The organism is Marisediminicola sp. LYQ85, from assembly GCF_046600695.1.
GTDB lineage: Bacteria > Actinomycetota > Actinomycetes > Actinomycetales > Microbacteriaceae > Marisediminicola.
Map to the genome: position 1 here is coordinate 627,897 of NZ_JBKIWO010000001.1, position 115,343 is coordinate 743,239.

A 115,343-nucleotide genomic window follows, 5' to 3' on the forward strand; every position below is an offset into this window, starting at 1 on the left:
GATGAAGAAGCTCGTCGAAGACCTCGGGCCCGCGCCGATCCACTGATCGCCCGGCTCGCACAGACGAAAGGCCCCCGAACCACGGTTCGGGGGCCTTTCGCGTGCGGTGCGCTAACGGAACACGGGCTAGAGGAACAGGTAGATCACGAAGGTGATCGCGAACGCCATGAGGCCGACTGCCGTCGCGATGACGCTCCAGGTCTGCAACGCCGTCTTCGTGTTCATGCCGAGGAAGCGGCTGACGAGCCAGAAGCCCGAGTCGTTCACGTGCGAGAACGCGATTCCTCCGGCGCCGAGGGCGACGACGATGAGAGCGAGTTGCAGGGCGCTCTGGTCGCCAGCAGCGATCACGGCGGGAGCGATGAGACCCGCGGCGGTCGTGGTCGCGACCGTGGCCGAACCCTGCGCGATACGGATGATCGCGGCGAGAACGAACGCGGCGACGATCAAAGGCATGCCGATGTCGTTGAGGCTCTCGGCGAGTGCGCCGCCGATGCCCGTCGCGGTCAGAACCCCGCCGAACATCCCTCCGGCACCGGTGATGAGGATGATCGAACAGATGGGGGCGAGGGCGTCGTCGACGACCTCCTCCATCTTGGAGCCGACCGAACCCCGGTTGGGGATGACGATGAGGAGGATGATCGCGAGGAGCGACGTGATGAGCAGGGCGATCGGCGTGGCGCCGACGGTCGTGAGCACGCCGTAGAGGGCGGTGTCGTTCTCGATGATGCCGTCGGTCGCGAGGGCTGCGGCACCCGTATTCAGGAAGATGAGAACGAGGGGCAGAAGGAGCAGCATGATGATGGTCCAGAAGCTCGGAAGCTTCTGTCCGCTGCGATCTTCGGGGTCACCGAGCAGGTTGGGCACGGCGAAGTGCGGCTGGCGCTTCGCGAGCACGAGGGCGAGACGGTACCCCGCGACGTACCAGGTGGGGATCGCGATGGCGAGGGCGACCAGGATCACGAGGCCGACCTCGACACCGATGATGCCGCTCGCCGCCGTCGGGCCGGGGTGCGGCGGCACGAGTCCGTGCATCGTGAGGAACGCGCCCGTGGCGGGGAGGGCGTAGAGCAGCAGGCTGCCCTTCAAGCGTCGGGCGACCTGGTAGATGATCGGCAGCATGACGATGAAGCCCGCGTCGAGGAAGATCGGGAACGCGAAGAGGAACGACGCGAGCGAGAGAGCGAACGGTGCACGCTTGTCGCCGAACCGGCGGATCATGCTCTCGGCGAGCACTTGCGCTCCGCCGGAGATCTCGATCACCCGACCGAGCACGGCGCCGAACCCGATGAGCAGGGCGACGTTGCCCAGGGTCGTACCGAAGGGTCCCTGGAGGGTTGTGAGGAGGTCGTTGATGCTCACGCCCGCGACGAGCGCGGTCAGGAGGCTCACGATGACGAGGGCGTAGAAGGGATGCAGACGCACCTTCATGATGAGGATCAGCAAGAGCGCGATGGCTCCGGCGGCGATGCCGAGAAGCACCGGCGCGGACCGCGTGGTCTCTGTCGCGGCTTCGAGAGCGAGAATCATGGGTCACTCGGTTCTGTTGGGGATGGATGCGGGGTCGTGCGACGAGCAGGTGCAGTGTCGGCGTGCCGCGAAAGGCGACCCGGGAGTGCGACGGCGGGCGATGCCGGTCGCGGATTCTCCCGAGTGTTCAAGCGCAGCTCCTTTGCCGGCGTGTGTGAAGGGTCGTGCGGGGGTGCTCGGCGCGGGCCAACGGTGGTCCGATCCGAGCGGTCGCATATATCCTATGTGATTCTCTCTGACGGGCCGAGCGGCCGATATCGTGACGCGTGTCGCGGCGGTTCGCTCCATGCCGTCGATGTCACACGGCAGCGATATCGTCCTGACATGCAACGCATCCTCTACGACACGGCAACGACGATGAACGGCTACATCGCCGACGACACGAACTCCCTCTCGTGGCTCTTCGCGGTCTCCTCGGACTCAGCCGACGGGCTCGTCCCGGGTGATGCGACCGTGCTCGTGATGGGGTCGACGACGTACGAGTGGGTACTCGACGAGGGCGATATCCTCGCGAACCCCGCCAAGTGGAACGAGTTCCACGGCGACCGTCCGACATTCGTATTCACGACGCGTCACCTTCCGCGACCCGAGGGGGCGGACATCCGATTCGTCCGCGGACCGGTGATCGATGTGGTCCCCGCCCTTCGGGCCGCGGCGGATGACGGTGATATCTGGGTGGTCGGCGGGGGTGATCTGGCTGGTCAGTTCGCCGACAGCGACGCGCTCGATGGCATCGCCCTCTCGGTAGCCCCGGTCGTGCTCGACGGCGGTGCCGCGCTGCTGCCGAGGCGGATCGAGTCAGACCGCCTCCGGCTGGTGAGCGCTGCGGCCCACGGGCAGTTCGCGCGACTCGTCTACGAGGTCGTGCGCGCCGTCTAGCGATGTCCGGGGGCCTCACTCCCGGTGGCGGCGGTGGAGACGGCCCTCGTGATCGAGCTCGAGCACGCTGTCGATGCGGATGCGCGCGAGGAAGTCGTCGTCGTGGCTCACCACCAGAACGGCACCCCGGTAGGCGTCGAGGGCCTCGGCGAGCTGCTCCACGCTCTGCAGGTCGAGACTGTTGGTGGGTTCATCGAGAACGAGGAGTTGGGCGGGAGGATCGGCGAAGAGCATGCGCGCGAGGGACACCCGAAAGCGCTCCCCGCCCGAGAGTGTCGACACGGGCCTGTCGGCGGCGTGACCCCGCAACAGGAGTCGAGCGAGCTGGTTGCGGATGTCTCCGGCACTCGTGTCCGGCGCGCACTCCCGCACCGCGTCGACCGCCGAAAGGGTGTCGTCGACGTCGTCGAGGCGCTGCGGCAGGTATCCGACCCGATCGGTGAGGAGGCGCGCGCGGGGGCGTTCGGAGCGGTCCGGTCGCGCCTCGGCGCGACCCACGAGAGCCTCGAGCAGGGTGGTCTTGCCCGCACCGTTCGGCCCGACGAGCGCGACGCGCTCCGGCCCCTGAATGACGACCGACTGCTGATCGACACCAGGAGACCCCGCGACGCCGGTGATCTCGGCGAGCCGCCGACCTCGCGCGACACCCGGATCGGGAAGCTCGAGCCTGATGTGCTCGTCGTCGCGCACGCGCGCGTCGGCTGCGGTGGCGGCGTCGGTCGCGGCCGTGACCCTGTCGTCGAGTGTCGATCGGAGGGACGCCGCCGAATTCTCCGCCTTGCGGGCGAGACCGCCGGCCACGATGCGCGGCACCCCGCCCTCGCGCTGCGCCTTCTTGCCCGCCCGACGTCGGCGGGCGAGGGTGGTCTCGGCGTGCGCGCGCTGCCGCTTCTCCACGCGGACCGCCTGCTGCGCCGCCCTCGCGGCATCCGCCGCCGCGGCGTTCTCCCGGTCGCGGTGCTCGACCCACGCACTGTACGGCCCCCCGAAGACTTCGAAGCCGCCCTCGTAGAGCTCGGCGGTGGCATCCATCCGGTCGAGCAGAGCGCGATCGTGACTGACGATCACGAGAGTTCCCGGCCACGCGTCGACGAGGCGCGTGAGCGTCGAGCGCGCACCCCGATCGAGGTTGTTGGTCGGTTCATCGAGAAGCGTGATCGCCTTTCGAGACAGCCTGAGCCCCGCGATGGCGACGAGCACGGCCTCGCCCCCCGAGATCTCGCCGACCCTCCGGTCGAGGTCCGCCGCGGAGAAACCGATGTCGTCGAGCGCCTCGCTCGCGCGCGACTCGAGATCCCAGTCGTCACCGACCGCGTCGAAGTGCTCCACCGCCACATCTCCGGCCTCGATCGCGCGCAGGGCCCGCAGGGTCGAGTCGATGCCGAGCAGTTCGGCGACCGTCGCGCCCGAGTGCAGCGGAACGCTCTGACGGAGGTAGCCGACGTCTCCCGAGACGTCGAGCTCCCCGGAGGTCGGGGCGAGTTCGCCCGAGGCGAGTCGGAGGAGGGTGGACTTGCCCGAGCCGTTGCGACCGACGAGCCCTGTGCGGCCGTGACCGAACGACCCGCTGAGCCCTCGGAGGGCGAGCGAGCCGTCGGGCCACTCGAACGTGAGATCGCGAAACGTGATGGTGGACGAAGGCAACATGAGAGCGTGTCCTTGCGCCGGGGCGGCGAGCGCCGGCCGGCAGTAGAAGAAAGAGGGGAGGAGGAGAATCACCCGGGAGAGAAGGTCATCCCGCAGAGAGTGATGGCCGCGCGGCGCGCGGCGGACTCGAGAGCCTCGTTACTTCATGGCAGAAACGCTACCACCGGGTGCAGCGGCGCGCGAGGGCGGTGCCGGTTCGGGCGGCACAGACCGGAGGGACGAGGTCAGCGACCGCGCGGCGCGTAGTGGTTCTCCCCTCGCGCCGCCTTCTCGACGACGTCGCGGATGCGCGCCTCCCGCACCGCCGGCGTCTTGATCGAGGCGAGGCGAAAATAGGTGTAGAACTTCTCGACCTTGGTGAGGCCGTCGTGGAATACGGCCGCGGCCGGCTCGCGATCGAGGGCTTCCCGGAGGTCGGGAGGCGTCGTCGCGCCCTTCTGTCGGTAGGCGGCATCCCACCGGCCGTCGGCTTTCGCCCGCTCGATCTCGGCGAAGCCGCCCTCGCGCATGAGCCCCGCGTCGATGAGTCGCGCGACATGCTCGCGATTGATCTGCGACCACGGGCTGTTCTTGCGCCGAGGCGAGAACGCCTGGAGCGTGTAGTCGTCGTCGAGCCGGGCGGTCTGGCCGTCGATCCACCCGAAGCACAGCGCGACATCGAGCGCCTCCGACCACGTGATGCCGGGAGCGCTCGACGACTTCTTGCGCAGCTTGAGGCGCACCCCCGCATCGGGCGGATCGTTCTCGAGGAATCGCGTCCACTCGTCGATCGTGAGATCGAGGATCGGTTTCTCGGCGAAACTCGCCACGGTGCGCACCGTCCTCCCGTCGTGCGGTCAGCGCGATCGCCGACCGCGACTGTTCGAGGCTACAGCGCGTCGACGGCGTCGAGAATGGCGGGGACCTCGGTGCGGGAGGTGTAGTCCACGTGCACGTCGACCCAGCGGACGACACCGTCGGCATCGACGACGACGACCGTGGGGAACGGGATCGCCGGTGTCGCATCCGCGTTGCTGTCGGCGACCGCGAAACCGAGCTCGGTGTGGGCGGCCCGCGCGTCGGAGCTCGGCTCGGTGACGATGCCGAGGCGGCCGGCGAGCGCGTTGCCCGGGTCGGACAGCACTGTGAAGCCGAGGTCGTCTTTGAGGATCGCCGCTTCGGTGCCCTCGGGAGTCTGAGGGCTGATGGCGACGAGAGGGATGCCCCGACCCGCGAGGGCGGGCGCGAGGGTGTCGTTGTAGTGCTTGAGGGTGATGTTGCAATACGGACACCACGCGCCCCGATAGAACACGAGCACGGCGGCAGAACCCGCACGCACGTCGCTCAGGGTGTGCTCGGCGCCGTCGGCCGAGAGGAGAGTCGACTCCGGCACGCGGTCGCCGACCGCCACGGCGGTGTCGGGAACACCCGCGGCCTGGAGATCGGCTTGTTCGCGCGCGAAGACCTCCGAGAGAGTCGGGCCGACGGCTTCGGCGAAACCGACGTTGAAGTCGGACACGGTCGTGCGGATGGTGGGCTCGGTCATGGTCTCTCGATCTCCTCCCGCCGAGTCTCGAGACCCGGTCGAATCGAGAGAGTACGTCGACTCACTGAGCGGCGACGCCCAGGAAGGTCATGATTCGTCACACCGGGGTCGCCCGCGGTGCGGACCGCGATCGGTCTAGTCCCCGATCTCGCCCCGGTCTAGTCCATCGCCGCGCCGGTGTACGAGTACATGACCGACACCTCCGACGCGAGACCCGCCTCCTCGAGCACCCCTTGCACCGCCGTGAGCATGTAGCGGGAGTCCCAGCCCATGTAGAGGAAGTGGGACTCGTCGAGTTCGTGCCACTGCCCGTTCCACGCGCGCGACTCGAAGATCGGGCCGCCTCGGCGCGCGCTGAACGACACGACGGCGTCGCGAGCATCCGCCCAGAGCCTCTTGAACACGCGGTCGAAGAGGTGCTTGACGTCGTAGACCTCCCAGTGCTCACCGCAGTACTCGACGTAGGAGAACTCGCGCTCCCACCCGCGCGGCCACCCGCGACGCTGTTTGGCGTCGAGGATCGGTGTGAGACCGTCGTCGTCGATCATCACGGTCGCGGGCTTCGCCCAGATCTCGAGGAAAGCCGCCGTGAGGCGCGAGGTGCGCTCGGCGATCGCGGGGGTTCCCCACGCCACGACGTCGGCGATCTCGCGCGACATCGGAACAGCGCTCGAAGAGTAGAGGGTGTCTCGCTTGACCGGGAACGACGCGTCGATCGCGCGCTCGGCGAGCTCCGGCTCGAGCAGGGTCAGGTTTCCGAGAGAGTCGGCGAGGGCGCGGTGACTGTTCTGCTCGTCGTCGGAGTAGTCGACCCACTCGCGCTCGCCGTCGCCGCTCCACTGCGCTGCGGGCGCGAGCGGAAAGACATGCTCGACGTCGAGGCCCCGCACGTCGTCGACGCCCGCGAGTCGCCCGAGCACGTAGGCGGGGTGGGGGAGAGCGCCGAACTTGAGGGCGATGCGCACGCGCTCGTCAGACGGCGTGATGCGAGCGAACGCCTCCCGCAGCGCTTCGGCACCGCGCTCGCGGGCGCGACACAGCCGGGCGACGAGGCGATCGGTGTCGAGCCCGACGACGGTGCGTCGCAGCAGGAGGGTCTGGATGTTCTCGAGGGTCTCGATGAGGGCGCCGCGATCGATCTCGCCTCGCGCGAAGTCGCGGTAGGCGCGCATGACGAGCGGATACATCGCGCGACCGAAGGTGTTGACGTAGCCGAGCTGACGCGCGAGCTCGGGATCGGGTGCTCTCGACGGGTCGAGCAGCACCCGATAGACGGCCGACGACTCGCGCCACTCGGTCGCGAGCGCGCGCAGCGTCTCGAGCTCGAGGCGAGGAAACTCGTGGCGGAAGGCGTCGTACACCGCGCGGCCCCCGCGAGCATCGATCTCGCGCCCCGTCGACATCACGAGGTAGTGGCGCCAGAAGGTCGCGATCGACTCGCCCGTGTTCTCTTCGATGGGGAGCCAGAAGGATGCCTCGATCTCGCGCTGCTCGCCGTGCGAGAGACCCATGAGCACGTAGTTGTGGATGAGCTCGTGGTCGCGGAGGGGCTCGCCCGTCGAGTTGAGGCTCTCGAAGATCTGCTGGGCGTTCGCCTCGGCACCGAGGGTGATGGCGACGTGCTCGAGTCGCTGCAGACCGCTCCAGATGCGGGGGACCTCCTCGGGCGGGACCTGGCTGCGGAAGAACGCGTAGTTGTCGTCGAACTTCGAATCCCGCAGCTCGTCGCCGGGCTCGCGGCGATCGAGCACGACGCTCTCGAAGACGTCGGCCCACGCGCGATGCGGGCGCAGCTTCGTGCGGTCGCCACCGTGCGAACTCACGAGCACGCGCTCGAGCTCGGTGGCGAGTTCCGCGCCGCCCGCGACCTCGGGTTGCTGCAGCACCGTGTGGTGCAGCGCCGCGATCAGGAGCATGAGGGTCGTCACGCGCTGCTGGCCGTCGATGAGCACGAGCTCCGCGGCATCCGACCCCGACTCGGTCACCGTCGTCGTCGCGCTCGAGAGGATCGAGCCGATGAAGTGGGTGTGGGTCTCGTGGGCTCCGGCGACCGCGCGAACGTCGGCGAGCAGTTGCTCGCAGCCGCCGATGTCCCAGCGGTACTGCCGCTGATAGACGGGAACGACGATCGTGGTGTCGGGTGCCGACAGCCAACCGATCGTGTTGACCGCGGTCGCGTCGATGTTCGTGGCAGTGGTCATGGCGGTGTTCGTCCTTCGGAGCGGGGTATCGAGTGGTGGCTGGGCGACGACTCGCGATGATGCCATCCTCCCACCCGCCGAACCGCTCGATGTTAGGCTTGCCTAAGTTGGGCCTGTTAAAACGTGCTGGCCCTCGACGAAAGGACATGACTTCGATCATGGGTTACATCAAATCTGCCGCACTCGAAGAGACCGGCTACGTCGTTCTCGATCAGTACAACCAGGAGCTCGACCCCAAGGAATGGCTCGACATCGAGTACGTCGACTGGAAGTCGTCGGGTGAGACCCGCTTCGCCCCGCTCGCAAGCGCCTTCGGCGAGATCGAGGTCAACGGCTTCTGGAACCACAAGCCCCCGCGCACCGACAAAGACGGTGTCTGGATCGACTCGCAGGTCGCCGCGGCGCCCAACCTCACCCGCCGCGCGCAAGAGCCCGGAGCCAACGTGGGCCGCTGCCGCGTCATCGAACTGATGCCCAACACCTATGCGGACTGCCTCTACAACCTGCACCAGGACGACAACAACCGTCTCAACCCCGACGGCACCGGCTGGGTCGTGCGCGGGTTCTTCAACCTCACCGACGACCAGACGAGCTACTTCGTTCTGCGCGAGAACCGCACCGACCCGAGCGTCGAGTACCGCATCGCGCTGCCCGCCGGTGCACAGCTCATCATCGACACGCAGCGCCTCTGGCACGCCGCGACGCACCTCGGCGCCGACCCGCGCTACTGCCTCATCACGTCGTGGGAGTCGGGCCCCGAGCTCGACGCCTACATCGCTCAGCACAACGGCGTGAATCGCGTGCCGAACGTCGAGGTGCCGCAGGACGAGCTCGACGCGGGACAGGCCGAGCAGGCTCGTCGCATCGCTGCCCGCGCCGCGTACTACGCCGCCAAGGGACAGGCCGAGAAGACCGCGATGAGCGAGGCCTGATCCGGGTCGACTGATCCGGATCGGCTGACGATCACCCGTCGAGCCCCGTGGGCCGCCGCAGCGCTGTGGCCCACGGGGCTTCGTCGTTGCCGGGGCGCTGCGATCGCCGATCGCGGTCGCACATGGTTGCCGGGGCGACTCGAAACAACCAGACGCGACCGCGACACCGCGTCGATGCGGTCACAGCGGCGGCGAAAGCTCACCAGTTAGGCTTCGGCCCGCCTCGCTCGGCCTCCGGTCGGGCAGCACGACACCGGGGCGGCACCCTTCATTCAGGAGCAGCAGCATGGCGACACAGCACACGAAGACGATTCTCATCACGGGGGCGTCCGACGGCATCGGCGCGGCATCCGCTCGACAGCTCGCCGAGCGCGGACACCGCGTGCTCGTGGCCGGGCGGTCGCGCGAGAAGACCGAGGCTGTCGCACGCGAGACGGGCGCGACCCCCTTCATCGCCGACTTCGGGAGCCTCGCGGATGTGCGGAGGCTCGCGCACGAGGTGAAGCAGCACCTCGCGACGAGCGACTCCCGCGGCACGGGGCTCGACGTGCTCGCGAACAACGCGGGAGGCATCTTCGGAACCCGTCAGCGCACCGAGGACGGCTACGAGAAGACCTTCCAGGTCAACCACCTCGCGCCGTTCCTGCTCACCCACGAACTCATGGACGACCTCATCCGCGCCCGCGGGAGCGTCATCAACACGTCGAGCATCGCCAACACGCTGTTCGGGCGCATCGACCTCGACGACCTCGCGAACGACAAGAAGTACAGCGCCAACAAGGCCTACGGCGACGCCAAGCTCGCGAACATCCTGTTCACGCGCGGGCTGCACGAGCGATTCCACGACGACGGAGTCTCGTCGGTCGCCTTCCACCCCGGCACCGTCGCGACGAACTTCGCGTCGGACACGACGAGCCTCATGCGCTTTCTGTACCGCACGCCGCTCAAGCGGTTCTTCCTCATCACGACGGAGAAGGGCGGCGACAATCTGACGTTCTTCGCCGACGGCACCCCGGGAAAGACCTGGCTGCCCGGCATGTACTACGACGAGAAATCGCTCTCGACGTCGGTGAATGCCCAGGTGCACGACGAGGCCCTCGTGGCCGGACTGTGGGATCGCAGCGCCGAGATGGTGGGCGTCGGCTGACCCTCGCGAGCGTCACGCGAGGTCACAACAGATCGCGTTCAGCCGTCTGCTGCCTAAACTCGGCGCATGGATCCCTTCACGAGCGCCGTCGTGGTGCTCGCGGTCGTCGCCCTCGCCGTCGTGATCGGCGTCGTCTCGCGCGCGCGAAGCGGACGCGCGCACGCGGTCTCGGCTCGGCCGACGGGGGCGAAGACCGGCGGCTTCGCCGAGCTCGGCCTCTCCGCCGACGACCCCCGTGGGTCGACCGCGACCCTCGTGCTCTACTCGACCGAATTCTGCGCCCAGTGCCCGGCGGCACGCCGCGTGCTCGCCGACATCGCGAGCTCCCGCGAGTCGGTCTCGACCGTCGACGTCGACCTCACCCATCGCCCCGACCTCGCGCGACGGTTGCGCATCCTCCAGACGCCCACGGTCTTCATCGTCGACAGCGCCGGGGTGCCGATCTCGCGGATGGGCGGGGCGCTGCGGCGCGACGCCGTCACCTCCGAACTCGACCGATGGGAGACATCCGATGTCGTTCAGTCCTGATGCACCCGATTCCGGTTCGTCGGGGCCCGGTTCGTCGGGCCTCGGCTCGTCGGGCCCCCGCGGGGGCGGAGGTGCGATCGACGCGCGCGGGCCGCGGTTCGGCGCCGTCATCACGTCGGTGCTCCTGCTCGTCGCCCTGTTCCTGGGCCTGACCGGGCTCAGCGGAGCCCGTTCGAGCGACGGGGGAGCAGGATGGGCCGTCGCGACGTCGTCTCTCGGCGATCGAGCGAGCGACCCGGGTTTCGTCGTGCTCGCCGCCATCGCGCTGCACTTCGCGTGGGGTGCGATCGCGGGCATCCAGAGACACCCCTGGGCCGTCGTCTTCCGCACCCTCGTGCGTCCTCGCCTCGCACCCCCGGTGGCAACGGAGGACCCGCGGCCGCCGACCTTCGCGCAGGGGGTGGGCCTCGCCGTCACTCTCGCGGGTGTCGTGCTGCACCTCGCGGGCGTCCCGCTCGCGCTGCCCGTGTCTGCCGGGGCGGCCTTCATCGCGGCGTTCCTCAACGCGGCGTTCGGGCTGTGCTTGGGCTGCATGATGTATCTCGGTCTCGAGCGGGTGCGTCACTCCGGTCGACTCCGTCGCGCCTGACCGCATGGATGCCGTCGCCGCGCTCAACGAGATCGCCTTCTGGCTCGAGCGCGAACTCGCGCCCTCGTTCAAGGTCTCGGCCTTCCGGTCGGCTGCCGCGATCGTCGCCGAGATCCCCGCGAACGAGCTCGCGGGTCGCGTGGCCGACGGTAGCCTGCAGAAGACGAAGGGCATCGGCTCCCGCACGTTCGAGGTCGTGAGCCAGGCGGTCGAGGGCGGGGTTCCCGACTACCTCGCCGACCTCCGCGAGCGCGGTGCGACGCCCCTCGTCTCCGGGGGTGCCGACCTCCTCGCGGCACTGCGCGGCGACCTGCACAGCCACAGCGAATGGTCGGACGGCGGGTCTCCCGTCGCGCTCATGGCCGGCACGGCGAGATCGCTCGGGCGCGAGTATCTCGCCCTCACCGACCACTCGCCGTCGCTGCGCGTCGCACACGGGCTCAGTGCCGAGCGGCTCGAGAAGCAACTCGCTCTCGTCGCCGACGTCGATAGCCGACACGACGACTTCCGCCTGCTCGCGGGCATCGAGGTGGACATCCTCGAGGACGGCACCCTCGATCAGTCCGACGCGATGCTCGAGCGACTCGACATCGTCGTCGCGAGCGTGCACTCGAAGCTCCGCGCCGATTCGGCGACGATGACGGAACGGATGCTCGGCGGCATCCGTGACCCTCACACGACGGTGCTCGGGCACTGCACGGGCCGTCTCGTGTCGGGCTCTCGAGGCACGAGACCGCCCTCGGACTTCGACGCCGAAGTCGTGTTCGCGGCGTGCGCCGAGAACGATGTGGCGGTCGAGATCAACTCGCGGCCGGAACGGCAGGATCCCCCCGACGACCTCATCAGGCTCGCGCTCGGCGCGGGCTGTCTCTTCAGTATCGACACCGACGCCCATGCGCCAGGGCAGCTGGACTTCCTCTCCTACGGCGCCGAGCGGGCTCACGCGGCGGGGGTTCCCGCGGACCGCATCATCACGACGTGGCCCGTCGACGACCTCCTCGACTGGGCGCGGCGTTAGCGCGTCGAGCGGCGGCACCACTCCCGTAGGGTTGTCGGGCCGATCCGGGCGACAGAGCAGGGGCATGATGAGCGCACGATTCGCCGAACTCGACTGGCAGCAGACCCCGATGGGTGAGCTGACGCTGCGGCGACGATTCGACCCCGTGCTCGAGAAGGACGTCTTCGAGGTGATCCTCGGTGACGAGCACCTCATGTCGAGCCACTTCACGGTCGCCGAGATCGAGCTCGCCCACCTCGGTCTCGCGGTCGTCGGTGACGCGCACGAGGGCGGCCCCGGCCTCGACGTGCTCGTAGGCGGTCTCGGGCTCGGCTACACGGCTCGAGCGGTGCTCGAGCACGAGCGAGTGCGCAGTCTCACGGTCGTCGAGGCGATCGACGTCGTCGTCGACTGGCACGAGCGACTCCTGCTGCCGGTGTCGACCGAACTCGTCGGCGACCCTCGCACGACGCTCGAGGTCGCCGACTTCTTCGCCCTCATGCGAGCGGATGTAGTTGAGCGCACGTTCGACGCGGTCATCGTCGACATCGACCACTCCACGACCCACCACTTGCACCCGAGTCACGCCGATCTCTACACGATCGACGGGATCCGTCGTCTTCGCCGGCACGTGAGGCCGGGCGGGTCGTTCGCACTGTGGTCGGACGACCCGCCGCACCCCGACTTCGTCGACGTTCTCGAGGCGGTCTTCGACGAGGTCGAGACACACGTCGTCGCCTTCGACAACGCCCTCACCGGGGGAGAATCGACCAACTCGGTCTACGTCGCCCGCTGACCGTGGCGCACGGCGCCCCGCCGACTAGGAGGGGTCGAGTGACGCGATCGGGCTCGACTCGATGTTCGCGAGCAGGTCGGCGGCGTCGTCGTAGACGGCGATCGCCCCGGCGCTCGAGAGCTCTTTCTCTCCACTCCCTCCCGAGAGCAGGCCGATCGTGCGCACTCCCGCATTCGTGGCCGCGCGAACATCCCACACGGCATCGCCGACCATGATGGCGTCGTCTGCCGTGACGCCGGCGCGCTCGAGCGCGATCTCGATGATGTCGGGTTCGGGCTTCGCAGTCTCGACGTCGTCACCGCTCGTAATCGCGTAGGTGTTGTCGTCGAGGTCGAGAACCTTGTTGATCTCGTCGAGCTCTGCGGGCGGAGCGGATGTCGCGAGCACGACCCGCACGCCGCGCCCGGCGACAGCGGCGACGAGGTCTTTCGCGCCGGCGAGCATCGACAGTCGCGGTGCGAGCTCTTTGTAGTACTTCGTGTGCAGCTCCTTGATGCGGTCGTGGGTCTCGTCGCTCGCGTCTCCCGCGAGCTGGCTCAGCAGCTCACTCGAGTCCGCGCCGATCGCGCGCTGGATGCGCCAAGCCGGCACCGTGAGCCCGACGTCGGTGAAGGCCCGTGCCCACGCCTCGATGTGCAGGAAGTTGGAGTCGACGAGCGTTCCGTCGATGTCGAAGAGGACTGCTGAAGGAGACACGGGTGACCGATCTGTCAGTGCGTTCGGGGGAGGACGGCGTCTGATGACGACCCCTTCACGCTAACGAGACCGTGTGCCGCGCGAAACCGCTTGACAGTAGGGGTGCTCGCCGCGCGGGCGCGACGACGGTTCGCATCCGTTCTACAGAGTCGTTCACGACGCACCGCTGAATGGCGGGCCTGGACAGCCGCCTGATCCAGGGCGGTCGCGATGCGGACTGCTCGGAACCGATCGTTTGAGTGACCGATGAGCAATTCATTCGCACGCTCCAGAACGACGTGGGGACGCTACCGTCGGAGCGTGGATGAAGAAAGAGGTACGCGCAATTGAAATGTTCTGCGATTACGACGCCGAGTGGCCACTTTGGGAAATCGGTATGGTCACCCCTCAATCTCTTAGACTCTCGCCGAGCCTGACAAGAAAGCTCCGCGTGTGGACCGACTATCACCTCGAGCATGCTCGACCGGATCAGGGGTGGTTGGTGTCAAATGAACGGGATGCCGAGTGGAGCGCCGAAGGGGAACGGCTGAGCGAGCACCTCGCGCGGGAGATGCAGGGCGTTGCTTCTATCAAGTACACGGGGATCTGAGCCGACTGGCGCCCGGGCCGGGATCGGATCTACGACTGAGCGCACCCGGCCGCAAACGATCAGTTCTGGGCAGCCCGTGTTTGTTGGAGGTTCTCGACACCTTCGTGCCAAGGGTCAGCGCGCGGCGAAGCTTGTTGCAGATACGGCACCCTTGCGGGCAACTTCACCGGACGGGGTATACGGGCATTGCAGTAACGACGGGCCCGGCGTCTCGGACGCTGCACGACGGCCGACCTGCTTACGAGCACGCGCGCCCTGCATGAGTCCGCTGACCTGTTCGGGGATGCAGGAACGAGGCGAACTCGCGTAAGGATAAGGTGGCGATACCTGACCAGCAGGCCCGAGCGTTACTAGCAAGTGGCCCGTTGCCGCTGCCTAACCTCTAAGGGGACTCGCGGGTCGGACGCGCCGACGCGAGGCTGAACCCCTACACACCCCAACAAACTGAGATTGATCTATGAACCCCTTTGCTACAACAGGCCTGATCGTTGGCGTCGTCCTTTTGGTAGTAGCAATCGCGCGCATCGTGGCCATTCGCCGCGCGACGGGCTTCAATTACACCCAACGATCACCGCAGATTCCGATGCTGCTTCTTGGCGGCGCAATCGGCATCATTGTTGCCTCGATCGGGTCGTGGATCTACACCTCATAAGGGATGCCTAGCGGCCCTCCTTCAGGGTCCGGGCTGGCGTCGGTGTCTGCGCGCGACGACCAGGGCGAGCACCAGTGCAACTAAGCACGCGATCAGCCAGACAACACTGACTGCGAATGGCAGGTCCAGCCAGGCGATAAGGAAGAAACCGAGCGCGGCCACGAAAGACTTCACCATGAGCCTCGCATGCCCTCGGCGCCGAACCGCCCGTGGCTGAGATTCATCCGTCATGCGCGAACCATATCCCCAACTCACCGTGTCGCGCGGCTTCCGATTCCGAAGCTGCCGACGCGTCCACTTAGGGATCGCTCAGCGGAACGGTGACCTTTGCAACGACGCCACCGAACAGTTCATTACCTGCGGCCGCCGCAGCTGCAGCGACGGCTAACGAGACGATCGCGATTGGTCGGAAGCCGTCTTGGTCGCGCGACGGAGAATGACCGCTAGGCCAGCGCCGAAGAGCAAGAAGACAATTCCGATCAGTACCCCCCTGGGGTTTCCGCTGAGTAGCCAAAGAGAAGAGAAGACAACTTCGAGGATCAGTGAAAGAAGAATTACAGCCTTCCAGAAAACGATCTGGTTCCTACTCATGAAGCCTGCCTACCATCTGACCCAGCTGAGGACAACAGTTCCCGCGCGTCGACAAGTCCGGCCACACGTTTAGTCCGCCCAGACCGTGCTACCTCGGTTTCGAGCAGCGGCCCGATAGCCGGTCGGCTATCGGGCGCACGGCTGCATGAGACGTGCGACAGCGACTCGTGGCCAAGCGACATCCTCAGTCGCTAGACGGAGCCGGCCGAACCGTCAAAATGGGCATTGCGGGCCACAACATCAGCAAATTGGGCTCTCGATCGCGCGACAGCCCCCGCTATCACCCACCCTCCGGCAAGAAGAACGGCCCACAGCGCGCCGCTCCACTCAGGCAGCAACAACGCAATGAGCAACGGCACAACAGCGAATAGGCCCGCCAGCACGAAGAACACCCACGAGACGAACGACCAAGCGGAAGAATGCACAGCTCTATCCTTCCAACAAACGGGCCGTGAAGCTTTTGCTGACGTCTGCATACCGATAGGGGATCGGCTTGGGGGCGCTGAAGCGGATGCGGATCGTGCCGACCTTCCCTGCAAGCTGGCGGTCGCGCGTACCAACCTAGGCTGGGCCCATGCCTCGCTTTCTCGGCAGCCGGCGGGAACCAGCAAAACCCGTTCGCCGTTTCACGCTCTCGAGTGTGACCGCATTGCTATTGGTGGCAGTGACCCTCCCCGGCTGCACCCCGCAACCACAGTCCGTTGCGGCTCAGGCATACGCCAACGAGGCCCTGCATTTCATTGACACGGGCCTCTTCGCCGAAGGTGAAGCGTGGGACACGGCACGCGCTGAGCTCGTCGCTGCGTCTCGCGAAGCGGACACAATTCAGCAGTTGCATCTCCCAATCCAGCGAGCGGTGGCGGTCCCGGGCGGATCGCACAGCCGTTTCATCCGACCGAGCGAAACGCCACAGCCACCTTCGGGTTTGGTGCCAGAGGCACGAGACCTCGGGGACGGAATAGCTGTGCTCACCCTCCCCGCGACGAGCGCACAAACCGACGACGAATACGCCGCCTACATCGACGCGGGTCACGCCGCCCAGGAAAGCCTTGGCCCGGAGGTCACATGCGGCTGGGTTCTGGATCTCCGAGGGAACACCGGCGGCAATATGTGGCCAATGCTGGCAGTCGCCACTCCCTTCATCGACACCTCGACGCCGATTAGTTTCGAACGCGTCGACGGAACCCTGCAGCAGGTGATTCTCGAGGATGACCGAGCCCTTCTCGACGGGTCGGTGATGGTCGCCTTCCAGCCGGCCGACCCCGTCCCGGTGGCCTCAATCGTCTTGTTGCACAACGAGACCACGGCCAGTTCCGGCGAAGCCATTGTCGCGACGTTCCTCGGACAGAACGACGTAACCACGATGGGTAGAGACACCGCTGGGTTATCGACGGGCAACGAATCCGAGTCACTCACCGACGGTGCGCAGATCATTCTGACCACCTCGACGTTCGTCGACCGGACGGGACTGCTTCTGGGAGGTTCGATAGCTCCAGACATCCAGTTGGCTGACACCGACGACGGTGTCCTGGAGGCACGTGACCTTCTCGATCAGAGTTGCGGCGCGGAGTAGGTCTGAGTATTTGACTCGGCGCTCACGAGCCGCGCACCCAGGGGTCCGTCAGCGGGCACAGGCTTCCTCCCTTGCTCGGCGGCGGCGGCGATCGCGTCGCGTCACAGAGACCGGTTCTGGATCGACCGCGGCCACTCTCCGAGCGCCGTCTTGATCTGGTCCGCCTCTTCGGGGTTAGAAACAAGTTCCTCGACAGGAGCACCAGATCCGGATGGATCGTAACCACCGACTCGCGCAAACATCGTCCGGGTCGGTGTTGCCGAGGGCTCCCCGCGGGACGATTGAATCTTGCAGTAGATGGCATATTGGTGCGGCAGCCGAGCGCGGGCCCATTCGTCCACCTCGCGATAATCCTTCGCGTCGAATACAGAGACCATCTCCACTTCGACATCACCGTCCTGCGTCAAGCGCCAGAACTCGATGCGATATTCCGGATTCTCAATGAGCTCGTTGTCTTCGGGCGGATAGGTGTGTTCTTCTATGTGCACGATTCAGTAGAGCACGCCGCCTGATAGCGGCTCATGCAACCGGGCACGATGACGAGACCGCGCCCGATAGCCGATCCTTCATCGAGACGCCACCAATCATCTGGATCGGGTGAAGTCGGCGTGTGCCCCTTTGACTTCACGGAGACAAGCAGTTGCCCGGGCGCAACGACGCGTGTGGCCTGCAGACGGCTGTCTCTGCTACCGATGTCGTAACTTTGGGAACGGCGCTTTGCCCGGCTGTGTTCTGCGAGACAGTTGGGCTTACCGTGGGTTCGCTTGTTCCTATCTAGCAGGCACGAGTCCAGCTGGAGAGACAGTGATCGAGAGCAATGAGGAGTATGAAGCGAGGTGGCGTCCGCGGTTGTGGATTGCCAGCGGCATCCTGGTCCTGATGAGCGGAGTGGCGTGGTGGGGGCTGTTACTCACTCAGCGAATTCCATTGGGCGACCGCCCGACGATGTTCATCCTCCTGGCTCCGGGTGGATTGGCTTGTGTGGCCTATGGGCTGGTACTCCTCCGGCGTTACCGCCAACAGCAGCGAATCAAGCAGGGGGACGAGTGAACGAGGACGTGAAGTCGTATCTGTTGTTCTCCGTCGCGGGAATTGCCGTCTTCCTCGGTGTCGGTGCGTTTCTTCGCTTCTTTGTTGGGCTGATCGAGGTCGCGTTGTGGATCGCGCTTGTCATCACGGCGATCATCTACTTCGGTGTCTTCGAGTTCTTTAGTCGGCGTCGCAAGCGCCGGAAGTCAGAAAATTCTGGTTCGTAGAGAACCCGCTCGCGAGGGCGTCCGGCGAACGATCCCCGAAGGAACGGGCGTCTTGATGGGTCGCGAACCGCATTTCGTTCGCGCGCGGCCAGCCCGATCCAACGTGCTCACCCCGGAGATACTCGACCGGCGGGCTCGCTTATGGTTGCTCGACATAGGAGACGAACACTGATCCGTTCGAAAAAGATGAAGAAGCAGGACGCATCATGGCCATCGCTGGGGTGATTATCGTCGCGCTCGCGCTCGCGCTAGCGGCGCGAGCTGGACTGATCGAGGCACGAATCGCGGGCGATCGAAGCATCCCTCTGTGGAGAAGCGGCAATTACCGAAAGCCCTGGGCGAGCACCCGGGCCCAGCTAACGGCCATCGCTGCAATCGCTATCGGGGCGACTTTCTGCCTAGTCGCGTGGGGAACCATCGCTCTCCTCGTCACCCCACTGGCGTTCGTTCCCCCGCTCATCGTCATCGCGCTTCACAACCGGTCTCTACGCGCGGGCGCCAAGCGCGGTGCTCGGGTCAATGGTTGAAAAAGCATTACGCACGAGAACGGCTGCCTGTAAGCGGATGGCTTACGGGCATCTCCGACGACCCGCACACTTCACACTGGGACACGGCCTGGAAACGCGTCAACGTATTTCGAAGAACGACCCGCCAGCAAGAATCCTGTCGACTACCTCGAGGCGCAGGAGTAGGTCCGCTGCGAGAACGTGTCGATGAACACCCCTCGCCGCAGCTTCTCGGATCAGTTGGCTTAGCTCTTCACCTTCTTCTTTGACCCGCGTCACGCTGTCAACAAAGGGGTGGATGCGCGCGGCGATTACTGCCACGCCGGGATCATCCCGAACACCCGTCGGCCCACGGGACATGTCGATGAACCAGTCGTGCTTGAAACGGGGACCCCCGACAAGCGGGTTCTCGGGCTGCTTCTTTTCATCCACGATGACATCCATCCCTCGAGGCTCCGTCCCCGATCCGGCCACGCTACTAGCGACCGGAGCGATATGCCGACTACATGGGTGTCTGTCAGGGGATCCCTTACCGAGACGCCACCAACCGTCTCGATCGGGTCAGGTTGGCGTGGCCCCACTGGCTCCATGCAGACGAGTCGTGGCCTAAGTAGGGATCTCTCCGTTGGCTATTCCCGCCATGACCCCGCCTGCAGCGAAGATAAGCCAGGCGCCGACGGTGATCGAGAACGGCACGCCCTTGCGGTCCGGGAATTCTTTACCGGTGCGCTTCTTCTGCTCTGTGAACCAGAAGACCATAGCCATGAAGGTCAGGCCACCGATTGCACACAAAATCAGGCCAGATGTGAACACAAGCTTGTCTCCCTCTCGTCACTTTCTGAAGCGCCAGAGCTTGACCCGGAGTGGCACCTGCGACCGACCGTCACTGTCGAAGGAATGTCGAGCGTCCGTCACGATACCCATCGCACCGCGAGCAAGCTCATATTATTACTAGTCCACCGAGACGACTTGCTCGCTCTCAAGGGTGCCGAGACACACACGGCAAGTATGCGAACAAAGCTGGTCAAAATCAGGCGATCGCGCATTTTCGACAGTTTTACAACACGTGAGGTGCGCAAAATGACCGGACCGGAAGAGACAATCACCGCCAAACGGAGCGACCGCGACTTAGCTGTCTTCTTAGTGCTCTATATCCTGCAGCTCTTTTGTAGCTTTGCCGCGTTCGGAATTGTTGTAGACGTCGTCCTGACGCGTTTGTACGGGTGCACTTCGTACGGCGGCGAGTGGGACTGCCTTGACCCTGGTCCAGTTGAGGGCATCACATTGTTTGTCGGGATCATCCTGGCGATCGTGGTACTGCCGTGGGGCCTTGCTCGAGTCCGGGAGGGCAAGCTCGCCTACTGGCTTCCGCTTCCTGCTATCGCTTTGGTGGCCGTCACTTTCGCGTGCACGTACGGCTATGCGGTATTCGCCTTGTCGGATCCCGCTTCCCGTTTCTCGTTCTAGCCACATAGAGACTCAGTCTCGGCGTTCCGCCAATTGCACGCGTGAATGGTTCGCGTAGCCTCATCTGTGGCGCGATGAGAGGTCCGTTCTCAATTCTGTGAATGACAAGCCCTTCCAGGGTCCAATAATTTCGATGATTCGCGGACTGCTCCAGTGGCGCCGTGCAGCTGGAGCACCACAGTAGCGACTCCCGACCGCATCGAGATTGCTCCGCCGACCAACGGTCGACGGGGCTCCTTCAATCAGAGAAAAGCCGACGGCTACCCCTCACGTGACGGCGCCGACGTGGCCACCCGGGCGCAGCTTGCGGCGTGCCGACGTGGGGTGCGTCGCGCTCCCGATCAGTAGCGCGGCTTGCGAGCCCGGTCGCCCCCGCGATCATCTCGGTCGTTCGACCGGCTCACCCCGCGTCGGTCGGGGCGGATCTCGATGAGCTTGCCGCTGATTCGGGTGTCACTGAGCTTCGCGAGCACGTCGCCCGAGATGTCGGCCGAGAGTTCGACGATCGAGAAATCGGGGCGGATCTGGATGGCTCCGAAGTCGTCGCGGCTCAAGCCACCCTCGTTGGCGAGGGCTCCGACGATCTGGCGTGGTTCGACGCGCTGGCGGCGGCCGACCTCGATGCGGTACGCCGACATGGGTTTCGTCGAGCGCGGGCGGCGTTCGGCCCGCTCGCCGCGGTCGGGCCGCGAATCGCTTGAGCCCCGATCGTCGCGCGAACCGCGGTCGTCGCGATCGAATCGCTGCTTGCGCTCATCTTCCGCCGACAGCAGGAGGGGGGTCTCGCCCTGGGCGACGACGGCGAGGGCCGCCGCGACATCCGCTTCGGGAACATCGTGGTGCTCGACGTAGTGGGCGATGATGTCGCGGAACGCCGCAATGCGGCTCTGCTGGTCGAGGGCCGCGGTGATCGCGTCGTCGAAGCGCGTGAGGCGCGTGACGTTGACGTCGTCGACCGAGGGCAACTGCATCTGGGTCAGCGGCTGACGCGTGGCCTTCTCGATGGCGCCGAGCAGGCGACGCTCGCGCGGGGTAACGAAGCTGATCGCGGCACCGCTGCGACCCGCGCGGCCGGTGCGGCCGATGCGGTGCACATAGGACTCGGTGTCGATGGGGATGTCGTAGTTGACGACGTGGCTGATGCGGTCGACGTCGAGACCACGCGCCGCGACATCCGTGGCCACCAGGATGTCGAGCTTGCCGCTCTTCAGCTGACCGACCGTGCGCTCACGCTGCGCTTGCACGACGTCTCCGCTGATCGCGGCGGCCGCGTAGCCGCGCGCCCTCAGCTTCTCGGCGAGCGTCTCGGTCTCGCTCTTGGTGCGAACGAAGACGATCATGCCCTCGAAGTTCTCGACCTCGAGGATGCGCGTGAGGGCGTCGACCTTCTGCGGGTACGACACCATGAGGTAGCGCTGGGTGGTGTTCGCCGAGGTCGTGGTCTTGCTCTTGACCGTGATCTCTTCGGCGTCGTCGAGGTACTTCTTCGAGATGCGACGGATCTGCGGGGGCATGGTCGCGGAGAAGAGGGCGACCTGCTTGTCGTCGGGGGTGTCGGCGAGGATCGTCTCGACGTCTTCGGCGAAGCCCATCTTGAGCATCTCGTCGGCCTCGTCGAGCACGAGGTACTTGAGCTCGGAGAGGTCGAGGGTGCCCTTCGCGAGGTGGTCCATGATGCGGCCGGGGGTGCCGACGACGACGTGCACACCGCGGCGCAGCGCCGAGAGCTGCACCCCGTATGCCTGGCCGCCGTAGACGGGGAGCACGTGCACACCCTTGAGGTGGGCCGCGTACTGCTCGAACGCCTCGCACACCTGCAGCGCGAGTTCGCGAGTGGGGGAGAGCACGAGCGCTTGCGGGGTCTTCTGGCTCACGTCGAGTCGCGACAGGATCGGCAGGGCGAACGCCGCGGTCTTTCCCGTTCCGGTCTGCGCGAGACCGACGACGTCGCGCCCGGCGAGGAGGGGCGGAATGGTCGCCGCCTGGATCGCCGAGGGGGTCTCGTAGCCGATGTCACGGATCGCCTTGAGCACCGCGTCGCTCAGGCCCAGGTCGGCGAACGTCGCCACGGCATCCGCGGGCAAACCGCTCTCGGTGGGGGCGGTCTCGGCGGCGGGGGTGGAGTCGGCGTTCGTCATTGTCTCAACGGTAGTGGGTAGCGGCGCGCGGTGGATGCGAAAGCAGGTCGGGGTGCGTCATGCTGCCCTGCGAAAGCATCCGACTATCGTTCAGAGATGCGAACCAGCGCCTCGACCGTGAGCGATTCGATGCGGACCCAGCTCTGGCCCGTTCCCCTCGCGGCGGTCGTCGTCGCCTTCGGGCTCGGCCTGGCTCTTCCGTACGTCGACAGTCTCGTCGACCAGGACCTCTCGCCGCAGTGGAAGAGCATCCTGTTCGACGGGGGATCGGATGCCGCCAAATCCGTCATGGAGACGATCGCGGGCTCGCTCATCACGGTGACCGCGCTCACGTTCTCGCTGACCGTGGTCACGCTTCAGCTCGCGAGCAGTCAGTTCTCGCCCCGTCTGCTGCGCACGTTCAGTCGCGATCGGGTCGTGCACAACACCCTGGCCCTGTTCCTCGCGACCTTCACGTTCTCGCTCACGGTCTTGCGCAGCATCCGGGTCGACACGGAGGATCAGTCGGGACTCGTGCCTCGCATCTCCGTGTCGCTCGCCTTCCTCCTGGCGATCGCGAGCGTCATCACACTCGTGGGCTTCCTCGCCCATCTCGCGAAACAGATCCGTGTGGAGACCATGCTCAAAGACGTGCACTCGGAGTCGACGAAGACCGTCGAGCGCGTCTTCCCCGACGACCCCGATGGCACCACTCGACGCCTCGACGTGCACGCGGGGCCAGGATCCGACGCTCGATCGTGGTCCCTCCTCGAGGCGGACACGTCGGGCTTCCTCCTCAGTATCGACACGAGGGCCGTGCTCGCTGCGGCCGTCGACGTCGACGCCGTGATCGTCGTCGACGCGGTTCCCGGCGATTCGCTCGTCACGGGGGTGCCGTTCGGCCGCGTCATCGCACTCGACGGGCGCGAGATCGACCGTGATCGCGTCGACCGAGCGCGTCGAGCACTCGCCGACGCCATCACCACGGGGTTCGAGCGCACCTCGACACAAGACGTGGGGTTCGGCTTGCAGCAGCTGCTCGACGTCGCGAGCCGGGCACTGTCGCCGGGCATCAACGACCCGACGACCGCCGTGCACGCGATCGGGCACGTCTCGAGCCTCCTCGTCTCGATCGTCGAGCGCCCGACGGGGGCGAAGACCCTCCTCGACGACGACGATCGCGTGAGGGTCGTCGTGGCTTTCCCGACCTTCGACGACCTGCTCGACCAGGCGATGCGGCAACTGAACGCCTACGCCATGAGCGACCCCCGCACGGCGGAACGCGTGATCCGGTTGCTGCGCGAGGTCGGCTGGCGTGACCGGTCGGGCACGTATTCGGAGGACATCTCCCGGCAGCTCGGCCTCGTTCGCGCTCAGATCGTCGACTCGGTCCTCAGCGCCGAGGAGAAACGGTCGCTCGTGGCGCGGTGCGACGACGTGACGGTCGCCATCACCGGGGACTGGACCGTGGCAGAGACCCCGAGGTCGCGCCCGTGAGCGCCGCCGTGCACTCCACTCGCACCGGTTCGGGGGCGCCCCTCGTGCTCGTGCACGGCCTCGGATCGTCGTCGGCCAACTGGGCTCCCGTGCTCGGTGCTCTCGCCGCCCATCGCGAGGTCGTGACGCTCGACCTCCCCGGCTTCGGTGCGAGCGCTCCGCTCGCGGGCCCCGTCACGATCGCGACCCTCACCGACGCGCTGCAGCGATTCCTCACCGAGGAGGGGCTCGACGATGCGGATGTCGTCGGCAGCTCGATGGGCGCCCGCATGGTGCTCGAGCTCGCCCGCCGCGGACACCGGGGAGACGTCGTGGCGCTCGATCCCGGCGGCTTCTGGTCGGCCGGGCAGCGGGTCGCCTTCGCCGCGACGGTGCGCGCCTCCGTCGCGCTCGTGCGCGCCATCCAGACCCCGCTGCCGTGGCTCAGCCGCTCGGCGATCGCGCGCTCACTCCTGCTCTTCCAGTTCAGTTCGCACGCGTGGAGGCTCGACCCCGATCTCGTGCTCACCGAACTGCGGGATTTCGCGCGCGCCACGAGCCTCGACGAGGCTCTCGACGCCCTCGTCTCCGGTCCCGAACAGCTCGGGGCGTCGACGACGCCGGGTCGCGTCGCGATCGGGTGGGGGCGCTTCGATCGCGTGACGCTTCCGAGCCAGGCATCCGTCGCTCTCGAGCGGTTTCCGTCGGCGTCGTTCCACGGCTTCGCGCGCTGCGGTCACTACCCCCACTGGGATCAACCGGCCGAGGCGGCACGCTTCATCCTGCGGTCGACGGGGCGCGTCGACTAGCGCGCGTCGACGGGCGCGCGTCGACTGGCGCGCGCTGGTCGACTGGCGCGCGCTGTCCGGTTAGAGGGAGTCGGCGATCGTCGCGGTCGCGTGGAGCCACGCCTCCCGTGTCGCCGGCGCGAGGGCGTCGATGACGATGGGGCCGCCGCTCACGAGCGAGGCGTCGTGCGGAACCTCCACGACGGCGCGCGTGAGCCCGCCGAAGTGGTCGTGCAAGCGCGACCGCAAGTGGGCGTCGACGGTCTTCTCGGGTGACGACAGAACGGTCACGGCCGAGCGAAGTTTGTCTTCGTGGCCCTTCTGGGCGAGGCCCTCGACCATCCATGCGGCACCGCCCGCGGTGTCTTCGCGCATCGCCGAGACGATCACGAGCTGATCGGCGGCGTCGACCGCGGCCTCCCAGTTCGAGGCCCTCATGTTGTTGCCCGTGTCGACGACGATGATGCGGTAGAACCTCTGCAGGGTCTGGTGCAGTCGCGAGAAGGCTTCGGCGTCGATCATCGACGACGCCGCGGCGTCTTCGTCACTCGCGAGCACGTCGAACTGGGCATCGGCCTGCGAGCGCACGTAGTTGTCGAGGTCGCCGACACGCCCCGCGACGGGGTCGCTGAACCGGTCGAGGTCGCGCAGCAGGTTGACCGCGGTGTTGGTGTGACTCGCGCGCTGCGCCCGCCACCCGAGGGTTCCGCGCGTCTCGTTGTTGTCCCAGGCGAGCGTGTAACCGCCGCGGTGCACACCGAATGTCGACGCGATGAGCATCGCCGCGGTCGTCTTGTGCGCGCCGCCCTTGGGGTTGATGACGCAGATCGTGCGCGGGCCGTCGAGGCTCCGCGTCACCGCCGAGATCGCGTGCCGGTGCTGCATCTCTTTGGCGCCGGGACGCGGGGCGATCGACCCGAACGACAGTCGGCGAACGGTGCTCTGCCAGCCCTGTTGCGCGGGACCCGCGACGGGCGCCGGCTGGCTGGCCTGGAAATCCGCGAGCGTCGGGATCGTTCCCGCGTCGGCCGATGATCCTGCGGCAGGGGCGGCAGGGGCGGCAGGGGCGGCAGGCGTAGCGAGGCTGGCCGGCGCGGAGGGAACAGTCGGCTCGGGCTCGGGAACGAGAGAGACGGATGATGTGGGTGACGCCGTGGACGACGCCGTGGGTGCCGCGACGGGGGACGGCGCCGTGACAGGGGAGGGAACGGGCGCCGCGATGGGTGGTGCCGAGATGACCTCGGTGAACGTCGACCGGTGCGGGACCGCAGCGTCCGGATCCTGCTCCGAGTCCCGCCCGAATCGGTCGTCGTCGTCGTCGCCGTCGTCCTCGCGTTCGGTCGGCGGCACGGCGGGGGCGGGCATCGGCGGGACGGTGTCGGTCACGAACGGCAGAAACCGCCCGGCGGTGTCGATCTCGCCCGTTTCGGGAGCGGAATCCGAGTCTTGAGCGTGCTCCGAGATGTCGCCCTCGGGAGACACCGTGACCTCCCACCGGCCGTCGCTGTCGGTCGTGACGAGCAGCACGTCGCGCTGGGCGGACGCGGCGACGTCGACGGTGCGGCGCAGCACCTCGCGCCGCGCATCCTCTTGGCTGCCGCCCGTGATTTCGGAGGGCACGCCGTCGATCTCGAGTGTCGCCCCGGCGTCGTCGAATGTCGCGATGACCACGGGCTGGTCGGATGTCGGATGCATCTGTCGTCTCTTCTCTTCATCGAGCCGATGACGCTCGGGCGCGCCACTCGCGGGGTAGTCGCGAGAACGGTTCGAGAACAATTGAATACCGGATCGGCGGGTTTAGCGAACCACCGGGGCCGACGACAGCGGCGCTCACGCGAGCTGAGCGGTCCGCTGGCCCGCCGATCCGGGGGCTCAGCGGTGCGTGAGCCTCGAGACGCTCCGGTGCAGGAGGCCCGCGAACGGGCGCTGCTGTTCGCCCTGCTGAGCCGCGAGAACAATGAGCACACCCGTGAGCACGGGGGTCACCCACTGCAGGATCTTCTGCTGACGCTGAGCCGACGCGAGGGAGTCGGATGCTCCCGCCTTCGGTTCGGTCACCCCCGCTGCTCCCTCATCCGCGCGATCGGCCATCTTGATGCCGAGGACCCCGGAGTACACCGTCGACCCGACGGCGGCGAAGGTGAGAACGAGCTTGACCACGGTGTTGGTGCGGCCCTCGGACTGCACCCCGAGGCGCGACTTGTTCGCGATGATGAGACCGATGCCGCCGACGGCGTGAGCGGCGAGGGCGACCGCTTGCACCGGGGCCCAGCGCACCCATCCGTACGACGAGAGTTCGAGACGCTCCTGAGGGTCCTTCGCCGTGGCTGTCGCGCCGTTGAGACCGACAGCACCCATCAGGTTGCCACCGAACCAGGCGGCGAGGCCGAGGTCGTGGAGCGAGCGGATGACGGTGTTGCGCTGAGACATGGGGACTCCAGGGGAAATTGTGGTGCGTGAGGGTGCTGGTGGGGTGGAGCGGATCAGTCGGTCGCGTCGGCGGCGGTCGTGTCGAAGTCGCCCTCGTCACCCTCCGCTTGCGACGGCTTGTCGACACCGGGGGCGTCGACCCTGTCGTGGTTCTGCGGGTTGTCTTGCGGGCCTGTCGTGGTCATGCCGTGCCTTTCGCGGGGGGTGGATCGGGGAGGGAGATCAGTTGAGGGGAACACCGCTGTTGAGCAGCGGTTCGCTCACGCGGGGGAGGAGCGCGGAGACGACGCTCACGGCGCCGAGCGCGAAGAAGACGAAGAAGTCCATGAGGGTGAGCCCCGTCGGCAGCAGTCCGAAGACCGTGTCGTCGATGAGGCCGAGGAGGCCGAGTCCGATGAGCGCCACCGCGGTGATCCCGTGGACGGCGCGGAGGGCGAGCGTCGAGCTGTCGGTGAGACCGACCCAGAGGAGCATCGCCGCGAGGATCAGATAGGTCGCGTCGGCGAAGGGATCGACGTTGAAGATGCCGAGGAGGTGGGTGTCGTGGACGAAGAGTCCCACCGCCCCGTGGCTCCCGAGGATGACGCCCATCATGAATGCTGCTGCTCGGCCCATGGCGGGCTCCTTCCGTGTCGGTACTCGAGTGTCTACCCCAGACAACTGCGTCGGCGCGGTGAAGTGAAGGGACTTGACAGCGTCGCGCTGCCCGTCGGCTCGGCGTAGCGTGGCCCCATGGCCAGCGAAGCGACGACGCTCACCGTTCCCTCGGAGCACGGCGACCGGGAGATGCGGATATCGAGTCCCTCCCGGGTGCTGTGGCCGGAGCTCGGGATCACCAAGCTCGATCTGGCCCGTTATCTCGTGGCGGTCGGCGACGCATTCGTCGCGGCCAACGGTGATCGTCCGATCTCGCTCCAGAGATTCTCGAGCGGAATCGACGGCGAGCAGTTCTTCTCCAAGAACCCGCCGAAGGGTGCCCCCGAGTTCGTGCGGGCCGTGCCGGTGACCTATCCGAGCGGTCGCTCGCATCCGCAACTCGTCATCGACGAACCCGCCGCCGCCGTGTGGGCAGCCCAGATGAACACGATCGTGTTCCACCCGTGGGCGTCGCGCGCCGAGCGCCCCGACGAGCCGGACGAACTGCGCATCGACCTCGACCCTCAGCCCGGCACCGACTTCGACGACGCCATCCCCGCAGCCATCGAATTGCGATCGGTGCTCGAGGAGGCCGGGCTCACGGCGTTCGTCAAGACCTCGGGCAACCGCGGTCTGCACGTGTTCGCCCCCATCGACCCCGTTCGGGAGTTTCTCGAGGTGAGGCACGCGGTCATCGCGGCGGCTCGGGAGCTCGAGCGACGGATGCCGGATGCGGTGACGACCTCGTGGTGGAAAGAGGAGCGCGGCGAGACCGTGTTCGTGGACTACAACCAGGCCAACCGTGACCGCACGATGGCGGGGGCGTACAGTCCGCGGGCGCTCGCCCACGCACCGGTGTCGTGCCCGGTCACGTGGGACGAGCTCGAGAGCGTCGATCCGACCTCGTTCACGATCGAGACGGTGCCGGATCGCCTCGCCGCGACGGGAGACCCGTGGGCGTCGCTCCACGAGACGCCGGGTTCCCTCGACACCCTGCTCGAGTGGTGGGAGCGCGACGTGCGCGACGGCCTCGGCGAGCTGCCGTTCCCTCCCGACTACCCGAAGATGCCCGGAGAGCCCCCGCGCGTGCAACCGAGCCGGGCCCGCAAAGGCTGAGCGCGCGAGGGCTGAGCCCGCGAGCGCTGGGCGTGCGAGGTCGGGCGCCGCGGGCTCACGAGAGAACGCGGTCGAGGTCGTAGGCGGTCGGAACCTCGAGCTGCTCGAAGGTGCACGACCGGGCGTCGCGATCGGGGCGGGACCGCTCGAACTGCACGGTGTGCCTGAACCGCGAGCCCTCCATCTGGTCGTAGCGCACCTCGACGACCATCGACGGGTCGAGTTCGACGAACGAGACGTCTTTGCCCGACGAGAAGCGACTGCGCTCGCCGGAGCCGCGCACCGCGGTGCCGTCGGCGTCGCGCGTCACGAGGGGCTCGAGCTCGTCGACGAGTTCGAGGCGGCGGGCCGCGGTGAACGCCGAGGCACCACCGACCTGCCGCAACACGTCGTCGTCGTCGTAGAGCCCGAGCAGAAGAGAACCGACGCCCGCTCCGCTCTTGTGCAGCCGATAGCCGATGACGACGACATCCGCCGTGCGATGGTGCTTGATCTTGAGCATCACGCGCTTGCCCGGGGAGTACGGCGCCGCGGCCGGCTTCGCGATCACCCCGTCGAGCCCCGCGCCCTCGAACTCGGTGAGCCACCGTTCGGCGACCGACGAATCGGTCGTCGTCGTCGTGAGGTGGAACGGCGCGGGGATGCCCTCGGCGAACGTCTCGAGTCGAGCGCGGCGCTCGGCGAACGGGGCGTCGAGCAGCGAATCCCGGTCGATCGCGAGCGCATCGAACGCGATGAAGCTCGCGGGGGTCTCGGCCGCGAGAGTGCGCACGCGGCTCTCGGAGGGGTGGATGCGGGCCGAGAGCGCCTCCCAATCGAGACGCTCGGCCCCCGCGGCCCCGGAGCGCACGATGATCTCGCCGTCGAGCACGCACGGTGAGGGGAGGGTCGACGCGAGCGCGGCGGTCAGCTCGGGGAAGTAGCGCGTGAGGGGCTTGGATCCGCGGCTGCCGATCTCGACCGACGTGCCGTCGAATCTCACGATCGCGCGGAAACCGTCCCACTTGGGCTCGAAGACGAGGCCGCCCTCGACGCTCTGGGCGGCGGGAACGGTCGAGACGCCCTTCGCGAGCATGGGGGCGACAGGCAGCTCCACCGGGGGGATGACGGTCATGGGGTCTCCGCTCGATGTCGACACACGCCGTGACGCGACCCGCCGCGGCGTGAGACCACGATAGGCGCGGGAGGGGGCCGCGGGGTCGCTGCGAATCCTCCGAGGAGGGAATACCCCTCGGTGAGGCTGGTTGAGCCCTGGGAGCCGTGCGCCCCATCAGCGCGTGCGGCCGCGTCGCGAACGACGCCACCACTGCAAAGGAACTCCCCCCATGACCGACCTCTTCGCCCCCGCCACTCTCGGCGACCTCTCGCTGCAGAACCGCCTCGTCATGGCGCCGCTCACGCGCATGCGCTCCGACAGTGCCGGAGTCCCCGGCGACCTCGTCGTCGAGCACTACGCGCAGCGCGCGACGCTCGGCCTCATCGTCACGGAGGGTACGTTCCCGAGCCCCGCGGGCCGCGGGTACTCCGGTCAACCCGGTCTCGTCACGGCCGATCAGGCCGCAGGCTGGGCGCGCGTCACCGAGGCCGTGCACTCCGAGGGAGGACGAATCGTCGCTCAGCTCATGCATGCGGGCCGGGTCACCCACGGTGCGACCAACGGGGGACTCGATGTCGAGGCGCCGAGCGCGATCGCGATCGACGGCGAGACCTACACTCCCGAGGGCAAGCTCCCCTACCCGGTTCCCGTCGCGCTCGATGCCGAGGCTCTCGAGCGCGTCGTGCGCGACTTCGTCTCCGCGGCGCGCCTCGCGGTGGATGCCGGATTCGACGGTGTCGAGGTGCACGGGGCCAACGGCTACCTCCTGCACGAGTTCCTCGCGCCGAGCTCGAACGTGCGAGAGGACCGTTACGGGGGATCTCCTGAGAATCGCGCGCGCTTCGTCGCCGAGGTCGTCGAGGCTGTCTCGGCCGAGATCGGCGCCGCACGGGTCGGCCTGCGGATCTCGCCGTCGCACAACATCCAGGACGTCCTCGAGACCGATCCGGCGGATGTCTCGGCGACCTACGGTTCGCTGCTCGCCCGCATCGCCCCGCTCGGTCTCGCCTACCTGAGCATCCTGCACGACGCGCCCGCGGGAGACCTCGTGCAGTCGTTGCGCGACGTGTTCGGAGGCCCCGTGCTCCTCAACAGCGGGTTCGGCGTCGTGACCACGCGCGACGAGGCCGTGGCCCTCGTCGCCGACGGTGTGGCAGACGCCGTCGTCGTGGGCCGCCCCGCGATCGCCAACCCCGACCTCGTCCGCCGCTGGCGCGAGGGTCTACCCCTCAACGAGCTCGACGCGAGCACCCTCTACACCCCGGGAGCCGCGGGATACACGGATTACCCGGCGCTCGCCGAGTGACTCCGTATGCGTCGACCGGCATGCGTTCGCATGCTTCTCGACTCTTCGGGGGGCGAGGCGGAGGGCTCCGAGAACGTAAGCTGGGGCGCGGTTCGCCTCGCCCATCCCCGCCGGAGCGCACCAGCAGATCAGTCTTCACCGCGATCGCCAGACCCTCGATCACCAGCCAACCCGATAGGGAGACCCGTTGAACGGAAACGCAACGACGACGCATCGAAACGTCGCGCTGCTGTCGGTATCGAGCACGATCGCGCCCCGCATCACGACCTCGGAGGACATCGACGCGCGCCTCGCGCCCGTTCTCAAACGCCTCCGCTTGCCGCGCGGTCTGTTGCAGCGTGTCGCGGGGGTCTATGAGCGTCGCAATTGGAACGAGGGGCAGCGGTTCGACGATGAGGCCATCTCCGCGGGCAAGCGTGCCCTCGCCGAGGCCGGCATCGAGCCCGGCCAGGTGGGGTTGCTCATCAACACGTCGGTCACGCGCAAACACCTCGAGCCGTCGGTCGCCGTGCGCATCCACCACGGCCTCGGTCTGCCGTCGTCCGCGATCAACTTCGACATCGCGAACGCGTGTCTCGGTTTCGTCAACGGCATGAGCCTCGCCGCCGGACTCATCGACTCCGGCCAGATCAAGTACGCCGTCGTGATCGACGGGGAGGACGCCGACGAGATCCAGCACAACACGATCGAGCGGCTCACCAACTCCGACCTCGGTCGCTCCGACTTCATGAGCGAGTTCGCGAGCCTGACCCTCGGTTCGGGAGCTGCGGCTGCCGTGCTCGGCCCCGCCGACGCCCACCCCGAGGGGCATCGTCTCCTCGGCGGGGTGACTCGCGCCGCGACGCAGTTCAACGACCTCTGCGTCGGAAGCGTCGACGGGATGTTCACGAACGCGAAAGAACTGCTCAAGGGCGGTCTCGACCTCGTCGTCTCGGCGTGGAAAGAGGCTCAGCGCGATTGGAACTGGACGAGTATGGATCGCTACATCATCCATCAGGTCTCCGACGTGCACACCGACTCGATCGTCAAGGCGACGGGCATGGACCGCTCTCGAGTGCCGCTCACCTATCCCAAGTTCGGCAACGTCGGCCCCGCCTCGATTCCGATCACTCTCGTCGAGGAGTCGGCTCGACTCGATAAGGGCGACCGCGTTCTGCTCATGGGCGTCGGCTCGGGACTCAACACGGCCATGATGGAACTCGCCTGGTGACACGGCGACTGCCGTTCGCTGCGACGCGACGCGCCTCGGCGAGCCTCCCGCCCGCGGGCCTCGAGGGGATGCGACCCGAGTTCTCCCGTCTCGTCGTGGCCGCGGGTCACGAGTGGCATGTCCTCGACAACGGGCCGGTGCTCGCCGAGCGGGGGATCGAGCCGGTCGGCACCATCCTGTGCGTGCACGGCAACCCGACCTGGTCGTACCTGTGGCGTTCACTCGTCGCCGCCGCGACGGATGCGGCCTCAGCACCGGATGCCGCGCCGGATGTCGTGTCGGATGCGGCGGCACACGCGGAGTCAGCGCAGCCCGCCGCGAGCGCCGCGTGGCGCGTCGTCGCCGTCGACCAGCTCGACATGGGGTTCTCCGAACGCACGGGGGAGCACCGCGCGCTCGCCCAGCGTGTTCGCGACCTCGGTGATCTCACCGACGAGCTCGGCCTCTCGGGGCCCGTGGTCACGCTCGGGCACGACTGGGGTGGTGTCGTGTCGCTCGGCTGGGCGGTCGACCATCCCGACGAGACGCGCGGGATCATGCTCCTCAACACCGCGGTGCACCAGCCCGAGGGTGACCCCATTCCCGCTCCGCTCCGGCTCGCTCTCGCCGGGCCGATCCTCGGGGCATCGACCGTAGCGACCCCCGCCTTCCTCGAGACGACCCTCGCCCTCGCTCACCCGGCACTCGGTGCCGAGGTCAAGGCGGGCTACCGCGCGCCATACGCGGCAGCCGCCCGTCGGGGCGGCATCGGCGGTTTCGTCGCCGACATCCCCGCAGACGACCGCCACGAGTCGCGCCCCGAGCTCGACCGCATCGCCGTCGGCATCCGCGCGCTCGACGTGCCGTCGCTGCTGCTCTGGGGCCCTCGCGACCCGATCTTCAGCGACCGGTATCTCGACGACCTCAGCCGACGATTGCGCCGGGCCGACGTGCACCGCGTCGAGGGGGCGGGTCACCTCATCGCCGAAGACGTCGATATCGCGACCCTCGCGCTCTCCTGGCTCGACGACCGGGCACCGCACCTCGACGCGAGCGAGACGCCCGCCGAGCGACCGGGAGTCCCGCGCGCGACCGCCGTGACGGGCGCGGCATCCTCCGAGGGCCCGACCGCGCCGCACTATCAGCCCCTGTGGCACTACCTCGAGGCGTTCGCCGAGAGCGGCGACACGGCCCTCGTCGAGATGGCACCGCCGCGGTCGCGCCCGCAGCGCACCGTCAGCTGGCGCCTGCTCTCACGCCGCGTGCGCGAGATCGCCGCGGGGCTCGTCGCCTCCGGGGTGCGACCCGGCGACCGTGTCTCCCTCCTCGTGCCCCCCGGAGCCGACCTCACCGCCGTGCTCTACGCGTGCGTGCGCATCGGGGCGATCGTCGTCGTCGCCGATGCGGGGCTCGGGCTCGCCGGCCTCACTCGCGCGGTGCGGGGCGCACGCTGCCAGCACGTCATCGGTGCGACCAAGGGGCTCGCGGCGGCGCGAGCGCTCGGGTGGCCCGGGCGCCGCATCTCCGTCTCGACCCTCGACCCCGCGACAGCACGGATGCTCGGCGTCACGCACTCTCTCGCCGACCTCGTGGCGCTCGGGCGTGAGACACCGCTGCCCGCTGTGCCCGCGTCGGAAGCGGTCGCCGCGATCCTCTTCACGTCGGGGTCGACGGGCCCCGCGAAGGGCGTGGTCTACACGCACGCTCAGCTCTCGGGCATCCGTTCCGCCCTCGCCGCGCAATACGGTGTGGGGCCCGGCACCGGGCTCGTGGCGGGCTTCGCGCCGTTCGCCCTCCTCGGCCCCGCTCTCGGTGCGCGGTCGGCGACGCCCGACATGGACGTGACCGCGCCGCGCACGCTCACCGCGAAGGCGGTCGCGGCGGCGACGGCGGCCGTCGACGGCACGGTCGTATTCCTCTCGCCCGCCGCGATCGCGAACGTCGTCGCGACGGCACCCGCGCTCGACGACGCCGATCGCGCGGCCCTCGGCGGCGTCGAGACGTTCCTCTCGGCGGGAGCGCCCGTGTCGGAGTCGCTGCTCTCCGCCGCCGCGGCACTCATGCCCGCGGCGACACCTCACACGCCCTACGGCATGACCGAGGGGCTGCTGCTCGCCGACATCACCCTCGACGGCATCCGCGACGCCGCGCGCTCCCGAGGTCGCGGTGCGGGCGGCGTGTGCGTCGGACGGCCCACGGCGACGACGACCGTGCGCATCGCCCCCCTCGCGAACGACGGATCCGCGGCCGACGAGCCCCTCGACATCGTCGACGTCACGGGCGAGATCGTCGTGTCGGCACCGCACATCGAAGACCACTACGACCGCTTGTTCTTCACCGATCGCGCGGCCCGTCGAGGGACCGTGCCCGGCGAGCGCTGGCACCGCACCGGTGATGTCGGCCACGTCGACTCCGAGGGCAGGCTGTGGGTCGAGGGCCGCCTTCCCCACGTCATCGTCACGGCGACCGGAGTCGTGACGCCCGTCGAGCCCGAATTGCGCACCGAGAGCGTCGACGGTGTCGCCCGCGCGGCGATCGTCGGGGTGGGACCGCGCGGCACCCAACACCTCGTCGCGATAGTCGAGACCGTTCCTCCCGCGCGCGCGGTCGGGATGGCCCACCCCGCCCTCGCCTCGCGCGTGCGCGACGCCGTCGGGTCGGCCCTCGCGGCGGTCATCGTCGTTCCGGCGCTGCCCACCGACATCCGCCACAACTCCAAGATCGATCGCGCCCGACTGTCGACGTGGGCGACCTCGGTGCTCTCCGGCGAGCGGATGACGCGACCGTGAGGGTTCTCGTCACGGGGGCGAGCGGTCTCCTCGGCTCGGCCGTCGCGCGCGAGCTCGTCGACAACGGCCACGAGGTGCGTACCTTCCAGCGTCGACCCTCGGGTGTCGAGGGGGCGACCGACGAGCTCGGGTCGCTCACCGACCGCGGTGCCATCGCGCGGGCCGTGCGCTCTGTCGATGCCGTCGTGCACCTCGCCGCCAAAGTGTCACTCTCGGGCCACGCCGACGAGTTCGACAGGGTCAACGTCAAGGGCACGACCGATCTCGTGGTCGCGGCATCCTCCGCGGGAGTGACGCGGTTCGTGTTCGTGTCGTCGCCGTCCGTCGCGCACACGGGCACGTCGATCATGGGTGACGATGCCCTCCCCGCCGACCCCGCCCACGCCCGCGGGGACTACGCGCGCACCAAGGCTCGCGCTGAGCTCGTCGCGCTCGGTGCGGATGCCGAGGGTTTCGCCGTCGTCGCCGTGCGCCCCCATCTCGTGTGGGGGCCGGGAGACACTCAGCTCGTCGAGCGCATCGTCGACCGGGCGGGCTCGGGCAGGCTCCCCGTGATCGGAAGCGGCGCGGCTCTCATCGACACGATTTACATCGACAACGCCGCGACCGGCATCGTCGCGGCGCTCGATCGCGCCGAGCACGTGCACGGCCGTTCCTACGTGCTCACGAACGGTGAGCCGAGGCCGGTCGCCGAGATGCTCGGCGGAATCTGCCGTGCCGCGGGAGTGGCGGCGCCGACCTGGTCGGTGCCCGCGCGCGTGGCGCTCGCTGCCGGATCGCTCGTCGAGAGGGTCTGGGCGCTGCATCCGGGAACCGACGAGCCACCGATGACACGCTTTCTCGCGGAGCAGCTCTCGACATCGCACTGGTTCGATCAGCGGCGCACGCGCGCCGACCTCCAGTGGGCGCCGTCGGTCACGATCGACGAGGGGCTCGAGAGGCTCGCGCGGTCCTACCGCGGCTGACGCGAGTTCACGCGCTCCCGATAGGGTGGCCGCACCGAGAACTTCTCAGCGTTGCCGCCTCGAAAGGCCACCATGCCCCTCGATTTCCTCTCCACCGGGCTCGTCATCGGCGTCATCGTCGTCGTCGCGCTCATCATCCTCTTCGTGCTCGTGCGGAGCATCAAGGTCGCGAAGCCCGACGAGGCGATCATCGTCACCTCGCGCCAGCGCACCGCCCGCCCCGGGGACACCGAGGCCGAGACGGAGAACGCCGGTCAGCGGGTCGTCTTCGGTTCGCGCGTCTTCGTCAAGCCGATCGTCGAAGCGCACTTCAAGCTCAGCCTCCGCAGCCGTCAGCTCAACGTGCAGGCCACCGCGCAGACGCGAGACGCCATCACCATCAAGGTCAATGCCGTCGCGGTCGTCAAGGTCGGGGGCTCGGAGTCGATGGTGCGTGCCGCCGCCCAGCGATTCCTCAACCAGCAGGATCAGATCGAGACATCCACCGAAGAGGTCTTGAGCGGTTCGGTGCGGTCGATCGTCGGACAGCTCACGGTGACCGAGATCATCACGAACCGGTCGGCTCTCCAGGGGCAAGTGCTCGAGGCCGTGCGGGAGTCGCTCGACGTGCAGGGACTGCAGATCGACACGCTCCAGATCAAGGAGATCGACGACGACAACGGCTACATCCGCGACCTCGGTCGTGGGGAGGCCGCGCGAGTGAAGCAAGTCGCCGAGGTCGCCGAGTCGGTGTCGCGCCAGGCATCCGAGGAGGCACGCATCGCGGCCGACCAGGCCGTGGCCGAGCAGCAGCGCAAGCTCGACCTGCGCAACGCCGAGATCCAGAAGGAGACCGACCGTGCCCGGGCCGAGGCCTCGGCCTCGCGTCCGCTCGCCGAGGCGATCTCGCAGCAAGAAGTCATCGCGCAGCAGGAGGTCACCGCGGGCAAGCGCGTCGGACTCCGCAAGCAAGAGCTCGACGCCGAGATCCGCGCCGTCGCCGACGCCGAGGCCTACGCCGTCGAGAAGAACGCCGAGGCGAGCGCCGCCGCGAACGTGGCGTCGGCCAACTCCGATCGCGCTCGACGCATCGCGGCAGCCGAAGCTCTCCGTGCCGAGGGTGAAGCCGAGGCGAACTCGATCCGCGTCAAGGGTGCCGCCGAGGCCGAGGCGACCCGCGCGCAAGCGGACGCCCTCGCCGAGCGCGCCGACGACCTCTTGCGCCAGCAGATCATCGGCCAGCTGCCCGCGATCGTGCGCGCGGCGTCCGAGCCCCTCGCCGCGATCGCGAACATGACCGTCATCTCGTCGGACGGCAGCGGAGCGGACCGCGTCGGCGAGAGTGTCGCGGGCCAGCTCGCGACCTCGACGCAGATCATCAAGGACCTCGTCGGCATCGACATCGCCGAGATCGTCACGGGCAGGGCCACGGGAACCGCCGTGGGCGACGCCCTCGCGACCCCGGGTGCCACGAAGCAGGCTCCGACGACGCAGGCACCGAGCAACTAGTCACCGCTCCGGGGTGAGGGTGCGGCTCAGCCCGCCCACACCCCGGAGGCACCGCGACGGTGGCTGCCGACGAGATGGGTGTCGACGACGCCGATCGCTTCCATGAGGGCGAACATCGTCGTCGGACCGACGAACGAGAACCCTCGTGCTCGCAAGGCTCTCGCGAGGGCGAAGGATTCCGGCGACGACGTCGGCACCTCGCGGAGCGACCGGGGTGCAGGGGTCTCGCTGGGCCGGAACGACCACACGAAGTCGGCGAGCCCACCGTCGGCTCGGAGTGCGACCGTCGCGCGGGCGTTGCCGATGGTCGCGTCGATCTTGCGCGCGTTGCGCACGATGCCCGCGTCGGACATGAGCCTCTCGACGTCTCGCTCGTCGAATCGCGCGACGATGTCGGGGTCGAAGTCGGCGAACGCGTCGCGGAAGGCGGGCCGCTTGCGCAGGATGGTCGCCCACGAGAGACCGGACTGGAACGCCTCGAGGCTCACGCGTTCGAAGACGCCGCGCTCGTCGGTCACGGGCATGCCCCACTCGGTGTCGTAATACGAGCGCAAGAGGGCGTCGTTCGCGGCCCACGGCGGTCGTGCGAGGCCGTCGTCGCCCACGACGACGTCCGCGTCGGTGTCGTGGGGGCCGGTGTCGTTCGGCTCAGTCACAGCAAACTCCCTCCTCTGCACGCCAGACTTCGTGAGGCTGCGTTCGGCCGGCCACCGACCGTCGCAGTCCATTCTCCTGTCGCAACCCCCGCGGAACGAACCGCGAGAAAAGGCACACCGTGGGCACGCACACTTCGCTCGACGAACTCCGAGGTGCAGCCTCGATCCTCGACGGAATCCGACTCGCCGACGACCTCACCGTCGCCGCGAGCCGAGACGGCGGCGCTCGCGCCGTGAGGCTCCTCGCCGACGCGGCCGTCGACGACTCCGACCAGCTCACCGCCATCGCCGCGATCCACGCGCTCGGGCGGGTATTCGACGAGACAGCCGACGAGCACCTCGTGCGGCTGCTCGACCACGACGCCGCGTTCGTGCGAGAGCACACCGTGTGGGCCCTCGGGTCGCGGTTGCCGCGCCTCGACGCCGTCACGACGCTTGTCTCCCTCGTCACGCGCGGAGGCTTCGAGGGGATGCTCGCGCAACGCACCCTCGAACTGTGGGGAGCGTCGATGCCCGCCCCCCTCGCCCTCGCAATCGACACCGCCCTTCTCGGCGTGCGGGATCCCGGCGAGCGCGCTCGACTGATCGAGACGATCGGCGTGCTTCCCGGGCGGATCGCCGACCGGGCGCTCCTGAGGGTCGCGATCGACGCCGACGAGCCCGACGCGGCTCGTGCCGCGGCGATCTCCGCGCTCGGCGATCGGCCCGCGACCGATCGCACCCTGCGGGAGATCGCCGATCTCGCGCGCGGCGACGACGAGCTCTCGAGCGTCGCCCGGCTCGCTCTCCTCGATCTCACGGCCGAGCCCGCCGAGCCGCGCGACACCGACACCGACACCGACGGTCTCACGGTCGCCCAGTTGTTCGTCCACGCCGACATCGACGGCGATCTCACGCGCGTCGGCGCCGGAGACAACGGGGGCATCGCGACGCTCCTCGTGCGGCTCGGCGACGCGCTCGTCGCTCCCGGCCGTGCGAGCTCGCACGTCGACGACACCGCGTCGCGCGTCACACGCGTGGTCACGCTCTCGCGCACGACCCACGACGGCGCGCTCGACCAGCTCGCGACCCTCCGCAGGGGAGCGCGGGGTCACGTGCTCGCGGGTGTGCCGTTCTTCGGACCGAGCGTGTCCATGAGCGACGCGTGGTCGCGCCGCATCGAGACGGAGCGCGGCATCCGTCGGGTTCTCCGCGCCGCCGGACGGGTCGACGCCATCCATCTGCGCATGGCGGATGTCGGCACCCTCGCGGCGAGTTCGGTCGCCCGGGACCTCGGCATCCCCGTCGTCTTCACCGTCGCTCCCGACCCGCACGCCGCCATCCGTTCTCGCGACACCGCGGGAGAGCTCACGCGCGGGAACCTCGGCGATGTCGACCGGGACGAGCACTACTGGTTCCGCGTGCGCCTCGTGCAGAGACTCGCCGCGGATGCCGCCCACACCGTGCTCTTCCCCCGCCCCGACCTCGAACGGGAGATGCTCGATCTCGTGGGGATCGACGTCACCGCACACCCCGAACGGCACACGGTCGTCGCCGAGGGGATCGACCTGAGTGTCATCGAGCAGTCCCGAGTCGACGCTCTCAGTGCGATGGTCGACCCCGGGGGGCTCGAGCCCGCGTCGTGCGCGGCGTTCGCCGAACTCGACAGCGTGCTCGAGTCGCTGCCCGAATCCCGTCGGGCGCTCCCTCTCGCCGTGAGCGTCGGTCGCGTGCACCGGGTCAAGGGAACGGCCGCCCTCGTCGAGGCGTGGGCGAGCGACCCTCGCGTGCGCCGCTCGGTCAATCTGCTCATCGTCGGGGGTGATCTCGAGCAGCCCTCGTCCGACGAACGCGAGCAGCTCGACAGGATCCACGCGATCATCCCGCCCGGAGACGCCGCCGAGGCCGGCCTCCTCCTCGCGGGACACCGGTCGAACGACACGGTCGGGCGCTGGCTCGCCGCGACGCGGTACGGGCGACCGGGGCGGGCGGCGTCATCCGGAATCTACGTGTGCGCGAGCGTCAAGGAGGAGTTCGGCATCGCGATCCTCGAAGCCATGGCGACGGGGCTCACGGTCGTCGCGCCCGACGGCGGAGGGCCCGCGACGTACGTCGAGGCCGGCGTCACGGGACTGCTCGTCGAGACGACCTCCCGCGAGGCGCTCGCGAACGGCATCGTCGACGCCCTCGCCATCGCGCAGGGGCCCGCGGGCTTCGACAACGCGGAGCGCGCGAGTGCCATGGTCGCCGGGACGTTCGCGATCGGTGCCATGGCGTCGAGCCTCGCCGCGACCTATCGCGACGTCGCCTCCGCGGCCGCCGACCTCCGGGAATGGGAGCTGAGCCGCTCGTGACCCTGCTCATCATCAGCCCCGACTACGCGTCGCACCTCTACCCGCTCGCGACCCTCGGGGCGCCGTGGCGCGACGCGGGGGAACGCGTCGTCGTCGCGTCCGGACCGGCGACGGCGTCGATCGTCGAAGAGTTCGGCTTCGAGCGCGTGGACCTGCGACTGGGGCGCGGGTCGAATCCCGGCGTCATCCGTGCCGAGGAGCAGCCGCGCGGCGAAGACGACGCCCTGCGCGGCTTCTTCGACGCCACTCGTGTCGGAATGGTCGAGACTCTCGCGTTCCAGGCGCAGGCTCGCCGCAACGACTTGCTCTGGAACCCGCTCGAGATCGCGCGGAATGTGCTGCGGGTCGTCGACGAGGTGGCTCCGACCGAGATCATCGTCGACCACTTGGCTTTCAGCGCGAGGCTCGCGCTCGTGAGCGCCGGGATCGCGCACGCCGACGTCGTGTTGGGCCACCCCGCGACCCTCCCCGTCGCGGGTGAGGTCTACGGTTATCCGCCCGCGTGGCCTGCCGCGTTCGCCCCGTCCGTGCGCGAACTCGACGAGCTGCGGGCGCTGTGCGAGCGGGTTCGAGACGACTTCACGAGCGAGTGGAACACCGCGCTGCTCGAGCTCGACCCCGACGCGACGCCGAGTCGGGACGCGTTCGCCGAGACGGGCGACGTGCTGCTGCTCAACTACCCCGAGGAGCTTCACGACACCGCGCGAGCGCGAGCCCTACCGGCGCACGCGTTCCTCGGCTCCGCGGTGCGGGCGGAACCCGTCGATCACGAGGTGCAGGAGTGGCTCGCCGCCGATGACGCGCCCCTCGTCTACGTGAGCTTCGGCAGCTTCCTCTCGGTGCGCGGCGACGTGCTCGCTCGCGTCGTCGCGGGTCTCCGAGAGGTGACGGATGCGAGCGGCCGGCCCGTGCGCGTGGCTCTCGCCTCCGGATCGACCGACCCGTCCGAACTCGGCGAGATCCCCGACGGATGGCTCGTGCGCGAGTTCCTCCCGCAAGTGGTGTTGCTCTCGCACGCGGTCGCCGCGGTGTCGCACGGTGGCAACAACAGCGTGACCGAGGCCATGACGTCAGGTGTTCCGCTGCTCGTCCTGCCGTTCTCCACCGACCAGTTCGCCGGGGCCGCGAGTCTCGAGCACGCGGGGTTCGCCGAGTCCTCCGACCCGAACACGGTCACGCCGTCCGACGTGCGCGATGCGGTGTCGCGGCTCGTGCGTCTGCCTGCTGGCGCCCGATCTCGGCTCGACTCGCTCGCGCACTCGCTCACGAACACGACGGGTGCGAGCAGAGCGTTCACCGCCCTGCGCGCACCCGCCGGAATCGTCAGCTAGCCGACGGTGTGCGTCGGCGCGCGAGCGCCGCGCGGCCGAGCACGAGTGCGCCGCCGAGGAGCGTGAGCAGCGTCGCCGCGGTGATCGCGGCCCGGCTCGCGTCGGACCCCGTGTTGGCGAGGGTCGGCGCAGACGCATCATCCGTCGGGTCTGCGGCGCTGTCTCCGCCCGATCCGACGCCGTCGCCGCTGCCGTCATCCGTGCCGTCATCGGTTCCGTCGCCCGGGGCGGGCACGTCGGCGGCGAGCTCGAGGGCGTACATCGTCGTCGAGCCGGAGACCTCGTTCGCGACGGCGAGCATCGGCTCGCCCGTCGACGACTCGTCGGCCGTGATGAACCGGATACCCTCGGTGCCGAGGTCGCCCGCTCCCGCGAGACCGTCGTCTTCGGCCGAGACCGAGAAGTCCCGGTTGTTGAGGTAGGTCACGAAGCGGGCGTCCGTCGGCACGGTGATGTCGAAGGCCGCGATCCCACCGACCCTCTCGAAACCGACGAAGGCGTAGGAGCGGCCGTCGATCTCGCCCACGGCGACCGCTTCGGGCTCGGGGCCCTTGTCGTCGCTGCGCCCGTCGAGGTTCGACTCGCTGTGGTTCGAGTTGAAGAACAGCGGCGAGGCCTCGGCGACGAGCTGCTCGAACGCGTCGGCCGAATCCCAGACGAGAGCGCCCGAGGTGTCGCGGATGCTGAACGAGCGTGCGCCGTAGGTGTACAGATCGCTGTAGCACTCGGCGTCGGGGTCGAGTCCGTTCGCCGTCGTGATGTTCAAGCGACCGAGGGCGTCGTCGGCGAGGAAGCCGTCGATGTCGGCCGGCAGACCGTTGACCCCGAGCACGTCGTCGAAAGCGTCGGCACACACGGGTGCGAGACCGTCCGAGCCGAGGTCCTTGACGCGCGCGACCTCGCTGTAGCCGCTCCAGTCGCGCGAGTCTCCCTCGTTCGCGGTCACGATGTAGGTCGATCCGGCGGCCTCGTACGACACGATCGTGTCGGGCATGTAGTAGCCGAGGACGGGCCAGTTCGCGATCGCGATGGCTCCCTCGCCGTCGACGCCATCACGATCGGAGGGGTCGAACGGGATGTCCATGCGGTCGACTGTTCCGAGGTCGAGGATCGACGTGACTGTCGCGCTCGCGAGGTCGACGACGGCGATGCCGTTGGCCTCCTGCAGCGACACCCACGCGGTCGACGAGTCGGGGGAGATGGCGGCGTACTCGGGCTCGAGGTTCTCCGACACCGGGAACTCGGGGGTGCCCGTGCCGGCATCCTCGCGGCCGCCGAAGATGCGGATGCCCGCGGGGAGTGTGAGGGCGCCACCCTCCTCGAACGCGGCGAACCCTGCCGTCGCGACATCCGTGTCGGTCGCGGACTCGACCGTCGCCGGTGCCGTGATGACGCTCACCGAGCCTTCGGGGTCGACCGAGTAGTCGTCGGCGGGCTCACCCTCGTTGGCGACGACGATGCGCGTGCCGTCGGGGGTGAAGGTGACCATGTCGGGGAGGGAGCCGACACCGACGGCGCCGAGGGCCTCACCGTCGGCTGCGGCGTCGAAGAAGACGACCCACCCCGGGTCGGTCTTGAGCGGCGCCTCGACGGCGATGACGCCGAGTCCGTCGGGTCGCACGTCGACCGAGTTGACGGTCGCGCCCGCCGGGATCGCGACGCCGTCGGAGGCGACGACCCCCGCGGTCTCGAGGTCGAAGAGCTTCTCGGGGGCGGCCGGGTCGGCGATGCTCAGCACCTCGACGAGGCCCGCTGAGGCGTTGACGACGAACAAGCGCTCGGCGGCAGCGAAGTACTCGACGATCTCGGCGGCGCTCTCGTCGAAGACGCCCGTGTCATACGAGCCGACGGGGTCGAGCGAGAACGCCGCACCGGCGGCGGTGACCTCGACGGGGTTGGGGGCGATCTCGGCCGACGCGGTCATCGCCGCGGTCGGGGCGAGAACGATCGCGAGGGCCGCGACCGCGGAGACTCCCGCAGATCGGGCGGAAACAGGTGTGGTGGTGCGGAGCATCATCGTCCTCATGACTCGGTCTTGCGACGGGGGTGGTGGGGGAGCCCCACAGTACGAACCCCGGGCGACCTCTCGGTGTCGCGCAGGTGAACAAGTCGCGGTCGACGCCTCGAGTCGGCCTGTAGAATCATCCGGTCGCCTGGGGCCGAGCCGACAGCACCGTGCCCGCCTCGTCGTCGGCGGGAGTTCTCGACCGGGCGGAGGAGTGTGATGCGCGCAGGAGGCAGGCGCAGAGCGGCGGCCGTCGCTCGGCTGTGCGCCGCTGTCGCGGGCGTTCTCGCTCTCGTCCTGCACCTCGACTACAGCCTCGGGTCGGGAGGTTCGGCGTTCGCCAACTTCTTCAGTTACTTCACGATGCAGAGCGCGTTCATCGGGGTGTTCGTGTGGACCGCCGGTGGCGTGATCTCCCTCCGTCGCCCGACCGACCCCCGCTGGCTCGTGGCGTGGCGGTTGCTCGCGACGACCTATCAGGTGGTTTCGGGAATCGTCTACACGATCATCGTCCTCGAGGCCACGGGTCGCGGGCTCTCGATCCAGGTTCCGCCGTCGAGTCAGGTGCTCCACTATTGGATGCCGGCCTACGCCCTGCTCGACTGGCTGTTCTTCCCCGGGCGTGGCCGCGTCTCGTGGCGCATCCTCCGCGTCGCCCTCGTGTTCCCGCTCCTGTGGGGCGGATTCACGATGATCCGGGGGGCTGCCGTCGGGTGGTACCCCTACTTCTTCCTCGACCCGTACCAGGTCAGCGGTCCCGTCGAGTTCACGATCTACAGCGTCATCGTGCTGTCGTTCATCCTCGTCATGACGGTCGCGCTCACGGCCGCGAGTCGGCGGCTCCCTCGCCCGTCGTGGGAGGGCGGAGACGACGGGCCCCACGCCGCGATCTGGTCTGCCGAGGATGTCGCGTCGATCACACCGACCTCAGGAGGAGAGGAACGGCTCGAGACTCGCTCGAGCCCGCACGACGATCTCGTCGTCGGAGAGCTCGGCGAGGGCGAGCGCACGCTCACCGCCGACCACCCCCACGAGCACCGCTGATCCCGTCGACGGCTCGAGGTTGATCCACTCGACGATGTCGAGGTCGCCCCCGACGACACTCCACCGCGACGCGGTCGACGACCAGAACGGTTCGTCGAAACGCAACCACACCGTGTCGATCGTGCCCATCCCGAGCATGACGGTCGCGACGGTGTGGCTCGTCGGCAGGGGAGGGTCGAATGTGAGGTCGCCGCTCTTGAGCACGCCGAGCGGCACGGTGACCACGACGCGGTCGACCTGGAGCGATTCGCCGGTCCCCAAGCGGATGCTCACGCCCTCATCGCCGTACACGATCGCGAGGACGACGCTCGCCGTCCAGACGTCGACGTCCTCGACGAGGGACTCGACGTAGCCCTGCAGGCTCCCGACCACGAGACGGTCGGACTCGCGCCGCCCGTCGTCGAATCCGGAGAGAGCGGAGAAGTCGCTCGCATCCGCACCGTATTCGACGCCGACGCTCGACCGCACCGCGGAGTCGACCCACTCGGCGTCGGTGGGCGACGACTCGTCATCGCTGGTCGGAGTCGACCCGAGGTCGTTGAGGGCCGTCTCGAGAGAGACGTCGCCGACCGTGCCCGCGAGGCTGCGGCGCGCGAGGGTCACCGCCTCCGAGATCGTCGACGAGCCCACCTCCGACGGTTCGACGGCCACGCCGTCGGGGGAGCGCACGTCGACCGCTCCGTCGATCGCGAGGGTCGCGACATCCGCGAGTTCGAGGGCGTCGATGAGTTCCGCCGACGTCACCGAGTCGAGGGTGCCGGCCCCGAGTTCGACGGGGAGCGGCCAATCGTCGTCCACTCGCGAGTCGATGCGCCCGCCCACGCGCTCGCGGGCCTCCAAGATGGTCACGTCGAACCCCGCGTCGGTGAGATCGCGTGCGCACTGGGCGCCCGCGATCCCGGCACCGATGATCGCGATCCTTTCGCCGGACGTCGCGGCGATGGCGACCTCGGATGCCGCGCGGGAACCGCTCGCGCGCGCCCCCGCGACGGTGCCCGGCCGCCCGCCCGACGTCGCTTCACCGGCGAAGAACACGAGGTCGTCGACGGGCTGGGCGAGAAGCTCGCGATGGCGCTGCGTCGCGCCGACGGCGAGGTAGCTCGCGGCGCCGAGCGCATACGGGTCTGAACCCCAGTTCGACCGGCGCATCGCCGTCGGCTGCGGCACGAGCAGCTCGAGGTCGTCGGGGCCGACCCCGCCGCTCGGCTCCGGTGCGGGCGGAGGCGTCGGCGTGTCGTCGGGACCCGGCGTCGTGCACGCGGTGAGCGCGAAGAGGCCCGCCACCGTGGATCCGCCGATAAGGAACGTGCGTCTGTCGATGTCGTCCCCCTTTCGCGAAGTCACGATGACTCGCTCAATTGTGTCGCACCTGGAGACCGTCGAGGCTCGACCCCACGGCGACAGCAGAACCTGTTGCTCCACGGTGCCCCCGAACGGGGTCATGTGTACCCCACTGGCGACCGCGTATGGTGCCGAGTACGGGGTGGCCGCAGTTCCGGGGGGAACGATGTTGAGATCGATACGTGTTCGGGGAGTGGTCGGCGCGATCCTGCTCGCGGGGCTCGTTGTCGGAGTGTCGGGCGCCCTCGCCCCCTCGCCCGTCGAGGCTATGCAGGCGGATGCGACGTCGGTGACTTCGACGGCAGCCGTCGGGCTCGGAGGCGCCGATTGCTACACGACCGCGACCGGGGCTCCGTTCGTCCCCGGAACCGATGTGCAGCCGTGTACCCCGCCACCGTCTGGCCCCGCGCCGTCGCCGACCCTCCCCGCTCCGGGCCCGCCCGCGGGCGAGCGTCCCGGACCTGGAAACACGGGGCCCGCCGCGGGCACTGTCTTCACCGAGCACAAAGGTGACCTCGTGATCTCCACCGCGGGTCAGATCGTCGACTCCGTACTCGTGCGGGGTGCCATCCGCGTCACGGCGCCGGGGGTCACCATCCGCAACTCCCTCGTGACCGGTCGAGCCGGCCTCGTGCGCGGTCAACCCCTCATCTACGCCGGACTCGGGTCGAGCGCCGGGCTTCGCATCGAGAACACCGAGATCGCCCCGACCGACGCCAACTGGGTTGTGAACGGTATCTACGGATACGGCTTCACCGTCGACAGGGTCGACATCCATCGCGTGGTCGATGCGGTGCACATCTTCGGCGACGACGTCGTTGTCAAACGCTCCTGGTTCCATGACCACTACCACGGTCCCGACCCCGGTCAGCCCGACAAGGTGACGCATGACGACAGCATCCAGATCCAGAACGGTCGCAACATCCGCATCGTCGGCAACGCGATGAGCGGGGCATACAATGCAGCGCTGCAGGTCACGCAGGGAACGGGGGTCGTCGCCGATCTGACATTCTCCGACAACTGGGTCGCCGGGGGCCAGTGCTCCCTCAACATCGCGGAGGGAAACTGGCCGGCGATCGAGGGCTTGACGATCACCGGCAACACGTTAGGCGAATCGCGCTTCACCTGCCCGCTCCTCATGACGCCGGAGACCCTCGCCAGATCCGTTGTCGAGAAGAACGTGTGGGAGGTGTCGAAGACGGCCATCCACCTCACGTGCCGCGCTCCGGGCAAGCCCAACTGGCGGTGCTGATCGGTAGTGCCGCTCGAATGTGCCGCGGCGGCCGCATCGCGCACGCGCGCTATCGCGGGCGCTAGTGTCGAGCCGTGGTCGAAAACGGTGGCAGCAACGGCGGCGTCGACGCGGCCCCGCACCCGGTTCGCACCCTGTCTCTCGTGACCGTCGTGTTCGAGGCGGAGTACCCCCTCCTCGAGCTTCAGGCTCGATCGATGGCTGCCTTTCTCTCGAGAGAGACCGTTCGCGAGATCGTGGTCATCGACAACTCATGGAAGCCGATGTCCGATCGTACGCGCCGCAGAATCCTCCGGGCCTACGGCCCCCACACCGATCGCGTGCGTTTCGTCGGACACCGGGAGATCGCCGCGGTACCCCCGTCGATCGGCTGGATGAGACAACAGATCCTCAAACTCGAGGTAGCGCGCCTCGTGTCGTCTGACGCCTACGTCGTCCTCGACGCGAAGAACCATCTCGTGGCACACGCGGACTTCTCGACCTTCGTCGCCGCGAGTGGCCGCCCCCTCGGCAACTTCCACCCGTACGAGACCCACCCGCTCCGCACATCTCTCGAGAGGGTGCTCGGCTATGTCGCCCTTCCGACGAACGCCTATATCCGTCGCTTCACGGCGACGACGACACCGTTCGTCATCCTCACGAACGTCGCGACTGAGCTCGTTGAGGCGATCGCAGCTCGGGAGGGTCGGTCGTTCGGCGAGGTGTTCGTCTCGCAATCGTTCACGGAGTTCTTCCTGTATTCGGCGTGGCTCGAATCCTCGGGGAGGCCCGTGGATGAGGTGTACGACGACCGCGGGATCGCCAACGTGACGGTGTGGCCGCGGGGACGCGATCGTCGCCGTGTCGACGCCGCCATCGACGACGTCGACCGTCGCTCAGCTCGGTTCCTCTCCATCCATCGCACGGCCCTTGCGCGAATGGATTCCGCCGCCCTCGCGTCGCTCAGCGGGTTCTGGGTGCGGAGAGGCATGTTCGCGAATCGCGCCGAAGTCACGCGCTTCGTCTGGCTCTATCGTGCGCGTTATGTGCGAGCGATGGTCGCGAAGAAGCTTCGAGAGCGACTGTCAGCACGCCGCTGATCAGCTGTCGCCGATTGCGTACCCCCGGCGACCTGACTCGACCGGCGTCACCCCGCGCCGCTCTCCCGCAGAGGGAGGTCAGGGCAAATCAGCCTGCTCCTCTCGTCTCCCGCACAAACCGTCGACCGTCACGGATGCCCCGTATCAATGCGCGCAGAGGCACGACGGGCCGCAGAAACTGGCGTCGACCACCCTGCAGCAGGATCTCGTACGACACCCGCAGGGTCGAGGCTAGCCAGCCCGCGAGGGCATCGTCGGTTATGTGCTTGGCGGCGAACACGAGCCTGTTCCTGATGTTGTAGTAGTAGTACGTCTCCGACTTGGCTCTCCCCCGCAGAGTCTCCGTGTGGGTGCCGCCCGCGTCGTGCACGGCCACGGAGCGGTCGTCGACGAGAAGGTGTCCGCCCGCCTCGACGACCCGCACCGAGAGATCGACGTCTTCCCAGTAGAGGAAATAGTCGCTGTCGAATCCGCCCACTGCGGCCCACAATCGCGCGGACATGACGAAGCACGCCCCCGTGAGCCAGTCATGGTGGGCGCCGGGTGCGGCGAAGGGCTGTCGGCGCCGACTGCTCATCGTTCCATCCCGAAGCGACACGGTCGCGCCGCTGAACCAGTGTTGCCCCGACGACCGCAGGATGACGGGTGCGACCATGAGCAGGTCATCGGATGCGACGGCGCTCACGAGCCTTTCGAGGTCGGGGCGCGCGATCGTCGCGTCGGGGTTGATCACGACGATCGTCGTGAGTCCGCGGGCGAGAGCCTCGGCGACGCCCGCGTTGACTCCGTCGCCGAATCCCGTGTTCGTGTCGAGTGGCACCGGAATCCACCCGCGGCGATCGCACATCGTCAGCACGGCGTCACGTTCGGCGTCATCGGTGAAGTTGTCGACCACGACGACCGTCGCTTCGGGCGACGCGAGACTCACCGCTGCGATGTTTTCGTCAACGAGGACGTGGGACCCATAATTCACGACCACGATGGCGCAACTCGTGAGGTCAGCGACTGTTTCATCCATCTGCGGCACGTCAACGAGTGTGCCACCTGGCGACGCCTCCCGGATGACCCCGGTAGGCTGTACCCCGAATCGCCGTCCTATGCGAACACAGTCGTCACACGGCCGAACGCTCTGTACCCCGGGCTATCATGCTGCCCGAAATGGTCCGAAATTACTGTCGACGGCGGGCGTTCCGTGCGCTACGCTGACGCCGTCGCCTCGAATTTCTCCACCTAGCCACCGAGTCGGCATCTCTTACCCGAGAGATTTCTCACCCGAAGAGAAGATTTCATCGTGATGACCCCCATCATGAGTGGCGCGCGAGCGGTTTTCCCGACCCGGTTCTCGTCGCTACTCGACATACCCCTGCCGACTCGACGGCGCGCCCAGACGACCTTGCTTCGCCAGGCGGTGCTCTCGTGAGCCCCGACACCAGCGGCGTCCGGTCACGTCGCGGGGCGGGACTAGCCTCGATGGCCCTCCTCGTCGCGCTCGTGACGGTGAGCGTGGCGGGGTGCGTCGCAGATGCGCCCGAGACCGAAGATGCCGCTCCGGGCGGCAGTTCCGCTCCTCTACGCGACGACGAGGTCGAGGCTCCTGGCGGCGGAACGATCGACGACACCGTCGACGCCGTCGAACCGGGCGACACAGTCGAGGTCAGCCTCGACGAGGCCGCCGAGCTTCCCAGTGACGTCATCGTTGAGATCACCGAAACCCGCAGGGAGACTGTCTCGGCGAACACTCCCGGCGAGATCGCCGGCCCCGCCGTCATAGTCGGGCTCCGGGTCGTCAACGACACCGCGTCCGACCTCGACCTCGGATCTACCGTCGTAAGTCTCGTCGGCGCCGACGGCACTCTCGGTCAGCCGACCACTGCTGGACCGGCCGACCCCTTCACGAGCATCGTCTCGGCGGGCAACTCCGCCGAGGCCACCTACGTCTTCACCGATGCGCCCTCGGGTGTCATCACCCTGTCCGTTTCCTATGCCGGAGGCGCACCGATCGCGCTCTTCACCGGCGACGTGTCCTAAGAGCGAGAGAACAACGCCATGTCAATCACCCTCCTCAAGTCGCGGCCCGTCCTCGGGTTCGCGACGGTTCTCGCGGTCGTCTTTGCGAGCCTCGCCCTGACCCCGATGGCGCCTGCATCCGCGGCGACCGGACCGGCGCCGATCGAACAGCGCAGCGACTCGACCGTCACGGCCGATCCGCTGCCGACGGTGCAGATCGACTCCGGCGTCGTCTGGACCCAGGTCATCATCGGCGACACGGTCTTCGCGGGCGGAAGCTTCAGCAATGCGCGTCCGGCTGGAGCAGCCGAGGGCACCAATCTCATGCCGCGGAGCAACATCCTCGCGTACAACATCAACACGGGTGTCGCGACCTCCTTCGCGCCCGTCATCAACGGCCAGGTCAAGGCTCTCGCGGCGTCTCCCGACGGCCGCACGCTCTACGTCGGCGGAACATTCAACTCCGTGAACGGTCAGACCCGCTGGAACTTCGCGGCATTCAACGCCGCGACCGGAGCGTTGCTGACGACGTTCAGACCCGCGGTGGGAGGCTCCTACGTCAACGCGATCGTGGCGACCGACTCGGCCGTCTACGTCGGCGGTCTCATTGGCGCGGGTGCCGGAGTGACACGCAAGAACTTCGCCGCGTTCAACAGCACCAACGGTGCACTGCTCGGGTGGGCACCGACGTCAGACCTCCAGGTCGACGCGATGGTCCTGAGCCCCACGAAAGACAAGATCATCGTCGGCGGCCGATTCTCGACCATCAACGATGCGCCTCAGCGGGGCCTCGCTGCCCTCGATCTCGTGACAGGTTCGTTGCTTCCGTGGCAAGCACCGGCCACGGTCGTCAATGGTGCAGGTTCGGGCACGTACAAGGGCAAGGCGGGCATCTTCGCCTTGAGCGCCGACGAGAACTCGGTCTACGGAACCGGATGGGTCTACGCCAACGTCGCGACGGGCAACCTGGAAGGCACCTTCGCGGCCGACGCGGCCTCAGGATCGATCAACTGGATCGCCGATTGTCACGGAGACCACTACGGCGTCTACTCGGACGGAACGAACGTCTACACGACGAGCCACCAGCACGCGTGCGAATCGATGGGTGGGCCTCCGCAATCGGATCCCGCACCGGAGAATCTCCGTCACGCCACCGCATACACGGCGGCGGCCAAGGGAACTCTGCTGCGGTCACCGTGGGTGGGTAACACCTACGCCAACTGGGAGGGCTACCCGGCTCCCGCGGGGATCAACTGGTTCCCCGACTGGGTCACCGGCAAGGCTTCGGGCCAGGGACAGGCAGGCTGGACCGTCACCGGTAACGGCGAGTACGTCGTCGTCGGAGGGGAGTTCCCCTTCGTCAACGGGCAGCGCCAGCAGGGACTCGTGAGATTCTCCAACGAACCCCAGGGAGGTCCGAAGAACGGGCCTCGATGGTCGGGAGACAACTGGTCGGGATACTCCGCCAAGTCGAACACCTCCGGAACCGTTCGCGTCGCGATCCCTGCGAACTGGGACCGCGATGACCTGAGCCTCTCCTACTCGCTCTTCCGTAGCGGCACGCCGGGCGCCATCCAGACCACCGACATGGATGCGACTTTCTGGAACCGTCCGATCGTGAGTTTCGTCGACAAGGGGCGGACTCCGGGTACAACGGAGACCTACCGCGTGGTCGCGACCGATCCCGACGGCAACTCCGTCAACAGCAACTGGTTCTCCGTCGACGTCAGCGGTCAGTCGGCGTCGCCGTACGCCGAACAGGTGCTCGATGACGGAGCCAACCTCTACTGGCGCCTCGGTAACGCATCGGGCGGAACCGAGACCGACTGGGCCGGTGCCAACAACGGCACGATCGGAGCGGTATCACCGACATCGGATGGAGCCATCCCGAATGACGTTTCCAAGGCGTCGACCTTCACCGGAACGACGTCGAGCCTCGTCTCGTCGGCGAAGACCGTTCCGGTAGGAGCCGAGTACTCCGTCGAATTCTGGGTCAAGACGACGACGACCTCCGGGGGGAAGATTGCCGGCTTCGGGCGATCTGCCACGGGGAACTCCTCGAGCTACGACCGTCACGTCTACATGACGAACGCGGGCAAGCTCATCTACGGCAACTACGACGGATCAACGAGGACCATCACGAGCGCTCGGTCCTACAACGACGGCCGCTGGCACCACGTCGTCGGTACGCAGGGCGCCTCGGGTATGACCCTCTACGTCGACGGCGAGTCCGTCGGCACGAACGCGGCCAAGACCGCCGAGTCGTACCCCGGCTACTGGCGAGTCGGAGGAGACAACCTCGGCGGTTGGCCCGAGTCTCCTCGCTCCACGTACCTCGCCGGGCAGATCGACGAGTTCGCGGTCTACCCGACGCAGCTCACGGCGCAGCAGGCGCTCGCTCACCACACTCTCGGAACCGGTCAACAGTTGCCCGTCGCAGCGTTCGAGGTCGACACCGACGGACTCGACGTCGCGGTAGACGGCTCGAGTTCGACAGTCCCGGCCGGGCAGTCCGTCCAGTCGTACTCGTGGGACTTCGGCGACGGTTCGGCGGCGACCTCGGGCGCGACATCCGACCACAGCTACGACGCAGCCGGGACCTACACGGTCTCGCTCACGGTCAGGAGCTCCTCCGGTCTCGTCTCGACCACGACCAGAGAGGTTACGGTCGCGGCACCGCATGCGGCTCCGGTGGCGCGCATCACGACCACGGTCGACGGTCTCACCGGGCGCTTCGACAGCTCGACGTCGAGTGCCTCCGACGGCGCGACGATCGCGAGCGCGCGCTGGACGTTCGGCGACGGCACGTCGTCGACCGAGCTCAACCCCTCGCACCGTTTCTCCGCCGCGGGAACCTACCCGGTGACGCTCACCGTGGTCGACTCCCTCGGCGCGTCGAGCGTTGCCGCCGCCACGTCGGTCACGGTTGAGCACGCCGCACCCGTTGCCGATTTCTCGGCCGCGGTCTCGGGACTGAGCGTCGAGACAGACGCGGCCCGGTCGTCGGCGTCCGACGACGCGACGCTGACCTACGCGTGGAACTGGGGAGATGGCTCAGCGACATCGACGGGTGTCACCGCGAGCCACACCTACGCGACAGCGGGGCCGAAGGTCATCACGCTCACCGTCACGGATAGCGTCGGCGCCACCACGACGACGTCGACCGAGATCACCGCGACGGCCCAGCAGTACCTCGCTCAAGACGACTTCACGAGGACTCTCGCCACCGGGTGGGGCACCGCGACCCTCGGTGGTGCGTGGTCGGCGGCGACGGGACTTTCCGTCGCGAACAACACCGGCAGGATTGTCAGCAGTAAGGGCCAGACGAAGACGACGACCCTTGCGGGAAGCGCCGGCCTCGATACCGACACGCGCATCACGTTCTCGACCGACGTCGTCGCGAACGGGGGAGGTTCGCACTTCAACCTGCTCTCCCGCAAGACCCAGGCGGGCGACTACCGCCTCAAGGTCCGCACGAGCGCGACGGGTGTCGTCACGATCAACCTTGCGAGGGTCGTGAACGGAGTGGAGACGCTCTTCCCGAGTAGGACGCTCACCGGCTACACATATACGGCCGGCGACGAGTTGAGCTTCCGTCTCAAGGTGACATCGTCGGGATCGTCGACGCAACTCGAGGGCAAGGGCTGGCTCGCGAGCGACACAGAACCGACCGCCTGGACGACGACGGCGGTCGACTCGACCCCTGAGCTTCAGGTCGCGGGAACCTCGGGAATCTCGACCTACCTCACGGGCAGCGTGACGAATGCCCCGGTGACGACGACTGTCGACACCTTCAGCGTCGAGTAGCCAGCGCCGATTGCTCGACGGGTGCGCCTCCCCCTGAGGGAGGCGCACCTCGTCATGGGGAGAGACGCACAGACGGGCGACTCGGGTCCTCGACCACCGTGAGGGCGGTTGTCCGGTCGAACGGTTCAGGTGTCGACATCGGCGTCTCGAGAACCATCCCGTCCCCGGCGAGTTTCTGCGCCAGTTCGGGAAAGCTCGAGAAGTGCGGCCCGAGCAGCCGCGTCGACGACGCGAGCAGATAAAGGTCCGCCACTGCCGACCGGAGTCCCGCCGCGCTGTTGAACGCGCCCTTGTCGGACTGGGAGACGGTGCCGGGCACCTGTTCCGACACGAAAGCCCGCGCCTCCTCGGTGTCGGCCGAGACGAAGAAGCGCATGTCCGGCTCGACCTCCCGGATCTCCTTCATTCGCCGTACATACCACTCGACGGGGGAGGTCTCCCGCGTCGCGGCGTGAGAGTTCTGGTGCGACCTGATCATCACACCGACGTAGGGTTGCGGCGCGAGGCTCGACTTGTGGATCGCTCGAACGCGGTCGACGATCGCCCCGACCGGTCGAAGCGCACGGAGATCGTGGTCCCACGGGACGGCACCCGCGGGCAGCACGAGAGCGTGCGGTGTCTTGATCTGCAGCACGCGGTCTGCTCGGGCGGCGTCGTCGAGCCACTCGAGGGTGTTGTCCCGGTAGGGAAAGCGAACGGCTAGTGCGCGCGCGGCCGAGCGCGACATCGTCCGCTCGTTGAACGACCAGAGCTCGTCCATAGTCGCGCCGAAATCCGCACCGGTGGTCCAGGTGTAAAAGAACGCGCGCCCCTCAGCGCGCGCGAGCGAACGACAGCCGAGCACGACACGGACGCGATTTCCGAGGCCGTGCCGCACCCCCGTGACCGCGACGAGCGATCGCCGTCGAAAGGCGCCGATGAGCGACGTCATGTTCCGACCCCCATCATTCGAGATCCTGTTCCGTCGCCGACGACTTCCGTGACCCGCGTACGAGCGTGAGGATCTGCTTGATGGTCCTCAGATCCGCGCGGTAGGGGGGAATCATAGCGACGAGGGCGATTGTCGCGAGGTACACCGTGAGTCCCACGAGGAGGGTCACGACGGGGGAGAGTCCCGGGAGGGCGACGAACACCGCGAGCGACGTCGACGTCGCCGCGGCGATGACGAGCAGCAGGACGCGCGCAGCACCGAGGTAGAGGCGCCGGGTCGGTATGACGGTGACGCGGGATAGCCAACCGATCGAGATCGGCCAGTTGATAGCCGGGCCGACCATGAACCCCACGGCGACCCCTACGACGCCCCACTGGGAACCGACGAGTATGCACGTGATGCGAACGGCGGCGCTCACGAGGGAGAATCGGAACAGGTCGCGCCCGAGCCCGCGCGAGACGTAGACCCAGTAGCCGACGAACGCGAGGGTCTGGAACATCGCCGAGATCGCGAGGAACCGCAGGATGGGGGCCGATTCGTCCCATTGCGGCCCGAGAGCGACCCTCGTGACCGAGTCGGCGAGCACGGCTGCGGCACCGAGAGCGATGCAAAGCGGGTAGCTGAGCGCCAATTGCCCGACCGCGACGTAGTCGTTGTATCGGCTCCGCGTGTCTTGCAGGCGTGCGAGCACCGGGAGCGCGACGGTCGTCATGGGACCGCGGATCTGGTTCACGGGAGTCATGACGAGCTGGAATGCCCGGTTGTAGAACCCGAGGGATGCCGTGCCGAAGCGCAGCCCCACGATGAGACTGTCGATGTTGGATGAGGCGTACGCGACGAGCTGTGACCCGACGAGGTTCCAACCGAGGTTGAGGAACGGACGGATGTCGCCGCGCCGATTCGGAAGACCGGGGATCCAGCGGGCGATGACGACCGCGCCGACGAGCAGGATGATCGCGGCGCTGAGTTGTTGGGCTACGAGGGCCCAGTAGCTCCATCCCGCGAGCGCTGCAGCCACTGCGACGACGAGCGCGACCGCCGCAGAGAGGATGTCGATGAAGGCGAGAGCTTTGAAGCGGAGCGAACGAAGAAGGCTCGCACGATACTGGCTCGTGAGCCCGTTCAGAAGGAAGGTCGCGGCGAGGGCGAGGGCCACCTCACCGACGGCGGCGACGTCGACGACGAGCGCGATGAGGCCCGAGACCGCGGCCATGAGAGCCGTGAGCACGGCGCCGATGCCGGTATTGACCCAGAAGAGGTTGGTGCGCTGGTCGCGTGAGAGCGTCTTCGCCTGAACCGACGCGGCCGCGAGACCGAGGTCGCGGAACGTCTCACCGAAGGCGACGACGAGGAGGACGATGGCGACGACCCCGTAGTCGGTCGGCGAGAGCAACCGAGAGAGCACGACGACCGACGCAAGTTGGAGAAGGAGTCGCGCCAGTTGGGCGATCCCGGTGAAGGCGGCGCCGCGGCCCGCGGTCGCGGCGAGTGAGCCGGCTGCCATCAGAGCGGGCGGCGCGCTGCGGAGGAACGCGGTGCGGAACGCCGAACGCGGCGGAAGGTTCCGCGAGCGGCCTCGAGTGCTCGACGTGGCTGAGCGACGGAGAGGGAGATGAGGCCGAACCCCCGATAGCGCGGCACCGCGCGGCCCGCGAGGAGCGAACCGAGGGTCCGGGCCGCGAGAAGCCGTCGACGCTTGTCTTGCAGCGGTTGCACCGCTGCGAGAGTCGCCATGGGAACGGGTTCGACGTGGATGACTCCCGCGTCGACGGCCGCCTCGATGATCGCGAGACCCCGAGGGGTGCGCGCAATGAGGGCGCCGTCGCCGTCACCGTCGGTGAACTCGGGATAGCCTCGGGAGTCCACGCGCCAGTAGTCGGCGGCGACGACGTCCGCGCTTTCGCCGACACCGTCGGGGCACACCTTGCAGCGCCACTGCGTCGTGGGGCCGAGGGTCTTGCCCCATGACGTGTCGTAATCGGCCGAGACGGTGCGGCCACGCGAGGCGGCGGTGAATCGTCCGGGCCAGCCGCGACCGCGATACCAGAGCTCGTCGACCGCGTCGACCGGTGACACGTCGAGTTCGGCGAGCAACGCGTCGGTGGCGTGGGCGCTCGGTGTACCGGCACAGAAGAAGGAGAGGATGATCGGCGTCTCGCTGCCGTCGGTCGACAGGAGTGGCGCAAGCGTCGACAGCGCGGACGCCTCGCACGGCTTGCACGTCACGGCCGTGTCACTCCGCAAGACGTCGGCGTTGGCGAGTCCCGCGACGGGGGTGTACCGGGAACCGGCGGCCGCGAGGGCATCGCGCTTGGTCGTGATCGTCACGGGCACGGATCGTCGCGGATTGGCGGCACTGCGCGCTCCGGTCGACCGAGCCGCGCGACCGGAGTCGATCAGCCACGCGCTGAGGGCGGTCAGAACGCCTCCGCTGCTTCCGGCCCAACGCACCTCGGGGTCGGTCGCCCACGACCGCCAGACACCGAGATACGGGCCCATCGTCGGATGCGACGACATTCCGCTTCGGGAGCCCGAGTGAACGACGACGCCCGGGCAGACCTCCTGGAACAGAGTAGGTGCGTCCGCCGACGCGGAGCCGGCCGCGCGTCTCGTCGGCCGTGAGTATCCGTCGGCGGATTCCTCCATGGTGAGGCCGGAATCGAGGAGCGTGCATGCGCCGCATCCGCTGCACGCGTCACGGCGGAGTACCTCGTCGATCCGGCGGTCGAGTGCGGACCCCGGCGTCGCCGATCCGCCGCTCATGTCGTCCGCGTTCACTCGTGCCTTTCGATGACCCGCCACTGCCCCGAGTCAGCTTATCGGTCGCTGTCCTGACCCTGGGTGCGGCGGGCCGAGCACGATGCCGCGCCCTGCGCCATACGGAGACGCCCCGTTGATATGGTCGGTCCGTGAAGGCAATAGACGGGACTCTCGCGGTGCTCGTCGTGTGTGAAGCCAACATCTGCCGGTCTCCCGCGGCGGCTTTCGCTCTCTCGGAGCGCCTCCCCGACGCTCTCGTCGCGAGTGCGGGGTGGTCCGCGCGATCCGGTAGCCCCTTGTGCGACCGGGTCGCGGCAGCTCTTCACGCACGCGGGGACCGTCGCTCGGAAATCGACGACTTCCGATCGCGCGCCGTGCAGGCACTCGACCTCGAGGAGTTCGACCTCGTTCTCACAGCGACACGGGCGATCCGCGGTGGCCTCGCTCGCACGCAGCCCTGGGTCCGCGATCGACTCTTCACCCTCGTCGAGGCGACGACTCTTTTCGCCGCCGAGGGTGACGGAGCCCCACCGTGGACGCGGGCAACGGGCATCGCCGAGTATCTGAACCTCCGCCGGGGAATGGTCGTGTCGTCGCGCCCTCGCTTCCGGGGACGGTCACGGCAGGATCGCGAGTTCGACATCATCGACGGACACGGTTCACGAACTCGGCCACATCAGAGCGCGATCTCGGAATCGCTCGAGCGGGGGGATCAGATCGGACGAGCCCTCGCGTGGGGACGGCAGCCATAGGATCGCCTGTGGCGAATGACACGGTGTCATCGCGGTTGGAAGGATGACAATGCGGATTCTCGTGCTCTGGGCCGGCGCCAGCAATCCCAACCTGGGTGTCCGAGCCCTCGCGCGCGGATCACACGATTTGCTGCGCCAGGTGTGGCCGGACGCCGAGTTCCACTATGCGGACTTCGGCCAACGGCCCCGGCAATTGCCGTGGGGCAGGGTCAGGTCGCTTGTGCGAGAACGGGCCACAGGGGCTCTCGGTATGCAGAAGTGGCTCGGGAGTTTTGATCTCGTGTGGGACACCCGTTCGGGCGACAGCTTCTCCGACATCTACGGCCTCGGTCGGCTCACTGTCATGTCGAGCATCCACGAGTTCGCGGCGCAGGCCGGTGCCAAGGTCGTCATGGCGCCGCAGACCATCGGCCCGTTCCGGACTCGTCGCGGTCGGGCTCTCGCTCGCCGCACCCTGTCGCGGTCGTCACTCGTCTTCGCTCGCGACCCCATCAGCGCCGACGCGGCGCGAGCGCTCGGCCGGCCCGTCGATGCGACGGTAAGCGACCTCGTCTTCGGTATCGACGCCCCTGCCGAGTCGACGCCGCGCGACGTCATCATCAACGTCTCCGGTCTGCTGTGGAACGAGAATCGTCACGTCGACTTCGAGGCGTATCGTCGCACCATCCGCGCCGTGATCGCCGGTCTCCTCGATGCCGGGCGAACAGTGACCCTTCTTCCTCACGTTCTCGATTCCGGCAACCCCGACAACGATGTTCCGACAAGCCGGGAGATCGCTCGCGAGTTCGGCGCGGGAGTCGATATTCATGTTCCCCTCGATCTCGACGACGCACGCTCGGTCATCTCCGGTGCGACCGTTCTCATCGGGGCGCGGATGCACGCATGCCTCAACGCGCTCTCCACGGGTGTGCCCGCGGTCGCCATGGCCTACTCACGCAAGTTCGATCCGCTCATGCGCGCAATCGACTGGCCCCACGTCGTCACGCTCGACGGCGCGGATGAGGCGGCACGCGCGATTCTCGAGATCGTCTCCGATCCGGCGCTCGCGGAGCGCGCAAGGAGGTCGCGCGCTCTCGCGACGGAGCTCGTCGATTCGAGTGTGACACTGCTCCGTTCGCTCGATTGACGATGGCCGAGCAGTCTCCCACCCAATCGGGCGCTCCCTGCGCTGTGGCGCGGGTCAGGCGTGGTCGGTCGTGTCGCGCCGGTCTTGCGCTCGTTTGAGGCCGAGTTTCTGAAGCACGGGCTCTCGAACCTCGGGAGTCGTGTCGTAGTGGTAGGCGTCTCTACTGCGTCGTATGCGCATGCGGTTGAGAACGACGCCCGACACGCTTCCGCCAGCGACCTCGAGTGCGTCGATCGTGCGGGTCACTTGGGCCTTGCGCGTGCGCGAACTGTTGACGACGAGGAGGGTGAGATCGACGAGAGGAGACAGGAGCGTCGCGTCGGCGACAGACAGCACGGGCGCGGAATCGATGACGACGAGGTCGTACTGCTCCGTCACCTCGCCGAGGATCTCCGCCATGCGACTCGACGAGAGGAGTTCGGACGGGTTCGGCGGGACTTCTCCGGCGAGGAGCAGGTCGAGATCGGTCGAACCGTAGCTGCTGAGCGCGTCGTCGAGCGCGAGGTCACCGACGAGGGTCGTCGTGAGCCCCACGCTTCCCTCCACCTCGAGGGTGTCGGCGACCTTCGGGCGGCGGAGGTCGGCGTCGATGAGCAGCACCCGAGCCCCTGTCTCGGCAGCGGCCAGCGAGAGGTTGACGGCAAGGGTCGTCTTGCCGTCGCCGGGCACCGCGGAGGTGACGAGTATGGTCTTCACCTCGTTGTCGATCGATGAGAATCGCAACCCCGCACGCACGCGTCTGAACGACTCGGCCTCGTCACCGTTGGGGTTGCGCAACATGACCGGTCGGCGGTCGGCGCTGCGGGCGAGTCTCCCGATCTGCCCGAGCGCGGGGATCTCGGTGATGCTCGCGAGGATGTCCGGGGTGCGGACGCGGGTCTCGAGGACCGCGGCGAGAACACTGCCGACGAACCCGAGGAGAAACCCCAGAACGGCGCCTAGCGCGGTATCGCGGCTCTTGTTCGGCGACGACTGCACGTCGGGGCGCGTCGCGGGTTCGATCACCTGCGCCGACACGAGAGCACTGTCGGCCTCCGTCGTCGGCGCGAGCTCGACGACGACCTCCGACAGGTTGGAGGCGATCGAGTTGGCAATGCGCTCGGCACGAACCGGTGACGTCGACGACACGGTGATGTCGAGGACGACGGTGTTCTGTGGGATCGAGACGCCGATGTTGCGCGCGAGGTCGCGCGCCGAGATCTCCAGATCGAGATCGTCGATGACTCGATCGAGAGTGATACTCGATGTCGCGAGCCGAGCGAAGGACAGCATCTGAGCTTGGGTGTACGCCGATCCCTGGTTGAGTTCGGAACTGCTCCCGCCCTGGCTCAACGAGAAGTACACCGAGGAATCGGCCGTGTAGACGGGGGTGGTGGAGCTCGAGACCACGTAGCTCAATCCCGCGCCGACGAGGGTCGTCGCCGCGATGACGAGCCAACTCGAACGGACGATGCGCGCGAGTCGGTTCAGGCTCAGACCGTTTTCCTGCTCGACCATGAGATTCCTTCAGTGTCGTGGTCGAGACGACCGGGTGGTTCTTCAGACGATCCGCGACCGGCGTCGTGGTTCAGGATATACAGGCTCACACCGAGGCCCGCGACGAACCAGAAGAAGTACGGGAGTTGGGTGATGAGCGCCACCGTCGCGAGGCCGGGCACCTGAGCGGCGATCGCGATGAGCGCCGGGTTTGCGGAGCGGCTCACGACGATTGCGAGGAGTGCTACCAGAACAGCGAGGAGGATCACGAGCGGCACCCAGCCCAGCCGCAGGCCCGTGAGGATGAGGGCGCTGTCGATGGACTCGAACTGCCCGACACGCACGGCTCCGTCGGGCGCGACGGTATACCCGTCGCTCAAGCCGACGGGAGACATCTGGCCGACGAGGGAGAACAGCTCGAACCGGTAGAGGGCGCTTCCCTCTGCTTCATCGCCCGCCTGCCCGAAGACTGCGCTCAGGAGGGGGGTCGCGACGAGCGCTCCCGCCACCGCGAGGACGGAGAAGACGACTCGCGTTCTCCCGCTCATGTCGGTGCGCAGGAAAAGCAAGCACAGCACGAGCGCGAGCGCGAGCGCGACGAGGCCGATGCGACTAAAGGTCACGACGACTGCCGCGGCGACCACGATGAGGGCGCACACGCGCAAAGCGAGATGCCAACGCGCCGTGAGGATGAAGACGCTACCGATGGCGAGAGACGACCCGAGTGAGATGGAGTGGCCGAACGCCCCTTCCGCACGGAGAACCCCACCGCGGGGCTGCAGCGGCGACCACAGCGTGTAGCCGCCGTTGCCCCAGGGAACGAGCACGAAGATGTTGAGTCCGCTCAGGAATTCCCCGAGAGCCATGGCTGCGACGGCGACCGTCGCGATCGCGATCGTCGAGGTGACGAATCGAGGTGAGACTCGGGAGAGAACCAGTCGCCCCCAGACGTAAGGGACGAGCCAGTCCATCACGGTGATGAGTACGTGACCTAGGGTGATGCCGCCGACGGCGAAGGCGAGCATCACGACAGCGAGGAACACGAGAAGCGCCGTGTCGACCGCCGACCAGCGAAAACCCCGCGTCGACGCCGCGGCGATGCACAGGAGCGTCACGAACGTGATGGCGCTGTAGAAGATCCCCGCAGAGAAACCGACCCAGATCGGAACGAAGCACAAGGTCACGACCCACACGACGACGGTCAACCGGGGCGCGGACCGGAAAACGAGCACCGCTGCAGCGGCGCCCGCGACCGCGAGGGCGAGCAGAAGCACGATCGAGCCCCCTTTGCGTCGCACTGCCTCGCGCGAGTCTATCTCCAGGCCGAGACGATCACGCCCTCCGCGTTGCCCGCCGACGGAACAAATCGTCCGACCGCGAGGCCGGGGCCGGACTGGATTGTCCGGCCCCGGCGAACCGCCCCCTCGCCTCCGACTCGCTCTAAGGGGGGCTGCTCGCCATCAACAGGCGCGGTTGCCGGTCGTGAGCCGGCAGACCACACCTGCGAGGGGCCCCGAATGGAGGGCATTGTCGAGGATCGTCGAAACAGCCTTCGTGTGCGGGGTGATCAGAATCGGGCAATTGAACCGCGTCTCTCCAAAGACGTTGTCGACAATACGGAGGCCGGAGATCGTCCCGTGCTTGCCCTCCGCGATGTTGAGAGCACAGCCTCCGCCCTCGATCCAGTTTCCCTCGATCGTGACGTCGCTGATGGGGCCGCGCCCCTGGGTGATCTGGACGGCCGCATTCCACGCGTCGGACATCACGGTGTTGCGGATCGTGATGTTGTGCCCGTCCTGAATCTGGATGTTGTCATCGTGGCTGCCGTCGGCATTGCGTTTGTCGATGCTCGGACCGAAATGGGTGTTCTTGTGGAGGAGCGAGTCCTCGACGACGACGTTCCCGCCGTTGAAGATGTGGACGGAGTCGACGACGCCATGGATGTTGACCCGACTCAGGGTGAAGTCATGGCCGTAGACACCGTTCGTCAGATAGCTCTTGACGGTGGGGGAGATTTCGACGTCCTCGATCACGAGGTTCGATACATCCGGGCCGCCCGCGTACACAGCGATACTGCCCTCGTCGGAGCTTCCGTGCAGGAGTGACCGCGAGATGGTGACGTCGGCCGCTTCGACGCGGATCGTGCCGAATAGCTCGATCGAATCGATCACGGTGCCGGGAGTCCTGATCACCAGATCGTCGTACACCTTCGTGAGCGTGGTGCCCTCGGGCACCCCCGTCGTCTTCGCGGTGGGTCGCTCTGGGGCCCCGCCAGCGGGGGGCGACGCTGGGGTGGGAGTCACCGAGGGAGAGGTCTGAACGGGAGCGGGCTCGGCGGCAGGCTCGGCGGGAGTCGGATCAGCGGGTGCGGCGGGCGATGGGTCGGACTCAGTGGGTGCTGGCTCGGCGGGAGCGGTCGCGACGGGAGCGGGCGCGACCGGCTCGGGCTCGGCGGGAGCGGGCGCGACGGGCGACGGATCGGCCGGCGCCGATTCGCCGGGCTGCGCGGGTGCCGGTGCGACATCGACGACGGGGGTGGCGCCATCGGATGACGGGGGAGCGGGCTGCACGATGGGGGCGGGATCGGCCCCGGATACCGGAGCATCAGGCTCGCTCGACCCCGTGTCGCCGCCCGTGTCCGCATCCCCGTCGACACCGGCAGAGTCGTCGTCAAGGTCGGGGTACGCCGATTCGACCGGAGTGGGCTCTGCGGGAGCAGAGATCTCGGGAGACGTCGGCGCCGGAGTCGTCACGGTCGGCAGGCCGGGAAAGGCTGCACCGAGAGTGATCGAGGTGCCGATGCAGAGGGTGAGAATTCTCCACAGGCGATGACGTACTGAGGGGGTGATGGCCACGAGCTCTCCGATTTCGATCGATGGGCCTGACCCCGACTAGCATTTTAGCGGAGGACGAGGCATAAATGGACCATCGAGCTCCGCCGGAGCCTCGCGAATGTCAGGGGATGCAATGAATGCCGAGAGCGCGACGCGTCCGCTCGTCGTCGTCGAATCCGTTCGGGCGCTACGCGCGACGACCAACCCCTACATCGTCACTCTCGTCGAGGGTCTATCGGAGACGGCTATCGTCCGTTTGTTCTCCTGGCGGGTCGCGCTGTTCGGGCGCTACGACGTGCTCCACATCCACTGGCCCGAGCGGCTTTACGAACGCGAAGGACGAGCCCGCACCATCGTGCACTCGCTTCTCGCTTTGCTCCTCGTCGCACGCTTGAGAGTTACTCGGATGGCGGTCGTCAGGACTCTGCACAATCTCTCTCCGCACGAGCCGCCGTCGCGACTCAGTCGACTCGTTGCCCGTTCCCTCGACGTCGTCACGACCGAGTGGATCACGTTGAACGAGTCGAGGTCCGAATCCGCGGCAAGGCCGGGGGTTCTCATTCCCCATCCGCACTACCGGGATTGGTTCGGACCGCTACCGACCCTCGAGGCTATCCCCGGGAGGCTCGCTTTCTTCGGTCAGATCCGCGCGTACAAGAACGTCGACGGCCTGTTGAGCGCGTTTCGGGAGGTGCGCAGCGACGAGGTCAGCCTCGTCATCCGCGGTGCCGCATCCGATGCGCGGCTCGCCGCCGAACTAAGCGCGCTCGCTCGGGCCGACACGAGGGTCGACCTCGAGCTCGGCCACGTCTCGGATGCCGACCTCGCCGCTCACATCCTCGAGAGTGAGCTCGTCGTGCTGCCCTACCGGGACATGTACAACTCGGGAGCACTGCTGCTCGCACTTTCCCTCGGTCGCCCCGTTCTCGTGCCCGACAACGAGATGACTAGGCGACTCGCGGAAGAAGTCGGAGGATCCTGGGTCGTGCGCTACTCCGGCGACCTTGACGCTGACGCTCTCGCGGTCGCCATCGAGCCGCCCGCCGCTGCCCGCGCTGCAGAACCCGATCTCAGTGCGCGCGAGTGGCCGCGAATCATCGACCTGCACCTCGAGGTGTTCCGACGGGCGGTCGCGCGGCGACGCCAGCGCAGAGCACGGTAGCTGGGGCTGTCCTGGTCACGGTGAAGCCCGCCGCGGATGCTCGGTGGTCGCCTGAGACCTACCTGCGGTATTCGAAGTAGCGATGCCCCCATGCGCCGGCCGCCATGCCGAGGCCCCGGCGCATCATCCGATGGCCTTGCGCGTTCCGAGCGAGTGATCGCGTCAGCGACGCCACCGCGAGATAGGCACCGCCTCCAGCGATTCGCAACGCGCCCTCGGCAGTCAAGCGGGCTCGCAGGGCGAAGCGTCGCAGCGGATGGGTCTCGAGCGCGAGGGCTGTTCCGCTCCATGAGTTGCCGCTGCGGAAGGCACGCTGCAACACCCACTCCCGAGTCTGTCTGTGCGGTGGCACCACATCGAACACGACCGCTTCGTCGTGCCAGAGCATCGGTGCGTTTGCGTTCGCCAGTTGGCGTGTGAAGAGGGTGTCGGAGCCACCACTGATGCCGAACCTCAGGTCGAATGCGAGGCCCAGGCGACGCACGACCGCCATGTCGAGCAGAAGATTGTTCGTGGCCGCGACGGTCACGGTGGTTCCGGTCGGCAAGCGTCGTCGGTCGAAGAAACGCCCCGCCTTGATCCACGGGTCCAGTTCACCGCCGAACTCCGAAACGACGGGGCCGATGACCGCGGCCGGGTGCTCCGCCAGGTAGAGGGTGAGCAGCCGATAAAGCCACCCTTTCGTGGGGCGTTCGTCATCGTCGATGAAGACAAGCACGTCCGCCGAGGTCGCCGTGAGTAGAGCGGTGTTCCTGGCCGCAGCGATACCGGGGGTGGGCTCATGAACGTAGTCCACCCCGTCGAGTGCGAGGGCCGCGACCTGGTGTCGAGCACCCCCGGCAGGATCGTTGTCGACGACGAGAATCGTCACGGTCGCCGGCGCCCCCGCCGATTGCTCGACGAGCGCGGGCAGTAACTCCGCGAGGTCGACGGGCCGGAGGTAGGTGAGCACGGCGACGACGCATGTGAGCGGGGTCTTCGGGGAGGCTACGCCAGCATTCGCGCGATCCGCATCAGACATTTGTCGACACCCGACCGTGAAGCGCGCCCATGTCACCGAACCACTTATTGAGAGCAAGCGCGAGATGGCCAGCGCATGCCACGAACAGTAGACCGTACACCGAGAGGAACACCACGGGTAGAGATAGGAGGACGAAGACCGCGCAGTGGATCCCATAGTCGGTCGGAATCAGGAGGAGGGAACGGAGCGCCGACGGTTCCCGTCCCGATCTCGGTGCGTCGGAACCGTGGATGGTCTTGAGGAGGTCGTTGAGAATCATGGCGAAGAACGAGACCGTCGCGACGATAGCGAAGCCGAGGGGGATCAGAGCCCACGCGTCGTCGAATGGAAAGAATCGATAGACGGCGATCGCGACGGCGACGTGGAGGCTCACGGTCTTGGCCGAGTCGACGACATGGTCGAGCCATTCTCCGGCAGGGGACCCGCCGCCCCGCAGCCTCGCGACTTGACCGTCTGCCGAGTCGAACGCGTATCCGAGGGCGAGGAGGAACCACACGACGAGCCCGGTCCACCACAGGGGAGGGACCGTCGCGATGATGGCGATACCCGCGAAGGTGAGACCCGCGCTCAAGAGAGTCACGTGATTGGGCGTGAGGCCCGCTCGATACGCTGCGGCGGCGACGATGCGTCCGACCGGACGGTTGACGTAGATCGAATACGGAGGGGCGCCCGGCGCTCGTTTCTTTTGCGCGCTGGAGAGGCGGCGGACGGTTGCGCCGAAGCTCTCGGGGGAGGGGGTCTCGACCATGGTTCAGGGCCTCTCGGATCGATCAGGTGCGGTGTCGCTGCGAGCGCCTCGTCGGCGGCCCGACGCTGCCCCGCGTCTCGAGTATCCGGCCGCCATCCGGAGCGCGAGATCTTCGTACGCGTCGGCCACGTCGTCCCAGTTGTAGTGCGCACGTGCCCGTTCGCGCAGTGCGGCGCCCTGACCACGAGTCTTCTCAATGTCGCTCTCGGCCAGGGAGAGTCGCTCCGCGAGGCTCTCCGGGGAGTGGAAGTAGGTGGCGTCGTCGCCGGCGACCTCACGATTGAACCCGACATCCCACGCGACGACCGCGGTCCCCGCACCCATTGCGCGGAGGAGGGAAGGATTGGTGCCGCCGACGGAGTGCCCGTGCACATAGGTCACGGCATTTGCGTAGAGCTGGTCCAATTGCGCTTGATCCCAGATTCCGCCGAGCATGGTGACTCTCGGGTCGGATTGCGCCGTGGTCGCGATACGGTCCGTGTACGCCGCGGAGTACGGTGCCGAACCCACGACCACCAATCGCCGAGTCGAGCCACTCGACACGAAGCCGTCGACGATCACATCAACGTGGTTTTCCGGCTCGAACCGTGCGACCACGAGGTGGTATCCGCCCGGCTCGACCCCGAGCTCTTCGAGATGTTCCGACTCGGCTGAGACATCCGAGTTCGTCCCGTAGCTGATGAGCTCGGTCGGCGCGGCGAACTCGTCGCGGTAATACTCGGCGATGCCGCGGGCGTCGGCGATGAGCGCGTCCGCCCACCGGACGGAAAGCTGTTCCGCAAGACGATAGAACGTGCGGCCGCCGCGCCCCCACTTGCCGCGCTTCCACTCGAGGCCGTCGACGTGCACTGCGACGGGTACCCGCCGACGGCGGATCAGTGGCAGAAAAGGGGCATTCGCGGCGTTGAAGAGGTAGGCCGCGTCGACCCGCTTCGAGAGCAAGAGGGCAACGGAGGAGACGGCCGTGTGACTCAGGGTTTCGAGCACTTTGTGGCGAATGGCGGGCAAGTGCACGAGGCGCATCCCGAGGTGGGTGCGCGGACCACGCGGCGTGGTCGATCGACAGAACACGACGACCTCGTGTCCTCGCTCCGCGAGACGGCGACCTATCTCCTCCACGGCGGTCTCGAAGCCGCCGTAGGCCGCGGGAACCCCGCGCGTTCCGACCATGGCGATCCGCAGACGACGCTCGCCTTCACTCGACCGGTTCATCGTTCATCCCCATCTTTCGAGCCGATCGCGGAGCCGCCGGCTCGAGCGCTCTGCACGATGGTATTGCACACCGCTCCGGGCCCACGACGACGCGCGCGTGACGTCGGGCGCGCCCCATCCTGCGGCCGTGCGTGCCCGGTATGGTTGGCCCCGTGCGAGTGAGGAGCCCGATGCGAGCGAGGTGTTCCGCGCGATGAGAGTGCTCTTCGACGGGTTCTGGTGGGCGCGGGGACCCTTCTCGAACCGCCAGGTCATGCGCGAGTTCATATTCGCCTGGGAGCGGTGTTTCTCCGGCGACGAGATGATCGTCGCGGTCCCTGTCTCCGACGAGGCTAGGGCGCGGCGAGAGCTGCCCGCGCGAGTGTCTGTCGTCGCCACACGGATGCGCCCCCAAGGGCTCAGCGCCATCGTCGAGCTCCCGACCGTCGCTCGCCGGCGCTCTCCTGATTGGACGATCACCCACAACTTCACTCCCCTCCGCGGACCGTCGGCGGTGTTCATCCACGACCTCATGTTCGAGACCAACCCCGAGTGGTTCACCCGTCGCGAGCGCGCGTACTTCGCGCTCATGCCGGCGACCCTCGGCAGAGCGCGGCACGTCTTCACCTCCACTCGCACGGAAGCGGCGCGCATCGATGCGACGGGACGCGCGAAGCGACCGGCGCACGCCGTCGGGCTCGCTCTCCACGCCGACCTCGTCGGTGGCGATGCAGCCGAGGTGCGGGGTCTCGCCGATGTCGACAGGTTCGTCCTCGTGGTCGGCAGACTGAACGTGCGCAAGAACCTCGAGAACACTCTCCTCGGTGCGCTCGCGTCCGGAGCGGTCAGCGCGAGCAGGCCAGTGCTCGTCGTCGGCGAGGCGTCGGGGAAGATGACCGAATTGCCTCCCGAGATCCGTGCCGCGATCGACGCGCGGAGTGTGCGCTTCACCGGGTTCATCTCGAACGCACAGCTCGCGTGGCTCTATTCGACGGCGCACCTCTTCGCCTTCCTGTCTCTAGACGAGGGTTTCGGGCTCCCCAATCTCGAGGCGATCCATTTCGGCGCACCCGTGCTCGCGAGCGACATTCCGGTCTTCCGCGAGATCCTCGGGGCCTACGCCACCTACGTCGACCCGCGCGATCAGTCCGCCATAGCTGCCGAGATCGGTGCGGCCCTGAACAGCGAGAAGCGACTGCCCGCCGTCGGCGCCGATACCACGTGGTTCTCGTGGGACGAGAGCGTCCGCCGTATGCGCGCGGTTCTCGCGCGCGACACATCTGCCTAGAGGCTCACCCCTCGCGCGCCGCCGAAGTGCCCACGGGCGTTCCCGCGGTGATCGCATCGAGGGCTCTCCGCAGAGCTGTCGACGAGGTGCTCATCGTGTACGGGAAGTACACGACCTCGACGCCGACGGCGGCGAACTCGTCTTCGAGACGACGACCCTTCTCTGTGCCACGCCAGTCGTCTCCCTTGAAGAATCTGTGGAAGCCGACGTCACGCCAGGTGTCGAGTTTGTCGGGCACGACCTCGGCTCGGGCCTCGTCGACGAAACTGATGTGTCGCACGATCTCGAGGCGTTCCGACAGTGGAACGACGGGCGTGATCCCTTTCGTGAGACGCAGCATCTCATCCGAGACGACGCCCGCGATGAGGTAGTCGCACTGGCTTTTGGCGTGCTTGAGGATATTCAAGTGTCCGACGTGGAACAGGTCGAAGGCCCCGGCCGCGTAGCCGATGCGCGCGCCGTCGGTCGGTCGCGCGACGTCAAAGGTCGAGGGGAGGGCCATCAGTACGCCCCCGATGCTCCGCGGAGCACCTTGAGGGTGCGCCACATGATGACGAGGTCGCCCGCGAGCGACCAGTTCTCGACGTAGTAGAGATCGAGCCTGACGCTCTCGTCCCAGTCGAGGTCGGAACGGCCGTTGACCTGCCACATGCCCGTGAGGCCCGGCTTGATGTACAGACGGCGGTGCACGCGGTCTTCGTAGCTCTCGACCTCGCTCTTGAGCGGCGGGCGGGGCCCGACGAGGCTCATCTCGCCGATGAAGATGTTCCAGAGCTGGGGGAGTTCGTCGAGCGAGTACTTGCGCAGAACCTGGCCGGTTCGGGTGACCCGGGGGTCGTTCTTGAGTTTGAAGAGCACGCCCGCCCCCTCGTTCTTATCGAGGAGCCCGGCGAGATCGTCTTCCGCGGTCTGCACCATGGAACGGAACTTGAGCATGCGGAACGACTGCCCGCCGCGACCGATGCGCTCCTGGCGGAAGAGCACGGGGCCTGGGCTGTCCCGCTTCACCGCGATGCCGATGACGAGGAGCAGCGGCAACAACAAGAGGAGGGCGGCGCCCGACGCGACGATGTCGAGTGCGCGCTTGAGAACGTGCTTGCCCCCGCCGTACTGGGGCAGTTCGACGTGCATGAGCGGCAGACCCTCGACCGGGCGGAAGTGGATGCGCGGGCCCGCGACGTTGGTGAGGCGCGACGCCACGACGAGTTCGGCTGTCGACCCCTCGAGATCCCAGCCGAGGTCGCGGATGAAGTCGGAGCCGCCGTTAGGCTGGCCCGCCACGATGACCGCGTCGACCCGGAGGCTCGACGCGGCCTGCGCGACGTTGTGGAGGTTGGAGACGACGGAGACGTCCCGTGAACTCACGGTCATCGAGTCGACGTCGTCGGAGTCGATCGCGGCGCCGATGATGTCGTAGACCGAGACGGCTTTGCGGTCCATCTGGCGGATCACGTAGTCGACGTCGCGGCGGTCTCCGACGACGATCGCCCGGGAAACAAAGTTGCCCTCGCGGCGACGTCGCACCAGCCACTTGCGCCACAGGAGACGGCTCGTCATCAGACCGACGAGGCCGAGCGGGAGTGCGAGAGCGACGAAGCCTCGAGCGATGTCGACCTTGAGGAGGAGGAACACGATGGCGAGCAACCCGAACGCGAGGACGCTCGCGCTGACCACAGCCCGGTATTCGGCGAGACCGGTTCCGACGATGCGGGAGTCGCGGGAGTGGAACGCTGCGAGCGTGCTGACCCACGTGACGATGATGACCGCCGTGATGAGCCAGTAGTCGAGCGACACCTGGCCGAAGGCTGCGACCTCGCCGAACCAGAAGCGAGCGACGAACGCCGTGATGACGGCCGCCGTAATGATGAGCACGTCGGTCGTGATGAGGCGCATGCGGTAGCGCCGTGCCCACGCGGGGCCCGTCGATGCGGTAGGCGCTGTGCTGCGGCTCACGAAGGGCGCGGGGTCTTCGACGATGCGCAACCGCGTGCTGCGCTCGGCGCTCCGAGGGCGACGGTGGGGCGCCGGTGCGCGGCGAGTCTCGCTCACGACGTCGACATCGCGGTCGCGGAGAGCGTCGCCTGACCGACAGTCTCTGAGGCGCATTCGCGGAAATCGCGGACACACGGGTTAAATTCGGGCGTGGTTATGGGGGAGCTCACGGGGAAGCCTGCAATTCGGGTAACAGGTTCGCCTTCGGCGAGTGACCTGAACGGGAATCGCGAGGAGAAGCTGATTGCTCAGCGAAATCGACGGGACGACGCGCTCGGGTACGCGGCGAAGACTGCGGGGGATTTTCGGGTAATGGGTTGATCGGGTCGTGTGCTAGTCGGGTTCTGAACTAGCAGCTTTACTTCATATGTCGCGTGTGGGGCACGCTCTGCGACCGGGCCGGGTGGGTACTCCGGGACGAATCGCGTGCGTTCATGCTACGGCATTAGTGACGATTTGTGTGCCCCACTTTCGGGGGCGTGTTGCGACGACTAGTCTCGCGAGGCCCCGGATGCCGGGGAGACAACATCGCCTCCGCCGAGTCTCCAGCGCACGACGCCGCGCACCGTTTCGCTCTCGTCGAAGCTCAAGTGGGCGACGAGCGCGGGGGGAGTCGACGGGTTCGTCGCGACCCAGGCCCGCACCGAGTCGTCTCGGTCGCGAGCGAGCCCGTCGAGCACGGCGAGCGGAGCGGTCTCGTTTCTCGCGACCCACGACCGCACACCCGAATCGCCATCGTGCGCGAGAGTGTCGAGCACGGCGGCGGGGGCGTGTCTGTTGCTCGCGACACTCTCGCGGATCTTCGCGCTGGGGCTGCTCGCGAGAGCGAGCAGCCGGCGGAGCTTGCCCTCGGTGAACACGGGCACGCTCATCCGCGTCGCGACGTCGTCTGTCGCGTCGAGCGCGGTGTCGACGCCGGGCATCCCCGGGGCGGCGGCGCGGAACTGCTCACGCTGGGCTGTGGTGGAGAAGCGGATGCACGACATACGTCGACGGTAGCGCGTGCAGCCCGGGGGCGACCGGGTGTCGTCGGAGTGTCCGCGGCATCCGCGCGGTGGGCGCCACCCCGAGTGTGTCCGCGGGCGCGATCGATAGACTCGCTGACCGTGAAGCCGAGCGCCAGTCCGACCGTCAGTTCGCGGATCGTCACGGTCCCGAATTGCCTGAGCGCGTTCCGGCTCGCGCTCGTGCCGGTGTTCCTCGTCTTCATCGTCCGCGGCGACGACGCGCTCGCGCTGCTCACACTCGTCGTGTCGAGCCTGACCGATTATCTCGACGGCATCATCGCTCGCCGCTTCAACCAGATCACGCGTCTCGGTCAACTGCTCGACCCCGCCGCAGACCGTCTCTTCATCTTCGCGACCCTCATCGGTCTGGCGACGCGCGAGATCGTGCCCTGGTGGCTCGTCGCGCTCATCCTCGGCCGCGACGTCGTTCTCCTCGGGCTCGGAGTCGTTCTCGCGAGTCACGGCTACGGGCCGCTCCCCGTGCACAATCTGGGCAAGGTCGCGACATTCGCGCTCTTCTATGCGCTCCCCATCCTCATGGTCGGGCAGGCGTTCCCCGCCGCCGCGTTCGTGACGGATCCGCTCGGGTGGGCGTTCGCGATCTGGGGAGCCTTCCTCTACTGGTGGGCGGGCGTCATCTACATCCGCGAGACCGCTCGGGTGATCAGAATCCCCCTGGCGGAGGGGGCCCCCGTTTCCGATACGCTGGGGCGCTAAAGGAGGTTCACGATGGCCACGTCACAGAACGATCATCAGGCCGCCGCGAACTCGGCGCGCGAAACTGAAACCACGAGTCACTACACGAGCGAGTTCGCAGCCCAGATCGCTGCACTCGCCTCCGAAGTGTCCGTCGAAGAGCAAGACGCCATCGCGTCGCTGCCCTCCGGTTCCGCACTCCTCGTCGTGAGGCGCGGTCCCGGCGTCGGATCGCGATTCCTCCTCGACTCCGACGTCACGACCGTCGGTCGTCACACGAACGCCGACATCTTCCTCGACGACGTCACGGTGTCGCGCCGTCACACGGAGTTCTTGCGGCGCGGCACAGCGTTCGAACTCAAGGACCTCGGGTCGCTCAACGGCACCTATTTCGACGGCGCTCGCGTCGATTCCGCCGTGCTCACCGATGGCGCCGAGGTGCAGATCGGCAAGTTCCGCCTCACGTTCTACGCTTCGCGCAACGACCTCGTCGCTTCGGCGAGCCAGTAGTGGCGCAGCCCGCGGGCCAGGCGAGGACGCCTGGCCCGACAACTCTGTTGAGCATCGGCCAGGTGCTCGCGAGGCTCACGGGGGACTTCCCCGACCTGACTCCCTCGAAGTTGCGGTTCCTCGAGGAGCGCAAGCTCATCTCCCCGGCCCGAACGGAGTCCGGCTACCGTAAGTTCTCGCCATCCGACCTCGATCGTCTGCGCTTCGTGCTCACGATGCAGCGCGAGCACTATCTCCCGCTCAAAGTCATCAAGGGCTACCTCGACGATCTCGATGCCGGCCGCCAGCCCGAACTGCCGGGGGGAGCGGTCGCCGCCCCGTCGATGCTGTCGAGCGAACGAAGGCTCAGCCGCGACGAGCTCATCCGCGAGGCGGGCGCGACACCGCAGCTTCTCAACGACGCCGTCTCGTCGTCGCTCATCGTCGGTGCCGATCACTACGGTGACGACGTCGTCGCGGTCTTGCGATCGCTCGTCGAGTTGCAGCGATCGGGAATCGAGCCGCGGCATCTGCGCACCTTCCGGGCGTCTGCCGAGCGGGAGCTCGGTCTCATCGAGAACGCCCTCATGCCGGTGACGCGGCGCAACGACGCGTCGAGCCGAGCCAAGGCCGTCGAGCTCGCGCGGGAGATCGCCGGGCAGCTCGAAATCGTCAGATCGAGCCTCATCCGGTCGGCGCTGACGCGCCTCGATCGGTAGACTTCCTAGACCGCCTCGACACGCCGAATCGTTTGATCGGATGTCGTTGCCGCCGGGCACCTCGATCGCTACGGTGGACCACAGGATGGGGCGTTCGACCCCACCGATGCCGAGAGGCAGAAGGCAATCGCATGAGTGAAACGAGCAGCCGGAGCGAAGATTCTCGCTACGACCTGGGGCTCTTGTTCACCGACGGTATGCCCGACCTCGACGACAGCGCCGGTTATCGCGGAGCGGTCGCCGCCCGCGCCGCCGGCATCAGCTACCGCCAGCTCGATTACTGGGCTCGCACCGAGCTCGTCGAGCCCACGGTGCGCGGTGCGGCGGGTTCGGGTTCGCAGCGCCTCTACGGTTTCCGCGACATCCTCGTTCTCAAGCTCGTCAAACGACTGCTCGACACGGGCATCTCGCTGCAGCAGATCCGCACGGCCGTCAACCAGCTGCGCGAGTCCGGGGTGAGCGATCTCGCTCAGACCACGCTCATGAGCGACGGCGCGAGCGTCTACCTGTGCACGTCGAACGACGAGGTCATCGACCTCGTCAGCCGCGGGCAGGGCGTCTTCGGCATCGCCGTGGGCAAAGTGCTGAGGGAGGTCGAGAACAGTCTCGTCGACCTCGACGCCCAGCAGCCGCAGGCGATGGATGAGCTCGCCGCTCGTCGCGCCACCAAAGCGAGCTAGTCCGCTTCACGGTCCAGATCGCCGACCGTGGTGACCCTGGGTGCGCGTCTCTGTGGCGCCGAAGCCTGAGAAGCCATCCCCTACGTCACGGGACACCACCGTCGCGGCCTGCCATCGTCACGACATGCCGACACCGCGGGACGCTGAGGCCGCCAGGCTCTAGAGTCGCGCGTCGCTCGGCTCGGGGTCGGGCATCTTGGCGGTGCGCATGACGCGCTGCAACAGTTGATCGAAGTTGCCCGCCATCTCCTGTGCGCTCTCGCCCGGCCACATGTGAAGCGGCTTCGCGGCACCCTGGGCCTGCTGGAGCGAGGTGCGCTCGGGCAGTTGAGGGCTCAGCACGAGCGGACCGAACATGTCGCGCAGTTCTTTGATGCGGAACTGGTGCTCGAGCGACTGCACGCGGGCCCGGTTGACGATGATGCCGAGCGGCTGGAGGCGGGGGGAGAGTCCTCGACGGATCTCTTCGATCGCCCGGAGTGCGCGATCGGCAGCGGCCACGGAGAACAGTCCGGGTTCGGTCACGACGGCGACCCGATCGCTCGCGGCCCACGCGGTTCGCGTGAGAGCGTTGAGCGACGGCGGGCAGTCGATGAGCACGAGGTCGTAGTCGCTCTCGACATTGGCGAGGGCTTCTTCGAGCTTCCAGATGTCGCGGATGCTCGGGTGCGGCCCGTCGAAGTTGATCGCGGAGGGGCTGCCGATGAGCACATCGATCTTGCCCTGGTGGCCTTTGGTCCACCCGCTCGGCGCGATGGCAGAGCGAACGATCTTCTCTTTGGGTGAGGCGAGGACGTCGGCGACGTTGAGGTGACCGGCGACATTGATGTCCATTCCGGTCGAGACGTCGGATTGCGGATCGAGGTCGACGACGAGGGTGCGGAGTCCCTTCGCGAACGAGGCCGATGCGAGTCCGAGCGTCACGGTCGTCTTTCCGACTCCTCCTTTGAGGGAGCTGACGCTGAGTACATGCACAACACGAAACGATACCTTCACTAGTCTGAAAGCACCTAAACGTCGGCCCCGGGTCGACGACAGCGAAGGGGCTCGATGTTTTCGAAGATTCTTGTGGCCAACCGCGGCGAAATCGCGATCCGCGCCTTCCGTGCCGCTTACGAGCTCGGCGCCGTCACGGTCGCCGTGTTTCCGCATGAGGACCGCAATTCTCTGCACCGTCTGAAGGCCGACGAGGCCTACCAGATCGGCACTCCAGGGCACCCGGTGCGGGCCTACCTCGACGTCGACGAGATCATCAGGGTCGCGGTGGAATGCGGAGCGGATGCGATCTACCCCGGTTACGGGTTCCTCTCCGAGAACCCCGAGCTCGCGGCGGCGGCAGCGGCTCACGGCATCACGTTCATCGGTCCCGGGCAGAGCGTGCTCGAGATGGCGGGTAACAAGGTCACGGCGAAGGAGCACGCGATCTCGGCCGGTGTGCCCGTGCTCGCGTCGACGCCCGCGTCACGCGACATCGAGGAGCTCCTCGCGGGAGCCGAGGCGATCGGGTTCCCGATCTTCGCCAAGGCCGTCGCGGGAGGCGGAGGCCGCGGCATGCGCCGCGTCGACACGGCTGCCGAGTTGCGCCCCGCACTCGAGGAGGCCATGCGGGAGGCCGACAGCGCCTTTGGTGACCCGACGATGTTCCTCGAGCAGGCCGTCGTGCGCCCGCGTCACATCGAGGTGCAGATCCTCGCCGACTCGACGGGGGAGACCGTCCACTTGTTCGAGCGCGACTGCTCGGTGCAGCGTCGCCACCAGAAGGTCGTCGAGATCGCCCCGGCACCCAACCTCGACGAGACCATCCGACAGGCGATGTATCGCGACGCGATCGCGTTCGCGAAGTCGATCGGTTATGTGAACGCGGGAACGGTCGAGTTCCTCCTCGACACCGCGGGCGAGCGCGCGGGCCAGCACGTGTTCATCGAGATGAACCCCCGCATCCAGGTCGAGCACACGGTGACCGAGGAGGTCACCGACGTCGACCTCGTGCAATCCCAGATGCGCATCGCCTACGGACAGTCCCTCGCCGACCTCGGCTTGCAGCAGAAAGACCTGCGCTTGCGCGGGGCGGCGCTCCAGTGCCGCATCACGACGGAGGACCCCGCCGCGGGGTTCCGCCCCGACACCGGCAAGATCACGACCTACCGCTCACCCGGCGGTGGAGGCATCCGTCTCGACGGTGGCACGATCAACCCCGGAACGCAGATCAGTCCGCACTTCGACTCGATGCTCGTCAAGATGACGTGCCGCGGACGCGACTACCCCGCGGCGATCGCGCGGGCGCGTCGCGGGCTCGCCGAGTTCCGCATCCGCGGTGTCGCGACCAACATCCCGTTCCTCCAGGCCGTCCTCGACGACCCCGAGTTCATCGCGGGCGACCTCAGCACGTCGTTCATCGACGAGCGCCCAAACCTCGTCAAGTCGAACCAGTCGAAGGATCGCGGCACCAAGATCCTCAACTGGCTCGCCGACGTGACCGTCAACCAGCCGAACGGCGACGGCGCCGGCACGCTCAATCCCGCGGTCAAGCTCCCCGAGACCGACCTCACGGTCGCGGCGCCCGCGGGATCGCGACAGCGGCTGCTCGAGCTCGGTCCGGTCGGCTTCGCCTCCGCGCTCCGGGCTCAGACCGCTCTCGCCGTGACCGACACGACCTTCCGCGACGCGCACCAGTCCCTTCTCGCGACCCGTGTGCGCACGCGGGACCTGACCGCGGTCATCCCACACGTCGCGCGCATGACTCCGGAGCTTCTGTCGATCGAGGCGTGGGGCGGGGCGACCTACGACGTCGCTCTGCGCTTCCTCGGCGAAGACCCGTGGGAGCGCCTCTCGACGATGCGCGAGGCACTGCCCAACATCGCCATCCAGATGCTCCTCCGCGGGCGCAACACGGTCGGCTACACGCCCTACCCGACGAAGGTCACGGATGCGTTCGTGAGGGAGGCCGCGACATCGGGTGTCGACATCTTCCGCATCTTCGACGCCCTCAACGACGTCGCCCAGATGAGGCCCGCCATCGAGTCCGTTCTCGAGACGGGGTCGGCGGTCGCCGAGGTCGCCGTCTGCTACACGGGTGACCTCCTCGACCCCGCGGAAGACCTCTACACCCTCGACTACTACTTGCGTCTCGCCGAGGAGATCGTCGATGCGGGCGCACACATCCTCGCCATCAAAGACATGGCGGGGCTCCTGCGAGCGGGGGCAGCCGAGAAGCTCGTCACGGCTCTGCGTGACCGGTTCGACCTGCCCGTGCACGTGCACACCCACGACACCGCGGGCGGGCAGCTCGCGACACTCCTCGCCGCGAGCCGTGCGGGAGCCGACGCCGTGGATGTCGCGAGCGCGCCGATGGCGGGAACGACGAGTCAGCCGTCAGCGTCGGCCCTCGTCGCCGCTCTCGCGCACACCGAGCGCGACACCGGTCTCTCGCTGCAGGCCATTTCCGATCTCGAGCCGTATTGGGAGGCGGTGCGCCACGCGTACGCGCCCTTCGAGTCGGGTCTCGCGGGGCCGACGGGTCGCGTCTACAACCACGAGATCCCCGGGGGCCAGCTCTCGAACCTGCGCCAGCAGGCCATCGCGCTCGGTCTCGCCGACCAGTTCGAGAAGATCGAGGATCTCTACGCCGCTGCGAACCGCATGCTCGGCCGCCCGCCGAAGGTCACGCCGTCGTCGAAGGTCGTCGGAGACCTCGCCCTCGCTCTCGCCGCGGCAGACGCGGACCCCGACGATTTCGAGTCGAATCCCGGCAGATACGACATCCCGGACTCCGTCATCGGCTTCATGGCGGGCGAGCTCGGCGACCTGCCCGGGGGGTGGCCCGAGCCGTTCCGGTCGAAGGTGCTCGAGGGTCGCTCGGTCAAGATCGGCGTGACGGAGGTGAGTGCCGAGGATGAGGCCGCGCTCGACGCGGACTCCGAATCCCGCCGCTCGATGCTCAACCGGCTGCTCTTCCCCGCTCCGGCGAAACAGTTCGAGCAGATCCGCGAGCTCTTCGGCGACCTCTCCGTCGTCGACACGACCGACTACCTCTACGGCTTGCGTCAGGGACAGGAGCACGTCGTGCAGATCAGCAGGGGCGTGAGCCTCTTCGTCGGGCTCGAGGCGATCGGCGACGCCGATGAGAAGGGCATGCGCACGGTCATGACGACCCTCAACGGGCAATTGCGGCCCGTGTTCGTTCGCGACCGCAGCATCCGCGTCGAATCGAAGGCGGCCGAGAAGGCGGACCCGTCGAAGGCGGGCCACGTCGCGGCTCCGTTCTCGGGTGTCGTCACGCTCGGTGTCGCCGAGGGCGACACCGTCACGACCGGTCAGAGCGTCGCCTCGATCGAGGCGATGAAGATGGAGGCTGCCATCACCGCGACGATCTCCGGTGTCGTGAAGCGAGTGGCCGTGCCGAGCACCCAACAGGTCGACGGGGGAGACCTCCTCGTCGAGATCGACCCCGCGTGACGTCGGGCCGTCGATGCGCCGGCCCACCGCGGGAACCCCGGTCGCCCTGAGCCGCACGGTAAACTGATCGGTCGGGGGTCGACGAAAGGTCTGGTGTTCTCGTGAGGAGTCCCGATAGCGGGGGCGCGGTCGACGGTCTCGACGGTGCCGACGGCGACGCAGACCGCGACAGCGGCCCTGACATCTCGATGCAGCAAGGCTCCGACCCGGTGCCGTCGATCGACGTCGCCCTGCCCCGACCCGTGCGGTCGGTTCCCGACGACGAAGCCGCCCTCTCGATAGACGACGTCTCGGTCGACCCGGGGTCGGTCGGAGTGCCCATCGTCTCGACACCCGCGATCCCCGTGGCGGTCACGTCGCCGAGGGCGCCGCGGAGCCCCGCGGTGTCGGGTTCGCGTGCGGAGTCGCGGGGCGACGCACCCCGTCACGCCACCTCGACGGGCCCCGAAGCGGCGTCGATGCTGACCCCCGAGCGCCTCCTCGGCGACGGCGGCACGAAGCGTGCGCCCGAAGGACGCTGGCAGGCGCTCGTCTATCGAGCGACGTTCGGGGCGATCGACCTCGGAGACGCCCCGGCGGTGCGCGCTCGCAAACTCGTGGATGCACGCATCCACAAGGACTTCGAGGGGGGCACCCGATTCGTCCCCGTGCTCACGCGCAAGGGCGGAGTCGGCAAGACGACGGTGACGGCGCTCCTCGGAATGGCTCTCGCCGACGCGCGGGAGGATCGCGTCATCGCGATCGACGCGAACCCCGACCGCGGAACCCTGTCGGAGCGCGTCGCGAAACAGACCCGCTCGACCGTGCGCGACGTCGTCACCAAGACCGCGTCGATCTCGACGTTCAACGACTTCAGCAAGCTCGTGTCGCGAGACGAGACGCGGCTCGACATCCTCGCCTCCGACACCGACCCGATGCTCTCGGAGGCCTTCGACGAAGACGACTACAACGTCGTCGCCGACCTCTGCGCCCGGTTCTACTCGATCGCCCTCACCGATTGCGGAACGGGCATCGTGCACTCGGTCATGCGGGCCACTCTGCAGCGGGCGGACTCGATCGTCGTCGTCTCCGGGGGGAGCGTCGACGAGGCGAGGCTCGCCTCGGAGACGCTCACGTGGCTCGAGGCCAATGGGTACGGCGAGCTCGTGCGCAACAGCATCGTCGCCCTCAACACCGCGACTCAAGGCACCAACCTCGTCAAGCTCGACGAGATCGAAGCGCACTTCCGGTCGCGCGTGCGAGAGATCGTGCGCGTTCCCTACGACCCGCACCTCGCGGCGGGCTCGGTCATCGACTTCCACGCCCTCAAACCCCTCACTCGAGACGCGGCGAGAGAGCTCGCCGCGCTCGTCGTCGACGGCTTGCCCGCGACGCGCGTCAACTGATCCGGAGAAGACCATGCCCGAACGACCGATCCGTATCTTCGGTGACCCCGTGCTCAAGACGGTGTCGACCCCCATCGCCCTCGGCGACCCGGCGGCACGCACCCTCATCGCCGATCTCCTCGACAGTGTCGCTGTCGCTGGTCGCGCCGGCGTGGCCGCGTGCCAGATCGGGGTCAATCTGCGCGCGTTCAGCTACAACGTCGACGGCGTCATCGGATACGTCATCAATCCGACGCTCGTCGAGGTCTCGGGAGACCCCGTGCTCGTCGACGAGGGGTGCCTGTCCGTGCCGGGGTTCTACTTCGCGAGGTCGCGCTATCCGTTCGCTCGCGTCGTCGGCGTCGACCTCGACGGCGAACCCGTCGAATTGAGCGGCACGGGCCTCCTCGCCCAGGCCCTGCAGCACGAGACCGACCACCTCGACGGCAAACTCTTCATCGAGGGCCTCGAGAAGGAGACGAAGCGCGAAGCGATGCGGCTCATCCGCGAGAGCGACTGGTTCTGACCTCGACCCCGGCGCTCCCGCGGACAGGGTGACTCAGCCGACGATCGCGGTGCCCTCGGTCGCGGGGGCTGTGGCATACATCGTGTCGATGACACCCGCGAAGTCACTCAAGATGACATTGCGCTTGATGCTCATCTTGGGCGTCAGGTGACCGCTCGCCTCGGTGAGCTCCTTGTCGAGCACGACGAACTTGCGGATGGACTCCGCCCGCGACACGTCCGCGTTCGCGGCGTCGACGGCGCGCTGGATCTCGGCGAGCACCTTGGGGTTGCGCGCGGCGTCGGCCACGGACTGCGTCGCGTCTTCGCCGTTGTTGTTGAGCCAGACGGGGAGCATCTCCTCGTCGAGGGTGATGAGCGCCGAGATGAACGGCCGCTGCTCGCCCACGGCGATCACCTGACCGATGATCGGGTTCGCGCGGATCGGGTCTTCGAGCGCTGCGGGAGCGACGTTCTTGCCCCCCGCCGTCACGATGATCTCTTTCTTGCGGCCGGTGATCTGGATGAGTCCCTCCGCATCGATCTCGCCGATGTCACCCGTCTTGAACCACTCGCCGTCGAACGACTCCGCGGTCGCGGCGTCGTTGTTCCAGTAGCCGCGGAAGACGTTGACCCCGCGAGCCTGGATCTCGCCGTCGTCGGCGATGCGCACCCCGCAGCCGGGGAGCGGCGGTCCGACTTTGCCGATCTTGAAGTTCGACGGGAGGTTGACCGAGATGGGCGCCGTCGTCTCGGTGAGGCCGTAGCCCTCGAGGATCGTGATGCCGAGGCTGCGGTAGAAGTGCCCGAGGCGCAGTCCGAGGGGCGCCGAGCCCGAGACGGCGTACTTCACGTTGCCACCCATCGCGGTGCGGATCTTTCCGTAGACGAGCTTGTCGAAGAGGGCGTATTTGACCTTGAGACCGAGGGGAACGCTTCCGGCGTCCACGGCCTTGGAGTGCGCGATCGCGACATCCGCAGCAGCGCGGAAGATCTTTCCCTTGCCGCCCGCCTCGGCTTTCTGCTCCGACGAGTTGTAGACCTTCTCGAACACGCGCGGCACCGCGAGGAGGAACGTCGGCTTGTACGACGCGAGAGAGGGGAGGAGGAGCTTGGTGTCGGGCTGGTGACCGACCTTCACCCCACCGTGCACCGAGAGCACCGCGATGAACCGCGCGAAGATGTGGGCCGTCGTGATGAAGAGCAGAGTGGATGCCCCGGGGTGCACGACCTCGGAGATCGCCGTCGAGGCGTTGCGCGACAGCTCGACGAAGTTCGCGTGCGTCAGAACGCAACCCTTGGGCTTGCCCGTGGTGCCCGACGTGTAGATGAGCGTCGCGATGTCGTCGGCGTTCGCGAGGGTGCGGCGGCGCTCGATCTCGGCGTCGGAGACGTCGACGCCCGCGGCGACGAGTTTGTCGAGGTCGCCGAGGTCGATCTGCCACCCTCGCGTCACGGCCGGGAGGTCGGCGCGCACCTCGTCGAATCGAGCGAAGTGGTCGGCGGTCTCGGTGATCATGGCGACCGCGCCCGAGTCGGTGAGGTTCCACAGCAACTGGCTCGGCGAGGAGGTCTCGTACACGGGGACGAGCAGTGCGCCCGCGAACCACGTGGCGAAGTCGATGAGGGTCCACTCGTAGCGCGTCTTGCACATGAGGCCGATCTTGTCGCCGGGCTCGATGCCCGCCGCGACGAGGCCTTTGGCGAGGGCGATGACCTCGGCGTGGAACTCGCGCGCCGTGACATCGCGCCACCCCCCGTCGGGCGTCGGGAGGGCGAAGATGGCGAGATCCGGCGTTTCGCGAACCCGGTCGACGAGCAGGTCCGTCGCGTTCGCTGTCGGATCCGCGTCGATGACTGCGGGTGTGTCGTACTGTTCCACGGCAACTCCTTTGGTACCCCGGTGACTATATTGCCCCGAGTCTACCGGCTCGATGCGCGTGCGCCCGTGCGATGCCGAGGCATCTCTAAACTCATCGGTGGACGCCGAGCGCAGCACGAGCCCGCCCGGGTGATCCCGACACACGACGACGGCCAGACACACGACGACAGAAGGACGAGAGCGTATGGATGCGATCGGCATCGACATCGGAGGCACCAAGATCGCGGGCGCCGTGGTCACGGAGCTCGGCGAGATCGTGGTCGAGGACCGCGTCGCGACCGACGCGAGCGACTCCGACGCGATCATCGACGCCGTCGTCGACATGATCACGCGGCTCAGGGTCGGGCGCGACATCCGCGCGGCGGGCGTCGCCGCCCCCGGCTTCATCGATGCGGCCCAATCGACCGTCTACTACACGCCCAACATCCCGTGGCGAGAAGAGCCTCTGCGCGCCAAGCTCGACGCGCGGCTCGACCTCGACATCACGATCGACAACGACGCGAACGCGGCGGGCTGGGCCGAGTTCCGGTTCGGGGCCGGCCGACTCGTGAGCGACATGACGATGCTCACGATCGGAACAGGTGTCGGCGGCGCGATCGTCTCGAAAGACGCCCTCTTCCGCGGCGGTTTCGGCGCGGGGGCCGAGCTCGGTCACATGCGCATCGTTCCCGGCGGCCTGCCGTGCGGGTGCGGCGCACGCGGGTGCATCGAGCAGTACGGCTCGGGCCGCGCGCTTCTGCGCATGGCCAATTCGATTGCGGATGTCGGCGGAATCGGTCAGGGCCTCGCGCGCGTCCGGGAGGCGCGGGGTTCGATATCGGGGCACGATGTGGCCGAGCTCATCCGTGAGGGCGATCCGGGAGCCGTGCACGCGCTGCGCGAACTGGGGCACTGGCTCGGCGAGGCGTGCGCGTCGCTCAGCGCGGTGCTCGACCCGCAGCTCTTCGTCTTCGGGGGAGGCGTGTCGATCGCGGGCGATCTGCTGCTCGACCCCGTGCGGGAGTCTTTCCACGCGACCCTCCCGGCGCGGGGGTACCACCCCGAGCCGGAGTTCGTGATCGCCGAGCTCGTCAACGACGCGGGTGTCGTCGGCGCCGCCGACCTCGCGCGAGCCGGAGCCGAACGACGAGCGTAGTGTCGCGGCGGTACGATGGGTCAGTCTCTGAGAGGGCGGTCGCGGATGTTCTACTGGTTCATGAAGAACCTCATCGTGGGTCCGATTCTGCGAGCCGCGTTCCGGCCGTGGGTCACGGGGCACGAGAACATCCCGAAGACCGGGGGAGTGATCCTCGCGAGCAACCACCTGTCGTTCATCGACTCGGTGTTCCTGCCCCTCCTCATCGATCGCCAGATCAGTTTTCTCGCGAAGAGCGACTACTACACCGGCAAGGGTCTCAAGGGCTGGCTCACGCGCACGTTCCTCAAGTCGGCGGGGATGCTGCCGATCGACCGCTCGGGGGGCAAGGCGTCTGAGGCCTCCCTCCAGACCGGTCTCGGTGTGCTCGCGAAGGGCGAGGTGCTCGGCATCTACCCCGAGGGCACCCGGAGCCCCGACGCGAAGCTCTATCGTGGCCGCACGGGCGTCGCGAGGATGATCCTCGAGGGCGACGTGCCCGTCATCCCCGTCGCCATGATCGACACCGAGAAGGTCATGCCGATCGGTCGGCGCCTTCCGAAGGTGCGGCGCATCGGCGTCGTGATCGGTGAGCCGCTCGACTTCTCGCGTTTCCACGGCATGGAGGGCGACCGCTTCATCCTGCGGTCGATCACCGACGAGATCATGTACGAACTCTCGCGACTGAGCGGGCAGGAATACGCCGACGTCTATGCGACTTCGGTCAAGGACAAGCGCCCGTCGCTCTCGCGCTGATCGCGCATTTGCGCCGCCCACCGAACGAATAGGGTGGGCACGGCGAATAAGGGTGGACAGGGTCCGTCCCTGTCGCCATCGAAACCCCGCGGGTACCCACCCGCCCGTCAGCATCGAGGAATCATCGTGGCCAATCCGACCGAAGACACTGTCGTGCTCCCCGACCCCGCCGTGGTCGCCGGGCTCGACTACTGGCGGACGCTCCCGATCAAGCAGCAGCCCGATTGGCCCGACCCCGACGCCGTCGGCGCCGCGTCTGCCGAGATCGCCGCGCTCCCGCCCCTCGTGTTCGCGGGTGAGGTCGACATCCTCCGGGAACGTCTCGCGACGGCCGCGGCAGGCAAGGCGTTCGTCCTGCAGGGCGGCGATTGCGCCGAGACGTTCGCGGGTGCGACCGCGGAGCAGATCCGCAATCGCGTGAAGACGATTCTGCAGATGGCCGTCGTGCTCACGTACGGTGCGTCGACCCCCGTCATCAAGATGGGGCGCATGGCCGGCCAGTTCGCCAAACCACGCTCGAGCGACAACGAGACGCGCGGCGACGTCACGCTCCCCGCCTACCGCGGCGACATCGTCAACGGCTACGACTTCACACCCGAATCGCGCCGCGCCGACCCGCGGCGCCTCGTGCAGGGTTACCACACGGCCGCGTCGACGCTCAACCTCGTGCGCGCGTTCACGCAGGGCGGGTTCGCCGACCTGCGCCAGGTGCACAGCTGGAACCAGGGATTCGCGCGCAACCCCGCCAACGCCCGATACGAGCTGCTCGCGCGCGACATCGATCGTGCGATCAAGTTCATGGAGGCGGCCGGAGCGGACTTCGACGAACTCAAGCGCGTCGAGTTCTACACGGCTCACGAGGGCCTGCTCATGGACTACGAGCGGCCGATGACCCGCATCGACTCGCGCACGGGCATGCCCGTCAACACGTCGGCGCACTTCCTGTGGATCGGGGAGCGCACGCGTGACATCGACGGCGCCCACGTCGACTACTTCTCCCGCGTGCGCAACCCGATCGGCGTCAAGCTCGGTCCGACGACATCCATCGACGACATGGAGAGGCTGATCGACAAGCTCGACCCCGATCGCGAGCCCGGCAGACTAACGTTCGTCTCGCGCATGGGGGCCGAGAAGGTGCGCGACGCCCTCCCGCCCCTCCTCGAGGCGATCACGCGGTTCGACGCGACGCCGCTCTGGGTGTCCGACCCGATGCACGGCAACGGCCTCACGACACCCACGGGATACAAGACGCGTCGCTTCGACGACGTCGTCGACGAGGTCAAGGGGTTCTTCGAGTCGCACCGCGCAGCAGGCACCCACCCCGGTGGCATCCACATCGAGCTCACGGGCGACGACGTCACCGAGTGTCTCGGCGGATCGGAGCAGATCGACGAGGCGACCCTCGCGACGCGCTACGAGTCTCTGTGCGACCCGCGCCTCAACCACATGCAGTCACTCGAACTCGCGTTCCTCGTCGCCGAGGAGCTCGGCGCCCCGCGCTGAGAGGTCGTCGACCGCCCGAGGCCCCCGACCGCCCGAGGCCCTCAGCCGATGAGCTGGAGGAAGAGCGTCACGCTCGACCCCCGCGGCAGCACGGTTCCGGCCTCGGGGTCGGTTCCGGTCGCGCGAGCGCCGCTGAACGGCGCGAAGAGCGGGTTGTAGCTCACATCGAGGCCGAGGCCCTCGAGTGCGGCGATGGCCTCGTCTCGCGGAAGGTCGTTGACCTCGGGCACCGTGACGGGAGCGGGCCCATCGGAGACCGCGAGGGTGAGGGTGTCTCCGGGGGTCACGGGCCCGTCGCCGGGTGCTGCGGCGGAGAGCACCGATCCCTCGGGTATCGCGTCGTCGAAAGCGCGCTCGCCCTCGACCCCCGAGAGTCCGACGCCCTCGAGCGTCTCGAGCGCTTGGGCGAAGCCCTGACCGCGCACGTCGGGAACCGCACCGAGTGAGACGAGGAGGGTCACCGGTTGATCCTCGCCGTATTCGTCGACGGTCGTGAGGTCGACGCCCTCGGCGCCCGTCGCCGCGATGACGGTGTCGGCGGGCACGTCTGACGAGAACTGCGTGGCCGAATCCTGGGCCGTGAAACCCGCGGACTCTATGGCCTCCCGGGCCTCGGCCTCGGTGAGACCGACGAGTTCGGGAACAGGGAGTTGTTCGGGACCGAGGTTGGTCAGGAGCGTCACGGTCGTCTGGCGGGCCAATTGGGCCCCGGCGTCCGGGTCGGTTCCGACGACCGATCCGACGGGGATCGAGGTGTCGGGATCGGTGATGCCACGCGTCTCGGCGGCCACCACGAGCTCGAGTTCTTCGAGGGTCGCGGTCGCGGTCGCGACATCCGACCCGCTCACGTCGGGAACCGAGACGAGGGCTCCGGGGCCGGCGTTGAAGTACCACCCGGTGCCCGCGGCGAGACCGGCGAGCAGGATGACGAGAGCGAAGAGCACGAAGCCCTTGCGTTTGCGACGGCTCGCCGTCTTCTGGAGTGCCGAGGCGCTGTCGGCGACGACGGGGCCCGTGCGTTCGCGTCGCTGCGGCCTGATGATCTGGGTTACGTCGTCCGACCCCGACGACGACGGCGCCGCCGTCGGCATGACCATCGTGCGGTGCGCCGCGGTCGCGGGAGCCGCCGTCGCGAGTTGGGCGCCCGTGTCGAGCAACTGGTCGAGCATCGTCTTGGCGTCGCGGGGGCGCTGATCCGGATCACGCGCGGTCGCCCACAGCACGAGCTCGTCGAGCTCGGTGGGCACCGCGGGGTTCTTCGAGCTCGGTGTTCCGACGGTGTCGTTCGCGTGCTGGTGGGCGATCTGGAAGGGTTGCTCGCCCTTGAACGGCTGCTCACCCGCGAGCATCTCGTAGAGCATGATGCCGACCGCGTAGATGTCACTGCGGGTGTCGGCGATTCCCCGCGTGACGAGTTCGGGGGAGAGGTAGGCGATCGTCCCGAGGAGGGCGTTGCCGGTCGCGGTGTTCGCCGTCGCCGCGCGAGCCAGCCCGAAGTCGCCGATCTTGATGCGGCCGTCGTCGGCGAGCAACACGTTCTCGGGCTTGAGGTCGCGGTGCACGATGCCGTTCTTGTGCGCCGCCGCGAGCCCCGAGAGCACGGCCTCCATGATGTCGAACGCTTGCATCGTCGTGAGCACGTGGTGCTCCTCGAGGAGGTCTCGCAACGTGATTCCGGGGAGGTACTCCATGACGAGGTAGGCCGTGTCGGCGTCTTGGCCCTGGTCGTAGACGTTGACGACGTTGGGGTGCGCGAGTCGCGCGGCCGAGCGTGCCTCCTGGATGAACCTCGCGCGGTACTGGCTGTCGTCGGCGAGGTGTCCGTGCATGACCTTGATCGCGACGCGACGCTCGAGGCGCAGATCGGTCGCAAGATAGACCGTCGCCATTCCGCCGCGAGCGATGCGCGATCGCACTTGATAACGACCGTCGACGAGACGACCGATCATCGGGTCCGTCGAGTTCGTGGTCACCCGTAGATTCTAGGGACGGCGTCGGCGTTCACCCGGTCGAAACACCGGGGCGGCGCGCCTTATCCGACCCGGGTCAGCCGATCTGCGCGAGCCACGAGCGCGCGGAGGTCTCCCACTTCGCGTAGGCGTCCGGGTAGGCCGAGATCTGCACCGCCTGGGCCGCCTCGGTGACCGGCAGATCCTGCCATCCCTCGATGTCGAGGAGGCCCCGCGTCTGCCCGACGTTCGGGTTGGTGGGTCCGCCGAAGAAGACGGTCGCCGCGTAGACGGGGTCGGTCACCTGGCGGGGGGAGCCCCATCCGGTGCTCGGCCGCTGCTGGAACAGCCCGAGAGAATCCCTGTCGCCGTAATCGAGGTTGAGCAGACTCGACTCCTGCATGGCCGTCGCCAAGGCGATGACGAGTCCGTAGTCGCTCACGCCGAGCGATCGGCCGACGCTCACGATGGTCTTGGCGTTGGCCGCCATCTCCGGCGTGAGGGGCGTGACTCCCGACTCGGGCGACGTGACGACGGGCACTCCCGGGATCACGAGGGTGCGACCCGAGTAGATGATGCTCGACCAGCTCAACCCGTTGGCGTCGAGGATGGCGCTCGCGGTCGTGCCGTAGAGGGCCGCGATGCTCGCGACCGTCTCGTTCGCGCTGATGACGTGCGAGGTGTCGTCCACGCGAGTGTCGGGAGCCGGCGTGATCGAGACGGCGGGCTCGAATGGCGCGATCGTCTGGGCTGCGGGCGCTGTCGCGGGGATCGCGAGGGTGCCGCCGGGGTAGATGATGCTCGACTCCGAGAGGCCGTTCGCGCTCAGGACGGTTGCGGTGGGCACTCCGTAGCGCTCGGCGATGCCCGCGACGGTGTCGCCCGAGACGACCGTGTGGCGCTCGACCGATCCGGTGGGCTGGGGAGCGGTCACGCGAGGCGCGCTCGCGCCGTTCGTGAGGGTCAGCACTTGGCCGGGGAAGATCGTCGACTTCCAGCCGAGTCCGTTGAGGGCGAGGACGGATGCCGTCGGCAGTCCGTACTTCCCCGCGATCGAGCTGACCGTGTCGCCCGCGACGACCGTGTACGACGACGGCGTCGCGATGGCGGTCGTGGATTCGACGGGAGCGGACATCGCTTCGGCGGTGGACTTCGCGTGCGCTTCGGCGAGGGCTTCGCGGATGCTCTTGCCGAGTTCGCTGCCCTTGTCGCGGTTGCGCTCGTCACTCTTGTCCTGGTCGGGGAGACCCGCGCCGAGGTTGAGGCTCATGGCCATCGTGCCGACGAGCACGATCGGAATGGTGGAGAAGAGACTCTTCGCGAGACGGCTGGGCTGCTTGAGCGCCGCGGGGAGGGAGGGCATCGTGCTGGTCATTTCGGGTCCTCGTTCATCGGCCGTGCTGAGTCGGGACGTCGCGGGCATTCGGGACCCGGTCTCGGACCGGGGGGCGCCCGAGGCATCGTCGGTCAAAGTTGACACACAACAATGCCCGTGTCAATCAAAGTGAATGGTGTGACTCGTGATACAGGAGTGACTCGATCGGGCGCCTCGGCGTGACTCTCCCGGCGCGGATCTGTCAGGCTGGTGCCGTGACCTCCTCTGTCGAAACCACCTGGCTCAGCGTTCCCGACCTCGTCGATGTGCTCGGGCTCGGCGTCAGCAAGATCCGCCGACTCATCGAAGACCGCTCCCTGCTCGCCGCGCGGGTGGACGGCGTGCTCAAAGTGCCCGCCGCGTTCATCCGTGACGGCGAACCCCTGCACGAGCTCAAAGGCACTCTCGTCGTGCTCGCCGACAACGGCTTCAGCGACGAGGAAGCGATGCGCTGGCTCCTCGACACCGACGACATGCTCGGCACGGCTCCCATCGAGGCCCTGAGGGCAGGACGCAAAGCCGAGGTGCGGCGCGTGGCACAGGCCCTCGCCTTCTAGCCCTGCTTCGCGGGAGTGCGGCCGCGTGAGAGGGGGGCTTACGCCGAACGCCGGGTGACCGTGTCGGCGAGTCTCTCCAACTGGTCGCGGGACGCCGCGCTGATGGGGGCGTCACGGAGGGCGGCGACGGCGAGATCGACGTTGTGCCTGATGAGTCGTTCGACCTTGTCGACCGCACCGCTGTGCTGGATCGAGGCCTGCAGCATGCTCACCTGCTGCTCGTCGAGGTCGGCGTCGCCGAGCAGTTCGTCGAGCAGCGAGCGCGCGTTCGCGGGCATGGCCGAGCGAGCGAGCGCGATGAGTACTGTTCTCTTGCCCTCGCGCAAGTCGTCGCCCGCGGGCTTGCCCGTCACGGCGGGGTCGCCGAACACCCCGAGCATGTCGTCGCGCAACTGGTAGGCGATTCCGAGCGGCAAGCCGAAGTCACGCAGCGTCGCGATCTGCTCGGGTGTCGCGCCCGCGAGGCACGCCCCGATCACGAGGGGAGCCTCGATGCTGTACTTCGCCGACTTGTAGACGATCACGCGGTGCGCTCGCGCGAGGAGGTCGTCTTCGGGAAGGGAGCGCCACGCGCGCTCGTCGAGGATGTCGAGGTACTGACCGGCGGTGACCTCGGTGCGCATCCGATTGAACTCCTGTCGAGCGGCGATGCCGGCCTCGCGGCTCGACAGAGCGGCCGTCGCCTCATCGAAGAGTTCGTCACTCCACCCGAGGAGGAGGTCACCGAGGAGGAGCGCCGCCGACTGGCCGAAGGTCGCGGGCTGGCCGACCCACTCGCCCTCGCGGTGCATCCGCTCGAACCGGCGGTGTGCGGCCGGAGCCCCGCGACGGGTGTCGGAGTTGTCCATGATGTCGTCGTGCACGAGAGCCGCCGCGTGGAAGATCTCGAGCGCGCTCGAGGCGAGCACGACCGCGGGGAGATCGTCGGGGGAGTCCTCGTCGCTCGACATCGGATCGTATTCGGGAGCGTGCCCCTCGGTCGCTTGCCATCCCCAGTAACAGAACAGAGCGCGGAATCGCTTGCCACCCCGGAGGAGGTCGCGGGAGAAATCGAGGAGGGGGAGCAGGTCGTCGGCGATCGACGTCAGGACAGGCTGCCTGTCGTCGAGAAACCGATCGATGTCAGCCTGGACAAGGTCAACTAACCGCGTACTCTCAGCCACACGCCTAGCCTAGCGATCGGGCTGCACTTAGACTGGGAAGCATCGTCCGCGTCTGTCTCGAGTGTGAAGGGAGCAACGATGCCTCTGTCTGAGCACGAGCAACGACTTCTCGAAGAAATGGAGAGAAATCTCTACCAGAACGACGCGGACTTCGTCGCGACCGTGGGTGCAGCCCGCGGGCGCACCAACTACACGCTCATCGTCGTCGGAATCCTCACCGCCGTTCTCGGCATCGGGCTGATCGTCACGGGCGTCATCACTCAGCTTCCCCTCGTCGGGATCCTCGGCTTCGTCATCATGTTCGGTGGCGCACTGCTTGCGATCTCGCCGGGACGCAAGACCGGGCCTCCCGTCGAGCCGAGCGCGGCTGAGCGGGAGCGCTCCTCGAACCGTATGCCGACGGCGGGTCGTTCGAGTGGCGGGTTCATGGATCGCATGAACGACCGCTGGGAGAAGCGCCAAGACGGAAGCGACGGCAGGGAGTAAGACCCACCTCGCACCACTTCGAAGGGCCGACCGTAAGGTCGGCCCTTTTTTTGTGCCCTGATCCGCTCCAGGACGCGTCAAAGCGCTCCATTTTCCTCCACCCCCGTGATGCCCGTCATCACGGGGGTTTCGTGTGTCACACACCCCCAATATGGGTCGTGCTCTTCTTTTTGTGGTGCTAAGTGGAGTAAAGTGGGGCCTGTTCAGCACGGCCGGCGAACGAAGGGGGTGGCGCGTGTGTTTCTCGGGACCTACACCCCACGCCTCGACGAAAAAGGCCGCGTCATCCTGCCCGCGAAATTCCGCGACGAGCTCGAGAGCGGAGTCGTCATCACGCGAGGGCAGGAGCACTGCCTCTACGTGTTCAGCAGGAGGGACTTCGAGGAGATCCACACGCGGATCCGTCAGGCCCCTGTCACGAGCAAGCAAGCGCGTGACTACTTGCGTGTCTTCCTCTCGGGCGCGAACGACCAGGTTCCCGACAAGCAGAACCGCGTCACCGTGCCCTCCTCGCTGCGCAGCTACGCGGGGCTCGACCGGGACCTCACCGTCATCGGCGCAGGAAACCGCGCCGAGATCTGGGACTCTGCGGCCTGGGAGACCTACTACGCCGAGCAAGAGGCGAGCTTCGCCGACACCACGGAGGAGGTGATCCCCGGACTCTTCTAGCGCCTTGTCTTTGACTCCCAGCCGATGTCGGCCCTGCCTCACTTCCCCGGAGGCAGGTCAGACCGGATGGGGATCAAGGATCAGGGGCCGGGCCGGACGCCATGTCAGACAGCGAGATCCACATCCCCGTATTCCTCGACCGCACGATCGAACTGCTCGAACCCGCCATCACGAACCCCGGCGCCGTCGTCGTCGACGCCACTCTCGGCATGGCGGGCCACGCCGAGGCGATGCTCGAGCGGTTTCCCGACCTCACGCTCGTGGGTCTCGACCGCGACCCCGACGCTCTCGAGATCGCCGGCCGACGTCTATCGCGCTTCGGAGGGCGGGTGCACCTCGTGCACACGGTCTACGACCTCCTCCCCGACGCGCTCGAGGGGGAGGGGATCGGAGCGGTCGACGGAATCCTCTTCGACCTCGGGGTGTCGTCGTTGCAGCTCGATCGCGTCGATCGCGGGTTCTCGTACTCCAAAGACGCGCCCCTCGACATGCGCATGGATTCGACCTCGGAGCTCACGGCCGAGACCGTTCTCGCCGACTACAGCGAGGCCGACCTCAAGCGCATCTTCCGTGACTACGGCGAGGAGCGGCTCGCGGGCCGCTACGCCAAGCGGATCGTCGACGAGCGAGCGCGCAGACGCTTGACGCGGTCGGCGGCCCTCGTCGAGATCATCACGGAGGTGACTCCCGTCGCGGTCCAGCGCAACGGACACCCCGCCAAGCGCGTGTTCCAGGCCCTCCGCATCGAGGTCAACCACGAACTCTCCGTGCTCGAACGCGCGATCCCGGCGGCTCTCGACAGCCTCGCGATCGACGGTCGCATCGTCGTGCTCGCCTACCAGTCCCTCGAAGACCGCATCGTCAAGAGGGCACTCGCGGCGGGATCGACGTCGTCGGCCCCCGAAGGGCTCCCCGTCGAGCTGCCCGAACACCGCCCCGAACTCCGTCTCCTCGTGCGCGGCGCCGAACTGGCGAGCGACGAGGAGAAAGACCGCAATCCCCGTGCCGCACCCGTGCGCTTGCGCGCAGCAGAGAGAATCAGGAGGGCCGCATGAGCGCGATCCCGGCACTGTATCCCGACCCGACTCCGCGCCGGAGAGGCGACGAACGCGAGCACATCGAGATCGTCTCGACGCGGGCGCAGCGCAAAGCCCGCCCCAAGCTCCTCACGGCGCTGCTCACCGTCACGGGGCTCTTCGCCATCCTCAGTGTGCAACTGCTGCTCACGATCGCGACGTCCGAGGGTGCGTACGAGATCTCCCGACTCCAAACCCAGCAGGCCGAGCTCGCTCGAGACGAGCAAGTGCTCGTCGAGGGGCTGCGCGTGCTCGACGCTCCCCAGCACCTCGCCGCAGAAGCGCAGGAGATGGGCATGGTCGTCACCTCCAGCACCGCGCAATTGCGGCTCTCCGACCTCACCGTGCTCGGAACACCGACGGCGGCGAGCGCGAGCGAGGCTCTGAGAACCGCGGACGACGGCAGCCCTCTCATCCCGAACCTGTTGCTCGAGGGGGTTCCGCTCTCCGGCGCGGCCGGTTCGGCTGCGGCGGGCGACGAAGCCGCTGCCGCAGGCTCCGACCCCGAGACCGATGCGGGCGCGCCTCCCGCTGGCGAGACCGACGACTCGGTAGCGTCGGCGCCGATGGGCATCCCGTCGCCGTCCACGCGATGACGCCGGATCGGACGTCCGCTCGCGGGTGTCCGGTTTCGACTTCTCACCGCGGGGACGCCGCACCCACCCGTCATCTGATCCAGGGGGAAGCACACGCGTGAATGTTCCACGAATGACCCGGCGTCGGCTCGCCGTCGCCATCATCACCGTCGTCGCCGTCATCGGTGTCTTCGTCGTCCGCCTCGTCGACATCCAGGTCGTGCGAGCCGACGAGCTCAACGCGAACTCCATGGACAGGCGAGCGGTCGCGCAGACGACCTACGCGGCGCGAGGCGACATCGTCGACAAGGACGGCAACGTGCTCGCCGGGAGCGTCATGCGATACGACATCACCGTGTCGCCGAAGACCATTCCCGCGACCTTCACGCGAGTCGACGACGAGGGCGTCGAGACCGAGGTGACACTCGAGGAGGCCGCGGCGGAGGTCGCCCGCATCACCGGCCAGAAGAAGGCCGAAGTCCTCGCCGCATTCACCGACAACCCCGAGTCGGATTTCGAGTACGTGATCCAAGAGGTTCCGACCGAGACCATGCGCGAGATCCGAGAGCTCGGCATCCCCGGCATCTACCCGCGACAGCGACCCGCTCGCATCTACCCGGGAGGATCCGTCGGGGGCAACCTCGTGGGATTCGTGGGGACCGACGGGCCGCAGAACGGCCTCGAGCGCACCGAAGACTCGTGCATCGCGAGCGAAGACGGGTCGTCGACGTACGAGCGCGGGGCCGACGGCATCCGTCTTCCCGGCAGCACCGTCACGACCCAGGAGGCCGTCGACGGGGGAACCCTGCACACGACGATCGACTACGACCTGCAGTGGACCGTGCAACAGACGATCGCCGAGCAAGCCCTCGCGATCGGTGCTGAGTCGGCGAGCGCGAGCGTCGTGGAGGTCGCCACGGGCGAGATCCGTGCCCTCGCCGACTGGCCGTCCGTCGATCCCAACAACGTCGACGGCACGCCCGTCACGAACCTCGGGTCACTCGCGTTCACGACGCCGTACGAGCCGGGTTCGACCTTCAAGCCGATGACCGCCGCGATGCTCATCGACAAGGGCGTCGCCGACCCGATGACCCAGGTCTCGGTGCCGGCCGTCTGGTTCTCGCCGGAGGGCAACCGGATCGCGGATGCCGCGCCCCACGCCGATCTGCAGCTGACGCTCACGGGCGTCATCGAGCAGTCGTCGAACGTCGGCATCTCCCAACTGGCGACCCGGGTCTCGAACTCGGACCGCTACGACTACATGCGCGCGTTCGGCATCGGGAGCAAGACCGAGGTCGATTTCCAGGGCGAATCCGCGGGGCTGCTCTCCGAGACGTGGGACGACCAGACCAAGTACAACGTGTCGTTCGGCCAGGGTGTCTCGGTCACGGGTGCGCAGATGGCGAGCATCTACCAGACCCTCGGCAACGGGGGAGTGCGCAAGCCTCTGACTCTCGTGACAGGGTGCGAGCTGCCCGACGGCACCATGACCGACGAGCCCTCCACCGAGGGGACCCGCGTCGTGTCGGAGGCCGCAGCAGACACGAGCGTCGCGATGATGGAGTCCGTGGCCAATACCGGCGGACTCGCCGCCCAACTCCAGATACCCGGATACCGGGTCGCCGCGAAGAGTGGAACCGCCGAGGTCGCCGCCGGGGGCGTCTACACGAGCGACCGCGTGGTCTCCGTCGCGGGGCTCGCGCCGGCCGAGGATCCGAAGTACGCGGTGATCGTGACGTTCGTGAAGCCAAGTACCATAAGGACGTCGGCAGCCGCGGCGCCGACCTTCCAGAAGATCATGACGCAGGTGCTCAAGACGTACCGTGTCACCCCCTCGTCGACACCCGCACCCTCTATGCCGACGACATGGTGAGAAATGAGACGCCCGTGAACGACCGGACACCCCCGGTTCTGCGACCCGAACACCCGTCGGCGCGATCCCTCGTCGGCCTCGTCGACGAGTTCGGGCTCAAGCACGTCGGCTCGCTCGACGGAGTCGAGGTGACGGGTGTCACCCTCCGCACGACCGAGGTGCAACCGGGCGATCTCTACGTCGGCGTACGCGGCGCGCACAACCACGGTGCGGCTTTCGCCGCCCAAGCGGTCGAGGCCGGCGCGGTCGCGATGCTCACCGACGCCGAGGGTGCCGAGCTCGCGCGCGACAGCGGGCTGCCGATCGTTCTCGTGGAATCCCCCCGCACGGCCCTCGGCGACGTGTCGGCGTGGGTGTACCGGACGACGGAGTACCCGCCGCTCCTGCTCGGCATCACGGGCACCAACGGCAAGACCTCGACCGCGTACATCCTCGAGGGCATCCTCAAGCAGCTCGGTCTCGTGACGGGACTCTCGTCGACCGCCGAGCGTCACATCGGCGATCTCACCGTCGTCAGCAGGCTCACGACCCCCGAGGCGAGCGAGATGCACGCGCTCCTCGCCCGCATGCGGGAGAGCGAGGTGCGCGCGGTCGCCGTCGAGGTGAGTGCGCAAGCGCTGACCGCCAATCGCGTCGACGGCATCGTCTTCGACGTCGTCGGGTTCACGAACCTCAGCCACGACCACCTCGACGACTACGCCGACATGGACGAGTACCTCGCGGCGAAAGCCCTCTTCTTCGACAACGATCGCGGCAAGCGCGGCGTCGTCTCTCTCGACACCCCCTACGGTGCTCGCATCGTCGACCACTCGCACATCCCCGTCACGACGGTCTCGGCGACGCCCGGCATCACGGGGGAGTGGAATCTGACGATCGTCGACGAGACGCCGGCCTACACCGAGTTCACGCTCACGGGCCCGGAGAATCGCTCCATCACGACGCGCGTGCCACTCATCGGGTGGCACATGGCCGCCAACGCGGGGCTCGCGATCGTCATGCTCGTCGAGGCCGGTTTCGAGCTCGAGGCCATCGGACACGCTCTCGGTGACGGCGGCATCCAGGCCTACCTCCCCGGGCGGACCGAACGGATCTCCGGCGATCGTGGTCCGTCGGTCTACGTGGACTTCGGCCACAGCCCCGACGCCTTCGTCAACACCCTCGCGGCCGTGCGCAAGTTCACCGACGGCAAGGTCATCATGGTCTTCGGTGCCGACGGAGACCGCGACGCGACCAAGCGTCACGACATGGGTCGGGTCGCGTCCGAGGGCTCCGACATCCTCGTCATCACCGATCACCACCCGCGCTTCGAAGACCCCGCCTCCATCAGGGCGACCCTCGTCGAGGGGGCCGCGCTCGCGAGCGACCCAGCGGAACTGCACGAGGTGAGCCCGCCCGAGCACGCCATCCGGGTCGCAGTCGGGCTCGCGAAAGAGGGCGATTCGATTCTCTGGGCGGGCCCGGGGCACCAGGACTACCGCGACATCCGCGGTGAGCGCACTCCGTATTCGGCTCGTGCCGAGGCACGCGACGCCCTGCGCGAAGCGGGCTGGTCGTAGATGATCGCCACGACTCTCGCGGGGCTCGCCGACATGCTCGACGGCGACCTCGTTCTGGACTCGTCACGCCGTGCCGACGACGCCGTCTCGGGTCGTGTGGACACCGACTCCCGCATCGTGCAGCCCGGCGGGATCTTCTTCGCCCTGCACGGTGACACCGCCGACGGACACGACTTCGCGCACGCCGCCGTCGCGAACGGTGCCGCGGTCCTCGTCGTCGATCGGCGCCTGGAGATCGACGGTGGCGCGGGCGCGGGCGTCGCCCAGATCGTCGTCGACGACACCCTCGCGGGCCTCGCGCGGCTCGCGCGCCGCGTCGTCGCGTCGGTGCGGGAGGCCGGCCACCTCCGCGTCGTCGCGATCACGGGGTCGAACGGCAAGACGACGACCAAGAACATGCTGCGCGCGATCCTCGATCGCGTGGGCCCGACCGTCGCACCGCAGGGCTCGTTCAACAACCACGTCGGCGCGCCCCTGTCGATGCTCGGCGTCGACGAGTCGACCCGGTTCCTCGTCGTGGAGATGGGGGCGGCGGGCGCGGGGCAGATCGCTCGCCTCGTCGACATCGCCACTCCCGACATCTCGGTCGTGCTCAAGGTCGGGCTCGCCCACGCGGGGGAGTTCGGCGGCATCGAGGCGACCGCTCGCGCGAAGGCCGAGATCGTCACGTCGCTCCCGTCGACGTCCGTCGCGATCCTCAACGCCGACGACGATCGCGTCGCCGCGATGGCGGACCTCACCGAGGCGAGGGTCGTGACCTTCGGTCTCGACGACAGCGCAGACATCCGCATCGGCGATGTCGAGGCCACGGCGACCGGCACCGTGTTCGCCGTGACCGTCGGGGGCCTCGAGCGAACGGTGTCGATGCGCATACTCGGCGAGCACCACGCCATGAACGCGACGGCGGCCCTCACCGTGGCCCGAGAGCTCGGCCTCGACCTCGACGATGCGATCGACGCGATCGAATCCCTCGAGCGTGCCGAGCGCTGGCGCATGGAGCTGCTTCGCCGCCCCGACGGCGCGACGATCATCAACGACGCCTACAACGCGAGCCCCGACTCGACCGCCGCCGCGCTCAAGACGCTCGCCCAGATCACCCGGGGTGGAGGCCGGTCGACGGCGATCCTCGGCGAGATGGCCGAGCTCGGCGAGTTCGCGAGGGAAGAGCACGATCGCATCGGGCGCCTCGTCGTGCGCCTCAACATCGCGCGGCTCATCGTCGTCGGATCCGCGGCGCGCATCATCCACAGCGCGGCGGGGCTCGAGGGGTCGTGGGACGGCGAATCCGTCAACGTCGAGACGGCCGACGAGGCCTTCGCGCTCGTCGAGCCGACACTCGGCGAGGGTGACGTCGTGCTCGTCAAGTCGTCGAAGTCGGCGGGACTGCGATTCCTCGGCGACCGGCTCGCGGGAGTCGACGGATGATCGCGCTCCTCACCTCCGCGGCGTTCTCGATGGTGTTCACACTCCTCCTGACCCCTCTCTTCGCTCGGGCGTTCCGCGGACTCAACCTCGGGCAGTTCGTGCGCGCGGACACCCCGACGACCCACGTCGTCAAGCGTGGAACGCCCTCGATGGGTGGCGTCGTGTTCATCACGGCGTCGGTGCTCGGCTATTTCGTCGGACAGTTCGCCGGCCAACAGCGCCCCTCGGGGTCGGGACTGCTCGTCATCCTCATGATGGTCGGGCTCGGACTCATCGGGTTCGTCGACGACCTTCTCAAGGTGCGGCTCAAGAACAGCATGGGGTTGAGTGGCCCCCTCAAGATCCTCGGAACGGTGATCGTCGGGAGCGTCTTCGCGATCCTTTCCATCACCTACGAAGACCCGAACGGACTGACGCCCGCGTCGACCGCGGTGTCCTTCCTCCGCGACCTGCCGTTCGACTTCATCGTCATCTTCGGTGGCGGCCTCGGGCTCGTGCTCTTCGTCGGCTGGATCGTGCTCATCACCACGAGCGTGTCGAACGCCGTCAACCTCGCCGACGGTCTCGACGGCCTCGCCGCGGGATCGGCCGCCTTCGCGATCGGCTCGTACATCATCGTCGGTTTCTGGCAGGCGCAGCAGTCGTGCACGTTCCTCGCCGAATCGGCCGAGAACTTCTACAAGTGCTACACGGTGTCGTACCCGCTCGACCTCGCGACGATCGCGGCATCCATCGTCGGCGCGCTCATCGGGTTCCTCTGGTGGAACACCTCGCCCGCGCAGATCATGATGGGCGACACCGGCTCGTTCGCGATCGGCGGGGCGCTCGCGGCACTCGCTATCCTCACGCGCACCGAGCTGTTGCTCATCCTCATCGGCGGCCTCTTCCTCGTCATCACGGGTCAGGTCATCGTGCAGCGCATCTACTTCAAGGCGACGCGAGGCAAGCGCATCTGGCGCGCGAGCCCGCTCCACCACCACTTTGAGATGAAGGGTTGGGCGGAAGTCACGATCGTCGTGCGCTTCTGGATCATCTCCGGACTCTTCGTCGCGAGCGGTGTGGGGCTTTTCTACGCCGAATGGCTCTACAGCACGCCATGAGGACGGTCGACGACATCCGTGCGCTCTCGAGCTGGCACGACGATTGGCGCGGGCTGCGCGTCGCGGTTCTCGGCCTCGGCGTCACGGGGTTCTCGGTCGCCGACACCCTCGTCGAGCTCGGGGCAGCGGTCACGGTGTTCGCGGGCGCGGCGGACCCCGAGCGCGCCGAGCTGCTCGACGTCATCGGAGCCCGACTCGTCGTGGCCGACCTCGCCGTCGACGGTGTGCGCCTTGTCGCCGAATCGGATGCCGAGCTCGTCGTCGTCTCGCCGGGCTTCGCCCCGAGTCACCCCGTGGTGTCGGCGGTCTCGACCGCGGGGATCCCCGTGTGGGGTGACGTCGAGCTCGCGTGGCGCGTTCGCGACAAGACCGGGACACCCGCGCAGTGGTTGCTCGTGACGGGCACGAACGGCAAGACCACGACGGCCGCGCTCACCGAGGCGATGCTGCTCGCCGGCGATCGCCGAGCCCTCGCGTGCGGCAACATCGGCGTTCCCGTGCTCGACGCCGTGCGCGACCCGATCGGCTTCGAGGTGCTCGTCGTCGAACTCTCGAGCTTCCAACTCCACTACGCCGAGACCCTCTCGCCCTGGGCGAGCGTGTGCCTCAACATCGCCGCCGACCACCTCGACTGGCACGGCTCCGAAGCGGCCTACGTCGCCGCGAAAGCCAAGGTCTACGAGCGCACCGTCTCGGCGTGCGTCTACAACCGCGACGACGAGCGCACGCGGGCGATGGTCGAGGAGGCCGAGGTCGTCGAGGGCTGTCGAGCGATCGGGTTCGGTCTCGGAGTGCCGGGGCCGAGCGATTTCGGCATCGTCGACGACATCCTGTGCGACCGGGCCTTCCTCGACGATCGCTTCACGTCGGCCCTCGAGATCGCGACCCTCGAGCAGATGGATGCCGCGGGGCTCGGCGCGACGCATCTCGTCGCGAACACCCTCGCCGCCGCGGCACTCGCCCGGTCGACGGGGGTGCTGCCCGAGGCGATCCGCACGGCGATCGCGGGCTTCACCGTCGACCACCACCGCACCGAGGTCGTCGCCGAGCGCGACGGGATCACGTGGGTCGACGACTCGAAGGCCACGAACCCGCACGCTGCCGCGGCATCCGTCTCGGCGTTCGAGTCGGTCGTCTGGATCGTCGGGGGTCTCTTCAAAGGGGTCGACGTCGATGAGTTCGTCGCCGAGAAGCGGGACAACCTCGCCGCCGTCGTCGTGATCGGTGCCCACCGCGACGAAGTCGTCTCGGCATTCCAGCGACACGCGCCCCTTCTCCCTCTCATCGAGGTCGAGGAGACCGACACTGAACACGTGATGCCGACGGCCGTGAGGTCGGCGGCCGCGGTCGCTCGACACGGAGACGTCGTGCTCCTCGCCCCGGCGGCCGCATCCATGGATCAGTTCGAGGACTACGCCGATCGCGGCAGACGCTTCACCACCGCAGTGCACGACATGTTGGGAGATCGGCCGGATGACGACCAGCATCCCTCGCGACAGCCGTCGCCCCGGCTCTGACAGCGAGACCACCCCGACGGGCACATCGTCGACTCGAGATCGCGCGGCATCCCCGGGACCGGCCGCGATCGTCGCCGTCAAAAAGATCTTCGCCGCAGAGACGGGAAACTTCTTCCTCCTCCTCGGCACGACGCTCTTCCTCATCGTCTTCGGACTCGCCATGGTGCTCTCGTCGTCGTCGGTGACGTCGTACACCCAGTCCGCCGACTTCTTCTCGGGATTCGCCCGGCAGAGCCTCTTCGCGCTCATCGGACTGCCGATCATGCTCATCGCGTCACGCATGCCCGCGACGTTCTGGAAACGGTGGGCGCCCGTGCTCATCCTCGGGAGCATCACCCTCCAGTTGCTCGTCGTCGCGACACCCCTCGGTGTGTCGATCGGAGGAAACCGCAACTGGTTGAGGCTCAGCGACAGCATCTCCCTCCAGCCCTCGGAGGTCACCAAGGTCGCTCTCGTCATCTGGCTCGCGTGGATCCTCTCCCTCAAAGCCGACCGACTGCACGACCTGCGCCAGCTCGCGTGGCCCATCGTTCCCGTCGCCGGTGCGGCCGTCGGTCTCGTGCTCTTCGGTGGCGACCTCGGGACGGGCATCATCATCATGCTCATCGTCTTCGGCGCGCTCTTCTTCGCGGGAGTGAAGCTGAGGTTCCTCGCGATACCGCTCGTGTTCATCGCCGTCGCCGTTCCGCTCGTGGGGTTGTCGAGCAACTCCCGGAGCGACCGCATCAGCGTGTGGATGGAGCAGTGCAGTTCGGCGAGCGACTACGCGTCGCTCTGCTGGCAGACGGTGCACGGCTGGTGGGCCCTCGCCGCCGGTGGAGTGTTCGGCGTCGGTCTCGGCAACTCGAAAGCCAAGTGGTCGTGGCTGCCCGCCGCGGACAACGACTTCATCTTCGCGATAATCGGCGAAGAGCTCGGGTTGCTCGGAGCGGTGACGGTGCTCGTGCTCTTCGCAGTGCTCGCGGTCGCGTTCATCCGCATCATCCGGGCGAACAGCGATCCTTTCGCGCGCATCGCCGTGAGCGCCGTCATGGTCTGGATCATCGGTCAGGCTTTCGTGAACATCGGTGTCGTCCTCGGGGTGCTCCCCGTGCTCGGTGTTCCGCTTCCCCTCATCTCCGCGGGAGGGACCGCTCTCGTGTCGTCGATGCTCGCGATCGGAATCGTGCTCTCGTTCGCTCGCCAGCCTGATGCCGCTCGCGCCGGAGTCGCATCGCGATGACGCGCTACCTGCTCGCCGGCGGCGGCACCGCTGGCCATGTCAACCCGTTGCTCGCCGTCGCGGATCGTCTGCGCGAGCGCGACCCCGACGCCGTCATCAGGGTTCTCGGCACCGCCGAGGGTCTCGAGGCGCGGCTCGTCCCCGCGCGCGGTCACGAGCTCGTCGTCGTCGAGAGGTTGCCGTTCCCCCGCCGACCCGGTGTCGCGGCGCTGCGTTTTCCGACGCGATTCCGCGCGCTCGTCGCGCACATCCGCGCCCTCCTCGTCGAACACCGCATCGACGTCGTCGTGGGGTTCGGCGGATACGTCTCTGCGCCCGCCTACCTCGCGGCACGCCTCGAGAGGGTCGCGATCGTCGTGCACGAGGCGAACGCTCGACCGGGTATCGCCAACAGGCTCGGTGCGGCGCTCACACCGCACGTCGGTGTGGCGTTCGCGGGAACGCGATTGCGCCGCGCTCGCACCGTCGGAATGCCGTTGCGCCCCGAGATCGAGAGGCTCGACCGGCGCGCCGCGAAGGCCGACGCGATGACCGAGTTCGGTCTCGACCCCCAGAAACCGACGCTCCTCGTGACCGGCGGCTCGCTCGGGGCCCGCGCGATCAACACGACGATCGCGACCTCCGTCTCGGTCGTGCTCGGGGCGGGCTGGCAAGTGCTGCACATCACGGGCACGCGAAGCGAGATCGACTACCCGGCTCTCGCCGGCTATCACGTCGTCCCCTATTGCGACCGCATGGATCTCGCCCTCTCAGCGGCCGATCTCATTCTCGCGCGAGCCGGCTCGTCGACCGTGAGCGAGGTGAGCGCCCTCGGGATACCCGCGGTCTACGTGCCCCTCGCGATCGGCAACGGGGAACAGCGGCTCAATGCGAAGTCCGCGGTCGACGGGTCGGCCGCCCTCATCGTCGACGACGCCGACTTCACGCCCGAGTGGGTCACCGACCGCTTGACCCGGCTGCTCGCCGACCGCGCCGCGCTCGCGTCGATGGCCGCCCACGCGAGCGTCGTCGGCACGCGCGACGGCACCGACCGGCTCATCGCACTCATCGATGACGCCGTGAGCGGAGAGGTAGCGTTGCCGTCGTGATCAAGACCGATTTCGCCCAGAAGATGCCCTCCGAGCCGGGCACGGTGCACTTCGTCGGCATCGGTGGCGCGGGGATGAGCGGCATCGCGAGTCTCTTCGCGTCGGCCGGCCACACGGTGACCGGCTCGGACATCCGCGACACCGCGATCGTCGCGGCGCTGCGCGACGAGGGCATCACCATCACGATCGGGCACGACGCGCGCGCTGTCGACGGCGCCGACACCGTCGTCGTCACGGGTGCGATCGCCGAAGACAACCCCGAGTACCTCGCGGCCAAGGCGGCGGGACTCCCCGTGGTGCATCGCGCGGTCGCCCTCGCGTGGCTCTCGAGCGGCACCCGGCTCGTGGCGGTGGCGGGGGCGCACGGCAAGACCACCTCGACGGGGATGGTCATCGAGGGGCTCCTCGCCCTCGATCGGTCACCGAGTTTCGTCAACGGGGGGATCATCCGCTCGCTCGGGGTCAGCTCCGCCGCGGGAACCGACGACGTGTTCGTCGTCGAAGCAGACGAGTCCGACGGATCGTTCTCGCTCTACGACACCGCGATCGCCCTCATCACCAACGTCGACCCCGACCACCTCGACCACTTCGGCAGCGAAGAGGCGTTCCTCGACGCCTTCGTGCACTTCGCGTCGAAGGCGCGCGAGCTCGTCGTCATCTCGAGCGACGACCCCGGGGCGAGCCGGATCCTCTCGCGCATCACCGCCCCGAGAGTCATGACGTTCGGTCGAGCCGACGACGCGGATGTGCGCGTCACCGACCTCGACCTCGGACCGACGGCGTCGTTCACCCTGGTCCACGCCGGTGTCTCGCACCGGGTCGCCCTCGCCGTACCCGGCGTGCACAACGTGCTCAACGCGGCGGGAGCCGTGACGGTGCTCATCGGCCTCGGTGTCGACGCGCGCGCCGCGGCCGACGCCGTCGCGACCTTCGCGGGCACGGAACGTCGCTTCGAGCCGCGCGGAGATGTCGGAGGAGTGCGCGTGTTCGACGACTTCGCCCACCACCCGACCGAGATCCGCGCCGCCCTCTCCGCCGCTCGCGATGCCGTGGGGCCGGGTCGACTCATCCCGATCTTCCAGCCGCACCTCTTCAGTCGCACACGGATGCTCGCCCAGGAGTTCGCCGATGTGCTCGAGTCGCTCGCCGACGAGACGATCGTCGTCCCCGTGTACGGCGCGCGCCAAGACCCCGAGCCGGGGGTGACGGGGGAGCTCATCACCGAGAGGTTCGCCGACGCCTCTCGCGCGCGCTACATCGACGACTGGACGGAGGCGTCGCGCACCGCCGCCGCGATCGCCCGCCCCGGAGACTTCGTCATCCCCATGGGTGGCGGTGACATCTACCTGATCATTCCGACGCTCCTCGCCGAACTCGAGCGGGCGCAGGCGTCGAGCGCGCTCCGATGAAGCGACCGGAAGGGTTCGACCCCCGACGGTCGCCCGAACCGGATGCACCGTCGGGGCGTCCGGACGCGCGTCGGGGAACCTCGCGCGGTCGTGCGGGCAGCCGCGACGACGATCGGGCGGCGTCGGCCTCGGTGTCGGCGTCGACCTCGGCGTCGGGGTCGAGTTCGCCCGCGGCTTCGAGTCCTGCCCCCGCCCCCGAACGGGATCCGTCGATCGCCGCCGTCACGGCGGCCGCGATCCGCAAGCGCATGCGCGCGGGGGAGCGCGCGCGGTCCGCCTCGGCGCCCGCGGCACCGGATGATCGCCACGCGGCCCGGATGGCGAGGCGTGCCGCCCGCGAGCGGCGCCGGTTCGAGCGCGGCGAAGTGCGCCGGTTCACGCGGCGATCGCGTCGGCGCAAGATCGCGTGGGCGACGACGGCCGGGATCACGGTCGTCATGGTCGCTCTCGTCGCGGTCGCCGTCTATTCGCCCCTGCTCGCTCTCAAGACGATCGAGGTCGAGGGCACCTCGCGTCTCGACGCGGCGGCCGTGCGCGAGGCGATCGACGGTCAACTCGAGACCCCGCTCGCTCTCGTGGACTTCGACAGGATGACCGACGAGCTCGGGGTGTTCCCCCTCATCCGCAGCTACGTGACCGAGACGATTCCTCCCGACACGATCGTCGTGCACATCGTGGAGCGCGAGCCGATCGGGTCGGTCACGACCTCGTCGGGATTCGCGCTCGTCGACCCCGCGGGCATCGTCATCGAGCGCTCGGAGGCGCGCATCCCCGGTTTCCCGCTGCTCGATGCGAGCGAAGACGAGGTCGACGGTGAGGGGTTCGCGGCCGCGGTCGAGGTGCTGCTCGCGCTCCCCGAGTCGGTGCTCGATCAGGTCGACACGGTCGCGGCCGAGTCACGGGACGATGTCGAGCTCTCGCTCGTCTCGACCGGGGGCCGCATCATGTGGGGCGACTCCGACAACTCGGCATACAAGGCTCGCTTGCTCGAGGTCCTCGTCGCGAATTACCCCGACGCCTCGGAGTACAACGTCTCGGCGGAGGGCCAGGGCAGCATCACGCCGTGACAATCGCGACACGCGGGTCGGCCTCCTCGACTGCCGTGATGCCGCCCGTAGCCTCGGGTCAGGAAAACATATACCAAGTATAACTTTAAGCCTCTAGTAGAGGTTGACGGTTACCAGCGGAGGCCGACGTGAGCTCAAACCAAAATTACCTAGCGGTCATCAAAGTCGTCGGCATCGGCGGCGGCGGGGTGAACGCGGTCAATCGGATGATCGAACTGGGCCTCCGAGGGGTCGAGTTCATCGCGATCAACACCGACGCGCAAGCGCTCCTCATGAGTGATGCCGACGTGAAGCTCGACGTCGGTCGCGAGCTCACCCGGGGGCTCGGCGCCGGCGCCGACCCCGAGGTCGGTCGTCGCGCGGCGGAGGACCACGCCGAAGAGATCGAGGAGGCGCTCGCGGGTGCCGACATGGTCTTCGTCACCGCGGGCGAGGGTGGCGGCACGGGAACCGGAGGCGCCCCCGTCGTCGCGAGGATCGCGAAGTCGATCGGTGCCCTCACCATCGGAGTCGTGACCCGGCCCTTCGGCTTCGAAGGAAAGCGTCGCGCGGCACAGGCCGAGATCGGTGTCACGGCCCTCAAGAGCGAGGTCGACACTCTCATCGTCGTTCCCAACGACCGACTGCTCGAGATCAGCGACCGGGGCATCAGCTTCCTCGAGGCGTTCGCGACGGCCGACCAGGTTCTCCTCGCCGGTGTGCAGGGCATCACCGACCTCATCACGACCCCCGGTCTCATCAACCTCGACTTCGCCGACGTCAAGTCGGTCATGCAGGGGGCGGGCTCGGCCCTCATGGGCATCGGCTCGGCTCGGGGCGCGGACCGCGCAATCAAGGCCTCAGAGCTCGCTGTCGCATCGCCGCTCCTCGAAGCGAGCATCGACGGGGCTCACGGGGTGCTGCTCTCGATCCAGGGCGGATCGAATCTCGGCATCTTCGAGATCAACGACGCGGCTCGACTCGTGCAGGAGGCCGTGCACCCCGAGGCCAACATCATCTTCGGTGCCGTCATCGACGACACTCTCGGTGACGAGGTGCGCGTGACCGTGATCGCGGCCGGATTCGACGGGGGCGAGCCCGAAGCGAAGAAGCCCGAGCGTCGCGCCGCGCACATCGATGCGAGCATCCCCGCCGCGGTCGTCTCCGGTGGGATCACGAGCGCCGCTCCTGCTGCGAGTGACCAGCCGCAGGGTCTCGCGTCGTCGTGGAGCCCCGAGGCCTCGCTTCCCGCGGCCCCCGACCCCGTCTTCGACGCGGACGACGAGGACGACCTCGACGTTCCCGACTTCTTGAAGTAGCCCGCCATCGCCGACCAGCCGTCGGGCGCGGAACCGGGCGACGACGCGTCCTCCCCGGGGTCGAGCTCGGTCTCGACTCCCGCCCTCGCGGACAACCTCCGGGTCGTCCGCGAGGGCATAGCCGAGGCCTCGCGGGAGGCCCAGCGTGGCGCCGACGATGTCACGCTCGTGATCGTCACGAAGTTCCACCCTGCCTCTCTCGTGCGGAGCCTGCACGGGCTCGGCGAGCGCGCCTTCGGCGAGAATCGACATCAGGAGGCCCAGGCGAAGAGCGCCGAGCTCGCCGACCTCGACCTCGAGTGGCACTTCGTCGGGCAGCTCCAGAGCAAGAAGGCGCGCCAGGCGGCGGCGTATGTGCGCGCCATCCACTCTCTCGACCGTGACTCGGTCATCGACGCGCTCGGAGCTCGCGACCTCGACGCCGACTCCACCCTCATCGACGGTTTCGTGCAGATCAACCTCACGGACGATGCCGCGCGCGGCGGGGTCGACGAGGTCGACGTCGAACGATTCGCCGACCGTGTCGCGGCGACCCCCGGGCTCACGCTGCGCGGAGTCATGGCTGTCGCGCCCCTCGGCGTCGACCCCCGCAGGGCCTTCGCGCGCGTGCGGGAGATCTCGGAGTCGGTCGTGCGGAACCACCCTCAGGCCACCGCGATCTCGATGGGGATGTCGGGCGACTACCGTGACGCGATCCTCGAGGGCGCGACACACCTCCGTGTCGGGTCGGCAATCACGGGAAACCGGCCGGCCGAGCGTTAATGTCGAACCGAAGATCCCCACAGGAGGAACGAAATGGCGAACCCGCTGCGCAAGACCATGGTCTATCTGGGCCTCGCGGACGAAGAGTTCGACTATGACGAGCAGGATGCCGCTCAGCAGAACAAGCAGCAGCCTGCCGCGGCTCCCGCGGCGAACCAGCCTGCCGCGGCCTCCACTCCCGCGCCGGCGAACGCCGGTCGCGCCCCTGTGACCCCCCTGCGCCGAACCACGACGACGACGACGAAGAATGCGGCTCCCGCTGAAATGAATGAGATCCTCACAGTCCACCCGCGTCACTACAAAGACGCTCAGATCATCGCCGAAAGCTTCCGCGACGGCATCCCCGTGATCATCAACCTCTCGCAGATGACCGAGTCCGAAGCGCGGCGACTCGTCGACTTCGCGAGCGGGCTCTCGCAGGGTCTCTACGGGAAGATCGAGCGCGTGACCAAGCAGGTCTTCCTGCTGTCGCCCGCGCACATCGCCGTGAGCGGCGAGCAGGCCGACGCCGAGCCCGAGGTCGACGCCTCGTTCTTCGCTCAGAACTGAGCCGCCGAGCTCCCGCGTGGAGCGTCTGCCCCGACGTGATGGGCTAACGTCGGTTTCGTGATCGTCTCCCTCATCGCCGCCGTCGCGTACTACGCACTCCTGCTCTACTTCTTCGCGATGTGGGCGCGATTCATCCTCGATCTCGCGCGAAACTTCGCGCGGTCGTGGAGGCCTCGCGGGGCCGTGCTCGTGCTCGCCGAGTTCGTCTTCACCATCACCGATCCCCCCATCCGGGCGGTGCGCAAGATCATCCCCCCTCTGCGATTCGGGGGAATCGGGCTCGACTTCGGGTGGAGCATCGTGATGCTCGGCGTGATCGTGCTCATGTACATCGTGCGCGCCTTCGCCTGAGGGCTGCAGCGTTCGTCGAGATCGACGGCGCGCGAGCGGGCGAATGGCGATCTGTCGTCGTCAGGAGTTTGCTAGCGTGGTCACAGTTGAAACCCGGTGCGAAACCGCTCGGTCCAAGAATCTTGAGGTGACACTATGGCCCTGACTCCCGAAGACGTCGTCAACAAACGCTTCCAGCCGACTAAATTCCGTGAGGGTTACGACCAGGACGAGGTCGACGACTTCCTCGACGAGGTCGTCGTCGAGCTGCGTCGCCTCGGCCAGGAGAACGAAGAGCTCCGTCAGCGCGTGAGCGCGGGAGGCTCCGACCTCTCCGCCGCCGCTCCCGCTCCCACCGCGGTCGTCGAGACAGCTCCCGAGCCAGAGTCGGCTCCCGAGCCCGAGCCGACGCCCGAGCCCGACCCGACCCCCGAGGTCGTCGCGGCCCCCGTCGCCGTGACCCCGGCTCCGACCACCACGGCGCCGAGCGCCGAGCTCGACCCCAACAACACCAACAACCTCCTGCAGCTCGCTCGTCGGCTGCACGAAGAGCACGTCAAAGAGGGAATGGAGAAGCGCGACGCTCTCATCGCCGAGGGTCGCGCGTCGGCGGAGCGCATCGCGAGCGACGCGCAAGCCGAGCAGAAGGCTCTCGTGGCACGCCTCGAGACCGAGCGTTCGGTCGTCGAGCGTCGCATCGAGGGTCTCCGCACCTTCGAGCGCGAGTACCGCCAGAAGCTCAAGGGCTACATCGAGGGTCAGCTCCGCGAGCTCGACTCGTCGAGTGGCGACATGACGTCGTCGACGCCGGGCGCGAGCGCCGGCATCGGCAATCAGGCCTTCGGTGGCAACTGAGTCGCGACCGGCGACTCCTCGGGCGAAGATCGACGTCAGGGCGCTTGTCGTCCTGGCGTCGATCGCTGTCGCCGTCTACCTGAGCGATCAGGTATCGAAGTATCTCGTCGTCGAGAATCTCGAGCTCGGTCGGCCTGTTCAGATCCTCGGTGAGGCACTCGAGTTCGTCTACGTCAAGAACCCTGGAGCGGCGTTCTCGCTCGCGAGCGGGTCGACGTGGATCTTCTCGATCGCCGCGTCGGTCGTCACGGTCATCATCGTCGTGCTCGCGAGACGCATCCGCTCGACGAGCTGGGCCGTGCTCTTCGGAATGCTCCTCGGCGGAACCGTCGGCAACCTCACCGACCGTCTGGTTCGAGAACCGAGCATCGGACTCGGGCACGTCGTGGACTTCATCCAGGTGGCGTACTTTCCGGCCGTCTTCAACATCGCCGACATCTTCATCGTCTCGAGCATGGGGCTCTTCATCATCCTCACCGTGCGCGGCACGGGCCTCGACGGGGTGAGGGAGTCGGAGCGCGCGAGCGACGCCGCTGCCGAGAACTCGGTCGACGGCACCGCGGGTAGCGCCCCGCTCGACGACCCCACGGTCCGGTAGAGACATGGAGTCCCGCAGTATGCCGGTGCCCGAGGGGCTCGGTGGAGAGCGCGTCGACGCGGCACTCGCCAAGCTCCTCGGCTTCTCGCGCACCTTCGCAGCGGAGGTCGCGGCGACGGGAGGGGTGACCGCAGACGGCGTGACACTCGGCAAGTCCGATCGGCTGCACGCCGACAGCTGGCTCGAGGTGACCTGGCAGGTCAAAGACGCCCCCGTGATCGAACCCGTCGTCGTGCCGGATCTCACGATCGTCCACGACGACGACGACATCGTCGTGATCGACAAACCCGTCGGGGTCGCTGCGCACCCCTCGGTCGGGTGGACGGGCCCGACCGTGCTCGGTGCTCTCGCGGGTGCCGGATTCCGCATCTCGACGTCGGGTGCCGCCGAACGCGCGGGGATCGTGCACCGCCTCGACGCCGGCACGAGCGGCCTCATGGTCGTGGCCAAGTCCGAGCGCGCCTACACCGAACTCAAGCGCGCCTTCCACGACCGCGAGGTCTCGAAGATCTACCACGCCGTCGTGCAGGGGCACCCCGATCCGCTCGCGGGCACGATCGACGCGCCGATCGGCAGGCACCCCGGGTCGAGTTGGAAGTTCGCGGTCGTTCGCGACGGCAAGGACTCCGTCACCCACTACGAGACGATCGAGGCGTTTCCGAGCGCGTCGCTCCTCGAGATCCACCTCGAGACAGGGCGCACCCACCAGATCAGGGTGCACATGGCCGCCCAGCGGCACCCGTGCGTGGGCGACACGATGTACGGCGCCGACCCCACGATCTCGGCACGACTGGGCCTCTCGCGCCAGTGGCTGCACGCCCTCGAACTCGGGTTCAGGCACCCGGGGACAGGCGAAGACGTGACCTATCGCACGACCTATCCTCACGATCTGCAGCACGCTCTGGATGTGCTCCGCGGGGACTGATCGACCCGTAGTCTTGAGTCTGATTTCCACCTCGGCACAGCGGAGGCAACCCGTGGCATCCACCGATTCATTCGTCCATCTGCACGTGCACAGCGAGTACTCGATGCTCGACGGTGCGGCCAGGGTGGGGCCCCTCATCTCGGCGGCCGTCGACCAGGGGATGCCCGCGATCGCGATGACCGACCACGGAAACGTGTTCGGCGCCTACGACTTCTGGAAGACCGCCACGAGCGCCGGGATCAAGCCCATCATCGGCACCGAGGCGTACCTCACGCCCGGGACGCATCGCGGTGACAAGACGCGCGTGCGCTGGGGGAACGGCGGACAGGACGACGTTTCGGGCGCGGGGGCGTACACGCACCTCACGATGCTCTCGGAGTCGACCGAGGGCATGCACAACCTCTTCAGGCTCTCGTCGAAAGCGTCGCTCGAGGGCTACTACTTCAAGCCGCGCATGGACCGCGAGCTGCTGAGCCAGTACTCGGCGGGTCTCATCGCGACGACCGGCTGCCCGAGCAGCGAGGTGCAGACGCGCTTGCGACTCGGTCAGTACGACGAGGCGAGAAAAGCTGCGGCCGAGTTCCGCGACATCTTCGGCAGAGAGAACTACTTCTGCGAGATCATGGACCACGGTCTCGGCATCGAGCGTCGCATCATGGGCGACCTCCTGCGTCTCGCGAAAGACCTCGACCTCCCGCTCGTCGCGACCAACGACCTGCACTACACGCACTCGCACGACGCGACCTCGCACGCGGCCCTCCTGTGCGTGCAGTCGGGCACGACCCTCGACGACCCCAACCGGTTCAAATTCGACGCCGACGAGTTCTATCTCAAGACGGCCGAGCAGATGCGGCACCTCTTCCGCGACAACCCGTCGGCGTGCGACAACACCCTCCTCATCGCCGAGCGCTGCAACGTCGCGTTCGACGAGAGCGCCAACTACATGCCCGTCTTCCCGCTCCCTGAGGGCGAGACCGAGGCGACGTGGTTCGCCAAGGAGGTCGAGGCGGGGCTCGACCGCCGCTACCGTGACGGCGTCTCGACCGAGGTGCGCGAGCGTGCGGCATACGAGATCGGTGTCATCTCGCAGATGGGGTTCCCCGGCTACTTCCTCGTCGTCGCCGACTTCATCAACTGGGCTCGCCGCAACGGCATCCGCGTCGGCCCCGGTCGTGGCTCGGGAGCCGGCTCGATGGTCGCCTACGCGATGGGCATCACCGACCTCGACCCCATCCGTCACGGGCTCATCTTCGAGAGATTCCTCAACCCCGACCGCGTCTCGATGCCCGACTTCGACGTCGACTTCGACGAGCGTCGACGCGGCGAGGTCATCCGCTACGTGACCGAGAAATACGGCGACGATCGCGTCGCGCAGATCGTGACTTACGGAACCATCAAGGCGAAGCAAGCGCTCAAAGACTCGTCGCGCGTTCTCGGGTTCCCCTTCGGCATGGGGGAGAAGCTCACGAAGGCCATGCCCCCCGCGATCATGGGCAAGGACATCCCGCTCACCGGGATCATGGACAAGGACCACCCCCGGTGGAAAGAGGCGGGCGACGTGCGCGCCGTGCTCGACACCGACCCCGAGGCGCGCACGGTCTTCGACACCGCCCTCGGCCTCGAGAACCTCAAGCGGCAGTGGGGCGTGCATGCGGCCGGCGTGATCATGTCGTCGGAACCCCTCCTCGACATCATCCCCATCATGAAACGCGAGCAAGACGGCCAGATCGTCACGCAGTTCGACTACCCCGCGTGCGAGTCGCTCGGACTCATCAAGATGGACTTCCTGGGGCTCAGAAACCTCACGATCATCGACGACGCCCTCGACAACATCAAGGCGAACCGCGGTGAGACGCCGGTGCTCGAGGAGCTCGAACTCGACGACCCGCTCACCTACGCACTTCTCGCGAAAGGCGACACCCTCGGGGTGTTCCAGTTCGACGGCGGCCCGATGCGGTCGCTCCTGCGACTCATGCGGCCCGACAACTTCGAAGACATCTCGGCCGTCGGCGCGCTCTACCGACCGGGCCCGATGGGGGCGAACTCGCACACGAACTACGCGTTCCGCAAGAACGGGCAGCAGGACATCGACTACATCCACCCCGAGCTCTCCGAAGCGCTCCAGGATGTTCTCGGCACGACCTACGGCCTCATCGTCTACCAAGAGCAAGTGATGTCGATCGCGCAGAAGCTCGCGGGCTTCTCGCTCGGTCAAGCAGACATCCTGCGGCGCGCGATGGGCAAGAAGAAGAAGTCCGAGCTCGACAAGCAGTTCGAGGGCTTCTCCGCGGGTATGCAGGCCAACGGTTACTCGATGGATGCCGTGCAGACCCTCTGGAACATCCTGCTGCCGTTCTCGGACTACGCGTTCAACAAGGCGCACTCGGCGGCCTACGGCGTGCTCTCGTACTGGACGGCCTACCTCAAAGCGCACTACCCGGCCGAATACATGGCGGCCCTCCTGACGAGCGTCGGCGACTCGAAAGACAAGCTCGCGATCTACCTCAACGAGTGTCGGCGCATGGGCATCAAGGTGCTCGCACCCGACGTCAACGAGTCGATCGGGTTCTTCGCGGCCGTCGGTGACGACATCCGATTCGGCCTCGGCGCGGTGCGCAACGTCGGCTTCGCCGTCGTCGACCAGATCCGGGCCGCACGCGAGGAGAAGGGGCGGTTCTCGTCGTTCCACGACTTCCTCAAGAAGGTGCCGATCTCGGCGGCCAACAAGCGCACGGCGGAGTCGCTCATCAAGGCGGGCGCGTTCGACTCCCTCGGCTCGACGAGGCGTGCCCTGCTCGAGATCCACGAGGATGCCGTCGAATCGGCCGTGACCGTCAAGCGCAACGAATCCCACGGGCAGGTCGGCTTCGACTTCGACAGCCTCTGGGACGAGCCGGACGCCGTCGTCGCCGTGCCCGAGCGGCCCGAGTGGTCGAAGCGCGACAAGCTCGCCTTCGAGCGCGAGATGCTCGGCCTCTACGTCTCCGACCACCCTCTCGCGGGGCTCGAGCTGCAGCTCGCGAAGCACGCGTCGGCGACCATCGCCGAGATCCTCACGGGGGAGTCCACGGCCGACGGCGACACCGTGACGGTGGCGGGGCTCGTCACGAGCGTGCA

General features: G+C 67.8%; 101 protein-coding genes (2 of these 101 cut by a window edge). 64 read left to right on the forward strand and 37 right to left on the reverse strand.

Annotated elements, in window-relative coordinates:
- Nucleotides 1-46: the 3' end of a 3-hydroxyacyl-CoA dehydrogenase family protein gene (locus tag ACLHG5_RS02930; protein ID WP_411315688.1), read on the forward strand. The gene continues 908 nt to the left of window position 1, outside the view; 46 of the gene's 954 nt are visible here — the last part of the coding sequence; the start codon falls outside the window, past its left edge; the stop codon is at nt 44-46.
- Between the two features lie 80 nt (nt 47-126).
- On the opposite strand, the gene ACLHG5_RS02935 is transcribed toward ACLHG5_RS02930, so the two are convergent.
- Nucleotides 127-1,530, reverse strand: coding sequence for a GntP family permease (locus ACLHG5_RS02935; RefSeq protein ID WP_411315687.1), 1,404 nt, complete (start codon nt 1,528-1,530; stop codon nt 127-129).
- A 324-nt stretch (nt 1,531-1,854) separates the two neighbouring features.
- Between ACLHG5_RS02935 and ACLHG5_RS02940 the strand changes: the two genes are divergently transcribed.
- Nucleotides 1,855-2,409 (forward strand): dihydrofolate reductase family protein, encoded by a 555-nt coding sequence (locus ACLHG5_RS02940; RefSeq protein WP_411317801.1) that lies wholly within the window; start codon nt 1,855-1,857, stop codon nt 2,407-2,409.
- A 15-nt stretch (nt 2,410-2,424) separates the two neighbouring features.
- On the opposite strand, the gene ACLHG5_RS02945 is transcribed toward ACLHG5_RS02940, so the two are convergent.
- The 4 genes from ACLHG5_RS02945 to ACLHG5_RS02960 form a co-directional block, all read right to left on the reverse strand.
- A complete protein-coding gene (locus tag ACLHG5_RS02945) occupies nt 2,425-4,056 on the reverse strand; it encodes an ABC-F family ATP-binding cassette domain-containing protein (protein ID WP_411317802.1) in 1,632 nt (543 codons plus the stop codon).
- Between the two features lie 224 nt (nt 4,057-4,280).
- Complete coding sequence (locus ACLHG5_RS02950; RefSeq protein WP_411317803.1) at nt 4,281-4,865, reverse strand: YdeI/OmpD-associated family protein; 585 nt, start codon at nt 4,863-4,865, stop codon at nt 4,281-4,283.
- Nucleotides 4,866-4,924: 59 nt separating this feature from the next.
- A complete protein-coding gene (locus ACLHG5_RS02955) occupies nt 4,925-5,581 on the reverse strand; it encodes a peroxiredoxin-like family protein (protein WP_411315683.1) in 657 nt (218 codons plus the stop codon).
- 158 nt (nt 5,582-5,739) lie between these two features.
- Entirely contained in the window at nt 5,740-7,782 is a 2,043-nt protein-coding gene (locus ACLHG5_RS02960; RefSeq protein WP_411317804.1) for a DUF262 domain-containing protein, read from the reverse strand.
- Nucleotides 7,783-7,940: 158 nt separating this feature from the next.
- Here ACLHG5_RS02960 and ACLHG5_RS02965 point away from each other — a divergent pair, with 158 nt between their 5' ends.
- From ACLHG5_RS02965 to ACLHG5_RS02990, 6 genes are all read left to right on the forward strand, one after another.
- On the forward strand, nt 7,941-8,714 hold the full coding sequence (locus tag ACLHG5_RS02965; RefSeq protein ID WP_411316324.1) for a hypothetical protein: 774 nt from the start codon (nt 7,941-7,943) through the stop codon (nt 8,712-8,714).
- 286 nt (nt 8,715-9,000) lie between these two features.
- Nucleotides 9,001-9,861, forward strand: a complete 861-nt coding sequence (locus ACLHG5_RS02970) for an SDR family NAD(P)-dependent oxidoreductase (protein WP_411317805.1) — start codon at nt 9,001-9,003, stop codon at nt 9,859-9,861.
- Between the two features lie 66 nt (nt 9,862-9,927).
- Nucleotides 9,928-10,389, forward strand: a complete 462-nt coding sequence (locus ACLHG5_RS02975; protein ID WP_411315680.1) for a thioredoxin family protein — start codon at nt 9,928-9,930, stop codon at nt 10,387-10,389.
- A complete protein-coding gene (locus ACLHG5_RS02980; protein ID WP_411317806.1) occupies nt 10,373-10,978 on the forward strand; it encodes a DUF4395 domain-containing protein in 606 nt (201 codons plus the stop codon). Before ACLHG5_RS02975 ends, ACLHG5_RS02980 begins: the two co-directional genes overlap by 17 nt.
- A gap of 4 nt (nt 10,979-10,982) precedes the next feature.
- The gene (locus ACLHG5_RS02985) at nt 10,983-11,996 is read left to right on the forward strand and encodes a PHP domain-containing protein (protein ID WP_411317807.1); all 1,014 of its coding nucleotides are present in this window, start codon (nt 10,983-10,985) and stop codon (nt 11,994-11,996) included.
- A 67-nt stretch (nt 11,997-12,063) separates the two neighbouring features.
- Nucleotides 12,064-12,771 (forward strand): spermidine synthase, encoded by a 708-nt coding sequence (locus ACLHG5_RS02990; RefSeq protein ID WP_411317808.1) that lies wholly within the window; start codon nt 12,064-12,066, stop codon nt 12,769-12,771.
- A 24-nt stretch (nt 12,772-12,795) separates the two neighbouring features.
- Here the strand turns inward: ACLHG5_RS02990 and ACLHG5_RS02995 are convergent, their stop codons facing one another.
- Nucleotides 12,796-13,467: an HAD family hydrolase gene (locus ACLHG5_RS02995; protein ID WP_411317809.1), complete on the reverse strand. Its 672-nt coding sequence runs from the start codon at nt 13,465-13,467 to the stop codon at nt 12,796-12,798.
- A gap of 304 nt (nt 13,468-13,771) precedes the next feature.
- Here ACLHG5_RS02995 and ACLHG5_RS03000 point away from each other — a divergent pair, with 304 nt between their 5' ends.
- Complete coding sequence (locus ACLHG5_RS03000; RefSeq protein WP_411315675.1) at nt 13,772-14,056, forward strand: hypothetical protein; 285 nt, start codon at nt 13,772-13,774, stop codon at nt 14,054-14,056.
- Nucleotides 14,057-14,513: 457 nt separating this feature from the next.
- A complete protein-coding gene (locus tag ACLHG5_RS03005) occupies nt 14,514-14,708 on the forward strand; it encodes a hypothetical protein (protein ID WP_411315674.1) in 195 nt (64 codons plus the stop codon).
- Nucleotides 14,709-15,490: 782 nt separating this feature from the next.
- Here the strand turns inward: ACLHG5_RS03005 and ACLHG5_RS03010 are convergent.
- Entirely contained in the window at nt 15,491-15,724 is a 234-nt protein-coding gene (locus ACLHG5_RS03010) for a hypothetical protein (RefSeq protein ID WP_411317810.1), read from the reverse strand.
- 539 nt (nt 15,725-16,263) lie between these two features.
- Here ACLHG5_RS03010 and ACLHG5_RS03015 point away from each other — a divergent pair.
- Nucleotides 16,264-16,872, forward strand: coding sequence for a S41 family peptidase (locus ACLHG5_RS03015; RefSeq protein WP_411317811.1), 609 nt, complete (start codon nt 16,264-16,266; stop codon nt 16,870-16,872).
- A gap of 101 nt (nt 16,873-16,973) precedes the next feature.
- Here the strand turns inward: ACLHG5_RS03015 and ACLHG5_RS03020 are convergent, their stop codons facing one another.
- Nucleotides 16,974-17,360: a hypothetical protein gene (locus ACLHG5_RS03020; RefSeq protein ID WP_411317812.1), complete on the reverse strand. Its 387-nt coding sequence runs from the start codon at nt 17,358-17,360 to the stop codon at nt 16,974-16,976.
- Between the two features lie 558 nt (nt 17,361-17,918).
- On the opposite strand from ACLHG5_RS03020, the gene ACLHG5_RS03025 reads away from it, so the two are divergent.
- Nucleotides 17,919-18,128 carry a hypothetical protein gene (locus ACLHG5_RS03025; RefSeq protein ID WP_411315666.1) on the forward strand — a complete coding sequence of 70 codons (210 nt, stop codon included), beginning with the start codon at nt 17,919-17,921 and terminating at the stop codon, nt 18,126-18,128.
- Between the two features lie 626 nt (nt 18,129-18,754).
- On the opposite strand, the gene ACLHG5_RS03030 is transcribed toward ACLHG5_RS03025, so the two are convergent.
- A complete protein-coding gene (locus ACLHG5_RS03030; RefSeq protein ID WP_411315665.1) occupies nt 18,755-19,078 on the reverse strand; it encodes a hypothetical protein in 324 nt (107 codons plus the stop codon).
- 162 nt (nt 19,079-19,240) lie between these two features.
- Nucleotides 19,241-19,447 (reverse strand): hypothetical protein, encoded by a 207-nt coding sequence (locus tag ACLHG5_RS03035; protein WP_411317813.1) that lies wholly within the window; start codon nt 19,445-19,447, stop codon nt 19,241-19,243.
- Nucleotides 19,448-19,603: 156 nt separating this feature from the next.
- Here ACLHG5_RS03035 and ACLHG5_RS03040 point away from each other — a divergent pair, with 156 nt between their 5' ends.
- Nucleotides 19,604-20,101, forward strand: a complete 498-nt coding sequence (locus tag ACLHG5_RS03040) for a hypothetical protein (protein ID WP_411315663.1) — start codon at nt 19,604-19,606, stop codon at nt 20,099-20,101.
- 341 nt (nt 20,102-20,442) lie between these two features.
- Here ACLHG5_RS03040 and ACLHG5_RS03045 read toward each other — a convergent pair whose 3' ends face one another.
- Entirely contained in the window at nt 20,443-22,239 is a 1,797-nt protein-coding gene (locus ACLHG5_RS03045) for a DEAD/DEAH box helicase (RefSeq protein ID WP_411315662.1), read from the reverse strand.
- Nucleotides 22,240-22,335: 96 nt separating this feature from the next.
- Between ACLHG5_RS03045 and ACLHG5_RS03050 the strand changes: the two genes are divergently transcribed.
- Complete coding sequence (locus ACLHG5_RS03050; RefSeq protein ID WP_411317814.1) at nt 22,336-23,715, forward strand: DUF2254 domain-containing protein; 1,380 nt, start codon at nt 22,336-22,338, stop codon at nt 23,713-23,715.
- The gene (locus tag ACLHG5_RS03055) at nt 23,712-24,503 is read left to right on the forward strand and encodes an alpha/beta fold hydrolase (protein ID WP_411315660.1); all 792 of its coding nucleotides are present in this window, start codon (nt 23,712-23,714) and stop codon (nt 24,501-24,503) included. The genes ACLHG5_RS03050 and ACLHG5_RS03055 overlap by 4 nt, the downstream gene beginning before the upstream one ends.
- A gap of 60 nt (nt 24,504-24,563) precedes the next feature.
- Here the strand turns inward: ACLHG5_RS03055 and ACLHG5_RS03060 are convergent, their stop codons facing one another.
- From ACLHG5_RS03060 to ACLHG5_RS03075, 4 genes are all read right to left on the reverse strand, one after another.
- Complete coding sequence (locus tag ACLHG5_RS03060; protein ID WP_411317815.1) at nt 24,564-26,177, reverse strand: MinD/ParA family protein; 1,614 nt, start codon at nt 26,175-26,177, stop codon at nt 24,564-24,566.
- Between the two features lie 177 nt (nt 26,178-26,354).
- On the reverse strand, nt 26,355-26,912 hold the full coding sequence (locus tag ACLHG5_RS03065) for a hypothetical protein (RefSeq protein WP_411315658.1): 558 nt from the start codon (nt 26,910-26,912) through the stop codon (nt 26,355-26,357).
- A gap of 53 nt (nt 26,913-26,965) precedes the next feature.
- The gene (locus ACLHG5_RS03070) at nt 26,966-27,097 is read right to left on the reverse strand and encodes a hypothetical protein (RefSeq protein ID WP_411315657.1); all 132 of its coding nucleotides are present in this window, start codon (nt 27,095-27,097) and stop codon (nt 26,966-26,968) included.
- A 37-nt stretch (nt 27,098-27,134) separates the two neighbouring features.
- A complete protein-coding gene (locus ACLHG5_RS03075) occupies nt 27,135-27,527 on the reverse strand; it encodes a hypothetical protein (RefSeq protein WP_411315656.1) in 393 nt (130 codons plus the stop codon).
- Between the two features lie 117 nt (nt 27,528-27,644).
- Here ACLHG5_RS03075 and ligD point away from each other — a divergent pair, with 117 nt between their 5' ends.
- Nucleotides 27,645-28,664, forward strand: coding sequence for a non-homologous end-joining DNA ligase (gene ligD, locus ACLHG5_RS03080; protein ID WP_411317816.1), 1,020 nt, complete (start codon nt 27,645-27,647; stop codon nt 28,662-28,664).
- A 55-nt stretch (nt 28,665-28,719) separates the two neighbouring features.
- Here ligD and ACLHG5_RS03085 read toward each other — a convergent pair whose 3' ends face one another.
- Nucleotides 28,720-29,778 (reverse strand): ATP-dependent DNA ligase, encoded by a 1,059-nt coding sequence (locus tag ACLHG5_RS03085; protein WP_411315654.1) that lies wholly within the window; start codon nt 29,776-29,778, stop codon nt 28,720-28,722.
- 211 nt (nt 29,779-29,989) lie between these two features.
- On the opposite strand from ACLHG5_RS03085, the gene ACLHG5_RS03090 reads away from it, so the two are divergent.
- The 5 genes from ACLHG5_RS03090 (at nt 29,990) to ACLHG5_RS03110 (ending at nt 37,497) form a co-directional block, all read left to right on the forward strand.
- A complete protein-coding gene (locus tag ACLHG5_RS03090; protein ID WP_411315653.1) occupies nt 29,990-31,066 on the forward strand; it encodes an alkene reductase in 1,077 nt (358 codons plus the stop codon).
- Between the two features lie 187 nt (nt 31,067-31,253).
- Nucleotides 31,254-32,276 carry a 3-oxoacyl-ACP synthase III gene (locus ACLHG5_RS03095; RefSeq protein WP_411315652.1) on the forward strand — a complete coding sequence of 341 codons (1,023 nt, stop codon included), beginning with the start codon at nt 31,254-31,256 and terminating at the stop codon, nt 32,274-32,276.
- 68 nt (nt 32,277-32,344) lie between these two features.
- Nucleotides 32,345-35,044, forward strand: coding sequence for an alpha/beta fold hydrolase (locus ACLHG5_RS03100; protein WP_411318402.1), 2,700 nt, complete (start codon nt 32,345-32,347; stop codon nt 35,042-35,044).
- Nucleotides 35,041-36,009, forward strand: coding sequence for an NAD-dependent epimerase/dehydratase family protein (locus ACLHG5_RS03105; RefSeq protein ID WP_411318403.1), 969 nt, complete (start codon nt 35,041-35,043; stop codon nt 36,007-36,009). The genes ACLHG5_RS03100 and ACLHG5_RS03105 overlap by 4 nt, the downstream gene beginning before the upstream one ends.
- A 72-nt stretch (nt 36,010-36,081) precedes the next feature.
- The gene (locus tag ACLHG5_RS03110) at nt 36,082-37,497 is read left to right on the forward strand and encodes an SPFH domain-containing protein (protein WP_411315651.1); all 1,416 of its coding nucleotides are present in this window, start codon (nt 36,082-36,084) and stop codon (nt 37,495-37,497) included.
- 26 nt (nt 37,498-37,523) lie between these two features.
- Here the strand turns inward: ACLHG5_RS03110 and ACLHG5_RS03115 are convergent, their stop codons facing one another.
- On the reverse strand, nt 37,524-38,153 hold the full coding sequence (locus ACLHG5_RS03115) for a DNA-3-methyladenine glycosylase I (RefSeq protein WP_411317817.1): 630 nt from the start codon (nt 38,151-38,153) through the stop codon (nt 37,524-37,526).
- A gap of 119 nt (nt 38,154-38,272) precedes the next feature.
- Between ACLHG5_RS03115 and ACLHG5_RS03120 the strand changes: the two genes are divergently transcribed.
- Together ACLHG5_RS03120 and ACLHG5_RS03125 are read left to right on the forward strand one after the other, a co-directional pair.
- Nucleotides 38,273-40,486, forward strand: a complete 2,214-nt coding sequence (locus ACLHG5_RS03120) for a glycosyltransferase (RefSeq protein ID WP_411317818.1) — start codon at nt 38,273-38,275, stop codon at nt 40,484-40,486.
- Nucleotides 40,483-41,817, forward strand: a complete 1,335-nt coding sequence (locus ACLHG5_RS03125) for a nucleotide disphospho-sugar-binding domain-containing protein (RefSeq protein ID WP_411315648.1) — start codon at nt 40,483-40,485, stop codon at nt 41,815-41,817. Before ACLHG5_RS03120 ends, ACLHG5_RS03125 begins: the two co-directional genes overlap by 4 nt.
- Here the strand turns inward: ACLHG5_RS03125 and ACLHG5_RS03130 are convergent.
- Entirely contained in the window at nt 41,810-43,831 is a 2,022-nt protein-coding gene (locus ACLHG5_RS03130; protein WP_411317819.1) for a choice-of-anchor I family protein, read from the reverse strand. The two genes, ACLHG5_RS03125 and ACLHG5_RS03130, sit on opposite strands and share 8 nt — an antisense overlap.
- A gap of 210 nt (nt 43,832-44,041) precedes the next feature.
- On the opposite strand from ACLHG5_RS03130, the gene ACLHG5_RS03135 reads away from it, so the two are divergent.
- Nucleotides 44,042-44,866 carry a Pr6Pr family membrane protein gene (locus ACLHG5_RS03135; RefSeq protein WP_411315646.1) on the forward strand — a complete coding sequence of 275 codons (825 nt, stop codon included), beginning with the start codon at nt 44,042-44,044 and terminating at the stop codon, nt 44,864-44,866.
- Here the strand turns inward: ACLHG5_RS03135 and ACLHG5_RS03140 are convergent.
- The gene (locus ACLHG5_RS03140) at nt 44,750-46,210 is read right to left on the reverse strand and encodes an FAD-dependent oxidoreductase (RefSeq protein WP_411317820.1); all 1,461 of its coding nucleotides are present in this window, start codon (nt 46,208-46,210) and stop codon (nt 44,750-44,752) included. The two genes, ACLHG5_RS03135 and ACLHG5_RS03140, sit on opposite strands and share 117 nt — an antisense overlap.
- A 190-nt stretch (nt 46,211-46,400) precedes the next feature.
- Here ACLHG5_RS03140 and ACLHG5_RS03145 point away from each other — a divergent pair, with 190 nt between their 5' ends.
- Entirely contained in the window at nt 46,401-47,459 is a 1,059-nt protein-coding gene (locus ACLHG5_RS03145; RefSeq protein ID WP_411317821.1) for a hypothetical protein, read from the forward strand.
- Nucleotides 47,460-47,533: 74 nt separating this feature from the next.
- Nucleotides 47,534-48,538 carry a DUF6492 family protein gene (locus ACLHG5_RS03150; RefSeq protein ID WP_411317822.1) on the forward strand — a complete coding sequence of 335 codons (1,005 nt, stop codon included), beginning with the start codon at nt 47,534-47,536 and terminating at the stop codon, nt 48,536-48,538.
- Nucleotides 48,539-48,626: 88 nt separating this feature from the next.
- On the opposite strand, the gene ACLHG5_RS03155 is transcribed toward ACLHG5_RS03150, so the two are convergent.
- Nucleotides 48,627-49,556: a glycosyltransferase family 2 protein gene (locus ACLHG5_RS03155; protein ID WP_411317823.1), complete on the reverse strand. Its 930-nt coding sequence runs from the start codon at nt 49,554-49,556 to the stop codon at nt 48,627-48,629.
- 452 nt (nt 49,557-50,008) lie between these two features.
- Between ACLHG5_RS03155 and ACLHG5_RS03160 the strand changes: the two genes are divergently transcribed.
- Together ACLHG5_RS03160 and ACLHG5_RS03165 are read left to right on the forward strand one after the other, a co-directional pair.
- Entirely contained in the window at nt 50,009-50,566 is a 558-nt protein-coding gene (locus ACLHG5_RS03160) for a hypothetical protein (protein WP_411317824.1), read from the forward strand.
- 18 nt (nt 50,567-50,584) lie between these two features.
- Nucleotides 50,585-54,352 (forward strand): PKD domain-containing protein, encoded by a 3,768-nt coding sequence (locus tag ACLHG5_RS03165; protein WP_411317825.1) that lies wholly within the window; start codon nt 50,585-50,587, stop codon nt 54,350-54,352.
- 52 nt (nt 54,353-54,404) lie between these two features.
- Here ACLHG5_RS03165 and ACLHG5_RS03170 read toward each other — a convergent pair whose 3' ends face one another.
- From ACLHG5_RS03170 to ACLHG5_RS03180, 3 genes are read right to left on the reverse strand one after another with little or no spacing between them, the layout of a single operon-like run.
- Nucleotides 54,405-55,283: a hypothetical protein gene (locus ACLHG5_RS03170; RefSeq protein ID WP_411317826.1), complete on the reverse strand. Its 879-nt coding sequence runs from the start codon at nt 55,281-55,283 to the stop codon at nt 54,405-54,407.
- A 13-nt stretch (nt 55,284-55,296) separates the two neighbouring features.
- Nucleotides 55,297-56,787 (reverse strand): lipopolysaccharide biosynthesis protein, encoded by a 1,491-nt coding sequence (locus ACLHG5_RS03175; protein WP_411317827.1) that lies wholly within the window; start codon nt 56,785-56,787, stop codon nt 55,297-55,299.
- The gene (locus ACLHG5_RS03180; RefSeq protein WP_411317828.1) at nt 56,787-57,800 is read right to left on the reverse strand and encodes a Coenzyme F420 hydrogenase/dehydrogenase, beta subunit C-terminal domain; all 1,014 of its coding nucleotides are present in this window, start codon (nt 57,798-57,800) and stop codon (nt 56,787-56,789) included. Before ACLHG5_RS03180 ends, ACLHG5_RS03175 begins: the two co-directional genes overlap by 1 nt.
- A gap of 392 nt (nt 57,801-58,192) precedes the next feature.
- Between ACLHG5_RS03180 and ACLHG5_RS03185 the strand changes: the two genes are divergently transcribed.
- Entirely contained in the window at nt 58,193-58,795 is a 603-nt protein-coding gene (locus ACLHG5_RS03185) for a low molecular weight phosphatase family protein (protein WP_411317829.1), read from the forward strand.
- A gap of 49 nt (nt 58,796-58,844) precedes the next feature.
- The gene (locus ACLHG5_RS03190) at nt 58,845-59,921 is read left to right on the forward strand and encodes a polysaccharide pyruvyl transferase family protein (protein WP_411318404.1); all 1,077 of its coding nucleotides are present in this window, start codon (nt 58,845-58,847) and stop codon (nt 59,919-59,921) included.
- Between the two features lie 54 nt (nt 59,922-59,975).
- Here ACLHG5_RS03190 and ACLHG5_RS03195 read toward each other — a convergent pair whose 3' ends face one another.
- The 3 genes from ACLHG5_RS03195 to ACLHG5_RS03205 form a co-directional block, all read right to left on the reverse strand.
- The gene (locus ACLHG5_RS03195) at nt 59,976-61,418 is read right to left on the reverse strand and encodes a polysaccharide biosynthesis tyrosine autokinase (protein ID WP_411317830.1); all 1,443 of its coding nucleotides are present in this window, start codon (nt 61,416-61,418) and stop codon (nt 59,976-59,978) included.
- On the reverse strand, nt 61,394-62,671 hold the full coding sequence (locus ACLHG5_RS03200) for a hypothetical protein (protein ID WP_411317831.1): 1,278 nt from the start codon (nt 62,669-62,671) through the stop codon (nt 61,394-61,396). The genes ACLHG5_RS03195 and ACLHG5_RS03200 overlap by 25 nt, the downstream gene beginning before the upstream one ends.
- 186 nt (nt 62,672-62,857) lie before the next feature.
- Entirely contained in the window at nt 62,858-64,252 is a 1,395-nt protein-coding gene (locus tag ACLHG5_RS03205; RefSeq protein WP_411317832.1) for a hypothetical protein, read from the reverse strand.
- Nucleotides 64,253-64,364: 112 nt separating this feature from the next.
- Here ACLHG5_RS03205 and ACLHG5_RS03210 point away from each other — a divergent pair, with 112 nt between their 5' ends.
- Nucleotides 64,365-65,393, forward strand: a complete 1,029-nt coding sequence (locus ACLHG5_RS03210) for a glycosyltransferase (RefSeq protein ID WP_411317833.1) — start codon at nt 64,365-64,367, stop codon at nt 65,391-65,393.
- A 58-nt stretch (nt 65,394-65,451) separates the two neighbouring features.
- Here ACLHG5_RS03210 and ACLHG5_RS03215 read toward each other — a convergent pair whose 3' ends face one another.
- The 3 genes from ACLHG5_RS03215 to ACLHG5_RS03225 are packed head-to-tail and all read right to left on the reverse strand — an operon-like array spanning nt 65,452 to nt 68,374.
- Nucleotides 65,452-66,414, reverse strand: a complete 963-nt coding sequence (locus tag ACLHG5_RS03215; RefSeq protein ID WP_411317834.1) for a glycosyltransferase family 2 protein — start codon at nt 66,412-66,414, stop codon at nt 65,452-65,454.
- A complete protein-coding gene (locus tag ACLHG5_RS03220) occupies nt 66,407-67,162 on the reverse strand; it encodes a CDP-alcohol phosphatidyltransferase family protein (RefSeq protein WP_411317835.1) in 756 nt (251 codons plus the stop codon). The genes ACLHG5_RS03215 and ACLHG5_RS03220 overlap by 8 nt, the downstream gene beginning before the upstream one ends.
- 3 nt (nt 67,163-67,165) lie before the next feature.
- Nucleotides 67,166-68,374 carry a DUF1972 domain-containing protein gene (locus ACLHG5_RS03225; RefSeq protein WP_411317836.1) on the reverse strand — a complete coding sequence of 403 codons (1,209 nt, stop codon included), beginning with the start codon at nt 68,372-68,374 and terminating at the stop codon, nt 67,166-67,168.
- 193 nt (nt 68,375-68,567) lie between these two features.
- Between ACLHG5_RS03225 and ACLHG5_RS03230 the strand changes: the two genes are divergently transcribed.
- Complete coding sequence (locus ACLHG5_RS03230; protein ID WP_411317837.1) at nt 68,568-69,641, forward strand: glycosyltransferase family 4 protein; 1,074 nt, start codon at nt 68,568-68,570, stop codon at nt 69,639-69,641.
- A gap of 4 nt (nt 69,642-69,645) precedes the next feature.
- Here ACLHG5_RS03230 and ACLHG5_RS03235 read toward each other — a convergent pair whose 3' ends face one another.
- The 3 genes from ACLHG5_RS03235 to ACLHG5_RS03245 form a co-directional block, all read right to left on the reverse strand.
- Complete coding sequence (locus ACLHG5_RS03235; RefSeq protein ID WP_411317838.1) at nt 69,646-70,143, reverse strand: adenylyltransferase/cytidyltransferase family protein; 498 nt, start codon at nt 70,141-70,143, stop codon at nt 69,646-69,648.
- On the reverse strand, nt 70,143-71,690 hold the full coding sequence (locus ACLHG5_RS03240) for a sugar transferase (protein WP_411317839.1): 1,548 nt from the start codon (nt 71,688-71,690) through the stop codon (nt 70,143-70,145). The genes ACLHG5_RS03235 and ACLHG5_RS03240 overlap by 1 nt, the downstream gene beginning before the upstream one ends.
- Nucleotides 71,691-72,124: 434 nt before the next feature.
- A complete protein-coding gene (locus ACLHG5_RS03245; RefSeq protein ID WP_411317840.1) occupies nt 72,125-72,619 on the reverse strand; it encodes a hypothetical protein in 495 nt (164 codons plus the stop codon).
- Nucleotides 72,620-72,739: 120 nt separating this feature from the next.
- On the opposite strand from ACLHG5_RS03245, the gene ACLHG5_RS03250 reads away from it, so the two are divergent.
- From ACLHG5_RS03250 to ACLHG5_RS03265, 4 genes are all read left to right on the forward strand, one after another.
- Nucleotides 72,740-73,357, forward strand: coding sequence for a CDP-alcohol phosphatidyltransferase family protein (locus ACLHG5_RS03250; protein ID WP_411317841.1), 618 nt, complete (start codon nt 72,740-72,742; stop codon nt 73,355-73,357).
- Between the two features lie 12 nt (nt 73,358-73,369).
- Nucleotides 73,370-73,846: an FHA domain-containing protein gene (locus ACLHG5_RS03255; protein WP_411315626.1), complete on the forward strand. Its 477-nt coding sequence runs from the start codon at nt 73,370-73,372 to the stop codon at nt 73,844-73,846.
- On the forward strand, nt 73,846-74,544 hold the full coding sequence (locus ACLHG5_RS03260; RefSeq protein ID WP_411317842.1) for a MerR family transcriptional regulator: 699 nt from the start codon (nt 73,846-73,848) through the stop codon (nt 74,542-74,544). Before ACLHG5_RS03255 ends, ACLHG5_RS03260 begins: the two co-directional genes overlap by 1 nt.
- A 131-nt stretch (nt 74,545-74,675) precedes the next feature.
- Nucleotides 74,676-75,224 (forward strand): MerR family transcriptional regulator, encoded by a 549-nt coding sequence (locus ACLHG5_RS03265; RefSeq protein ID WP_411317843.1) that lies wholly within the window; start codon nt 74,676-74,678, stop codon nt 75,222-75,224.
- 159 nt (nt 75,225-75,383) lie between these two features.
- Here ACLHG5_RS03265 and ACLHG5_RS03270 read toward each other — a convergent pair whose 3' ends face one another.
- Nucleotides 75,384-76,199, reverse strand: a complete 816-nt coding sequence (locus tag ACLHG5_RS03270; protein WP_411317844.1) for a ParA family protein — start codon at nt 76,197-76,199, stop codon at nt 75,384-75,386.
- Between the two features lie 75 nt (nt 76,200-76,274).
- Between ACLHG5_RS03270 and ACLHG5_RS03275 the strand changes: the two genes are divergently transcribed.
- The 3 genes from ACLHG5_RS03275 to ACLHG5_RS03285 all read left to right on the forward strand — a co-directional run bounded on the left by ACLHG5_RS03275 (nt 76,275) and on the right by ACLHG5_RS03285 (nt 81,569).
- A complete protein-coding gene (locus ACLHG5_RS03275) occupies nt 76,275-79,679 on the forward strand; it encodes a pyruvate carboxylase (RefSeq protein ID WP_411317845.1) in 3,405 nt (1,134 codons plus the stop codon).
- Nucleotides 79,680-79,780: 101 nt separating this feature from the next.
- Nucleotides 79,781-81,064: a MinD/ParA family protein gene (locus ACLHG5_RS03280; protein ID WP_411315621.1), complete on the forward strand. Its 1,284-nt coding sequence runs from the start codon at nt 79,781-79,783 to the stop codon at nt 81,062-81,064.
- 13 nt (nt 81,065-81,077) lie between these two features.
- Nucleotides 81,078-81,569, forward strand: a complete 492-nt coding sequence (locus tag ACLHG5_RS03285; protein WP_411317846.1) for a peptide deformylase — start codon at nt 81,078-81,080, stop codon at nt 81,567-81,569.
- A 33-nt stretch (nt 81,570-81,602) separates the two neighbouring features.
- Here ACLHG5_RS03285 and ACLHG5_RS03290 read toward each other — a convergent pair whose 3' ends face one another.
- Nucleotides 81,603-83,429 (reverse strand): AMP-dependent synthetase/ligase, encoded by a 1,827-nt coding sequence (locus ACLHG5_RS03290; RefSeq protein ID WP_411315619.1) that lies wholly within the window; start codon nt 83,427-83,429, stop codon nt 81,603-81,605.
- A gap of 184 nt (nt 83,430-83,613) precedes the next feature.
- Here ACLHG5_RS03290 and ACLHG5_RS03295 point away from each other — a divergent pair, with 184 nt between their 5' ends.
- The 3 genes from ACLHG5_RS03295 (at nt 83,614) to ACLHG5_RS03305 (ending at nt 86,802) form a co-directional block, all read left to right on the forward strand.
- On the forward strand, nt 83,614-84,564 hold the full coding sequence (locus ACLHG5_RS03295) for an ROK family glucokinase (RefSeq protein ID WP_411317847.1): 951 nt from the start codon (nt 83,614-83,616) through the stop codon (nt 84,562-84,564).
- Nucleotides 84,565-84,609: 45 nt separating this feature from the next.
- Nucleotides 84,610-85,299 (forward strand): lysophospholipid acyltransferase family protein, encoded by a 690-nt coding sequence (locus ACLHG5_RS03300; protein WP_411316320.1) that lies wholly within the window; start codon nt 84,610-84,612, stop codon nt 85,297-85,299.
- A gap of 171 nt (nt 85,300-85,470) precedes the next feature.
- Complete coding sequence (locus ACLHG5_RS03305) at nt 85,471-86,802, forward strand: class II 3-deoxy-7-phosphoheptulonate synthase (protein ID WP_411316319.1); 1,332 nt, start codon at nt 85,471-85,473, stop codon at nt 86,800-86,802.
- A gap of 41 nt (nt 86,803-86,843) precedes the next feature.
- Here ACLHG5_RS03305 and pknB read toward each other — a convergent pair whose 3' ends face one another.
- Together pknB and ACLHG5_RS03315 are read right to left on the reverse strand one after the other, a co-directional pair.
- On the reverse strand, nt 86,844-88,775 hold the full coding sequence (pknB, locus tag ACLHG5_RS03310; RefSeq protein ID WP_411317848.1) for a Stk1 family PASTA domain-containing Ser/Thr kinase: 1,932 nt from the start codon (nt 88,773-88,775) through the stop codon (nt 86,844-86,846).
- Between the two features lie 73 nt (nt 88,776-88,848).
- On the reverse strand, nt 88,849-90,126 hold the full coding sequence (locus ACLHG5_RS03315; protein ID WP_411317849.1) for a LysM peptidoglycan-binding domain-containing protein: 1,278 nt from the start codon (nt 90,124-90,126) through the stop codon (nt 88,849-88,851).
- 215 nt (nt 90,127-90,341) lie between these two features.
- Here ACLHG5_RS03315 and ACLHG5_RS03320 point away from each other — a divergent pair, with 215 nt between their 5' ends.
- A complete protein-coding gene (locus ACLHG5_RS03320; protein ID WP_411317850.1) occupies nt 90,342-90,683 on the forward strand; it encodes an Rv2175c family DNA-binding protein in 342 nt (113 codons plus the stop codon).
- A gap of 38 nt (nt 90,684-90,721) precedes the next feature.
- Here ACLHG5_RS03320 and ACLHG5_RS03325 read toward each other — a convergent pair whose 3' ends face one another.
- The gene (locus tag ACLHG5_RS03325) at nt 90,722-91,846 is read right to left on the reverse strand and encodes a polyprenyl synthetase family protein (protein ID WP_411315614.1); all 1,125 of its coding nucleotides are present in this window, start codon (nt 91,844-91,846) and stop codon (nt 90,722-90,724) included.
- A gap of 78 nt (nt 91,847-91,924) precedes the next feature.
- On the opposite strand from ACLHG5_RS03325, the gene ACLHG5_RS03330 reads away from it, so the two are divergent.
- The 21 genes from ACLHG5_RS03330 to dnaE all read left to right on the forward strand — a co-directional run.
- On the forward strand, nt 91,925-92,332 hold the full coding sequence (locus tag ACLHG5_RS03330) for a DUF3040 domain-containing protein (RefSeq protein ID WP_411315613.1): 408 nt from the start codon (nt 91,925-91,927) through the stop codon (nt 92,330-92,332).
- Nucleotides 92,333-92,569: 237 nt separating this feature from the next.
- On the forward strand, nt 92,570-93,001 hold the full coding sequence (gene mraZ, locus ACLHG5_RS03335; RefSeq protein ID WP_411315612.1) for a division/cell wall cluster transcriptional repressor MraZ: 432 nt from the start codon (nt 92,570-92,572) through the stop codon (nt 92,999-93,001).
- 101 nt (nt 93,002-93,102) lie between these two features.
- Complete coding sequence (gene rsmH, locus ACLHG5_RS03340) at nt 93,103-94,056, forward strand: 16S rRNA (cytosine(1402)-N(4))-methyltransferase RsmH (protein WP_411317851.1); 954 nt, start codon at nt 93,103-93,105, stop codon at nt 94,054-94,056.
- Nucleotides 94,053-94,673: a hypothetical protein gene (locus tag ACLHG5_RS03345; RefSeq protein ID WP_411315610.1), complete on the forward strand. Its 621-nt coding sequence runs from the start codon at nt 94,053-94,055 to the stop codon at nt 94,671-94,673. The genes rsmH and ACLHG5_RS03345 overlap by 4 nt, the downstream gene beginning before the upstream one ends.
- Before the next feature lie 112 nt (nt 94,674-94,785).
- Nucleotides 94,786-96,525: a peptidoglycan D,D-transpeptidase FtsI family protein gene (locus tag ACLHG5_RS03350; RefSeq protein WP_411317852.1), complete on the forward strand. Its 1,740-nt coding sequence runs from the start codon at nt 94,786-94,788 to the stop codon at nt 96,523-96,525.
- Nucleotides 96,519-98,081, forward strand: coding sequence for a Mur ligase family protein (locus tag ACLHG5_RS03355; RefSeq protein ID WP_411317853.1), 1,563 nt, complete (start codon nt 96,519-96,521; stop codon nt 98,079-98,081). The genes ACLHG5_RS03350 and ACLHG5_RS03355 overlap by 7 nt, the downstream gene beginning before the upstream one ends.
- Nucleotides 98,082-99,506, forward strand: coding sequence for a UDP-N-acetylmuramoyl-tripeptide--D-alanyl-D-alanine ligase (locus ACLHG5_RS03360; protein ID WP_411317854.1), 1,425 nt, complete (start codon nt 98,082-98,084; stop codon nt 99,504-99,506).
- Nucleotides 99,503-100,606 carry a phospho-N-acetylmuramoyl-pentapeptide-transferase gene (gene mraY, locus ACLHG5_RS03365; RefSeq protein ID WP_411317855.1) on the forward strand — a complete coding sequence of 368 codons (1,104 nt, stop codon included), beginning with the start codon at nt 99,503-99,505 and terminating at the stop codon, nt 100,604-100,606. The genes ACLHG5_RS03360 and mraY overlap by 4 nt, the downstream gene beginning before the upstream one ends.
- Nucleotides 100,603-102,123 (forward strand): UDP-N-acetylmuramoyl-L-alanine--D-glutamate ligase, encoded by a 1,521-nt coding sequence (gene murD, locus ACLHG5_RS03370; RefSeq protein ID WP_411317856.1) that lies wholly within the window; start codon nt 100,603-100,605, stop codon nt 102,121-102,123. Before mraY ends, murD begins: the two co-directional genes overlap by 4 nt.
- A complete protein-coding gene (ftsW, locus tag ACLHG5_RS03375; protein WP_411317857.1) occupies nt 102,080-103,345 on the forward strand; it encodes a putative lipid II flippase FtsW in 1,266 nt (421 codons plus the stop codon). Before murD ends, ftsW begins: the two co-directional genes overlap by 44 nt.
- The gene (locus ACLHG5_RS03380; RefSeq protein WP_411315603.1) at nt 103,342-104,433 is read left to right on the forward strand and encodes a UDP-N-acetylglucosamine--N-acetylmuramyl-(pentapeptide) pyrophosphoryl-undecaprenol N-acetylglucosamine transferase; all 1,092 of its coding nucleotides are present in this window, start codon (nt 103,342-103,344) and stop codon (nt 104,431-104,433) included. The genes ftsW and ACLHG5_RS03380 overlap by 4 nt, the downstream gene beginning before the upstream one ends.
- Entirely contained in the window at nt 104,430-105,842 is a 1,413-nt protein-coding gene (murC, locus tag ACLHG5_RS03385) for a UDP-N-acetylmuramate--L-alanine ligase (protein WP_411317858.1), read from the forward strand. Before ACLHG5_RS03380 ends, murC begins: the two co-directional genes overlap by 4 nt.
- Nucleotides 105,839-106,909 carry an FtsQ-type POTRA domain-containing protein gene (locus ACLHG5_RS03390; protein ID WP_411317859.1) on the forward strand — a complete coding sequence of 357 codons (1,071 nt, stop codon included), beginning with the start codon at nt 105,839-105,841 and terminating at the stop codon, nt 106,907-106,909. The genes murC and ACLHG5_RS03390 overlap by 4 nt, the downstream gene beginning before the upstream one ends.
- A gap of 128 nt (nt 106,910-107,037) precedes the next feature.
- Entirely contained in the window at nt 107,038-108,207 is a 1,170-nt protein-coding gene (gene ftsZ / locus ACLHG5_RS03395; protein WP_411317860.1) for a cell division protein FtsZ, read from the forward strand.
- Between the two features lie 6 nt (nt 108,208-108,213).
- A complete protein-coding gene (locus ACLHG5_RS03400) occupies nt 108,214-108,969 on the forward strand; it encodes a YggS family pyridoxal phosphate-dependent enzyme (protein ID WP_411316318.1) in 756 nt (251 codons plus the stop codon).
- A 33-nt stretch (nt 108,970-109,002) separates the two neighbouring features.
- Nucleotides 109,003-109,518 carry a cell division protein SepF gene (locus tag ACLHG5_RS03405; protein ID WP_411317861.1) on the forward strand — a complete coding sequence of 172 codons (516 nt, stop codon included), beginning with the start codon at nt 109,003-109,005 and terminating at the stop codon, nt 109,516-109,518.
- A 57-nt stretch (nt 109,519-109,575) separates the two neighbouring features.
- Nucleotides 109,576-109,869 carry a YggT family protein gene (locus ACLHG5_RS03410; RefSeq protein WP_411317862.1) on the forward strand — a complete coding sequence of 98 codons (294 nt, stop codon included), beginning with the start codon at nt 109,576-109,578 and terminating at the stop codon, nt 109,867-109,869.
- Nucleotides 109,870-110,004: 135 nt separating this feature from the next.
- Nucleotides 110,005-110,703 (forward strand): DivIVA domain-containing protein, encoded by a 699-nt coding sequence (locus tag ACLHG5_RS03415; RefSeq protein ID WP_411317863.1) that lies wholly within the window; start codon nt 110,005-110,007, stop codon nt 110,701-110,703.
- On the forward strand, nt 110,693-111,301 hold the full coding sequence (gene lspA / locus ACLHG5_RS03420; RefSeq protein WP_411317864.1) for a signal peptidase II: 609 nt from the start codon (nt 110,693-110,695) through the stop codon (nt 111,299-111,301). The genes ACLHG5_RS03415 and lspA overlap by 11 nt, the downstream gene beginning before the upstream one ends.
- A 4-nt stretch (nt 111,302-111,305) precedes the next feature.
- Entirely contained in the window at nt 111,306-112,226 is a 921-nt protein-coding gene (locus ACLHG5_RS03425) for an RluA family pseudouridine synthase (protein ID WP_411317865.1), read from the forward strand.
- 103 nt (nt 112,227-112,329) lie between these two features.
- A protein-coding gene (dnaE, locus tag ACLHG5_RS03430; RefSeq protein ID WP_411316317.1) for a DNA polymerase III subunit alpha crosses the window boundary here: on the forward strand, nt 112,330-115,343 show its 5' portion. The gene runs 448 nt beyond the window's last position; the window shows 3,014 of its 3,462 coding nt (coding positions 1-3,014); the start codon lies at nt 112,330-112,332; its stop codon lies beyond the right edge, outside the window.

Excerpts from the sequence above, each read along its gene's own strand:
- ACLHG5_RS03190 (WP_411318404.1), top strand. The coding sequence starts at position 58,845 with ATGCGGATTCTCGTGCTCTGGGCCGGCGCCAGCAATCCCAACCTGGGT.
- ACLHG5_RS03215 (WP_411317834.1), bottom strand. The coding sequence starts at position 66,414 with ATGTCTGATGCGGATCGCGCGAATGCTGGCGTAGCCTCCCCGAAGACC.
- ACLHG5_RS03315 (WP_411317849.1), bottom strand. The coding sequence starts at position 90,126 with ATGACCAGCACGATGCCCTCCCTCCCCGCGGCGCTCAAGCAGCCCAGC.
- ACLHG5_RS03075 (WP_411315656.1), bottom strand. The coding sequence starts at position 27,527 with ATGGGCCGAGCAGCAGCATTCATGATGGGCGTCATCCTCGGGAGCCAC.
- ACLHG5_RS03030 (WP_411315665.1), bottom strand. The coding sequence starts at position 19,078 with ATGGATGTCATCGTGGATGAAAAGAAGCAGCCCGAGAACCCGCTTGTC.
- ACLHG5_RS02960 (WP_411317804.1), bottom strand. The coding sequence starts at position 7,782 with ATGACCACTGCCACGAACATCGACGCGACCGCGGTCAACACGATCGGT.
- ACLHG5_RS03355 (WP_411317853.1), top strand. The coding sequence starts at position 96,519 with ATGGTGAGAAATGAGACGCCCGTGAACGACCGGACACCCCCGGTTCTG.
- ftsW (WP_411317857.1), top strand. The coding sequence starts at position 102,080 with ATGACGACCAGCATCCCTCGCGACAGCCGTCGCCCCGGCTCTGACAGC.
- ACLHG5_RS03300 (WP_411316320.1), top strand. The coding sequence starts at position 84,610 with ATGTTCTACTGGTTCATGAAGAACCTCATCGTGGGTCCGATTCTGCGA.
- ACLHG5_RS02980 (WP_411317806.1), top strand. The coding sequence starts at position 10,373 with ATGTCGTTCAGTCCTGATGCACCCGATTCCGGTTCGTCGGGGCCCGGT.
- ACLHG5_RS03350 (WP_411317852.1), top strand. The coding sequence starts at position 94,786 with ATGACCCGGCGTCGGCTCGCCGTCGCCATCATCACCGTCGTCGCCGTC.
- ACLHG5_RS03060 (WP_411317815.1), bottom strand. The coding sequence starts at position 26,177 with ATGCATCCGACATCCGACCAGCCCGTGGTCATCGCGACATTCGACGAC.
- mraY (WP_411317855.1), top strand. The coding sequence starts at position 99,503 with ATGATCGCGCTCCTCACCTCCGCGGCGTTCTCGATGGTGTTCACACTC.
- ACLHG5_RS02990 (WP_411317808.1), top strand. The coding sequence starts at position 12,064 with ATGAGCGCACGATTCGCCGAACTCGACTGGCAGCAGACCCCGATGGGT.
- ACLHG5_RS03235 (WP_411317838.1), bottom strand. The coding sequence starts at position 70,143 with ATGGCCCTCCCCTCGACCTTTGACGTCGCGCGACCGACCGACGGCGCG.
- ACLHG5_RS03160 (WP_411317824.1), top strand. The coding sequence starts at position 50,009 with ATGGCCCTCCTCGTCGCGCTCGTGACGGTGAGCGTGGCGGGGTGCGTC.
- ACLHG5_RS03070 (WP_411315657.1), bottom strand. The coding sequence starts at position 27,097 with ATGACCACGACAGGCCCGCAAGACAACCCGCAGAACCACGACAGGGTC.
- ACLHG5_RS03255 (WP_411315626.1), top strand. The coding sequence starts at position 73,370 with ATGGCCACGTCACAGAACGATCATCAGGCCGCCGCGAACTCGGCGCGC.
- ACLHG5_RS03265 (WP_411317843.1), top strand. The coding sequence starts at position 74,676 with ATGAGTGAAACGAGCAGCCGGAGCGAAGATTCTCGCTACGACCTGGGG.
- ACLHG5_RS02940 (WP_411317801.1), top strand. The coding sequence starts at position 1,855 with ATGCAACGCATCCTCTACGACACGGCAACGACGATGAACGGCTACATC.
- ACLHG5_RS03130 (WP_411317819.1), bottom strand. The coding sequence starts at position 43,831 with ATGCTCCGCACCACCACACCTGTTTCCGCCCGATCTGCGGGAGTCTCC.
- ACLHG5_RS03220 (WP_411317835.1), bottom strand. The coding sequence starts at position 67,162 with ATGGTCGAGACCCCCTCCCCCGAGAGCTTCGGCGCAACCGTCCGCCGC.
- ACLHG5_RS03295 (WP_411317847.1), top strand. The coding sequence starts at position 83,614 with ATGGATGCGATCGGCATCGACATCGGAGGCACCAAGATCGCGGGCGCC.
- rsmH (WP_411317851.1), top strand. The coding sequence starts at position 93,103 with ATGTCAGACAGCGAGATCCACATCCCCGTATTCCTCGACCGCACGATC.
- ACLHG5_RS03330 (WP_411315613.1), top strand. The coding sequence starts at position 91,925 with ATGCCTCTGTCTGAGCACGAGCAACGACTTCTCGAAGAAATGGAGAGA.
- ACLHG5_RS03085 (WP_411315654.1), bottom strand. The coding sequence starts at position 29,778 with ATGACCGTCATCCCCCCGGTGGAGCTGCCTGTCGCCCCCATGCTCGCG.
- murD (WP_411317856.1), top strand. The coding sequence starts at position 100,603 with ATGAGGACGGTCGACGACATCCGTGCGCTCTCGAGCTGGCACGACGAT.
- ACLHG5_RS03210 (WP_411317833.1), top strand. The coding sequence starts at position 64,365 with ATGAATGCCGAGAGCGCGACGCGTCCGCTCGTCGTCGTCGAATCCGTT.
- ACLHG5_RS02985 (WP_411317807.1), top strand. The coding sequence starts at position 10,983 with ATGGATGCCGTCGCCGCGCTCAACGAGATCGCCTTCTGGCTCGAGCGC.
- ACLHG5_RS03090 (WP_411315653.1), top strand. The coding sequence starts at position 29,990 with ATGACCGACCTCTTCGCCCCCGCCACTCTCGGCGACCTCTCGCTGCAG.
- ACLHG5_RS02965 (WP_411316324.1), top strand. The coding sequence starts at position 7,941 with ATGGGTTACATCAAATCTGCCGCACTCGAAGAGACCGGCTACGTCGTT.
- ACLHG5_RS03045 (WP_411315662.1), bottom strand. The coding sequence starts at position 22,239 with ATGACGAACGCCGACTCCACCCCCGCCGCCGAGACCGCCCCCACCGAG.
- ACLHG5_RS03195 (WP_411317830.1), bottom strand. The coding sequence starts at position 61,418 with ATGGTCGAGCAGGAAAACGGTCTGAGCCTGAACCGACTCGCGCGCATC.
- ACLHG5_RS03415 (WP_411317863.1), top strand. The coding sequence starts at position 110,005 with ATGGCCCTGACTCCCGAAGACGTCGTCAACAAACGCTTCCAGCCGACT.
- ACLHG5_RS03100 (WP_411318402.1), top strand. The coding sequence starts at position 32,345 with ATGCGACCCGAGTTCTCCCGTCTCGTCGTGGCCGCGGGTCACGAGTGG.
- ACLHG5_RS02935 (WP_411315687.1), bottom strand. The coding sequence starts at position 1,530 with ATGATTCTCGCTCTCGAAGCCGCGACAGAGACCACGCGGTCCGCGCCG.
- ACLHG5_RS03230 (WP_411317837.1), top strand. The coding sequence starts at position 68,568 with ATGAGAGTGCTCTTCGACGGGTTCTGGTGGGCGCGGGGACCCTTCTCG.
- ligD (WP_411317816.1), top strand. The coding sequence starts at position 27,645 with ATGGCCAGCGAAGCGACGACGCTCACCGTTCCCTCGGAGCACGGCGAC.
- ACLHG5_RS03175 (WP_411317827.1), bottom strand. The coding sequence starts at position 56,787 with ATGGCAGCCGGCTCACTCGCCGCGACCGCGGGCCGCGGCGCCGCCTTC.
- ACLHG5_RS03170 (WP_411317826.1), bottom strand. The coding sequence starts at position 55,283 with ATGACGTCGCTCATCGGCGCCTTTCGACGGCGATCGCTCGTCGCGGTC.
- ACLHG5_RS03275 (WP_411317845.1), top strand. The coding sequence starts at position 76,275 with ATGTTTTCGAAGATTCTTGTGGCCAACCGCGGCGAAATCGCGATCCGC.
- ACLHG5_RS02970 (WP_411317805.1), top strand. The coding sequence starts at position 9,001 with ATGGCGACACAGCACACGAAGACGATTCTCATCACGGGGGCGTCCGAC.
- ACLHG5_RS03155 (WP_411317823.1), bottom strand. The coding sequence starts at position 49,556 with ATGGATGAAACAGTCGCTGACCTCACGAGTTGCGCCATCGTGGTCGTG.
- ACLHG5_RS02945 (WP_411317802.1), bottom strand. The coding sequence starts at position 4,056 with ATGTTGCCTTCGTCCACCATCACGTTTCGCGATCTCACGTTCGAGTGG.
- ACLHG5_RS03065 (WP_411315658.1), bottom strand. The coding sequence starts at position 26,912 with ATGTCTCAGCGCAACACCGTCATCCGCTCGCTCCACGACCTCGGCCTC.
- ACLHG5_RS02975 (WP_411315680.1), top strand. The coding sequence starts at position 9,928 with ATGGATCCCTTCACGAGCGCCGTCGTGGTGCTCGCGGTCGTCGCCCTC.
- ACLHG5_RS03225 (WP_411317836.1), bottom strand. The coding sequence starts at position 68,374 with ATGAACCGGTCGAGTGAAGGCGAGCGTCGTCTGCGGATCGCCATGGTC.
- ACLHG5_RS03110 (WP_411315651.1), top strand. The coding sequence starts at position 36,082 with ATGCCCCTCGATTTCCTCTCCACCGGGCTCGTCATCGGCGTCATCGTC.
- ACLHG5_RS03000 (WP_411315675.1), top strand. The coding sequence starts at position 13,772 with ATGAAGAAAGAGGTACGCGCAATTGAAATGTTCTGCGATTACGACGCC.
- ACLHG5_RS03405 (WP_411317861.1), top strand. The coding sequence starts at position 109,003 with ATGGCGAACCCGCTGCGCAAGACCATGGTCTATCTGGGCCTCGCGGAC.
- ACLHG5_RS03135 (WP_411315646.1), top strand. The coding sequence starts at position 44,042 with ATGCGCGCAGGAGGCAGGCGCAGAGCGGCGGCCGTCGCTCGGCTGTGC.
- ACLHG5_RS03425 (WP_411317865.1), top strand. The coding sequence starts at position 111,306 with ATGGAGTCCCGCAGTATGCCGGTGCCCGAGGGGCTCGGTGGAGAGCGC.
- ACLHG5_RS03245 (WP_411317840.1), bottom strand. The coding sequence starts at position 72,619 with ATGTCGTGCATCCGCTTCTCCACCACAGCCCAGCGTGAGCAGTTCCGC.
- ACLHG5_RS03180 (WP_411317828.1), bottom strand. The coding sequence starts at position 57,800 with ATGTCGTCGCATCCGACGATGGGCCCGTATCTCGGTGTCTGGCGGTCG.
- ACLHG5_RS03005 (WP_411315674.1), top strand. The coding sequence starts at position 14,514 with ATGAACCCCTTTGCTACAACAGGCCTGATCGTTGGCGTCGTCCTTTTG.
- ACLHG5_RS03050 (WP_411317814.1), top strand. The coding sequence starts at position 22,336 with ATGCGAACCAGCGCCTCGACCGTGAGCGATTCGATGCGGACCCAGCTC.
- ACLHG5_RS03390 (WP_411317859.1), top strand. The coding sequence starts at position 105,839 with ATGAAGCGACCGGAAGGGTTCGACCCCCGACGGTCGCCCGAACCGGAT.
- ACLHG5_RS02955 (WP_411315683.1), bottom strand. The coding sequence starts at position 5,581 with ATGACCGAGCCCACCATCCGCACGACCGTGTCCGACTTCAACGTCGGT.
- ACLHG5_RS03165 (WP_411317825.1), top strand. The coding sequence starts at position 50,585 with ATGTCAATCACCCTCCTCAAGTCGCGGCCCGTCCTCGGGTTCGCGACG.
- ACLHG5_RS03285 (WP_411317846.1), top strand. The coding sequence starts at position 81,078 with ATGCCCGAACGACCGATCCGTATCTTCGGTGACCCCGTGCTCAAGACG.
- ACLHG5_RS03380 (WP_411315603.1), top strand. The coding sequence starts at position 103,342 with ATGACGCGCTACCTGCTCGCCGGCGGCGGCACCGCTGGCCATGTCAAC.
- ACLHG5_RS03360 (WP_411317854.1), top strand. The coding sequence starts at position 98,082 with ATGATCGCCACGACTCTCGCGGGGCTCGCCGACATGCTCGACGGCGAC.
- ACLHG5_RS03345 (WP_411315610.1), top strand. The coding sequence starts at position 94,053 with ATGAGCGCGATCCCGGCACTGTATCCCGACCCGACTCCGCGCCGGAGA.